Source organism: Vreelandella jeotgali Hwa, from assembly GCF_000334215.1.
GTDB classification, from domain to species: domain Bacteria; phylum Pseudomonadota; class Gammaproteobacteria; order Pseudomonadales; family Halomonadaceae; genus Vreelandella; species Vreelandella jeotgali.
The window spans coordinates 57672-172052 of record NZ_AMQY01000010.1 but is presented as its reverse complement, the minus strand read 5'-3'; the positions used below and the strand labels follow the sequence as shown (position 1 = coordinate 172052).

The 114381-nt window shown below is 63.2% G+C and carries 102 protein-coding genes, 4 tRNA genes and 2 pseudogenes (2 of these 108 running past the window's edge); 38 read left to right on the top strand and 70 right to left on the bottom strand.

The genetic code is table 11. The features are described 5' to 3' along the window. The 14 genes from rpoC to C793_RS0102915 form a co-directional block, all read right to left on the bottom strand. A protein-coding gene (gene rpoC / locus C793_RS0102980) for a DNA-directed RNA polymerase subunit beta' (RefSeq protein ID WP_017429468.1) crosses the window boundary here: on the bottom strand, window positions 1-2011 show its beginning. The gene continues 2204 nt to the left of window position 1, outside the view; only the first 2011 of its 4215 coding nucleotides appear in the window; its start codon is at window positions 2009-2011; the stop codon falls past the left edge of the window. 10 nt (window positions 2012-2021) lie between these two features. Next, window positions 2022-6101: a DNA-directed RNA polymerase subunit beta gene (gene rpoB, locus C793_RS0102975; RefSeq protein WP_026106074.1), complete on the bottom strand. Its 4080-nt coding sequence runs from the start codon at window positions 6099-6101 to the stop codon at window positions 2022-2024. 351 nt (window positions 6102-6452) lie between these two features. Beyond that, the gene (gene rplL / locus C793_RS0102970) at window positions 6453-6824 is read right to left on the bottom strand and encodes a 50S ribosomal protein L7/L12 (protein ID WP_017429465.1); all 372 of its coding nucleotides are present in this window, start codon (window positions 6822-6824) and stop codon (window positions 6453-6455) included. Window positions 6825-6929: 105 nt separating this feature from the next. Then, window positions 6930-7433, bottom strand: a complete 504-nt coding sequence (rplJ, locus tag C793_RS0102965; RefSeq protein WP_017429464.1) for a 50S ribosomal protein L10 — start codon at window positions 7431-7433, stop codon at window positions 6930-6932. 312 nt (window positions 7434-7745) lie between these two features. After that, complete coding sequence (rplA, locus tag C793_RS0102960; RefSeq protein WP_017429463.1) at window positions 7746-8438, bottom strand: 50S ribosomal protein L1; 693 nt, start codon at window positions 8436-8438, stop codon at window positions 7746-7748. Between the two features lie 2 nt (window positions 8439-8440). Next, complete coding sequence (rplK, locus tag C793_RS0102955; protein ID WP_017429462.1) at window positions 8441-8872, bottom strand: 50S ribosomal protein L11; 432 nt, start codon at window positions 8870-8872, stop codon at window positions 8441-8443. Window positions 8873-8969: 97 nt separating this feature from the next. Continuing rightward, window positions 8970-9503 carry a transcription termination/antitermination protein NusG gene (gene nusG / locus C793_RS0102950; RefSeq protein WP_017429461.1) on the bottom strand — a complete coding sequence of 178 codons (534 nt, stop codon included), beginning with the start codon at window positions 9501-9503 and terminating at the stop codon, window positions 8970-8972. Between the two features lie 8 nt (window positions 9504-9511). Next, window positions 9512-9895 (bottom strand): preprotein translocase subunit SecE, encoded by a 384-nt coding sequence (gene secE, locus C793_RS0102945; RefSeq protein WP_017429460.1) that lies wholly within the window; start codon window positions 9893-9895, stop codon window positions 9512-9514. A 71-nt stretch (window positions 9896-9966) separates the two neighbouring features. Then, window positions 9967-10042 (bottom strand) — tRNA-Trp (locus tag C793_RS0102940). A 156-nt stretch (window positions 10043-10198) separates the two neighbouring features. Further along, a tRNA-Thr gene (locus C793_RS0102935) sits at window positions 10199-10273 on the bottom strand. A 25-nt stretch (window positions 10274-10298) separates the two neighbouring features. Further along, window positions 10299-10372, bottom strand: a tRNA-Gly gene (locus C793_RS0102930). A gap of 25 nt (window positions 10373-10397) precedes the next feature. Continuing rightward, a tRNA-Tyr gene (locus tag C793_RS0102925) sits at window positions 10398-10481 on the bottom strand. Window positions 10482-10632: 151 nt separating this feature from the next. Beyond that, entirely contained in the window at window positions 10633-11472 is an 840-nt protein-coding gene (locus C793_RS0102920) for a type III pantothenate kinase (RefSeq protein ID WP_017429459.1), read from the bottom strand. Further along, window positions 11469-12452 carry a biotin--[acetyl-CoA-carboxylase] ligase gene (locus C793_RS0102915; protein ID WP_017429458.1) on the bottom strand — a complete coding sequence of 328 codons (984 nt, stop codon included), beginning with the start codon at window positions 12450-12452 and terminating at the stop codon, window positions 11469-11471. The genes C793_RS0102920 and C793_RS0102915 overlap by 4 nt, the downstream gene beginning before the upstream one ends. Before the next feature lie 207 nt (window positions 12453-12659). Here C793_RS0102915 and typA point away from each other — a divergent pair, with 207 nt between their 5' ends. Next, window positions 12660-14486, top strand: coding sequence for a translational GTPase TypA (gene typA / locus C793_RS0102910; RefSeq protein ID WP_017429457.1), 1827 nt, complete (start codon window positions 12660-12662; stop codon window positions 14484-14486). A gap of 76 nt (window positions 14487-14562) precedes the next feature. Here the strand turns inward: typA and C793_RS0102905 are convergent, their stop codons facing one another. After that, window positions 14563-14799, bottom strand: a complete 237-nt coding sequence (locus C793_RS0102905) for a hypothetical protein (RefSeq protein ID WP_017429456.1) — start codon at window positions 14797-14799, stop codon at window positions 14563-14565. 173 nt (window positions 14800-14972) lie between these two features. On the opposite strand from C793_RS0102905, the gene C793_RS13470 reads away from it, so the two are divergent. Then, complete coding sequence (locus C793_RS13470) at window positions 14973-15593, top strand: TlpA family protein disulfide reductase (RefSeq protein ID WP_017429455.1); 621 nt, start codon at window positions 14973-14975, stop codon at window positions 15591-15593. Between the two features lie 144 nt (window positions 15594-15737). Then, window positions 15738-18701 carry an RNA polymerase-associated protein RapA gene (gene rapA, locus C793_RS0102895; protein WP_017429454.1) on the top strand — a complete coding sequence of 988 codons (2964 nt, stop codon included), beginning with the start codon at window positions 15738-15740 and terminating at the stop codon, window positions 18699-18701. 22 nt (window positions 18702-18723) lie between these two features. Here the strand turns inward: rapA and C793_RS0102890 are convergent, their stop codons facing one another. After that, on the bottom strand, window positions 18724-19650 hold the full coding sequence (locus tag C793_RS0102890; RefSeq protein ID WP_017429453.1) for a TIGR01777 family oxidoreductase: 927 nt from the start codon (window positions 19648-19650) through the stop codon (window positions 18724-18726). Window positions 19651-19936: 286 nt separating this feature from the next. Here C793_RS0102890 and C793_RS0102885 point away from each other — a divergent pair, with 286 nt between their 5' ends. From C793_RS0102885 to C793_RS0102845, 9 genes are all read left to right on the top strand, one after another. Beyond that, window positions 19937-21001: an NAD(P)/FAD-dependent oxidoreductase gene (locus tag C793_RS0102885; protein WP_051038326.1), complete on the top strand. Its 1065-nt coding sequence runs from the start codon at window positions 19937-19939 to the stop codon at window positions 20999-21001. Between the two features lie 141 nt (window positions 21002-21142). Then, window positions 21143-22063, top strand: a complete 921-nt coding sequence (locus C793_RS0102880; RefSeq protein ID WP_017429451.1) for a MerR family transcriptional regulator — start codon at window positions 21143-21145, stop codon at window positions 22061-22063. A 124-nt stretch (window positions 22064-22187) separates the two neighbouring features. Continuing rightward, complete coding sequence (gene phrB, locus C793_RS0102875; RefSeq protein ID WP_017429450.1) at window positions 22188-23606, top strand: deoxyribodipyrimidine photo-lyase; 1419 nt, start codon at window positions 22188-22190, stop codon at window positions 23604-23606. 39 nt (window positions 23607-23645) lie between these two features. Then, window positions 23646-24080, top strand: coding sequence for a nuclear transport factor 2 family protein (locus C793_RS0102870; RefSeq protein WP_017429449.1), 435 nt, complete (start codon window positions 23646-23648; stop codon window positions 24078-24080). 23 nt (window positions 24081-24103) lie between these two features. Beyond that, window positions 24104-24895, top strand: a complete 792-nt coding sequence (locus C793_RS0102865; protein ID WP_017429448.1) for an SDR family NAD(P)-dependent oxidoreductase — start codon at window positions 24104-24106, stop codon at window positions 24893-24895. Beyond that, window positions 24892-26247 (top strand): NAD(P)/FAD-dependent oxidoreductase, encoded by a 1356-nt coding sequence (locus C793_RS0102860; protein ID WP_017429447.1) that lies wholly within the window; start codon window positions 24892-24894, stop codon window positions 26245-26247. Before C793_RS0102865 ends, C793_RS0102860 begins: the two co-directional genes overlap by 4 nt. Further along, window positions 26244-27029, top strand: a complete 786-nt coding sequence (locus C793_RS0102855; protein WP_017429446.1) for a DUF1365 domain-containing protein — start codon at window positions 26244-26246, stop codon at window positions 27027-27029. Before C793_RS0102860 ends, C793_RS0102855 begins: the two co-directional genes overlap by 4 nt. Further along, a complete protein-coding gene (locus C793_RS0102850) occupies window positions 27026-28294 on the top strand; it encodes an SAM-dependent methyltransferase (RefSeq protein WP_017429445.1) in 1269 nt (422 codons plus the stop codon). Before C793_RS0102855 ends, C793_RS0102850 begins: the two co-directional genes overlap by 4 nt. Further along, the gene (locus tag C793_RS0102845) at window positions 28291-28812 is read left to right on the top strand and encodes a DUF2878 domain-containing protein (protein WP_017429444.1); all 522 of its coding nucleotides are present in this window, start codon (window positions 28291-28293) and stop codon (window positions 28810-28812) included. Before C793_RS0102850 ends, C793_RS0102845 begins: the two co-directional genes overlap by 4 nt. Window positions 28813-28853: 41 nt before the next feature. Here the strand turns inward: C793_RS0102845 and C793_RS13465 are convergent. After that, a pseudogene (locus C793_RS13465) lies at window positions 28854-30713 on the bottom strand (putative bifunctional diguanylate cyclase/phosphodiesterase). Between the two features lie 477 nt (window positions 30714-31190). On the opposite strand from C793_RS13465, the gene fabA reads away from it, so the two are divergent. Beyond that, complete coding sequence (gene fabA / locus C793_RS0102835) at window positions 31191-31706, top strand: 3-hydroxyacyl-[acyl-carrier-protein] dehydratase FabA (protein WP_017429441.1); 516 nt, start codon at window positions 31191-31193, stop codon at window positions 31704-31706. A gap of 12 nt (window positions 31707-31718) precedes the next feature. Next, complete coding sequence (gene fabB / locus C793_RS0102830; protein ID WP_017429440.1) at window positions 31719-32936, top strand: beta-ketoacyl-ACP synthase I; 1218 nt, start codon at window positions 31719-31721, stop codon at window positions 32934-32936. Window positions 32937-33022: 86 nt separating this feature from the next. Here fabB and C793_RS0102825 read toward each other — a convergent pair whose 3' ends face one another. The 3 genes from C793_RS0102825 to C793_RS0102815 all read right to left on the bottom strand — a co-directional run bounded on the left by C793_RS0102825 (window position 33023) and on the right by C793_RS0102815 (window position 35644). After that, entirely contained in the window at window positions 33023-33757 is a 735-nt protein-coding gene (locus C793_RS0102825; protein WP_017429439.1) for a lysophospholipid acyltransferase family protein, read from the bottom strand. Further along, on the bottom strand, window positions 33754-34650 hold the full coding sequence (locus C793_RS0102820; RefSeq protein WP_017429438.1) for a sugar nucleotide-binding protein: 897 nt from the start codon (window positions 34648-34650) through the stop codon (window positions 33754-33756). Before C793_RS0102820 ends, C793_RS0102825 begins: the two co-directional genes overlap by 4 nt. 166 nt (window positions 34651-34816) lie before the next feature. Beyond that, window positions 34817-35644 carry a LysR family transcriptional regulator gene (locus C793_RS0102815; RefSeq protein WP_017429437.1) on the bottom strand — a complete coding sequence of 276 codons (828 nt, stop codon included), beginning with the start codon at window positions 35642-35644 and terminating at the stop codon, window positions 34817-34819. Between the two features lie 157 nt (window positions 35645-35801). Here C793_RS0102815 and C793_RS0102810 point away from each other — a divergent pair, with 157 nt between their 5' ends. The 5 genes from C793_RS0102810 (at window position 35802) to C793_RS0102790 (ending at window position 41465) form a co-directional block, all read left to right on the top strand. Beyond that, on the top strand, window positions 35802-36272 hold the full coding sequence (locus C793_RS0102810) for a DUF488 domain-containing protein (protein ID WP_017429436.1): 471 nt from the start codon (window positions 35802-35804) through the stop codon (window positions 36270-36272). Between the two features lie 100 nt (window positions 36273-36372). Next, on the top strand, window positions 36373-37989 hold the full coding sequence (locus C793_RS0102805; RefSeq protein WP_017429435.1) for a cbb3-type cytochrome c oxidase subunit I: 1617 nt from the start codon (window positions 36373-36375) through the stop codon (window positions 37987-37989). Next, a complete protein-coding gene (locus C793_RS0102800; RefSeq protein ID WP_017429434.1) occupies window positions 37986-38591 on the top strand; it encodes a cbb3-type cytochrome c oxidase subunit II in 606 nt (201 codons plus the stop codon). Before C793_RS0102805 ends, C793_RS0102800 begins: the two co-directional genes overlap by 4 nt. A gap of 6 nt (window positions 38592-38597) precedes the next feature. Then, the gene (locus C793_RS0102795) at window positions 38598-39248 is read left to right on the top strand and encodes a c-type cytochrome (RefSeq protein ID WP_017429433.1); all 651 of its coding nucleotides are present in this window, start codon (window positions 38598-38600) and stop codon (window positions 39246-39248) included. Next, window positions 39249-41465 carry a heavy metal translocating P-type ATPase gene (locus C793_RS0102790; protein WP_017429432.1) on the top strand — a complete coding sequence of 739 codons (2217 nt, stop codon included), beginning with the start codon at window positions 39249-39251 and terminating at the stop codon, window positions 41463-41465. A gap of 93 nt (window positions 41466-41558) precedes the next feature. On the opposite strand, the gene C793_RS14600 is transcribed toward C793_RS0102790, so the two are convergent. The 5 genes from C793_RS14600 to C793_RS0102765 form a co-directional block, all read right to left on the bottom strand. Next, complete coding sequence (locus C793_RS14600; protein ID WP_017429431.1) at window positions 41559-41687, bottom strand: putative transporter small subunit; 129 nt, start codon at window positions 41685-41687, stop codon at window positions 41559-41561. A gap of 86 nt (window positions 41688-41773) precedes the next feature. Continuing rightward, a complete protein-coding gene (locus C793_RS0102780) occupies window positions 41774-43495 on the bottom strand; it encodes a sodium:solute symporter family protein (protein WP_017429430.1) in 1722 nt (573 codons plus the stop codon). 674 nt (window positions 43496-44169) lie between these two features. Continuing rightward, the gene (locus C793_RS0102775) at window positions 44170-45273 is read right to left on the bottom strand and encodes a DUF2955 domain-containing protein (RefSeq protein WP_017429429.1); all 1104 of its coding nucleotides are present in this window, start codon (window positions 45271-45273) and stop codon (window positions 44170-44172) included. Then, complete coding sequence (locus C793_RS0102770; protein WP_017429428.1) at window positions 45263-46324, bottom strand: HlyD family secretion protein; 1062 nt, start codon at window positions 46322-46324, stop codon at window positions 45263-45265. Before C793_RS0102770 ends, C793_RS0102775 begins: the two co-directional genes overlap by 11 nt. 269 nt (window positions 46325-46593) lie before the next feature. Continuing rightward, window positions 46594-46935, bottom strand: coding sequence for a zinc ribbon domain-containing protein YjdM (locus C793_RS0102765; RefSeq protein ID WP_026106073.1), 342 nt, complete (start codon window positions 46933-46935; stop codon window positions 46594-46596). A gap of 317 nt (window positions 46936-47252) precedes the next feature. On the opposite strand from C793_RS0102765, the gene C793_RS0102760 reads away from it, so the two are divergent. The 4 genes from C793_RS0102760 (at window position 47253) to C793_RS0102740 (ending at window position 51675) form a co-directional block, all read left to right on the top strand. Continuing rightward, window positions 47253-48152 carry an aldo/keto reductase gene (locus tag C793_RS0102760; protein WP_017429426.1) on the top strand — a complete coding sequence of 300 codons (900 nt, stop codon included), beginning with the start codon at window positions 47253-47255 and terminating at the stop codon, window positions 48150-48152. Between the two features lie 209 nt (window positions 48153-48361). After that, window positions 48362-48736 (top strand): hypothetical protein, encoded by a 375-nt coding sequence (locus C793_RS0102750; protein ID WP_017429424.1) that lies wholly within the window; start codon window positions 48362-48364, stop codon window positions 48734-48736. A gap of 431 nt (window positions 48737-49167) precedes the next feature. Next, window positions 49168-49677 (top strand): porin family protein, encoded by a 510-nt coding sequence (locus C793_RS0102745; RefSeq protein WP_017429423.1) that lies wholly within the window; start codon window positions 49168-49170, stop codon window positions 49675-49677. 270 nt (window positions 49678-49947) lie between these two features. After that, entirely contained in the window at window positions 49948-51675 is a 1728-nt protein-coding gene (locus C793_RS0102740; protein ID WP_017429422.1) for a methyl-accepting chemotaxis protein, read from the top strand. 15 nt (window positions 51676-51690) lie between these two features. On the opposite strand, the gene C793_RS13460 is transcribed toward C793_RS0102740, so the two are convergent. From C793_RS13460 to C793_RS0102695, 9 genes are all read right to left on the bottom strand, one after another. Beyond that, window positions 51691-52281 (bottom strand): undecaprenyl-diphosphatase, encoded by a 591-nt coding sequence (locus tag C793_RS13460; protein WP_017429421.1) that lies wholly within the window; start codon window positions 52279-52281, stop codon window positions 51691-51693. Between the two features lie 92 nt (window positions 52282-52373). Next, the gene (cysQ, locus tag C793_RS0102730; protein ID WP_017429420.1) at window positions 52374-53165 is read right to left on the bottom strand and encodes a 3'(2'),5'-bisphosphate nucleotidase CysQ; all 792 of its coding nucleotides are present in this window, start codon (window positions 53163-53165) and stop codon (window positions 52374-52376) included. Continuing rightward, window positions 53158-53871: an SIMPL domain-containing protein gene (locus tag C793_RS0102725; protein WP_017429419.1), complete on the bottom strand. Its 714-nt coding sequence runs from the start codon at window positions 53869-53871 to the stop codon at window positions 53158-53160. The genes cysQ and C793_RS0102725 overlap by 8 nt, the downstream gene beginning before the upstream one ends. A 106-nt stretch (window positions 53872-53977) precedes the next feature. Next, window positions 53978-54568: a hypothetical protein gene (locus C793_RS14045; protein WP_017429418.1), complete on the bottom strand. Its 591-nt coding sequence runs from the start codon at window positions 54566-54568 to the stop codon at window positions 53978-53980. Window positions 54569-54819: 251 nt separating this feature from the next. Further along, window positions 54820-55791, bottom strand: a complete 972-nt coding sequence (locus C793_RS0102715; RefSeq protein ID WP_017429417.1) for a glycine betaine ABC transporter substrate-binding protein — start codon at window positions 55789-55791, stop codon at window positions 54820-54822. Between the two features lie 108 nt (window positions 55792-55899). Further along, window positions 55900-57966 (bottom strand): TonB-dependent receptor domain-containing protein, encoded by a 2067-nt coding sequence (locus tag C793_RS0102710; RefSeq protein WP_017429416.1) that lies wholly within the window; start codon window positions 57964-57966, stop codon window positions 55900-55902. Between the two features lie 151 nt (window positions 57967-58117). Next, a complete protein-coding gene (locus C793_RS0102705; protein WP_017429415.1) occupies window positions 58118-59056 on the bottom strand; it encodes a 5-oxoprolinase subunit C family protein in 939 nt (312 codons plus the stop codon). Further along, window positions 59056-59772, bottom strand: a complete 717-nt coding sequence (gene pxpB, locus C793_RS0102700; protein ID WP_017429414.1) for a 5-oxoprolinase subunit PxpB — start codon at window positions 59770-59772, stop codon at window positions 59056-59058. Before pxpB ends, C793_RS0102705 begins: the two co-directional genes overlap by 1 nt. Next, complete coding sequence (locus C793_RS0102695) at window positions 59769-60545, bottom strand: 5-oxoprolinase subunit PxpA (RefSeq protein WP_017429413.1); 777 nt, start codon at window positions 60543-60545, stop codon at window positions 59769-59771. The genes pxpB and C793_RS0102695 overlap by 4 nt, the downstream gene beginning before the upstream one ends. A 215-nt stretch (window positions 60546-60760) precedes the next feature. Here C793_RS0102695 and C793_RS0102690 point away from each other — a divergent pair, with 215 nt between their 5' ends. The 4 genes from C793_RS0102690 (at window position 60761) to C793_RS0102675 (ending at window position 64308) form a co-directional block, all read left to right on the top strand. Then, on the top strand, window positions 60761-61825 hold the full coding sequence (locus tag C793_RS0102690; RefSeq protein WP_017429412.1) for a TRAP transporter substrate-binding protein: 1065 nt from the start codon (window positions 60761-60763) through the stop codon (window positions 61823-61825). A gap of 92 nt (window positions 61826-61917) precedes the next feature. Beyond that, the gene (locus tag C793_RS0102685) at window positions 61918-62469 is read left to right on the top strand and encodes a TRAP transporter small permease (protein ID WP_017429411.1); all 552 of its coding nucleotides are present in this window, start codon (window positions 61918-61920) and stop codon (window positions 62467-62469) included. A 10-nt stretch (window positions 62470-62479) separates the two neighbouring features. After that, window positions 62480-63778, top strand: a complete 1299-nt coding sequence (locus C793_RS0102680) for a TRAP transporter large permease (protein WP_017429410.1) — start codon at window positions 62480-62482, stop codon at window positions 63776-63778. Beyond that, entirely contained in the window at window positions 63778-64308 is a 531-nt protein-coding gene (locus tag C793_RS0102675; protein ID WP_017429409.1) for a winged helix DNA-binding protein, read from the top strand. The genes C793_RS0102680 and C793_RS0102675 overlap by 1 nt, the downstream gene beginning before the upstream one ends. A gap of 86 nt (window positions 64309-64394) precedes the next feature. Here the strand turns inward: C793_RS0102675 and C793_RS13450 are convergent, their stop codons facing one another. The 7 genes from C793_RS13450 to clrA form a co-directional block, all read right to left on the bottom strand. Continuing rightward, window positions 64395-65909 carry a BCCT family transporter gene (locus C793_RS13450; RefSeq protein ID WP_083871886.1) on the bottom strand — a complete coding sequence of 505 codons (1515 nt, stop codon included), beginning with the start codon at window positions 65907-65909 and terminating at the stop codon, window positions 64395-64397. Window positions 65910-66053: 144 nt separating this feature from the next. Next, the gene (locus C793_RS0102665; RefSeq protein ID WP_017429407.1) at window positions 66054-67970 is read right to left on the bottom strand and encodes a WD40/YVTN/BNR-like repeat-containing protein; all 1917 of its coding nucleotides are present in this window, start codon (window positions 67968-67970) and stop codon (window positions 66054-66056) included. Window positions 67971-68038: 68 nt separating this feature from the next. Next, the gene (locus C793_RS0102660; RefSeq protein ID WP_017429406.1) at window positions 68039-69160 is read right to left on the bottom strand and encodes a P-loop NTPase; all 1122 of its coding nucleotides are present in this window, start codon (window positions 69158-69160) and stop codon (window positions 68039-68041) included. Window positions 69161-69172: 12 nt separating this feature from the next. After that, window positions 69173-70066, bottom strand: coding sequence for an ethylbenzene dehydrogenase-related protein (locus tag C793_RS0102655; RefSeq protein ID WP_017429405.1), 894 nt, complete (start codon window positions 70064-70066; stop codon window positions 69173-69175). A 42-nt stretch (window positions 70067-70108) separates the two neighbouring features. Continuing rightward, window positions 70109-70837 carry a molecular chaperone TorD family protein gene (locus tag C793_RS0102650; protein WP_017429404.1) on the bottom strand — a complete coding sequence of 243 codons (729 nt, stop codon included), beginning with the start codon at window positions 70835-70837 and terminating at the stop codon, window positions 70109-70111. A gap of 16 nt (window positions 70838-70853) precedes the next feature. Next, entirely contained in the window at window positions 70854-71834 is a 981-nt protein-coding gene (clrB, locus tag C793_RS0102645; RefSeq protein WP_017429403.1) for a chlorate reductase subunit beta, read from the bottom strand. A gap of 12 nt (window positions 71835-71846) precedes the next feature. Continuing rightward, entirely contained in the window at window positions 71847-74612 is a 2766-nt protein-coding gene (clrA, locus tag C793_RS0102640) for a chlorate reductase subunit alpha (protein WP_017429402.1), read from the bottom strand. 480 nt (window positions 74613-75092) lie between these two features. Here clrA and C793_RS0102635 point away from each other — a divergent pair, with 480 nt between their 5' ends. The 4 genes from C793_RS0102635 (at window position 75093) to torA (ending at window position 80882) form a co-directional block, all read left to right on the top strand. After that, window positions 75093-75419, top strand: coding sequence for a c-type cytochrome (locus C793_RS0102635; protein WP_017429401.1), 327 nt, complete (start codon window positions 75093-75095; stop codon window positions 75417-75419). Window positions 75420-76009: 590 nt separating this feature from the next. Continuing rightward, window positions 76010-77713, top strand: a complete 1704-nt coding sequence (locus tag C793_RS0102630; protein ID WP_017429400.1) for a c-type cytochrome — start codon at window positions 76010-76012, stop codon at window positions 77711-77713. After that, window positions 77710-78393, top strand: a complete 684-nt coding sequence (locus C793_RS14040) for a TorD/DmsD family molecular chaperone (RefSeq protein ID WP_017429399.1) — start codon at window positions 77710-77712, stop codon at window positions 78391-78393. The genes C793_RS0102630 and C793_RS14040 overlap by 4 nt, the downstream gene beginning before the upstream one ends. Next, window positions 78390-80882, top strand: a complete 2493-nt coding sequence (gene torA / locus C793_RS0102620) for a trimethylamine-N-oxide reductase TorA (protein WP_017429398.1) — start codon at window positions 78390-78392, stop codon at window positions 80880-80882. The genes C793_RS14040 and torA overlap by 4 nt, the downstream gene beginning before the upstream one ends. Window positions 80883-81138: 256 nt before the next feature. On the opposite strand, the gene C793_RS0102615 is transcribed toward torA, so the two are convergent. Beyond that, entirely contained in the window at window positions 81139-81711 is a 573-nt protein-coding gene (locus tag C793_RS0102615; RefSeq protein ID WP_017429397.1) for a PIN domain-containing protein, read from the bottom strand. Beyond that, the gene (locus C793_RS0102610; protein ID WP_017429396.1) at window positions 81711-82166 is read right to left on the bottom strand and encodes an excisionase family DNA-binding protein; all 456 of its coding nucleotides are present in this window, start codon (window positions 82164-82166) and stop codon (window positions 81711-81713) included. The genes C793_RS0102615 and C793_RS0102610 overlap by 1 nt, the downstream gene beginning before the upstream one ends. 194 nt (window positions 82167-82360) lie before the next feature. Between C793_RS0102610 and C793_RS0102605 the strand changes: the two genes are divergently transcribed. Continuing rightward, window positions 82361-83401 carry an LLM class flavin-dependent oxidoreductase gene (locus tag C793_RS0102605; RefSeq protein WP_017429395.1) on the top strand — a complete coding sequence of 347 codons (1041 nt, stop codon included), beginning with the start codon at window positions 82361-82363 and terminating at the stop codon, window positions 83399-83401. Window positions 83402-83542: 141 nt separating this feature from the next. Here the strand turns inward: C793_RS0102605 and C793_RS0102600 are convergent, their stop codons facing one another. From C793_RS0102600 to C793_RS0102570, 8 genes and pseudogenes are all read right to left on the bottom strand, one after another. Beyond that, a complete protein-coding gene (locus C793_RS0102600; protein ID WP_017429394.1) occupies window positions 83543-83740 on the bottom strand; it encodes a hypothetical protein in 198 nt (65 codons plus the stop codon). Window positions 83741-83942: 202 nt separating this feature from the next. Then, complete coding sequence (locus C793_RS0102595) at window positions 83943-84164, bottom strand: hypothetical protein (RefSeq protein ID WP_017429393.1); 222 nt, start codon at window positions 84162-84164, stop codon at window positions 83943-83945. Window positions 84165-84188: 24 nt separating this feature from the next. Further along, window positions 84189-85160 carry an RpnC/YadD family protein gene (locus C793_RS0102590; protein WP_017429392.1) on the bottom strand — a complete coding sequence of 324 codons (972 nt, stop codon included), beginning with the start codon at window positions 85158-85160 and terminating at the stop codon, window positions 84189-84191. Between the two features lie 203 nt (window positions 85161-85363). Beyond that, window positions 85364-86014, bottom strand: a pseudogene (locus C793_RS13440) (Rpn family recombination-promoting nuclease/putative transposase); the annotation flags it as partial. A gap of 74 nt (window positions 86015-86088) precedes the next feature. Beyond that, window positions 86089-87036, bottom strand: a complete 948-nt coding sequence (locus C793_RS0102580; RefSeq protein WP_017429390.1) for an RpnC/YadD family protein — start codon at window positions 87034-87036, stop codon at window positions 86089-86091. A gap of 195 nt (window positions 87037-87231) precedes the next feature. Then, window positions 87232-87945 (bottom strand): Rpn family recombination-promoting nuclease/putative transposase, encoded by a 714-nt coding sequence (locus C793_RS13435; protein ID WP_281103774.1) that lies wholly within the window; start codon window positions 87943-87945, stop codon window positions 87232-87234. Beyond that, window positions 87930-88226 carry an Rpn family recombination-promoting nuclease/putative transposase gene (locus tag C793_RS14770; RefSeq protein ID WP_281103773.1) on the bottom strand — a complete coding sequence of 99 codons (297 nt, stop codon included), beginning with the start codon at window positions 88224-88226 and terminating at the stop codon, window positions 87930-87932. The genes C793_RS13435 and C793_RS14770 overlap by 16 nt, the downstream gene beginning before the upstream one ends. Before the next feature lie 224 nt (window positions 88227-88450). After that, window positions 88451-89050 (bottom strand): hypothetical protein, encoded by a 600-nt coding sequence (locus C793_RS0102570; protein ID WP_017429389.1) that lies wholly within the window; start codon window positions 89048-89050, stop codon window positions 88451-88453. A 16-nt stretch (window positions 89051-89066) separates the two neighbouring features. Between C793_RS0102570 and C793_RS0102565 the strand changes: the two genes are divergently transcribed. Continuing rightward, complete coding sequence (locus tag C793_RS0102565; RefSeq protein WP_017429388.1) at window positions 89067-90191, top strand: ISAs1 family transposase; 1125 nt, start codon at window positions 89067-89069, stop codon at window positions 90189-90191. Here the strand turns inward: C793_RS0102565 and C793_RS0102560 are convergent. The 5 genes from C793_RS0102560 to C793_RS0102540 form a co-directional block, all read right to left on the bottom strand. Beyond that, complete coding sequence (locus C793_RS0102560) at window positions 90161-94180, bottom strand: class I SAM-dependent methyltransferase (protein ID WP_017429387.1); 4020 nt, start codon at window positions 94178-94180, stop codon at window positions 90161-90163. The two genes, C793_RS0102565 and C793_RS0102560, sit on opposite strands and share 31 nt — an antisense overlap. A gap of 335 nt (window positions 94181-94515) precedes the next feature. Next, window positions 94516-95019, bottom strand: coding sequence for a hypothetical protein (locus C793_RS0102555; protein ID WP_156804869.1), 504 nt, complete (start codon window positions 95017-95019; stop codon window positions 94516-94518). A gap of 303 nt (window positions 95020-95322) precedes the next feature. Beyond that, window positions 95323-95724, bottom strand: coding sequence for a hypothetical protein (locus C793_RS0102550; protein WP_017429385.1), 402 nt, complete (start codon window positions 95722-95724; stop codon window positions 95323-95325). A 101-nt stretch (window positions 95725-95825) separates the two neighbouring features. Next, window positions 95826-97601 carry a flagellin N-terminal helical domain-containing protein gene (locus C793_RS14700; protein ID WP_017429384.1) on the bottom strand — a complete coding sequence of 592 codons (1776 nt, stop codon included), beginning with the start codon at window positions 97599-97601 and terminating at the stop codon, window positions 95826-95828. Between the two features lie 169 nt (window positions 97602-97770). Continuing rightward, window positions 97771-98166, bottom strand: a complete 396-nt coding sequence (locus C793_RS0102540; protein WP_017429383.1) for a helix-turn-helix domain-containing protein — start codon at window positions 98164-98166, stop codon at window positions 97771-97773. A gap of 93 nt (window positions 98167-98259) precedes the next feature. Here C793_RS0102540 and C793_RS13425 point away from each other — a divergent pair, with 93 nt between their 5' ends. Continuing rightward, complete coding sequence (locus C793_RS13425) at window positions 98260-99456, top strand: tyrosine-type recombinase/integrase (protein WP_017429382.1); 1197 nt, start codon at window positions 98260-98262, stop codon at window positions 99454-99456. A gap of 176 nt (window positions 99457-99632) precedes the next feature. On the opposite strand, the gene C793_RS14580 is transcribed toward C793_RS13425, so the two are convergent. The 10 genes from C793_RS14580 to C793_RS13420 all read right to left on the bottom strand — a co-directional run bounded on the left by C793_RS14580 (window position 99633) and on the right by C793_RS13420 (window position 107785). Beyond that, window positions 99633-99863 (bottom strand): hypothetical protein, encoded by a 231-nt coding sequence (locus C793_RS14580; RefSeq protein WP_017429381.1) that lies wholly within the window; start codon window positions 99861-99863, stop codon window positions 99633-99635. Window positions 99864-99917: 54 nt separating this feature from the next. Further along, window positions 99918-100763, bottom strand: a complete 846-nt coding sequence (locus C793_RS0102525; protein WP_017429380.1) for an Rpn family recombination-promoting nuclease/putative transposase — start codon at window positions 100761-100763, stop codon at window positions 99918-99920. 162 nt (window positions 100764-100925) lie between these two features. After that, window positions 100926-101873 (bottom strand): RpnC/YadD family protein, encoded by a 948-nt coding sequence (locus C793_RS0102520; RefSeq protein ID WP_017429379.1) that lies wholly within the window; start codon window positions 101871-101873, stop codon window positions 100926-100928. Between the two features lie 194 nt (window positions 101874-102067). After that, window positions 102068-102295, bottom strand: coding sequence for a hypothetical protein (locus C793_RS0102515; protein WP_017429378.1), 228 nt, complete (start codon window positions 102293-102295; stop codon window positions 102068-102070). 32 nt (window positions 102296-102327) lie between these two features. After that, window positions 102328-103302, bottom strand: a complete 975-nt coding sequence (locus tag C793_RS0102510) for an Rpn family recombination-promoting nuclease/putative transposase (protein ID WP_017429377.1) — start codon at window positions 103300-103302, stop codon at window positions 102328-102330. 210 nt (window positions 103303-103512) lie between these two features. Further along, on the bottom strand, window positions 103513-104031 hold the full coding sequence (gene radC / locus C793_RS0102505; RefSeq protein WP_040475267.1) for a RadC family protein: 519 nt from the start codon (window positions 104029-104031) through the stop codon (window positions 103513-103515). A 91-nt stretch (window positions 104032-104122) separates the two neighbouring features. Then, window positions 104123-104941, bottom strand: coding sequence for a DUF932 domain-containing protein (locus tag C793_RS0102500; RefSeq protein WP_017429375.1), 819 nt, complete (start codon window positions 104939-104941; stop codon window positions 104123-104125). A 118-nt stretch (window positions 104942-105059) separates the two neighbouring features. After that, complete coding sequence (locus tag C793_RS0102495) at window positions 105060-105998, bottom strand: recombination directionality factor (RefSeq protein ID WP_017429374.1); 939 nt, start codon at window positions 105996-105998, stop codon at window positions 105060-105062. A gap of 120 nt (window positions 105999-106118) precedes the next feature. Further along, window positions 106119-107366 carry a YqaJ viral recombinase family nuclease gene (locus C793_RS0102490; protein ID WP_017429373.1) on the bottom strand — a complete coding sequence of 416 codons (1248 nt, stop codon included), beginning with the start codon at window positions 107364-107366 and terminating at the stop codon, window positions 106119-106121. Window positions 107367-107527: 161 nt separating this feature from the next. Then, entirely contained in the window at window positions 107528-107785 is a 258-nt protein-coding gene (locus C793_RS13420; protein WP_156804867.1) for a hypothetical protein, read from the bottom strand. 772 nt (window positions 107786-108557) lie between these two features. Here C793_RS13420 and C793_RS0102480 point away from each other — a divergent pair. Further along, window positions 108558-109241 (top strand): YagK/YfjJ domain-containing protein, encoded by a 684-nt coding sequence (locus tag C793_RS0102480; protein ID WP_017429371.1) that lies wholly within the window; start codon window positions 108558-108560, stop codon window positions 109239-109241. 25 nt (window positions 109242-109266) lie between these two features. Here the strand turns inward: C793_RS0102480 and C793_RS0102475 are convergent, their stop codons facing one another. Next, a complete protein-coding gene (locus C793_RS0102475) occupies window positions 109267-110607 on the bottom strand; it encodes a hypothetical protein (RefSeq protein WP_156804865.1) in 1341 nt (446 codons plus the stop codon). Window positions 110608-110956: 349 nt separating this feature from the next. Between C793_RS0102475 and C793_RS0102470 the strand changes: the two genes are divergently transcribed. The 3 genes from C793_RS0102470 (at window position 110957) to C793_RS0102460 (ending at window position 112957) form a co-directional block, all read left to right on the top strand. Further along, the gene (locus tag C793_RS0102470) at window positions 110957-111682 is read left to right on the top strand and encodes a hypothetical protein (RefSeq protein ID WP_017429369.1); all 726 of its coding nucleotides are present in this window, start codon (window positions 110957-110959) and stop codon (window positions 111680-111682) included. Between the two features lie 57 nt (window positions 111683-111739). Continuing rightward, complete coding sequence (locus C793_RS0102465) at window positions 111740-112417, top strand: SapC family protein (RefSeq protein ID WP_017429368.1); 678 nt, start codon at window positions 111740-111742, stop codon at window positions 112415-112417. 156 nt (window positions 112418-112573) lie between these two features. After that, window positions 112574-112957, top strand: coding sequence for a DNA binding protein (locus C793_RS0102460; protein WP_017429367.1), 384 nt, complete (start codon window positions 112574-112576; stop codon window positions 112955-112957). Window positions 112958-113230: 273 nt separating this feature from the next. On the opposite strand, the gene C793_RS0102450 is transcribed toward C793_RS0102460, so the two are convergent. The 3 genes from C793_RS0102450 to C793_RS14035 form a co-directional block, all read right to left on the bottom strand. Further along, a complete protein-coding gene (locus tag C793_RS0102450) occupies window positions 113231-113683 on the bottom strand; it encodes a hypothetical protein (RefSeq protein WP_017429365.1) in 453 nt (150 codons plus the stop codon). A gap of 45 nt (window positions 113684-113728) precedes the next feature. Then, window positions 113729-114190, bottom strand: a complete 462-nt coding sequence (locus tag C793_RS0102445) for an FAD synthase family protein (protein WP_017429364.1) — start codon at window positions 114188-114190, stop codon at window positions 113729-113731. Between the two features lie 92 nt (window positions 114191-114282). After that, a protein-coding gene (locus tag C793_RS14035; RefSeq protein WP_017429363.1) for a tetratricopeptide repeat protein crosses the window boundary here: on the bottom strand, window positions 114283-114381 show its end. It continues 1119 nt past the right edge of the window; only the last 99 of its 1218 coding nucleotides appear in the window; the start codon falls outside the window, past its right edge; its stop codon occupies window positions 114283-114285.

Below are 114381 nucleotides of genomic sequence, written 5' to 3'. Positions count from 1 at the left end.
AGGAAAACTGATCCTCGATTTCCTTGACCTCGTCTTCGGCGCCGGTGACGATCTCGGCCTTGGCGTCCGGGATAACAAAGTCGTTGACGCCGATGGACGCGCCGGACCAGGTCGCCATGCGGAAACCGGTGTACATCAGCTGGTCGGCAAAGATCACCGTGGGCTTGAGTCCCGAGTAACGATAGACCTCGTTGATCAGCGCGGAAATCGCCTTCTTCTTCATCGGCTGATCGATCAGATCAAAGGGCACGCCGTCGGGCAGAATGCGGAACAGCAGCGCGCGACCCACCGTAGTGTCCTTGATGCGCCGCTGCGGCGTGGCTTCGCCGGTTTCACTGTTCACGTCGACGTCGTCAAGGCGCACCTTGACCCGAGCGTGGAGCGATACCGACTGGGTGCCGAAGGCGCGCTCGACCTCGTTGAGGTCGGAGAAGATCATGCCTTCGCCCTTGTCGTTGATACGCTCCCGGGTCATGTAGTACAGCCCCAGCACCACGTCCTGCGACGGCACGATGATGGGCTCGCCGTTGGCCGGCGAAAGCACGTTGTTGGTGGCCATCATCAGCGTCCGCGCTTCCAGCTGGGACTCCAGCGTCAGCGGTACGTGCACGGCCATCTGGTCGCCGTCGAAGTCGGCGTTGTAGGCGGCGCACACCAGCGGGTGCAGCTGGATCGCCTTGCCTTCGATAAGCAGCGGCTCGAATGCCTGGATGCCCAGACGGTGCAGCGTGGGCGCGCGGTTGAGCATCACCGGGTGCTCGCGGATGACATCGGCGAGAATATCCCAGACTTCGGCAGTTTCGCGCTCGACCAGCTTCTTCGCCGCCTTGATCGTGGACGCATAGCCCAGCGACTGCAGCTTGGAATAGATGAACGGCTTGAACAGCTCCAGCGCCATTTTCTTGGGCAGGCCGCACTCGTGCAGACGCAGCGTCGGGCCCACGGTGATCACCGAGCGGCCGGAATAGTCCACGCGCTTGCCCAGCAGGTTCTGGCGGAAACGCCCCTGCTTGCCCTTGATCATGTCGGCCAGCGACTTCAGCGGACGCTTGTTGGTGCCGGTAATCGCCCGGCCGCGGCGGCCGTTGTCGAGCAGCGCGTCGACGGCTTCCTGGAGCATGCGCTTCTCATTGCGCACGATGATGTCCGGCGCACTGAGATCCAGCAGGCGCTTGAGGCGGTTGTTGCGGTTGATCACCCGACGGTAGAGGTCGTTGAGATCCGAGGTCGCAAAGCGGCCGCCGTCCAGCGGCACCAGCGGACGCAGGTCCGGCGGCAGCACCGGCAGCGCTTCCATGACCATCCACTCCGGCGCGTTGCCGGAGAAGTGGAAGGCTTCCAGCAGCTTGAGACGCTTGGACAGCTTCTTGATCTTGGTCTCGGAGTTGGTCTGCGGAATCTCTTCACGCAGCTGGTTGATCTCCTCTTCCAGATCGATGTCCTTGAGCAGCTCCTGCACCGCCTCGGCGCCCATGCGCGCGTCGAAGTCGTCGCCGAATTCTTCAAGCGCTTCGAAATACTGCTCGTCGTTGAGCAGCTGGCCGCGCTCGAGCGTGGTCATGCCCGGGTCGATGACCACGAACGACTCGAAGTACAGCACCCGCTCGATATCGCGCAGGGTCATGTCGAGGAACATGCCGATGCGCGACGGCAGCGATTTCAGAAACCAGATGTGCGCCACCGGCGATGCCAGCTCGATGTGGCCCATGCGCTCGCGGCGCACAGCGGCCCGGGTGACTTCCACGCCGCACTTTTCGCAGATAATGCCGCGGTGCTTCATGCGCTTGTACTTGCCGCACAGGCACTCATAATCCTTCACTGGGCCAAAGACCTTGGCGCAGAACAGGCCGTCCCGCTCGGGCTTGAACGTGCGGTAGTTGATGGTCTCGGGCTTTTTCACCTCACCGAAGGACCAGGAGCGAATCATGTCCGGCGACGCCAGGGTAATCTTGATCGCGTCGAACTCTTCGGACTGAGATTGCGATTTGAGGACTTGCACCAAATCTTTCATTGGGGGGCTCCTAGCTCTCTAACTCGATATCGATGCCCAGCGAGCGGATTTCCTTCACCAGCACGTTGAAGGATTCCGGCATGCCTGCCTGCATGGCGTGGTCGCCGTCAACGATGTTCTTGTACATCTTGGTACGCCCTTCGACGTCGTCCGACTTGACGGTGAGCATTTCCTGCAGCGTGTAGGCGGCGCCATAGGCTTCCAACGCCCACACTTCCATCTCGCCGAAGCGCTGACCACCGAACTGCGCCTTGCCGCCCAGCGGCTGCTGGGTCACCAGCGAGTAGGAACCGGTGGAACGCGCGTGCATCTTGTCGTCGACCAGGTGGTTGAGCTTGAGGATGTACATGTAGCCCACGGTCACCGGGCGGTTGAAGGCATCGCCGGTACGCCCGTCGTAGAGCGTCATCTGACCGGATTCGGGCAGGTCGGCCAGGCTCAGCAGGTGCTTGATCTCGGGCTCCTCGGCGCCGTCGAACACCGCCGTGGCCATGGGCACGCCGTCCTTGAGGTTTTTCGCCAGCGCCACGACTTCGTCGTCGTTGAGCTGCGACAGATCCTCGACCTTGAGCGTCGACTCGGTGTTGTACACCTGCCCCAGGAAGTCGCGGATTTCCGCCACCTGCGTCTTGCGCTCGTCGCGCAGCATGTGGTCGATCTTGACCCCCAGACCGCGCGCGGCCATGCCCAGGTGGGTTTCCAGAATCTGCCCCACGTTCATCCGCGAGGGCACGCCCAGCGGGTTGAGCACCACGTCGACCGGCTCGCCCTGGTCGTCGAACGGCATGTCTTCAACGGGCATGATTTCGGAAATCACGCCCTTGTTGCCGTGACGCCCGGCCATCTTGTCGCCCGGCTGGATGCGGCGCTTCACCGCCATGTAGATCTTGACGATCTTGAGCACGCCCGGCGCCAGGTCGTCGCCCTGGGTGAGCTTGCGCTTCTTGTCCTCGAAGCGCTCGTCCATTTCCTTGCGACGATTGTCCAGCTGCTCGTCGGCCTGGGCCAGCAGATCGTTGTGGGCATCTTCCTGCATGCGCAGCTTGAACCAGTCCTGACGCGGCAGCGCGTCCAGGTAGGCTTCATCCAGCACGTCGCCGCGGGACAGTTTGGGGCCGCCGTTGACGGCCTGGCCGACCAGCGCGCTCTTGAGGCGCTTGAAGGTGGCTTCCTCGGCGATGCGGTAGGTTTCCTGGAGGTCACGGCGCACGTCGTCGAGCTGGGTTTCCTCGATGGACAGTGCCCGGGAATCCTTCTCCACGCCGTCGCGGGTGAACACCTGGACGTCGATGACCGTGCCGTTCATGCCAGTAGGCGCGCGCAGCGAGGTATCCTTCACGTCGCTGGCCTTCTCGCCGAAGATGGCGCGCAGGAGCTTTTCCTCCGGCGTCAGCTGGGTCTCGCCCTTGGGCGTGACCTTGCCCACCAGAATATCGCCCGGGCCGACTTCGGCGCCGATGTAGACCACGCCGGCTTCGTCCAGCTTGGACAGCGCCGACTCGCCGACGTTGGGAATGTCCGAGGTGATCTCTTCCGGCCCCAGCTTGGTATCCCGGGAGACGCTGGTGAGCTCCTGGATGTGGATCGTGGTGAAACGATCCTCCTGGGCGACACGCTCGGAAATGAGGATGGAATCCTCGAAGTTGTAGCCGTTCCAGGGCATGAATGCCATGCGCATGTTCTGGCCCAGCGCCAGGTCGCCCATGTCCACGGACGGGCCGTCGGCAAGGATATCGCCGCGCGCCACGTTATCGCCCGGGCGTACGATGGGGCGCTGGTTCATGCAAGTGTTCTGGTTGGAACGCACGTACTTGGTCAGGTTGTAGATGTCGACGCCGGCTTCGCCGCCGATAATCTCATCCTCGTTGACCCGGACCACCACGCGGCGGGCATCCACGGAGTCAATAATGCCGCCCCGGGTTGCCACTTCGCAGACACCCGAGTCGCGTGCCACGAAGCGCTCCATGCCGGTGCCGACGAGCGGCTTGTCGGCGCGCAGCGTGGGCACCGCCTGGCGCTGCATGTTGGCGCCCATCAGGGCACGGTTGGCGTCGTCGTGTTCGAGGAACGGAATCAGCGCGGCGGCCACGGAAACGACCTGGCGTGGCGACACGTCCATCATCGTGACTTGCTCGGGACGCATGAACGTCGTCTCGCCGCGGTGGCGGGCCTGCACCAGCTCATCGCTCAGCCGGCCGCTTTCGTCCACGGCAGCAGACGCCTGGGCGATAACGAAGTTGCCTTCCTCGATGGCCGAGAGGTAGACCACATCGTCGGTGACCTGGCTGTCCACAACCTTGCGGTACGGCGTCTCGAGGAAACCGTAGTTGTTGGTATGGCTGTAGGTCGCCAGCGAGTTGATCAGGCCGATGTTGGGGCCTTCCGGCGTCTCGATGGGGCAGAGGCGGCCGTAGTGCGTGGCGTGAACGTCGCGCACCTCGAAGCCAGCGCGTTCGCGGGTCAGACCGCCCGGGCCCAACGCGGAAACGCGGCGCTTGTGGGTCACCTCCGACAGCGGGTTGTTCTGGTCCATGAACTGCGACAGCTGGCTGGAGCCGAAGAATTCCTTGACCGCCGCCGCCACCGGCTTGGCGTTGATCAGGTCCTGCGGCATCAGGCCTTCGCTTTCGGCCATGGACAGGCGCTCGCGCACCGCGCGCTCGACCCGCACCAGGCCCACGCGGAACTGGTTTTCGGCCATTTCGCCTACGCAGCGGATGCGGCGGTTGCCCAGGTGGTCGATGTCGTCGACGTCGCCGAAGCCGTTGCGGATGCTGATCAGCTCGCGCAGCACGTTGAGGATGTCGTCGCGGTCGAGCACGCCCGAGCCGGTATCGGCATCGCCGCGCAGGCGGCGGTTGAACTTCATGCGACCGACGCCAGAGAGGTCATAACGGTCTTCGCTGAAGAAGAGGTTATGGAACAACGTCTCGGCGGCTTCCTTGGTGGGCGGCTCGCCGGGGCGCATCATGCGGTAGATTTCCACCAGCGCTTCGAGACGCGAGCCGGTGGTATCCAGCTTCAGGGTATCGGAGATGAACGAGCCGCAGTCGAGATCGTTGGTGTACAGCGTCTCGAGCTGGGTAATGCCGCCCTGGCCGATGGCTTCCAGCAGCTCGGGGGTAATCTCGGTGTTGCAGGGGCAGATCAGCTCGCCGGTGTTGGTGTCGATCTGGTCTTTTGCCAGCACCTTGCCGAACAGGTACTCCATCGGCACTTCCAGCCGTTCCAGCCCGGTCTTTTCCAGCTGGCGGATGTGCTTCTGGGTAATCCGGCGGCCCTCTTCCACGATGGTGTTGCCGTCGCCGTCGCGGATATCGAAAGTCGCGGTTTCGCCGCGCAGGCGCGAGGGCACGAGATCCACGGAAAAGCCGTTTTTCTCGATGTGGAAGACACTGGTATCGAAGAACTCGTCGAGGATCTCCTCGGCGCTCATGCCCAGCGCGCGCATCAATACCGACGCCGGCAGCTTGCGGCGGCGGTCGATACGCACGAAGACGTTGTCCTTGGGATCAAACTCGAAATCGAGCCAGGAGCCGCGATACGGGATCACCCGCGCGGAGTACAGCAGCTTGCCCGACGAGTGGCTCTTGCCCTTGTCGTGGTCGAAGAACACGCCGGGCGAGCGGTGGAGCTGGGAAACGATGACGCGCTCGGTACCGTTGATCACAAAGGTACCGTTCTCGGTCATCAGGGGGATTTCCCCCATGTAGACTTCCTGCTCCTTGATGTCCTTGATCGCCTTGTTCGAGGAATCGCGATCATAGATGATCAGGCGAACCTTGACGCGCAGCGGGGCGGAGTAGGTGACGCCGCGCAGCTGGCACTCCTTGACATCGAAAGCCGGGGTGCCGAAGCGGTAGCTGACATATTCCAGCGCGGCGTTGCCCGAAAAGCTCTCGATCGGAAACACGGACCTGAACGCCGCGTGCAGACCGACTTCGTGCCGCTCATCAGGCGAACGATCCTGCTGGAGAAAGTCGTAGTAGGAATCAAGCTGGATGGCCAGCAAGTAAGGCACATCCATCACTTGGGGCAGTTTGCCGAAATCCTTGCGGATGCGTTTTTTCTCAGTGTATGAGTAAGCCATCTGTCTTCCCCAGCTTGTTCACCATGGGTGGCCGATGCGTGTCCATCATCTGCCCCGCGGGCGTTTCAGACGCAGACAGCAAGCTCCCGTGCGGATAGCTCGCTGTCAGAATTCTGTCTATCGTTGCGTTGTTGAACGCATTTTCGTTGCCGGCATCCAATTCCAATGTTGCCTGGCCTCTGTTGCTGTCTGACGCTGCCGACGCCGCCGTTTCCGGCTGCCGGTATTGCCAGGCATTGGCGCAACTTTCCATTATGGCAGCATGACAGCAACAGAAAAAGGCCGGCAGCGGGACGAACCCGCCGCCAGCCGAGCAAGCTTACGCAGCGCGTAAAGCCGCCAGCATCAGAATTACTTGAGCTCGACGGACGCGCCGGCTTCTTCCAGCTTGGTCTTCGCGTCTTCAGCGTCTTCCTTGGACATGCCTTCCTTGAGGGTCGCCGGAACGCCGTCAACGGCGCCCTTGGCTTCCTTCAGACCCAGGCCGGTGATCTCGCGAACGGACTTGATCACGTTAACCTTCTTCTCGCCGGCGCCGGTCAGCACCAGGTCGAATTCGGTCTGCTCTTCTTCGGCTTCGGCTTCACCGCCGCCCGGGCCGGCGACAACAGCGGCTGCTGCGGTCACGCCGAATTTCTCTTCCATCGCCTCGATCAGCTCGGCGACTTCCATCACGGGCATTTCAGCGATGGCGTTGATGATTTCGTCTTTGGTCACTGCCATGGTCTTGGTCCTAAACGTTGCGGGAGTTTCGCTTGAGCGAAACCCGAAATTTTTGCCGGGTTCATGCAGCCTGACGTTGCCGCCAGCACTGCGCCGAGGAGTGGCTTACGCCGCTTCTTCCTCTTTCTGGACACGCAGCGCGTCCAGAGTACGAACCAGTTTGCCGGCGGAGGCTTCCTTCATGACCGACATCAGCTTGGCAATCGCCTCGTCGTATGTCGGCAGGCTTGCCAGGCGGTCAATATTTTCAGCCGGGATGAACTCGCCTTCGTAGGCCAGCGCCTTGACTTCAAAGTCCGGCGCTGTCTTGACGAAATCCTTGAACAGACGCGCAGCGGCGCCGGGGTGTTCATTGGAAAACGCCAGCAGCGTCGGGCCAACAAAAGTCTCGTTCAGGCATTCCCACTGGGTGCCTGTCAGGGCGCGGCGCGCCAGGGTGTTGCGCACAACACGGATCTGGACGCCATTTTCGCGGGCCTGCTTGCGCAGGTCGGTCATCTTGTCGACCGTGACGCCGCGAGAATCGGCAACAACGACGGAGAGTGCGTCCCTGGCAGCCTCACTGACTTCGGCAACAATCGCTTTCTTGCCTTCAAGTGCTAGTGGCACAGTGATCACTCCTTCGTGCCGGAAACCCCGAAGGGTCCGGGTTACCATCTCTTCCCGCCCGGAGGCGGGAAGCCTTGGGGATGGTGCTCACCAGAAAGCGCAACGCGATAACCCAAACAAGGGCCTTTGCTCGACGTTGGACGGATCCGGCGGCCACACCATCTGCGCAGGCGCTTTACCTTTAAGCCGCTTGTATGTCTGCCGGAGCAGCCAGCGGCACCTGCGGTCTTTGACGGTGCACCGCGCCAGGCACGGAGACCGCAAAGTCATGGATATAGTTTTGGATAAAGCTATGGATGACGGCAGCGCGCCTTATACCAGCGATCCGTGATCGATGGTCAGGCCCGGCCCCATGGTGGTGGACAGCGTCATCTTCTTGAAATAGATGCCCTTGGACGTGCTCGGCTTGAGCTTCTTGAGATCGGCTACCAGCGCTTCAAGGTTGCCCTTGATGTCGTCGGCGCCGAAATCGGCCTTGCCCAGCGTAGTGTGGATAATGCCCTTCTTGTCGGTACGGAAGCGTACCTGACCGGCCTTGGCGTTTTTCACTGCCGTGGCCACGTCCGGCGTTACCGTGCCGACCTTGGGGTTGGGCATCAGGCCGCGCGGGCCCAGGATCTGACCCAGCTGGCCGACTACGCGCATGGCGTCCGGCGAAGCGACAACGACGTCAAAGTCGAGCTGACCCTGTTTAACCTGAGCCGCCAGATCGTCCATGCCGACGATGTCGGCACCGGCGTCTTTCGCCGCCTGCTCGTTGGCGCCCTGGGTAAAGACGGCTACGCGCACGTCCTTGCCGGTGCCGTTGGGCATGACGGTCGCGCCGCGTACGACCTGGTCGGATTTACGCGGATCAACGCCCAGGTTAATGGCAACGTCAACGGACTCCTTGAAGTTGACGGTGGACAGCTCGGAGAGCAGAGCCACGGCTTCATCAACGGAGTACGCTTTTTTCGGGTCGACCTTTTCGCGAATCTGCTGCGCGCGCTTGCTTAACTTCGCCATGATTACAGACCCTCCACGTTGAGGCCCACGCTGTAGGCGCTGCCGGCAATGGTACGAACGGCGGCATCAAGATCAGCGGCGGTCAGGTCCGGCTCCTTGGTCTGAGCAATCTCTTCCAGCTGCTCGCGGGTCACGGTGCCTACCTTGGCCTTGTTCGGCTCACCCGAACCGCTCTTGATACCGGCGGCTTTTTTCAGCAGCACGGCAGCGGGCGGCGTCTTGGTGATGAACGTGAAGCTGCGGTCGGCGTATACCGTGATAACCACGGGCGTGGGCAGACCGGGCTCGATATCCTGGGTCTCGGCGTTGAACGCCTTGCAGAACTCCATGATATTCACGCCGTGCTGACCCAGCGCGGGGCCCACGGGCGGACTCGGATTGGCTTTACCCGCTGCAACCTGCAGCTTGATGTAAGCCTGTACTTTCTTGGCCATATTTCACTCCAGAAGGGTGCAAACGCCTTGCGGCTCCCCGGTAACCACAGGCGGCGACCACCGCCGCCTGCATAACAAACTGTTTATAAAAAGCCGCTTACTCTTTCTCGACCTGGGCAAACTCGAGCTCGACCGGTGTGGCCCGGCCGAAGATCAGCACGCTGACCTGAAGACGGCTCTTCTCGTAATTGACCTCCTCGACCACGCCGTTGAAGTCGGCGAAGGGGCCGTCGGTAACGCGCACGGACTGCCCCGGCTCGAACATGGTCTTGGGGCGCGGCTTGTCGGTGCCGTCCTTCACCCGACGCAGAATGGCCTCGGCCTCGCGGGTGGTAATGGGCGCCGGCTTGTCCTTGGTGCCGCCGATGAAGCCCATGACCCTGGGCGTCTCGTTGACCATGTGCCAGGTTTCGTCGGTCATTTCCATCTCGACCAGCACATAGCCGGGATAGAACTTGCGCTCGCTCTTGCGGCGCTTGCCGTCGCGCATTTCGACCACTTCTTCGGTGGGCACCAAAATCTCGCCAAACTGGTCTTCGGCTTCGTACAGCCTGACCCGCTCGGTCAACGAGCGCATCACATGCTTTTCAAAGCCGGAATAGGCGTGAACGACGTACCAACGCTTGGACATGAAGACTCCTAACCAATCACGCCGGACATCGCCCAGCCGAGAAGCGTGTCGATCAACCACAGCAGCAGGCTGACCACCAGAACGGCGACCAGCACAATGGCGGTTGTCTGTACGGTTTCTGCCCGGGTGGGCCAGACGACGCGCTGAATTTCTTTGCGGGATTCGCGCGCCAGAGTAAGCAGGCTGCGCCCTTTCGTTGTGGTCAGCGCCACGGCGGCGGCGGCGGCACAGATCACCACCACGCCCAACACGCGATACAGCAGACCGATGTCGGCAAACCAGGTGTTGGCCACGACTGCCACGGCCAACAGCGCGACTACCGCAACCCACTTGAGCCCGTCATGGCGAGACTGTTGCACCTCGGCGCCATGCTTGACCGAATTAGGCTTCATAAAACGAGACTCCTCGGGAGTGCGGCAAACGATAAGGAAATCCGGATAAGGCGCGCCAACTTGGGGAAAGCTGGCAGGCCAGGAGGGACTCGAACCCCCAACCTGCGGTTTTGGAGACCGCTGCTCTGCCAATTGAGCCACTGGCCTGTATCAATGCCGTCACAAGGGATCATTGCGACACCTTACTGACAGCGGCCGTCATGCTAGCGGAAAAGCCTGCGCCTGACAACCCTGTTTACATCGGCGCGAAAACCGCCCGATGCAGACAAAAAAAGCGAGCTTGGCTCGCTTTCTCTGACTGTATGGAGCTCATGGACGGAATTGAACCGTCGACCTCACCCTTACCAAGGGTGTGCTCTACCCCTGAGCTACATGAGCAAAACCTTGCGAAGCGGCACGGAACTGGAGCGGGCAGCGGGGATCGAACCCGCATCATCAGCTTGGAAGGCTGAGGTTCTACCATTGAACTATGCCCGCAGACTTGCCTTGCCTGCCCTGAAACTGGTGGAGGGAGAAGGATTCGAACCTTCGAAGCTTTCGCGGCAGATTTACAGTCTGCTCCCTTTGGCCACTCGGGAACCCCTCCAGTGCTCGCGGCGCATTTTACCGCTATCAAGGGCGTTGTCAACAAGTCGGCTCATTGAATCCGAATCTTACGTCTCGGCTACTGAACCGTCGATGACCTGTTGCGCAGCCGTTGCCGGCCTGCCTTTTGCCCTCGAACGCGGCGCATTCTGTCAAAGCAGCATCGACAACGCAAGCCCGCCACGAATTTTTTCCAGCGCGAGGGTATCGGGTACGCCCGGTGCGCCGGTCATCTTGCCCGCACGCTCGGGCATGGTCAGCGGAAAGCGCGCTTCCAGGCCGCCATAGACCATATCCGGCCAGACGGCGTGGGGCACGGGCAGCCCGCGCGACACCACCCGGGCATCGCCGCCGGTAAGTAATAGCGGCAGCGCCACGCCGTGCTGGTCGCAGACTTCGCTGTACATGCGCTGCACGGCACTGGTCGCCGACATGAAAATACCGTGATTGACCGCGTCCACGGTGGAGTGCCCCGGCGTCAGCAGGGTATCGGCGGCATCTTCCGAATCGATGGAGACGTTGCGTGTGCCCAGCTTTAAGCTTTCCTTCATCAGCCGCAGTCCGGGCATGATATAGCCGCCCAGATGCGTGCCGCCGGGCAGCACAAAATCCACGGTGATAGCGCTGCCGCAGTCCACCGCGCAGCAGCCGCCCGCCAGCTGATAGCCGGCCAGTGCGCCCAGCCAGCGGTCCACCCCCAGCCGCCAGGGTTCGCGGTAGCCGTTGGTGACCCCCAACGCTTCGCGGGTTGAGCGCCCCACATAAACCCGGGGCACGCGGCAGCGCAGCAGCTCTACCGTTTCATCCAGCACGGCGCGGCGCGCCACGCTGGAAATGCGCACGGCTTCGACCACGTCGAGATCGGGAATGTCGGCCCCCGGACGCCACTCCTCCCGGGTCCAGACGGCCCCGCGCGAGCGGATTTCGCTGCTGGCGGTGTCTTTCAGACGCCACTTCGACAGCGTGTTGCCAATATCCAGATCGAGAATCATGGCTGCCTGCGCACGCTGATTTCTCCCCCGGCCAACCGCCGGTCACGGCCTTTCTCGCAGACCCAGAGATTGCCGTCGGCATCGGCCTCCCCGGCCACCGCTGCGCTCTGCGCGTTACCCACGGTGACGTCGACCGCCTGGCCGGCGTAGGCGTGACGGCGATTCCAGGCGTCCTGCCAGGCGCCGAATCCGGCGTCCTCGAAACCGTCGAGCATCGCCAGCAGCCCGGCCGCCAGATCGGCCGCCAGGGCGTTGCGGTCAAGGTTCGGGCAGACATCCGCCAGGGCCGCGGCCGGCTGGCCGATGGCCTCGCGGATGGCGTCGGTCAGCGACAGATTCATGCCCATACCGATCACCACGTCGCAGGGCCCCGCCGCATCGCCGGTCACCTCCACCAGAATCCCGGCGAGCTTGGCCAGGGTGGCGTCGGGGGTCGTGAGCAGAATATCGTTGGGCCATTTCAGCTGCGGCCGGGCACCGTGCTCCTCGAGCACTCGGGAGACGACGACGCCCACGGCGAGACTCAACCCCTCCAGCGCCGCCACGCCGCTGTCAAAACGCCAGCCCACCGAGAGCATCAGACTTTGCCCCCAGGGCGTGTCCCAGCGGCGGCCGCGGCGACCGCGCCCGGCCGTCTGCTGTTCGACAAAGCAGATTTCGCCGTGCCCGGCGCCCTGGCCGAAACGCTGGCGAATAAACTCATTGCTGGTGGGCAGCGTGTCCTCGACGAACAGCCGAACCAGCCGGCGCCGCGCGTCGGCGGGCAGCTGCTCCACGATGCGGGCGCCATCCAGCGGCGTGAGCGCCTGCATCAAACGGTAACCGCGCCCCTTGACCGCTTCCAGCCCGATGCCGGAGGCCTCCACTTTTTTCAACTGCTTCCAGACGGCCGCCCGGGAAATACCCAGCGCCTCTCCCAGCTGCTCGCCGGAGTGCACGTCGCCGTCGCTTAACAAGCGCATCAGGTTACCAATGGTCATGACCCTGCCCTGCCGGGGAAAAAGCCTATCCTACCGGATGCCGTACAGCGGCGAAAAGCATTACCCACGGGTCCCCGGGGCTATCGCCGTTGGTAATATTCGCGGACCCGGCGAACGCGCCGAGGCGATCAATGCGACACAGCGCTAGCCGCAGCGTGCCCGAACCCCCTATAATGCTGTCCTATTTTTTTCAAGCAGGATCGCTTCGTGATCGAGAATCTTCGCAACATCGCCATCATCGCCCACGTTGACCACGGTAAAACCACGCTGGTGGACAAACTCCTGAGCCAATCCGGCACGCTGGACCGCAAGGCCGAAGGCCAGGACCGCGTCATGGACTCCAACGACCAGGAAAAGGAACGCGGCATTACCATCCTGGCCAAGAACACGGCCATCCAGTGGCAGAGTGAAGCCGGCACCGACTACCACATCAACATTGTGGACACGCCGGGGCACGCGGACTTTGGCGGCGAAGTAGAGCGCGTTCTCTCGATGGTGGATTCGGTTCTGCTGATGGTCGACGCCGTTGACGGCCCCATGCCGCAAACCCGCTTTGTTACCCAGAAAGCCTTCGACAAGGGGCTCAAGCCGATCGTCGTGGTCAACAAGATAGACCGCCCCGGCGCGCGCCCCGACTGGGTCATCGACCAGATCTTTGACCTGTTCGACAACCTGGGTGCCAGCGACGAACAGCTCGACTTCCCGATTATCTACTGCTCGGCGCTCAACGGCATCGCCGGCCCGGACCCCGACGAGCTGGCCGACGACATGACGCCGATGTTCCACGCCATTGTGGATATCGTCGAGCCGCCCAGGGTCGAGAGCGACGGCCCCTTCCAGATGCAGGTCTCGGCGCTGGACTTCAACAGCTACGTGGGCGTTATCGGCCTGGGCCGTATCGTGCGCGGCAGCGCCAGGCCCAACCAGCAGGTCAGCGTCATCACCAAGGAAGGCACTGAGCGCAAGGCCAAACTCGGCCAGGTCATGACGCACATGGGGCTCGAGCGCGTACAAACCGACGAGGCCACGGCCGGCGACATTATCTGCATCACCGGCGTCGACAACCTGGCCATCTCCGATACCCTTTGCGACCCCGCCGCTGCCGAGGCGCTGCCGGCGCTTTCGGTGGACGAGCCGACGGTCTCCATGACCTTCCAGGTCAACGACTCTCCGTTTGCGGGCAAGGACGGCAAGTTCGTCACCAGCCGCAATATCAAGGATCGCCTCGAACAGGAACTGATCCACAACGTCGCCCTGCGCGTGGAAGAAGGCGAATCGCCGGAAAAATTCGTGGTCTCCGGGCGCGGCGAGCTGCACCTCTCGGTGCTGCTGGAATCCATGCGCCGTGAAGGCTTCGAGCTTTGCGTCGGCCGCCCCGAGGTCATCATCCGCGAGATCGACGGCGAGCAGCAGGAGCCCTACGAAGAAGTCATTATCGACTGCGAAGAACAGCACCAGGGCGCCATCATGGAAGAGCTGGGCTATCGCAAGGGCGACATGACCAACATGAACCCCGACGGCAAGGGCCGGGTGCGCATCGACTTCCTGATCCCCGCGCGCGGGCTGATCGGCTTCCGCGGCCAGTTCATGACCCTGACCTCGGGCACCGGCATCCTCACCAGCCGCTTTGACCACTACGGCCCGATCAAGCCCGACGCGGCCGTCGAGCGGCACAACGGCGTGCTGGTTTCCATGGTGCCCGGCAAGGCCGTGGCCTATGCGCTGTTCGCTCTCCAGGACCGCGGCAAGCTGATTGTCGAGCACGGCACCGAGGTTTACGAAGGCATGCTGGTGGGCATCAACAATCGCGCCGACGACATGACCGTCAACCCCACCAAGGCCAAGAAAGTCGACAACATGCGCGCCTCGGGCACCGACGAAAGCCTTGACCTGGTGCCGCCCGTGCGCTTCACCCTGGAGCAGGCCATCGAGTTCCTCGACGACGACGAGCTGGTGGAGCTGACGCCCAACCACATTCGTCTGCGCAAAAAGCTGCTCACGGAAAACGACCGCAAACGCGCTCGGAAAAAGTAACCCGGTAAGCGCCCAGGTCCCACGGCTCGCCTTTCGGCGGGCCGTTTTTTTGCCTGGCGTATCGGCCCGATGGGCGCTATGGCGTTTCCTCGCCCTGCCGGCGGCGTGCGCGCTCGCGCTGCCATCGCTTGTGGCGATAGACCCGCACCACGGCGATGCCCAGCGCGGCGGCCAGCATCAGCGCCAGACACAGGCCCTGCCAGGGGCGCGCCGCGTCACCCAGCAGGGTTTCCAGCATGATGATCATGATCAACCCCGCCGCCTGGGTGCCGATCGCCAGCGCCCGCAAGGGATCGTAGCTTGGTCGTGACATAGCCTCTCCGAATGGCTGCTGCATGATGTGGCTGCCAAGGGATGATACGGTCATCCACAAGGCAGGGTCACATCCGTCTGGTGGATGGATTATACCCCGGAACGCCCGCTCAGCGCCCGGCCGCAGACGCTCGGCCGACAACCACGGAAGGAGACGGCCGGACAAGCCCCGTTATGGACATTCCTGCCTGGACGCCGCTTTCTCGCCCGCTCCTCTATCTGCTTGCCGGCGCGCTGCTGATTCTCACCGCCGGGCTGGACCACGCCCTGACGGCATGGCGCGGCCGACCGTCAATGCCGCTGCGCCTGGTGCTGCCGTTGCTGGGGGTTATCGGGCTCTGGCTGGGCGGCGCGCTGTTGGCGCCCGACCGCTCCGCGCCACCGGCCACCCTTCCCGAGCTGACGCTGGAAGACCTCGACGGCAACGCCGTGGCGCTTTCCCGACTCGCCGCTGACCCTTCGAGCGACCGCCGGCCGCTGATCATTCACCTCTGGACGACCCGGTGCCCGCCCTGCCGGCGCGACCTGCCGCAGCTCGCCGCTATCGACCGACGCGACGACGTGCGCGTGGTCAGCGTCAACCAGGGCGAAGACCTGCTGCCGATAGTGCGCTACCTGGACAACCGGGGGCTCACTTTCAGCCGCGTATTGCGCGACCCCCGGCAGCGGCTGATGGCCCGCTTTGACGCCCCACGGCTGCCCCTGACCCTGCTGCTCGACCCTCGGGGCCGGGTACAAAAGCGCCATAGGGGCCGCCTGAGCCGCGCCACGCTGACTGGCTGGCTGGACGACTGATACATCGAGCGGTGCCTGCGGCGGGCAAAGCGCACCGGGCACCTTAATCCGCCTGCCGCTTTGCGTTAGAATCCCCCGCCCCTGGCGCGCGGCCGGCGTTTTACCGGCGGCGCCTCCCTGACCGACTGCATCCTCCGAGGCACCATGAGCGAATTTTCTCCCGGCCAGCGCTGGATCAGCGACGGCGAAGCCGAACTCGGGCTTGGCACCGTGCTCAACTGCGACGCCCGCAGCGTGACCATCCTGTTCAGCGCCAGCCAGGAAACCCGCACCTACAACACCCGCCAGGCCCCGCTGACCCGGGTTGCCTTCGGCAGCGGCGACCGTATCACCGCCGCGGACGGCTGGCAGATGACCGTACACGACAGCCGCACGCATCAGGGACTCATTGTTTACCTGGGCAGGGATGCCGACGGCCACGACTGCGAGCTGCCGGAAGCCCGGCTGGCCGACAGCATGCAGTTCGACCAGGCGCGCGACCGCCTGCTCACCGGCCAGGTCGACCGCAACGACTGGTTTGACCTGCGCTTTCGCACCCTGCACCACTATCAGCGCACCGAAAAGCACCCGGCGCTGGGGTTGGCCGGGCCGCGCATCGACCTGATTCCCCACCAGCTCTACATCGCCGACGAAGTCGCCCGCCGTCATGCCCCGCGCGTGCTGCTCGCCGACGAAGTCGGGCTGGGCAAGACCATTGAAGCCGGGCTGATTCTGCACCGCCTGCTGCTCGCCGGGCGCGTCGAGCGCGCGCTGATACTGGTACCCGACAGCCTCACCCACCAGTGGCTGGTGGAGCTGCTGCGCCGTTTTGCGCTCAACGTCACCCTGCTGGACGAACGCCAGAGCAATGCCCTCGAAGACGGCCTCGATGACGGCAACCCCTTCGCTGGCGGCCAGCTGGTGCTCGCCAGCCAGGACTGGCTGTTTGCCAATCCCGCGCGCCGGCAGCAGGCGCTCGACGCCGGCTTTGATCTGTTGATCGTCGACGAGGCCCACCACCTCGACTGGAGCGAAGCGAGCAGCGGCCCGGGTTATCAGTGCGTTGAAGCCCTGGCGGGCGAGATCGATGCCCTGCTGCTGCTCACCGCCACCCCCGAACAGATGGGCGTGGAGAGCCACTTTGCCCACCTGCGCCTGCTCGACCCCGACCGCTACCACGACCTGGCCCGATTCAGGGAAGAAGAGCGCCACTACGCCGAGGTCGCCGCCGCCATCGAAGCGCTGGACGCCCTGCCCGGCAGCGCTGACGCCCAGACCAGGATCGAAGCAGTAATTGACGACCACGACAGCCAGGCGCTGTTGGCGACGCTGACCGGCACCGGGGTCGATGCCGAACAGCAGGAGAGCGCCCGACATCGGCTGCGCGATGCGCTGCTCGACCGCCACGGCACCGGCCGGGTCATGTTTCGCAACAGCCGCCGCCACGTGGGCGGCTTCCCCGAGCGGCGCCTGCACACCGCCACGCTCGAACAGCCCTCGGCCTACCGCCGGGTGCTGCGCCGGCTGGAGCGCGACGAGGACTACCTCGACGAGCTGCTGATCGAAACCGGCATGGACCACCCGGACGTGCTTATCTACCCGGATGCCATGTACCGCGAACTGACCGGCGACCCGCTCAACCAGGAAGCCTGGTGGCACATCGATCCGCGCGTCCAGTGGCTGCTGGAACGCCTGAGCGACGATAGCGATAGCGGCTTTGCCGGCGAAAAGGTGCTGGTCATCGCCCACCACCGCGAGACCGCCGAAGGCCTGGCCGAAGGGCTGCGCAGCCTGGGCGGCTACCACGCGCCGGTCTTCCACGAAGACCTCTCGCTGATCGAACGCGATCGCGCGGCGGCCGCCTTCGCCGCCGAGGAAGACGGCTGCCAGGTGCTGGCCTGTTCGGAAATCGGCTCCGAAGGCCGCAACTTCCAGTTCTGCCGCCACCTGGTCATGTTCGACATGCCCCAGCACCCGGACCAGCTGGAGCAGCGCATCGGCCGGCTCGACCGCATCGGCCAGCAGCACGCCATCAACATCCACGTACCGCTGTTTGACTCCAGCCCCGGCGCGCGGCTGATGCGCTGGTACCACGAAGGCATGGACGCATTCAGCACGCCCCACGGCGTAGGCAACGAGCTGTTCGACGCCTTCGGCGATGCGCTGGCCGATGCCCTGCTGGACGACGACGAGCTCGACAGCCTGATTGCCGAAACCCACGCCCTGTACACCGCCAAACGCGCCGAGCGCGATGCCGGACGCAACCGCCTGCTGGAGCTCAATGCCTGCCGCCCGGCGCGCGCCGAGCGCATCATTGAAAGCGTCCGCGAGCTCGACGCCGATACTGCGCTGCCGCGTTACGTGGAGCGCGCGCTGGATATCTTCGGCGTCGACAGCCAGGACCTCGGCCAGGGCCTGATGCACCTCAAGCCCGGCGCGCAAATGCTGGACGGCCTGCCCGGGCTGGCGAAGGGCGAAGACGGCTTTACCGCTACCTACCGGCGCGACCTCGCGCTGGCCCGGGACGACGTTCAACGGCTGTCCTGGGAGCACCCGCTGCTGCGCGAGATGATGGGCCGCATTGTCGACGGCAACATGGGCAATACCGCCGTGGCGCTGTTCAAGCACCCGTCGATTCCCGGCGGCCGGCTCATGACCGAGCTGATATTTCGCACCCACTGCCCGGCCCCCCGGCGGCTGCACCTCAACCGCTTTCTACCGCCCACCGCGGTGCGTGTGCTGCTCGACGAATCCGGCGCCAACTTAAGCGACAGGATCTCGTTTACCGGGCTGGGCAAAAACCTCCAAAAGGTCAAGAAGTCCCTGGCAAGGGATCTGATCAAAAGCCGCCAGGATCAGCTGCGCCAGCTGATGACCCGGGGAGAAAGCGAAGCCGAACGCGAGCTGGCGGGCATGGTCGACGCCGCCAATGCGCGCATGCGCGACCAGCTGGACGGCGAGCTCACGCGCCTCGCGGCGCTGGCCGAACACAACCCGGCGGTGCGCGATGCCGAGCTGGAGGCGCTGACCCGCGAGCGCGACGCCCTGAGCGAGGCGATTGACGCCACCCGCCTGCGCCTAGACGCCGTGCGGGTGATCATCACGGTGGATGCCGAGGGTCAGACGTAAGGCGCTGGCGTAGGGCCTGGGCTCAGCGCGGTGCGAGAATCGCCTCCAGCGCGCGGTCCAGGGTTTTATAGCGAAAGGTAAAGCCCGCCTGCTGCAGGCGCACCGGGCGCATGTCCGCGCCGGTGAGCAGCAGCCGCGACATTTCGCCAAGCCCCGCCTTGAGCACACAGGCGGGCACCGGCAGTACCGCCGGGCGATTCAGCGCCTTGCCCAGCGTTCGGGTAAACTCGGCGTTGGTCGCCGGATGCGGCGCGCTGGCGTTATACACCCCGCTGGCGGACTCGCGCTCCAGCAGAAAGATAATCGCGGCGACCAGGTCATCGCGGTGAATCCACGGCATGAACTGGCGGCCGTTGCCGAAACGGCCGCCCAGCCCCCATTTGAACGGCGGCAGCATTTTCGCCAGGGTGCCGCCGTCTTCGCCCAGCACCAGCCCGATGCGCACGATCGCCGTGCGTACCCCCAGCGCCTCAATCTCGCCGGCGGCGGCTTCCCAGCGCGCGCACAGCCGGTGGGCAAACTCGTCGTGGGGCGGCGTCTCTTCGCTGACCACCGTATCGCGCTGATCGCCCTCGCTCTGCTCGCCGTAGTAGCCCATCGCCGAAGCCGAGATCAGCACCTCGGGCAGCGCGTTGCCGGCTTCCTGAAGCCGCTCGCAGAGCGCCGCCAGCTCGCCGGTAGCCTGCAGCCGGGAGTCGATCATTTCGCGCTTTTGCGCCTCGCTCCAGCGCTTGGCGGCAATGGATTCGCCGGCCAGATTGATCATGGCGTCCGGCGGCGTATCGGCAAACGCCAGGGCGCTGTCGCGCACATCGCAGCCGTCCGGAAGCTGCTCCCGAGCACGCCCCGGGGTGCGCGACACCACCTGAAGGGTATGCCCCTGGCGCGCCAGCGCAGCGCACAGACGCTGCCCGACAAAACCGCTACCGCCGGTTATCAATAGACGCATGACAGGCTCCTTTTTATCAACGACGCCTTTTTAACGACGCCTTGTTTATGGCGCTTCGTTATTGACGCTTTATTAACGACGCTTTATTAACGACGCTTTATTAACGATGCTTTATTATTGAAGGTTGTTCTCGAGGCTTCGTTATTGACGCCTTGTTGTCGACGCTCACCGTTCCGGGTGAGGCAGATTGCAAAACTTACCCATCATTATACAAAACCTGTTCAATGCTGCTAGCATGAATGTGTATCATATCGTGACGCCCACCATGCCGGTTCAGGACACTGCCATGACCCAACCCGCTGACGCCGCCGGCGCCTCTGTCGCCATTATCGGAACCGGTATCGCCGGCCTGGCCTGTGCCCGGGCGCTTGCCGATGCGGGGCTGGCGGTCACGCTGTTCGACAAGGCGCGCGGCCCCGGCGGGCGCATGTCCAGCCGGCGGCGGCCGAATGCCGTGGTGGATCTCGGCGCCCAGGCATTCAGCGCCCGGACGCCGGCTTTCAGCGCCGAGCTGGAAAGCTGGATCAGCGCCGGCTGCGCTGCGCCCTGGCCGGTGAGCACCTGGCGCGCCGGGCCTGACGGCTGGCAGTCCCTGGAAGACGGCCGCGAGCGCTTCAGCGGCGCGCCGCGCATGAGCGCGATCACGCGTCACCTCGCCGGCCGGCTTGAGCAGGCCCACGCCAGTCTGCACAGCCACACACGTATTACCGCCGTCGAGGGCACCGCCGGGGCATTGAGGCTGCACAGCGAAGCGGGCGACATCTTCGAGCCTTATACAGACGTTGTGGTAGCGGTGCCGCCGCCCCAGGCCGAGCCGCTGGTACAGCCCCTGGATAACGCCCTGGGGCAGCTCTGCCGGCAGCTGGAACAGCGCGCCTGCTGGGCCGGCTGGGCCATTTTCGACGCCCCACTGCCCAAGCCCGCGGGGGTCGACGCCGACTGGCAGCAGGCTCACGTCGACCATACGGCGCTGCGCCTGGTATCGCGCAACCACACCAAGCCCGGGCGCGGCGACCAGCCCGAGAGCGTTAGCCTGGTGGCGCAGACCGACTGGAGCGAAACCCACCTGGGAGACGCCCCCGAACGCGTCGCGGATACGCTGCTCGACGCGCTTGAGTCGCTTTTTCCCGGCCGGCCCCTGCCCCGAAGGCTGGACGCCGGCGCGCATCGCTGGCGCTATTCGCAGCCGGTGGCGGGCCAGGCCGCCATGCCCGATGCAGGCTTTGCCAGCGGATCGGCCGGTCTTTCGCTGTGCGGCGACAGCCTCGCCGGCGGCCGCGTGGAAGATGCCTGGCTGTCCGGCGACCGCCTGGGCTGGCACCTGGCCCGGAGTCTTACGGGTTGTGATTGAGCGCCATACATTGTACAACATCACCCTTGTACAGGACGCGCCGCAGAATGGGCGAAACACCCCGCCAAGGGGCAGCCAAACGCCTCCGGCAGCATCGCAACATCATCCTTTCACCACGGCATCCAAGAGGCTCAGGCGCCCATGAGTAACAAGGCGACCCATCCCCACGACACCCCGCTGTACCCCATTCGGGAGGTCTCCCGACTCACCGGGGTCAATTCGGTGACCCTGCGCGCCTGGGAGCGTCGTTACGGCCTGATTCGACCTCAACGCACGCCCAAGGGCCACCGCCTCTACGCTCAGGACGATATCGCCCGTATCGAGCGCATCCTGCAGTGGCTCAATCGCGGCGTCTCGGTGAGCCAGGTGGCGGAGCTGATCAACCAGCCGGAAGCCGTGGAAACGCCGGCCCCGGCCAATCACGATTGGGAGAGCCAGCGGCGTCAGCTGATGACGCTGGTCAACGCCCTGGACGTCCAGCAGATCGAAGCGCTTTACCATCAGAGCCTGGCGCTATACCCGCTCAATACCGTTATCAGCGAGCTCTGGCAGCCGGTGATCCAAATGCTGGAAACCGACTGGCAGGAAACCCCGGACACGGCCGCCCGCCTGACGCTGGAAGCCCTGCTGCGCAGCCAGATCGGCATTCGTCTGCACTACGCCAACCAGGCCACCCGCGGCCCGCTGGTACTGATTACCCCGATGCCCGATGACCCCGGCCCGCTCTGGGGGCTGATGGCGGCGCTGCTCGCCAGCGATCAGGGCTATCGCGTTCAGCTGCTGGACCGCAGCCTGCCGCTGGCAGCGCTTACCGGGGCGGTTACCCGTCTGCGCGCCTCCATGGTGCTGCTGGCCAGCGGGCAGCGCGAAGACGACGCCTATATGCAGCAGACGCTGCCCGAAACCGCCGCCACGCTCGACGTGCCCGTGGGTATCTGCGGCGACATCGCCCGCCGGCGCCAGGACGAACCGGGCGACGAACGCCTGCATCACCTGGGCGACGAGCTGCCCCGGGCCGTGGCCCGCCTGCGGCCGCTGCTGCGCGAGGCCCGGGTGCTATAACCCGCCAGCGACGGCGCCCCGCCGTCTACCGTTACTGTCTATTACGACCGTCCATCACGACCGCTTATCACTACCGTCTATCGTCTACCGCTCAAGGGGACCACCTACCGCTCGGGGAGACCACATGAGCCTGCAGCTACTCTGGTTGCGCAGCGATCTGCGTATTCACGATAACCGCGCCCTGGCCGCGGCTACGGCAGCCGGGCCGGTGGTCGCCGTGTTTCTCCACAGCCCCGCTCAGTGGCAGGCGCACGGCCACGGCGCCAACAAGATCGACTTCTGGCGTCGCGGCGTTGCGGCGCTGGGCGAAGCCCTCGACGGCCTCAACATTCCGCTATTGCAGCGCCATATCGAGCACTTTGACGACGCCCCCCGGGTACTCACCGCGCTGGCCCGGGAGCTCGGCGCCGAAGCGCTGCATTTCAACCGCGAATACCCGCTCAACGAGCAGCGCCGGGACGCCGCCGTGGAGGCCGCGCTTGGCGCCGACGGCATCGCCACCCAGGGCCACCACGACGCCGTGGCCTTCGCCCCGGGCGAGCTGCTGACCGGCAAGGGCGACTACTACGGCGTTTTCACCCCCTTCAGCAAAGCCTGGCACCGCCATATCAGCGCCGACCGTCTGGCCCTGGACGACGCCCCGGCCGCGCAAGCGCCGCTGCGTATTGCCGGCGAAGCGCTGCCGGAACTCGCTCCCCGCCCTGACGATGAGCCAATCGACCCGCGCCGCTGGCCCGCGGGCGAAGACGCCGCCGCCAACCATCTGGCACGCTTTCTACGCTTTCGCGGTCGCTTCTATCAGGGCCAGCGCGACTTCCCCGGCGTGCGCGGCACCAGCGAGCTGTCGCCCTACCTGGCGCTGGGCATGATCTCGCACCGCCAGTGCCTGAACGCGATCATGGCCGAAAACGACGGCCAACTCGCCGACGGCGATGCGGGCCTGACCGCCTGGGTCAACGAGCTGATCTGGCGCGAGTTCTACCAGCACGTCGCGGTGGGCTTCCCCCGGGTCTGCCGGCATCAGCCGTTCAAGCAAAGCACCCTGGCGCTGGAGTGGCGCGACGACTCAGACGGCTTTGCCGCCTGGTGCGAAGGGCGCACCGGCTACCCGCTGGTGGACGCCGCCATGCGCCAGCTGGTAGCTACCGGCTGGATGCACAACCGCCTGCGCATGGTCACGGCGATGTTTCTCGCCAAGCACCTGCTCATCGACTGGCGGCGGGGCGAGGCATTTTTTCTCCGCCACCTGGTCGACGGCGAGTTTGCCGCCAACAACGGCGGCTGGCAGTGGGCGGCGTCCACCGGCACCGACGCCGTGCCGTACTTTCGCATCTTCAACCCCACCACTCAGTCCACCCGCTTCGATCAGGACGCCGCGTTCATCGCCCGCTGGGTGCCCGAGCTGGCGCCACTGGCGCCCAAATCGCGGCACAATCCGCCTGCCGCCGAGCGCGCGCACCTTGGCTACCCCAAACCCATTGTCGACCACAAGGCCGCCCGCCAGCGCGCGCTGGACGCCTTCAAGGCGCTGGGCCAGGGCTGAACGGCACGGCCACCCACAACGACGTTCGAGGAGGTCGCCATGTCCCGGGACACGGCGCTGGAGGCGTTCTGCGCCTTCTTCAACAAACTCGACAAAAATTGTACAAACGGCTTGTACGATGTATATACTCATGACGTGGCGTTCAGCGACCCGCTGCACCGCATCAACGGGATCGAAGCGCTAAAAGCCTATTTTGACGGAATGTACGACAACGTCAGCCGCTGCCGCTTTGACTACCACGACAGGCACCTGAACGGCGATACGGCGTTTGTGACCTGGACGCTGCACTTTGCCCATCCGCGGCTCAACGGCGGGCAGCTCATCAGCGTCGAAGGCTGCTCGCAGCTACATTTTACCGCCGACGGCCACGTCGATCGCCACCGCGACTACTTTGATGCCGGCGCCATGCTGTACGAAAACGTGCCCCTGCTGGGGCGCGCCGTGCGCTGGTTGAAACGCCGCGCCGCCCGCTAACCGGCCAACCTCAGGGAGCCGCCATGAGCTCAGCGAACAGGCCCCAACGCATCTGGCTCACCGGTGCCACCTCGGGCATCGGCGAAGCGCTGGCCCGGCGGCTGCTGGATGCCGGCCACCGCGTCGTGCTCAGCGCCCGCAGCGAAGACAAGCTCGACGCCCTCTGCCGGGGCCACGACAACGCCATCGCTCTGCCGCTGGACGTCAGCGACCGCGAGGCGGTGCAGGCCGCCGCCGAACGCATCAAAACCGAGCTCGGCGGGCTGGAGCTGGCGCTGTTCAACGCCGGCACCTGCGAATACCTCGACGCCCGGGCGTTCGACATGGCGCTGGTGGAGCGGGTTTTCACCCCCAACCTTTACGGCACGCTGTACGGCGTGGAGGCCGCGCTGCCGCTGCTGCGCGCCGCGCGGGCCGAAGGCCAATCGGCGCGGCTGGCGGTAACGTCCAGCGCTTCGGCCTATATCGCGCTGCCCCGGGCCGAGGCCTACGGCGCCTCCAAGGCAGCGGTGAGCTACTTCATGGAATCGCTGCGGCTGGACCTCGCCCCCGAAGCCATCGGCGTGAGCGTCATCCATCCGGGCTTTGTCAAAACCCCGCTGACCGAACAAAACGACTTCCCCATGCCCATGCAGGTCAGCGCCGACCAGGCGGCGGACGCTATCCTCAAGGGCCTGGCAAAAGGCCGCAAGGATATCCACTTTCCCAAAGGCTTCACCTGGCTGGTCAAGCTGCTGGGTATTCTGCCGCCGGCGCTTCGCTTTGCCCTCGGCCGACGCATGGTGAGAGACACAGCGCGGGAGAACGAGGCATGACCGGCTCCCAGCGCATCGCCGTGATCGGCAGCGGCATCAGCGGTATGGCCGCCGGGTTTTATCTTTCCGCCCGCCACGAGGTCACGCTGTTCGAGGCGGCCCCGCGCCTCGGCGGGCATACCGCCACAGTGGACGTTGACGCCGGCGGCGAGCGCCACGCCGTGGATACCGGCTTTATCGTCTTCAACGACTGGACCTATCCGCACTTCATCCGCCTGCTGGAAACCCTCGGCGTGACCACCCAGCCCACCGAAATGAGCTTTTCGGTGCATGAAACCGCTCGGGACTTCGAGTACAACGGCCACACCCTGGATTCGCTGTTTGCCCAGCGGCGCCACCTGATCTCACCGAGCTTCTACCGGCTGCTGGCGGATATCGTGCGCTTCAACCGCCGAGCCACGCGGGACCTGGACAAGAACCGCCTGGCCGAGGGCCTGACGCTGGGCGACTATCTTGATCAAAACGGCTACGGCGAGGCGTTTCAGCGCCGCTACCTGCTGCCCATGGGCGCGGCCATCTGGTCGGCGAGCCTGAACGATCTGCGCGGCTTTCCGCTGGCGTTTTTCGTGCGTTTTTTCCGCAACCACGGGCTGTTGAACATCGTCAATCGGCCCCAGTGGTACACCGTGGCCGGCGGCTCGCGGGCGTATATTCCCGCGCTGACCGCGCCCTACGCCGAGCGCATCCGCCTCAATACGCCGGTCACCGCCGTCACCCGGGATGCCACCGGCGTCGACGTGGCCACCGCCGGCGGCAGCGAACGCTTTGACCGCGTGGTCTTCGCCTGCCACTCGAACCAGGCGCTCAACATTCTGGGCGACAACGCCACCCCCGCCGAGCGCGAGGTGCTGGGCGCCATGCCCTATCAGGACAACGAGGTGGTGCTGCACACCGACACCCGGCTGCTGCCCCGCCGCCGCCGGGCGCACGCAAGCTGGAACTACCGTCTGGACCGACGGGGCGCCGGCGATGCCGTCTCGGTGACCTACCACATGAACATCCTCCAGCGGCTCGACGCCGACACCACCTTCTGCGTGACGCTCAACGACAGCCACAGCATCGACCCGGCGCAGATTCTGCACCGCTTCACCTACGCCCACCCGCGCTTCACCCTGGTAGGGCAGGCCGCCCAGGCGCGCCACGCCGAGATCTGCGGCGCGGCGGGCAACCACGGCCGCACGCACTTTTGCGGCGCCTACTGGCGCAACGGCTTTCACGAGGACGGCGTCTGGAGCGCGCTGCGGGTGGCGCAAAAGCTCGGCTGCGACGAACCCGCGCCGCCGCCCGAGCCGCCCACGGCGACCCCTGCCCACCATCTACTGCCCGACGCCGGGCCGGGAGATATGGGATGACTCAAACCGGAGTACGCTCGCGCCTGTATCGCGGCACGCTGCGCCACCGGCGCTTTGTGCCCAAAGCGCACGCGTTCAGCTACCGGGTGTGGATGATGTGGCTGGACCTCGACGAGCTGCCCGAGCTTTTTGACCGCGTGCCGGGCTTCAGCGCCCGACGCCCGGCGCCGGCGCGGTTTCGCCGGGAAGACTATCTGGGCCCGGTGGACAGGCCGCTCGGGGAGGCCGTGCGCCAGCGCCTGCACGACAAGCTGGGGTACGCGCCCGAAGGGCGTATCTGCGTGCTCACTCAGCTGCGCGTTGGCGGCGCGGTGTTCAATCCGGTCACGCTGTATTATGCCTTCGACCGCCGCGACCGCCTGGCGGCGATCCTCGGCGAGGTGACCAACATGCCCTGGCGCGAGCGCACCTGTTACGCCGCCGCCGTGGACCCCGTGCGCCACACCCACGCCGCCCACTTTGGCAAGGCCATGCACGTTTCGCCGTTCAACCCCATGGATATGGCCTACCGCTGGCGCTTCAACACGCCGGGCAAGCGCCTGATGATGCACATGGAAAATCACGCCGCCGACGGCGAGAACGGCGCCGACCGCTGCCACTTTGACGCCACCCTCACGCTTGAAGGCGTGCCGGCCACGCGTAAAGCGCTGGTCAACACGCTTATCCGCCGGCCCGGCATGAGCCTGAAAACCCTGGCGGGCATCCACCTTCAGGCGCTCAAGCTGTGGCGCAAGGGCGTACCCATTCACGACCACCCTGCCAACCGGGAGACGCCACGATGACCCGAGCCAAATCGTTACCTGCCGCTTCCGGAGCCGCTACCTACAACCGCCTGACACGCTGGCTGCGGCCGCGCCTGCTGGAACAGCTGGAAGGTTTTGTCGGCGGCACCATTACTCTGGTGGAAGGCGACGACCGCCGGCGCCTGGGCCAGGGCGGCCCGCTTGAGGCAACCGTGATCATCCGTCATCCCCGCGCCTGGCAGCGCATGGCGCTGGGCGGCACCGTCGGCGCCGGCGAAGCCTACATGGACGGCGACTGGGAAACCGACGACCTGGTCGCGCTGGTGCGGCTCTTTGCCGTCAACCTGGAAGCGGTCAACACGAAGATGGAAAACGGCAGCGCCCGGCTGATGCGCTGGCTGCTGGCCGCGGCCTATCGCCTGCAGCGCAACAGCGCCGGCGGCTCGCGGCGCAATATCGCCGCGCATTACGATATCGGCAACGACCTCTTCGCCACCTTTCTCGACCGCGAACACTGGATGTATTCCAGCGCTGTCTTTCCGCGACCGGAGGCCAGCCTGGAAGAGGCGTCTACCTACAAGCTCGAACTGATGCTCGACCGGCTGGGCGTGGGCCCGGAGCATCACCTGCTGGAAATCGGCACCGGCTGGGGCGGGCTGGCGATCCACGCGGCCAAAACCCGGGGCTGCCGGGTAACGACCACCACAATTTCCGACGAGCAATATAACCACACCGCCAAACGTATCGAGGAAGAGGGCCTGGGCGAGCGCATCACCCTGCTCAAGGAAGACTACCGAGCGCTGACCGGCACCTACGATCGGGTGATCTCGGTGGAAATGATCGAAGCCGTGGGCCACCAGTATCTCGATACCTACCTGGCGCGCATCGACCGCCTGCTCAACCCCGACGGCCACGCCATGCTGCAGGCGATTACCATCCGCGACCAGCGCTTCGAGGCGGCCAAGCGCGAGATGGACTTCATCAAGCGGTATATTTTCCCCGGCGGCTTTCTGCCCTCGCACCAGGCCATTGTCAAAAGCCTGGCGCGTAAAACGTCGCTCAACGTGCTGGCGCTGGACGAAATCGGCCCGCATTATGCGCGCACGCTGCGCGAATGGCGCCACCGCTTCGAGGCCAGCCTGGAGCAGGTGCGCCGGCTGGGCTACGACGAGCGTTTCACCCGTATGTGGCGCTATTACCTGTGCTACTGCGAAGGCGGTTTTCTCGAGCGCTCCATCGGCACCTGCCAGCTGCTGCTGGCCAAGCCGGGGGCGCGCCCGACGCCGATCACCGGAGCGCCATGACCCGGGGCCCGATGCTTTCGCGGCGACAGCGCCGGCAGGTATTCAACGCCCTGGCGTTTGAGGCCGGCTGGCTGGCCTGCGTCATCGGCGGCAACGGGTGGGGTCTGGCGGTGGTCGCGGTGGTTATCGGCCACCATCTTTGGCGGCTCGCCGAGCCGGGGGAGTGGCGGCTGCTGGCGGGCTTCGCCGCGCTGGGGCTGATAATGGACGGGGGGCTGGTGCTGGTCGGCGGCATGCGTTTTGCCGACTCGGGCTCTGGCTGGCTGCCGTTGCCCCTCTGGCTGTGGCTGCTGTGGCCGCTGTTCGCCACCCTGGTGCGCCATGCGCTCGACTGGCTGTGGCGTACGCCCTGGCTGGCCGTGCTCGGCGGCGCGACCGGCGGGCCGCTTTCCTATTACGGCGGTAGCGTGCTCGCCGATGTCCGCCTGGCGCCCTGGCTGCTCCCCGCCGAAGCGCTGATCTGGGCGCTGCTCTGCGCCGCACTGGCGAGCCGGTATCATCAACAGAGGGCGAAGTAGACAAAATCCCGGGCCGAACCCATGCCCGGGGCGAGCAGGTACTAGACAGCCTGCTGCATCAGCGCGCTTTCCACCTCCTGCTGCGACTCGGCGAGCCAGCGCGCTTCGAGGTCGGGCACCGGAATCGGCCGGGCGAAATAAAAGCCCTGGACCGACTCGCAGCCGGCGTCGATCAAAAACTGCCGCTGCGCCTGGGTTTCCACCCCCTCGGCTATCACGGACAGATTCATACCGTCCGCCATGGCCAGCACGGCGCGAACAATGGCGGCATCGGCGACGCTGTTGGGCAGCTCGCGGATAAAGGCGCGGTCCAGCTTGACCTCGTCCACCGGCAGGCGCTTGAGATAGCCCAGCGACGAATAGCCGGTGCCGAAATCATCGATGGCCAGCGGGCAGCCCATGTCGCGCAGCGTTTCCAGGCGGGGCACGATATCGCCGGCGCGCTCATCCAGCAGCACCGACTCGGTCAACTCCAGGCCGATCTGCCAGGGCTTCAGCCGGTAACGCTTGAGACAGCCGGCGAGCTGGCTTTCGAGATCGCCCTGAAACAGCTGCAGGGCGGAAATATTCACCCAGACGGTGGTATCGGGCATGGCCGTATTCTGCCAGTGCGCCTGCTGGGCGCAGGCGTTTTCCACCACCTAGGCGCCCAGCTCTGCCATCAGCCCGTGACGCTCGGCCAGGGGAATAAAATCCCCGGGGGAAATCATGCCGTCGCGCGGGTGACGCCAGCGTATCAGCGCCTCCATGCCGGTGAGCGCGCCGGTTGAGGGGTTGTGCTGGGTCTGGTAGTGCAGCTCCAGCTGGTCGCCGGCGGCCAGCGCCGAGCGTAGATCGCTGACCATCGCCAGCCGGGGGTTGTCCTGCTGATCCAGCGCCGGGCGGAAGCGCAGCGTACAGTTGCTGCCCTGACGCTTGGCGCTGTAGAGCGCCGACTCCAGACGCTGAAACATCACTCCCGCTTCGCGCCCGTCTTCCGGCGCGCGGCAGCTGCCGATGGTCAGCCCCAGCCGCAGGGTCTGCTCGGCGATCTCGAACGGACGCCCCATGTGTTCGCGCAGCCCGGACAGCCAGTTGTCGTGGTCGTCAAAGGTGGTTGTGCGGACCACCAGAAACTCGTCGCCGCCCATGCGGCCGACAACGCCGCCGGCGACATGCCCGGCGAGGCGCTGGGCAAAACGCGACAGCAGGCGGTCGCCCTGCTCCACGCCAAGGCTGTCGTTGACGCTTTTCAGCCCGTCGATATCGATCAGCGCCATGTCCAGACTTTCTCCGGCGCGCAGATGGCGCAGCCTCGACGCCATCAGCTCGTGCAGACGGCGACGATTGGGCAGCCCGGTCAGCGGGTCTTCAAAGCCAATGCGGCGCAGGTCGTTCTCCCGCGCCTTGCGGACGGAAATATCGGTATACAGGCCGATAAAGTGGCTGATGCGGCCGCGCTTGTCGGTCACCGCGCGAATCTTGACCCATTCGGGATACTCGTCGCCGTGCTTGCGACGGCTCCACATCTCGCCTTCCCAGCTCCCGGTGCTGCGCAGCGTCTGCCAGAGGTTGCGGTGAAAGGCCTTGTCGTGGCGCGCGGCGGACAGCGTTTCCAGCTTGCGCCCGAGGATTTCCTGCTGGGTGTAGCCGGTGACCTGGGTAAACGCCGGATTGACCGCGAGGACGTGGTCCCGGGAATCGCTGATGACCACGGCGTCGCCGGCCAGGCTGAGCGCATCCTGGGCCAGCCGCGAACGCTGGCGCTGCTTGAGCACCTGACGCCAGGTGTCCGCCATGCCCAGCGCTACCGCGGTGGCCGCGGCCATGCGCAGGGCCGGATCCGGAATCCAGATACAGGCCGGCAGCGCGATCAGCGCGACCCAGACGAGCGGTCGATTGAAGGAAAGATCAGGCCACATGACAAATCGGCAATCCCTGAAGAAAAAAGATAGCGCTACTGGAAGACGGAAGCTGAAACAGCCAGCCGGCAAAGCATGGATACCGCCGCACCGGCGGTATCGGAGCCGGGCCGTTGATGCGTTCACGCCCCTTGACAGCCACACATGGTAAACCCCATGTCCTGACACCACGACCCAACCAAAGCCGGAAATCCCGAACGCCTCGGCCGGCGCCGTGACGCCGGGCATGGCAGCGCCGCCGTGTGGCGCTGGCTGAGAGGGCCGCCGCATGGCGCTGAGAAGGTATATCGGCGGGTACAGCCAAAACTGTAGGCGCCGCCAGGCATCGTCTGCCGATCCGGCACCCGCAAGCGGGCGTGCATTCAAGCACTTCGGGAAGTAGACTAGGGCAAGCCTTGCGGCTCGCGTCCCGCACCCCGCCCCGGCACGGGTGCCGGATGCGGCCTGCGTCATTATTTCACGACCCGGAACGATTCAGTGACCAAGCAAACCTCTTTTGACCGCGATGATCTGCTGGCCTGCTCGCGCGGCGAGCTCTTTGGCCCGGGTAACGCCCAGCTGCCGGCCCCCAACATGCTGATGCTCGACCGTATTACGCACATCAGCGAATCCGGCGGCGAGCACGACAAGGGCGAGCTGATTGCCGAGCTGGATATCAGCCCCGACCTGTGGTTCTTTGACTGCCATTTCCCCGGCGACCCGGTAATGCCCGGCTGCCTGGGGCTGGATGCCATGTGGCAGCTGGTGGGGTTCTATCTCGGCTGGCTTGGCCACCCGGGTCGCGGCCGCGCGCTGGGCTGCGGCGAAGTCAAGTTTTCCGGCCAGATTCTGCCCGAAGCCGGGACAGTCACCTACCGCATCAACATCAAGCGCATCATTACACGGCGTCTGATTCTGGGGATGGCCGACGGTACGGTTGCCGTTGACGGGCGCGACATTTACCAGGCCAATGACTTGCGCGTTGGCCTGTTCACCTCTACCGCGAACTTTTAACAGGAGGCTCCCATGCGACGAGTGGTAGTCACCGGCCTGGGTATCGTGTCGTGCCTGGGCAACGACCAGCAACAGGTGTTGGACGCGCTGAAAAACGGCCGCAGCGGCATACGCTTCAAGCAGGACTATGCCGACCTGGGCTTTCGCAGCCACGTCGCCGGCAGCATCGACATCGACCTGGAAGCGCTGATCGACCGCAAACTGCGGCGCTTCATGGGGGAGGCCGCGGCCTACGCCTACGTCTCCATGGCGCAGGCGATCGAGGATGCGGGCCTTGCCCCGGAGCATGTCTCCAGCGAGCGCACCGGGCTGATTGCCGGCTCCGGCGGCGCCTCCAGCGCCAACCAGGTCGAAGCCGCCGACGTCCTGCGCGCCAAGGGCCTGCGCCGCGTGGGGCCGTACCGTGTGACCCGCACCATGGGCAGCACGGTTTCCGCCTGCCTGGCCACGCCCTTTGCCATCAAGGGCGTGAACTATTCGATTTCGTCGGCCTGCGCGACGTCGGCGCACTGCATCGGCAACGCCATGGAACAGATCCAGCTGGGCAAGCAGGACGTGGTTTTCGCCGGCGGCGGTGAGGAAGAACACTGGACGCTGTCCTGCCTGTTCGACGCCATGGGCGCGCTGTCGACCCACTTCAACGATGCGCCGGATCAGGCTTCCCGCCCCTACGACAAGTCGCGCGACGGCTTTGTAATTGCCGGCGGCGGCGGCATGCTGGTGCTCGAAGAGCTGGAGCATGCCCGGGCACGCGGAGCGAAAATCTACGGCGAGCTGGTGGGATACGGCGCCACCTCCGACGGTCACGACATGGTCGCGCCGTCCGGTGAAGGCGCCACCCGCTGCATGCGCCAGGCGCTGGCCACGGTCGACGGCGACGTTGACTACATCAACACCCACGGCACCTCGACGCCGGTGGGCGACGTCGCCGAGCTGCAGGCGGTTCGCACGGTGTTTGGCGATACCACGCCGGCGATGAGCTCCACCAAGTCGCTGACCGGCCATTCGCTGGGCGCCACCGGCGTACAGGAAGCGATCTACTCCCTGCTAATGATGCAGCATGAGTTTGTCGCCGCATCGGCCAACGTCGAAGACCTGGATGACCAGGCCGACGGGTTTGATATCGTCACAAAGCGTCGGGACAACGCCCGGCTGGAGCGCGTGCTGACCAACAGCTTCGGCTTTGGTGGCACCAACGCCTGTCTGGTGTTCGAGCGGCTGCCCGAGTAAGGCGTTAGTCCTGCTCCGCTTATCAAAACGGCGCCCCGCAGGGCGCCGTTTTTGTGTGTGGCGTTGGTATTGTTTGCCAACCGGGATCAGGCGGTTTCCGGCCTGGGCACGTCGGAAATGTCGCGGAGCTGGCCTTCCACCCAGGCTTCCACTTCGGCGATGACCGCATCCGGCGTTTTGCCCGCCGTCTCGATGGGTTCGCCGATACGCACCCGCAGCACGCCCGGGCGCTTGACCCAGTGCCGCCCGGGCCAGCGCTCGCCGGCGTTGTGCGCCACCGGCAATACAGGCACGCCGGCGCGGCAGGCAATAATGCTGCCGCTTTTGTTGTAGCGCCGGCGCACCCCGGGATCGACCCGGGTTCCTTCCGGAAAAATCAGCACCGAGAGGCCGCTGTTGAGGCGTTCGACGCCCTGGGACATGACCTGCTTCAACGCCCTGGACGGACGCGAGCGGTCCAGGCTGATCGGGTGCAGCAAGCGCAGCCCCCAGCCAAAAATCGGGATGTTGAGCAGCTCGCGCTTTAGCACCGTGCAGACCGGCGGCATCATCACCTGCAAAAACACGGTTTCCCACTCGCACTGGTGATTGGACTGAATCACGCAGGCACCGGCGGGCAGGTGCTCGCGCCCCTGGATGTCGTAACGTACGCCGCAGGCCAGCCGGAACCAGCGGATCAGAAAGTGGTTATATAAGTTGAGCAGCCGGTAGCGCCCGGCCAGCGGCAGAAACGGCGCCACCGGCAACAGCAAAAGGCCGCTGACCAGCATCGCGGTGAAGTAGCCGACATAGAAGACGCTGCTGCGCAGCACGTTGATCACGGCGTATCTCCTTCCGGCGGCTCTGCGCGGTCGCCATACCGCGTCAAACACCAGGCATCCAGCATGCGTTCGACCTCCAGCCGCCAGGGTTTCTGGTGCACGCCGAACACGTCCAGCACCCGGCGGCAGTTGAGTACCCGGTGCAGCTTGGCGTCGTGGTGGTGGCTCAGCGCCTCGACCCGGCCCGGCGCCAGGGTCTCGCCGCGACCTTCCAGGTAGGTGACCAGCAGCGTGCGCACCATGGAGGTGAAGCCAAAGGCGCTGACCGGCTCGGTTCCGGCCAGGTGATAGGCGCCCCAGGCGTTGGCTCCACAGCCCAGCTGCTGCAACATGCCGATCAGCGCCAGCGCCACGGCATCGGCCGAGGTCGGACAGAAGATGACGTCTTCGGCGGCACGTACGTTCTCGCCGGCAATCAGGCGGTCGATAATCCCGTTGAGCCAGGCGTGGCTGCCTTCCAGCGCAAACAGCGGCCCCAGCCGCACAATCAGATGGCGGTGGTATTCCGCGCGAATGCGGTCGCCGGTCTGCACCAGCCGGCGCAGGCAAGTGTCTCGGGGCGCCGGCACCAGGTGCTCGTCGATGGGCTCGTTGAAGCCGTCCTCGTAGAGCTCGTCGGAGACGCACCAGACTAGCGCGACGTCCTGCGACAGGCAGGCTTCGAGGCAGGTTTCCACCGCCTCGGCGTGGGCCTCGACCGCCGCCGGCGCCAGGCTCAACGGATGCGACAGCGGCGGCACGACCACCGCGTCCGGGGCCACCTCGGCCAGCCGCTCCGACGTTACTTCGGTGGCCGACTCCACCACCAGTCGGGTATCGGAGCGCCGGCCCGCCTCGCGCACCAGGGCCAGGCTCAGGCAGTGCCCGGCATCGAGTATCAACAGCTTTACCACACGCCTCTCCGTTGCTGGTCGTTATTCCGTTGGCGGTTGTCAGGGGCAGGCTTCATTGCGCTGGCCCGCGCGAGACCTCGGGGAAGGTCACTTTACCGGATCCCCGCCGGCGGCAAAAGCAATCGTCAGGCCACAGCAAAGGGCGCGCCCGGCGGGGCCACGTCGCTCAGGTTTGATGGTGCAGGAGCGTCAGCGCCTCCTCAAGGTGCGAGGAAAGCCGCCCCCGGGGATGCACCAGATAAACCGGGTAGGCAAATTCGGGCATATCGGGGACGCGCTGCAGCCGGCCGCTGTCCAGATAGTCCTGCACCGCGCTCAGGCGGAAATAGCCGCTGCCGGCGTTGGCCAGCAGGTATTCCAGCGCCAGCGGCCCCAGGTTGAGCATCATCACCGGGCTGGCCAGATGCGGAAGGACCGCATCGTGCTCGCGGCGAAACACCTCGCCCCAATCCACATAGATGTAGGGAGCCGAGGCGCCGGCATCGGGGGTTTGCACCATGATCAGCTTTTCTTCCTGCACCAGAGTTACCTGCATCCCCGGCCAATAGTCGGCCTGGTGCACCAGCACCGCATCCAGCCCGCCGCGCGCCAGCCGCTGCTGAAGTTCACGGCGCTCGCCGATCTGAATACGCACCGCCAGCCGTGGATAGGTTTCGCGCAGTTCGCGCATCCAGCGCGACAGCAGCGGATGCCAGAGGCTGGCTTCGCCGCCAATCGCCACAATCCGGTCAATGCCCCGGGGCATCGGCAGCTCGCGCTGGAGCGTCTCCCAGGTCTGCACCAGCTGGGCGGCGTGGTCGGCAAAGCGCTCGCCGTCGCCGGTCATGGTGATACCGCCGCGATCGCGCTTCAGCAGCCGACAGCCCAGGTGCTCCTCGAGCGCCTGCATCCTCGCGGTCACCGTGGTTTGAGTCACGTGCAGGGATTCTGCCGCCGTGCTGAAACTTCCCTGACGCAAAATCTCCAAAAAGGTTCTGGCAAGCTTGATTTCCATGGCCGCTCCGCTGGCTGATGAGAACCTGGTCCCGAATCTCGCCGGTTTGTATCAATATAAATGATATAACGCCGCGCTACTTTTCATTATACGACGTTCTTTCTTACGACTATGGTGAATGGCATCCAGAGCACCGGCACCGCACGGGAGGTTGGCCATGCCGACGGCTTCTATTCCGCGTCCGCAGCGTATTCGTTGCAAGCGTGCCTACGAGGCGCCTGCCGACGATGACGGCTATCGCGTGCTGGTCGACCGTATCTGGCCGCGCGGCGTCAGCAGGGACTCGCTGGCGCTCGACGACTGGCAGAAGGCGCTGGCGCCGTCCACCGAGCTGCGGCGCTGGTTCGGCCACGAGCCGCAGCGCTGGGCCGGATTCTACCAAAAGTACTACCGCGAACTGGAACACAGCGAAGCGGCAACGGCCGCCCTGGATGACATGCTCAGCGCCTGTGACGGCCGCACGCTAACGCTCGTCTTTGCGGCCAGGGACACCGCGCACAACAACGCCGTTGCACTCAAATACTACATTCAAATACTGCGCTCAAATACTGGGTTCAAATACTGGGTTCAAATACTGAGTTCAAATACTGAGTTCAAATACTACGTGCAGCGAAACGCCCCTGAATGAGCTGCTCGCCCCCTTCAACCGACTCGCCACGGAGCCTTGCATACTCCGATGACTGACGTTGCTTACTCCCTGACTCCGCAACCGCCGCAGGACCTATAATATGACTCCGACCATTGCCATCTTGCTGATAGTTACCTTCCTGGTTTCCGTGGTGGGTTTGCTGGCGCTGATCTGGTCGATTGCGACAAACCAGTTCGGTCACGGCAAACAGGCCGCCGAGACCATCTTTCCTCCCGGCGAAGTCGGCCACGGCGAGGACCCCGCGCGGGATATCGCCGATACCCTGGACGGCAACCTGCCGCCCGACTCCGAGGCCGTCAAGGCGCGCCAGCGCGCCGACTTTTCATCGCGCGGGCCGGTCATGGCCTGGCTGTGTTCGGCGGTCTTCTGGCTGGTGCTGGGGTCGTTTTATGGCCTGCTCTCCTCGACCAAGATGCACATGCCGGAGTTTCTCGCCGATACCCAGTGGCTGACCTTTGGCCGCGTGCGCCCCATGCACCTCAACGCCGTGGCCTACGGCTGGTCCTCGATGGCGGGCATCGGCGTGGCGCTGTTTCTGCTCCCGCGGCTGTTTCGCACGGCCCTGGTGGGCGCTCGCTTCGCCATCACCGGCAGCGTGATCTGGAACATTGGCCTGGTGCTGGGCCTGCTGGCCATCAACCTCGGGCTTTCCGACGGCGAGGAATGGCTGGAATTTCCCTGGCAGGTCGACATCCTCTTTGTGGTGGGCGGCGCGCTCTGCGCGATTCCGCTGGTAATGACCGCAGCGCGGCGCAAGGTCAACCATCTTTACGTTACCAGCTGGTACCTCATGGCCGCGCTGGTGTGGTTCCCCTTCCTGTTCCTGATTGCCAACCTGCCGTATGTGTTTCCCGGCGCCGCCGGCGCCACGGTCAACTGGTGGTTTGCGCACAACGTCCTGGGGCTATGGGTCACGCCCATCGGCATCGGTATCGCCTACTATCTGATTCCCAAGATTCTCGGGCGGCCGATCATTTCCTACCAGCTGTCGCTGCTGGGCTTCTGGTCGCTGGCGCTGTTTTACAGCCAGGTCGGCATTCACCACATCGTCGGCGGGCCGGTGCCAACCTGGCTGGTCACGCTGTCGATTGTGCATAGCGTGATGATGTCGATCCCCGTCATCACCGTGGCGATCAACCACCACGGCACCATGTGGGGCAGCTTCGGCCGGCTGAAGGATTCGCCCACCCTGCGCTTTGTGTGGATCGGCGCGCTGATGTATACGGTCTCCTCGCTGCAGGGCTCGATGGAGGCGCTGCGCAGCGTGAACGTGATTACTCACTTCACCCACTACACCGTGGCCCACGCCCACCTGGGCATGTACGCCTTTCTGAGCTTTATCCTCTTCGGCGCGGTGTACTTCATCATGCCCCGGCTGCTGGACTGGGAATGGCCCTGGCGCCGGATGATCAGCGTGCACTTCTGGCTGGTGTCGGCGGGCATCTCGATTTACGTGATTTCGCTGACCATCGGCGGCTGGAAGGAAGGCCTGTCGCTGCTGGACGGCGACACGCCGTTCATGGATGTGGTGCGCATGACGCTGCCCTACCTTGAAGCGCGCACCCTGGGCGGCGGCCTGATGACGCTTGGCCACCTGGTCTTTGCCGTGCACTTCATCGCCATGCTGCGCCGTCACGGCGAGCGCCGTTACCGGCCTACGCTGTTCCGTTCCACCGGCGAGGAGACCTCACAATGAAACGTGCTCTTGCGATAATGGTCGGCGCCGCCTTCATCCTTCTGCTGGCCATGATGACGCTGGTGGTGCTGCCGTATATTCAGATGTCCACCGAGCAGGTGCCGCCGGACCTGGAACCCTATACCGACCAGGAGCAGCGCGGCCGCGACCTCTACGTTGCCAACGGCTGCGTTTACTGCCACAGCCAGCAGCCGCGCGACCCGAGCTTCGCGCCCGGCGACAAGGATCGCGGCTGGGGCCGCCCGGCGGTGCCGGGCGACTACGCCAACGACCAGCCGCACCTGCTGGGCACCATGCGTACCGGGCCGGACCTGTTCAACATCGGCGCGCGCCAGCCCAGCGACGACTGGCACCTGCTGCACCTGTACAACCCGCGCGCGGTTGTCGAGGACAGCATCATGCCGCCTTACCGCTTTCTGTTCCGCGAGGTCACCTCGGCGGATGACGACGATCGGGTAGTCAATATCCCCGACCCTTACGGCCCGGACACCGGGCAGGTCGTGGCGACCGATGATGCCCTGGCGCTGGTGGCCTACCTCAAGTCGCTGGACCATACCTATCCGGCGCCGACCCTGCCGCAACCCGAAGCTGCCGAGGAGTAAGGTGCCATGACGCGTCACGACAACAGCCATCGTCAGCAGCCGGCACAGCCGCCGCACGATACCCCGGAAGGCACAGCGGAACAGCCGCACCGTCAGGGCCCCCAGTACCGCGAGCACGGCGAGCCCGAGGAAGGCCACCGCCCGGTTCCCAAAGCCGTGGTGGCCTGGATCGCCATCCTGCTGGTCTGGGGCGTGGGCTACTACGCCTGGCAGATCGGCAAGCCCATGCTCGGCGGCGACAGCCGCTCGGTGCCCGAAGCCCCCGCCGCGGGAGAGGACATCGACGGCGGCGCCATCTTCAGCGCCCAGTGCTCGGCCTGCCACCAGTCCAGCGGCCAGGGCGTCCCCGGCAGTTTTCCGCCTCTGGCCGGCAGCGCCTGGCTTCAGGGCGACCCGGATATTCCCGTGTCCATCGTCCACGACGGCCTCCAGGGCAAAATCGAAGTCGAGGGCGACAGCTATAACGGCGTCATGCCGGCCTTCGGTGGGCAGCTTAGCAACGCCGAAATCGCCGCCGTGCTCAGCCACGTACGTCAGGAGTGGGGCAACGACGCCGACCCGATCAAGGCCGAGCGCGTCGACGCCCACGAAGACGAATACGGCGAACGCGATGCCTGGTCACCGGACGAGCTGCGCGATAACTTCGAGGCGCCGTAAATGGCCGACGCCGCCAGCGACCCGAAGACCGAGGGCGACGCTCTGAGCGAGGAGGTGCTGGTCGTCGAGGGTCTCCACTGCGGTAGCTGCGCCGCCGCGGTGGAGGCGCTGCTGAAGCGCCAGCCCGGCGTTATGCAGGCGGCGGTCAACTTCGCCGCCGACAGCGCCATGATCCGCCTCGACCCGGCCACAACCGACGTGCCACGGCTACAGCGCGCGGTGGCCGGGCTGGGATATCGCCTGCTCGCTCCGGGCGAAGAAGGCAATAGCGCCGACGGCGACGATCGCTTGCGCCGCCGGCTGCTGATCCGCCTGGCCGTGGCGGTGGTCTTCGGCATCTGGTGCATGATGCCGGCCTATCTGGTCTATCTTGCCCCGCTGGGCATCGTCGAAGCGCGCTTTACCTGGCCGCTGGCGCTGGCCAGCGGCCTTTTTGCGCTGCCGGTGCTGATGTATTCGGGCGCTCACTTTTACCGTGTGGGGCTGCGCACGCTGCGCGTCGGCGCTCCGGGACTGGATGCGCTGATTACCCTGGCCGTCTTCGCGGCGACCGCGGTCTCCGTCTGGCAGCTGGCGTCCGGCCACAGCGACGTCTACTTCGACGCCGCCGTGATGCTCATCACCTTCCAGCTGATCGCGCGGTTCATCGACGGCCGCGTGCGCCGCCGTGCCGCCGACGTGGTACGCGGCTACCTGCACCAGGCGCCGGAAACCGCTGCTCTTGTCCTCGAAGACGGCCGGATAGAACAGCGCCCGGCCGCCGACATCCAGGCCGGCCAGCGAATCCGGCTGACCGGCGGCGAGCCGCTGGCGCTGGACGCCACCGTGCGTGACGGCCAGGGCGAGATCGACCAGTCGCTACTCACCGGGGAACACGAGCCGACCGGCATCGGCCCCGGCGATTCGCTGCTTGCCGGCTGCGAGCTGCTGCAGGGCGAGCTGATACTCGACGTCACCGCCGCCGTGGGCCAGCGGCGCATCGACGCCCTGGCGCGCTCGGTACGCGGGCTGCTGAGCCGCAAGACCGCGCTACAGCGGCTGACCGACGCCGCTGCCCGGGTATTGCTGCCGATCATTGCCGGGGCGGCGGTGCTCGCCGCCGCGCTGACGCTGGCGCTGGGCGCTGGCGTGGAGCAGGCGGCGACCCGGGGGCTGGCGGTGCTGATTATCGCCTGCCCCTGCGCGCTGAGCCTGGCGATTCCGCTGGTGGTGGTCATCGGCCATGCGCGCATGGTGGCCGCCGGGGTGATTTTTCGTGATCCTGCGGCGCTGGAAACCGCCGCCGACACCCGCGGGGTGGTGTTCGACAAGACCGGCACCCTGACCACCGACACGCCCGACGTGGCCGATGTGCATCCCGCCCAGGATCACGACGCCGACGCGCTGCTGCAGCTGGCCAGCGATACGCTGGCCGGCACGCAGCATCCGCTGGCCCGGGGGCTCACCGCCAGCCGTCCGCCGTCCACCCGCGCGACCGCCGGTGAGCGGCATATCGAGGCGGGCATGGGCACCTGCTGGCTTATCGACGAGCACACCGTCCTCGCCGGCCGGGCCGCCTGGCTGCGCCGGCAGGACATCGAGGTGCCCGACGACGATGCCTCGCGCATGGCCCTGCACCTGGCCGTGAACGGTGACTATCGCGGCGCCATCCGGTTTGACGAAGCGCTGCACCCGGACGCCGCCGACACCGTCAACACCCTCCACCGGCGCGGCCATGCGGTCTACCTGCTCAGCGGTGACAACCGCGCCTCCTGCCTGCGCCAGGCACGGCGGCTGGGCATTGCTGACGACTACGTGGTCGCCGGCGTCACCCCCGAAGCCAAGCAGCGCTTTATCGAGGCGCTGGAAAAACGCTGCGCCGTGGCCTTTATCGGCGATGGCCTCAACGACGGCCTGGCGCTGGCCGGCGCGCGGCTGGGCATTGCCGTGGGCAACGCCACGCCCACCGCTCGGTCAGCGGCAGCGGTGTATCTGCCCGATGGCGTCAGCCGTGTGCCCGCCACCCTGGCACTGGCCCGCCGCTCCCGACGGCTGATGCGCCAGAACCTCGGCTGGGCGCTGGGCTACAACGCCCTGGCGCTGCCGCTGGCCATCGCGGGGTTTGTGCATCCGGTCATCGCGGCTGTCGCCATGACGCTAAGCAGCCTCTGCGTGCTGCTCAACAGCCTGCGCATCAAGTGGCGTCAAGCCCCTTCCTCTTCGGCCTCATCGCCATAAAAAAGCCCGACCTGCCGCTGTTATCAGCAGGCAGGCCGGGCCCTTTTCCTCTGCCGCCGCTATACGCGGGGCAGATACGCACGCACGGGTGCGCTACACCATTTCGCGGTGTTCCTTTTTCGCCTGACGGCGGTCACGAATGACGGCGCGACAGATCAGAATCAACACGCCGAGCGTTACCGCCGGCCAGATCAGTACGTAAAAACCCAATAGTGCGGTCATGGTGACCTCTCTCTGATGGAAGATGTCAGCCGTTGAACATCACAACAGCCGGACGTGCAACAGCCGAACGTTGCCACGGCAAAGCATTACGACTGGGCAGCGGGCTGGCCGGCGATGCCGGGCTGCGGCGCGTCGTCGGCCGTATCGGTCGCCGAGCCTGCCTCTTCGTCGGAGTGGTCGCTGTAGTCGCCCACCCGCTCGCGGATGACATCAAAGTCAAACGGCGCTTCGCGGCTGGCAAGGCTCATGACCACGCATACCAGGGTGCTGGTGCCGTAGGCGGTCAACGACGCCAGCAGGACGGTGTATTCGCGCAAAAAGCCGGTGGCAAAGATCAGCATCGCGATCAGCGCCAGCACGCCGGCCACGGCGCCCGCCATGCGGCCGAGAAAGCCAAACACCATCAGGCCGATGATGATGCCGCCGCCGATGCTGGCGAGCACTTCAAACATCAGGCCGAATCCACCCGCCAGCGGCAGCATCTCAAAGCGCGCCAGGCAGAACAGGATCATGGCGATAACCACCGAGGTGGTGAATGCCTTGTTGGTGACCTTGCTCCAGAAGCAGCTGGCGATCACCGGGAAAACGATGGCGCCCCAGAGCGCGCCGACAAACACCAGCATCACCAGGATATCCAGCGAGAAACTGGCAAAGATAATCGCCGCCACGGTGGCAAGAATCATGGTGATGCGACCCACCAGCAGCATTTTGTGGGTGTCCGGGTTCCCCCTGGCGATATTCTTGCCGTAAACGTCGGCCATCATGATCGCCGACAGCGCCGAGAGGTCGGAATCCGCGGTGGACGACAGCGAGCCGATCACCAGAATAAAGAACAGCGCGATAAAGATCGGCGGCAGGTAGCCCGAGACCATCTGCGGAATCAGGTTGTTCATGTCGCCGTTCAGCGGCTCGATACCCAGCGTCAGCGCCATCAGGCCGATCATGCCCAGGCCGATGACGATGGCGCCGTAGCCTACGGTCGCGGTCAGAAAGGTCGGCTTGATGTGGTCTTCGTTGACCGCAAACAGGCGCTGGGAAATCGTCTGGTTACCAATGGCGTAGGCCAGCACGGCGACGAAGAACGGCGCGCCCTGCTCGAGGATGGCCTCGCTGGAAAAGAAGTTGGCCTGTTCGGCGGTAAGGTTATCCAGCCCGGCCACCAGCTCGGTGGGGCCGCCCATGGAGAAGAACACCGCGGGAATGATCACCACGGCGATCGCCATCAGCGCGACCAGCTGGGCAAAGTCGGTCATCACCGAGGCGCGGAAGCCCGACCACAGGGTGTACAGCAGCACGCCCACGCCGGCAATAATCACCCCGGCCTGGAACGACATCGGCGACAGCACCGAGACCAGCGCGCCGGCGGCAGTAAAGTTGACCATCAGGCTGATCAGGCTGCCCATGACGTTGGAAATCGCCAGAATCAGCTGGCTGGAGCTGCCGTGGCGGGCATGAATCAGCTCCCCCAGGGTGGCGGCGTTGGGCGCCAGCTTGCGGAAGCGCTTGCCGAACGGGTAAATAAACAGAATCATCAACGCGCCCCAGAGCCCGTAGTGGATGGGGCCGGAAACGCCGTACTGATAGCCCGAGGTCGCTGCGGCGTAAAACGAGGCCGCCCATATCCAGGTGGCGGTCATGCTGGCCGCACCGATGCCAAAACCGATGCGGTGGTTGGACACCATGAAAGCGTCGGCGTCATTTTTCTTCTTGCTCAGGCCCAGCGTCAAAAGATAGGTGCCGCCATAAAACGCCAGCAGCAATGCAATCACGGTCCAGATCGAGAACTGATATAACGATTCGCTATTCAAGGGCAAACCCCTCTGTTGGTTAAACACACGTACCCGGCGATACAACGCGCGTGCAGACACAGCGTTGGTGCGGGCACAGCGGATGGGTAGAAAAGGAAAGCGTCCGTCGGCGTGCGTGATGCTGTTACCGGTCAGGCGCGCAAAGAGGCAGGGCGCAATACCGGTTTACCGGGGAGGAGGTATAACAGCAATCAGAAACGCACGGCACACAAATGGCGGCCGGTCAGGCGCTACCCCGAAAATGCCAGGGGCGGCGGACGGCGCGGCATACAGCGGCCTGCGTCAGCATAGTGGAATGGCATGGCTGCCTTCTCCCATTGATGACGTTAGCCGACATGGACTGGAAGCGGCGCGGGCGTGTCCGGGCGTTAGCGGACAGGCCATAACGGCGCTTTTGGAAAGGCCTCGGCGGTGGCGTTGCGAATGCCGAGTGCGGCGCTACCGTACAGCGCGAAAAAGGTAAAGTCCAACCTGTGATCAACGGGGGAGTGCTATAGCATTCAACCTCAACCACCGGGGTTGAGCCGGCAACAGGTCGGCGAGGGGGCGCTATAAATCCCTCCCTGGACGCTACCTACGCCATCCCTGGCGTAGGACCCCCTCTTTGACCTGTCCCCGGCTCTCCGGATACAGCCAGCGACGATCAGCCCTGATCGCCGGGTCCGGTGGCGGACTCAGGCTCGGGTCGGCTCCCAGGCATTGAGCAGGTGGTCGAGCAGCGCCATGACCGCCACCGTCAGCGCCATGGCCACGCACATGGAAGAAAAACGATACAGCGCGCTATACACCAGATCCTGGTGGGGCGACAGATACTGGCCGAAGAGAATACCCAGCGTGGACAGCCCGCCGAAGCCCACGCCGGACCCCGCCCGTTCAAGAACGTGCATACGCGCAAACATCATCAGCCCCAGCCAGTACACCAGCGTCACCAGCACAAAATGCTGGCTCTGGGTATACAGCAGCAGCTGGGCAAATACTGCCAGATTACAGCCCAGCAGCGTGCCGATGGCGCGCTTGCCCGCCGACTTGCGCGCCCCGGGATAGCCCAGCGCAAAGAGGATCAGCACCGTGGACATCTGCGCCGAGAGCGAGTCGCGCAGGTCCAGCACCTGAAATACGCTGAACGACAGCGTCACGGTGATTGCCCCGATCAGGGTTTCGTGGCGAATACGCGACCGCGATTTCTCGACCCTCGGCGGCGGCTGACGCGGTGCCACGTCGGGAAACACCGCGTGCATCAGCCCGGCGATGGCAACCGCCAGCAGGCTGGCGACCACGTTGCTGGTAAACAGATCGGAAAGATCGACCTCGGGGTAGCTGGCGAAGTGCAGCAGAATACTCAGCGTCAGCACGCCGTTGGCGCCAAAGAGGAAGAAGGGCCCGCGTGCCATCAGGCGGAAGCGGGTATAAAACAGCGCGAACGCGAGGCACAGCATCACCGGCGGCATGTGCTGGGTCATCCCCACGACCAGGCTGACCTCGACGCAGTTGACCAGCGCATTGCCCAGAAACTGGCGCACGATATGGCCGTTCAGTACCGGCAGAATACCCAGCAGGAACATCGGGAAGACGGTAAAAAACACCCCGTAATTCCAGTTCATCAGCTGGCTGACCACAAAGCCCAGCGCCGCCCCGCAGGCGACCCGCAGGCACTGACGCAGATCGTTGGCGTCGAGCGGCGCGGCCGAGCCCTCGTTCCCGGCAGGCCGCGCAGGGCGAAGGCGCGCTGGTAGCGCTCTAATAGACAGCGCCCTGATAGACAACGCCCTAATAAACATGGTGCAGCAGGCTCAGCAGCGCCACCTGGGTTCTCGCCAGCCAGTGGGCGAGCGAACTCTCCGACGGCGATAGCTGCACCGTGGCGCGGGCACCGGTGGGCGGCAGCGTTGGCGGCGCCTCGTCCAGGCGCAGATGGATACGCAGGCGCTGGGCATCGCGCACCCAGCGGTCGGTGGTGGGAATCGACGTCAGGTTGCCGTCGGGTAGCAGCTGGCCGTCGCGCACCCCGGCATCAATCGAGGTCACCCGAGCCGGGTACTCCTCGCCGGGGCGGGCGTCAAAGGCCACCCAGGCACGGTCACCCTCTCCCGCCTGGCGCAGGCTTTTTTCGCGGAAATCGGCGACGATATCCAGCTGATCGCCGACGTTGGCCATCACCGGCGAACCGGCGCTGACGCTGTCGCCGACATTCAGCTGCAGGTTGCTGATATAGCCGCTTTGCTCGGCGTTGACCGCGGTACGGCGCAGATCCAGCTCGGCCGCTGCCAGGGCGTTGCGCGCCTGACGCCGCATCAGGTTGGCGTCACCCTCCTGCCCGCGCTGCACCTTCAACGCATGGACCCTGGCCTCGGCCGCCTTGACCGCGGCCTGGCCGGCCTCGGCATCGGCGGTGACCGACTCGAAACGCTGACGCGATACGCTGTCGCGCTCCAGCAGCGACTGCACGCGCCGGCGCTCCTGATCCAGCTCGTGAGTCAGCGCCTGCTGCCTGGCCAGGCTCGCCCGGGCCTCGGCCAGCGAGGCCTCCAGCTGAGCGTTATCGCGGCGCGCCTTTTCCAGCGCCAGCCGCGCCTTTTCCACCGCCAGCTCGAACGGCTCGGGATCAATCCGGAACAGCACATCATCGCGCTGTACGCGGGCATTGTTCTGCACCGGCACCTCGACGACCTGGCCGCTCACCTGGGGCGCCACCCGCACCACATCGCGCAGCGCGCGCGCCTGGGGCGTCGCCGGCATGTAATGATCGGCCACGACAAAGTACACAAAAATGACGACGAACAGCACAATCGCCGCGCGTACCCAGCGGGCAAAACGCTGCTCCGGGGTCATGGCATTTTCTCCGAACGTTTCTTCAACCGGGCCTGAGTGCCATCAACCGCAGGGGGTGAACGGCAGGGAATGAACAACAGCAGGTGGCAAATCAATGACAGGGGACAAACAACGATGGCGACTCGGGGCGACGGCGATCCGGGTCGATCGCCGCCGGGCAGCAGGCACAAGTTGCCCTATACCGGCCCGAGCCACTTGCGAAAGCCGGTAAAGCTAACATGATTTAGCAGGCTAATGGAATAACCGCGCGACCGGCGGCTTTCTACTCGTCAGGCTTTTTTGACAAAGTCCGACTTCAGCTTCATCGGGCCGATGCCGTCGATCTTGCAGTCGATATTGTGGTCGCCTTCGACCAGGCGAATGTTCTTGACCTTGGTGCCCACCTTGACCACCGAAGACGCCCCCTTGATCTTCAGGTCCTTGACCACGGTGACGTTATCGCCGTCCTGAAGCATATTGCCGTTGGCATCGCTGATCAGCGGCGCATCGCTTTCTTCTTCCACTGCGCCGTTGACGACCCACTCGTGGGCGCACTCGGGGCAGATCAACATTTCCTGGTCCTGGTAGGTGTACTCCGACCCGCACTGCGGGCAAGGGGGGAACGAGCTCATGGCGGCTTCCTCGACGGTGGATGAATACGGTGAATGAACATGGTGGATAAATAACGCGGCCGGCAGCGCGGCAAGGCCAGTCTAGCAAAAACCGTTGCCCGGCGTGGCGAACGCCCGACAGGCTGCCGCCTTGCACCACCGGCGGTTGGTATGGAAAGCTTTTCCATTAATGGCAGCGCCTGGCCGCTGCACGATGGATGACAGGCCAATACAGGATCACGGGAAAGTCCTGCTCGGAGAACTCAGCCGGAAAAGCCATGCCCGGAGAACTCAGCAGGAAAATCCCAGCCGGAAAAACCCCACAAAAGGAGAGCCGCATGTCGTCACTACCCCATGTCCGCCTGGGCGCGACCGCCCACGAATCCGCCGTCGACCTGCCCGCCATTGGCCAGGGCACCTGGTTCATGGGCGAAAACCTCGCCCCGCGCCAGCAGGAGGTGCAGGCGCTGCAGCACGGCCTGGATCAGGGCCTGACACTGATCGACACCGCCGAAATGTACGGCAACGGCGGCGCCGAAGAAGTCGTGGGCGACGCCCTGGCCGGCCGCCGCGACGAGGCCTTTCTGGTGTCCAAGGCGTTTCCCTGGAACGCCGGGCGCGACAGCGCCATTGCCGCCTGCGAAGCCAGCCTCAAGCGGCTCGGCACCGACTATCTCGACCTCTATCTGCTGCACTGGCCGGGCGGTATTCCGCTGGACGAGACGCTGGAAGCCTTCGACCGCCTGCGCGCCGACGGCAAGATCCGCCGCTTTGGCGTGTCCAATTTCGACACCGACGAGCTCAACACGCTCTACCACCTCAAGGGCGGCGGCGACTGCGCGGTGAACCAGGTGCTTTATCACCTGGGCTCGCGGGGTATCGAGCACTCGCTGCTGCCATGGATGCGCGAGCGCCGGATGCCGGCGATGGGCTACTGCCCGCTGGCCCAGGACGGCGGCCTGCGGCGCCAGCTGCTCGACCACCCCGAGGTGGAACGCATCGCCGCCGACCTCAACATCACGCCCCAGCAGCTGCTGCTGGCCTGGGCCATCCGCCCGCAGGACGTCGACGCCAACGCCATGCAGCGCGACCTGGTCGCCATTCCGAAGGCGGCACAGGCGGCGCACGTCGAGCAAAACGCCGCCGCGCTCGAGGTCACGCTCAATGACGACATCTGCCAACGGCTCGACGCGGCCTTCCCGCCGCCCGCGCGCAAGGAGCCGCTGGATATCGTTTAGCCTGCCCGTTACGGCTTACCATCATCAGCTTCAGCAGCACGGTTTGAGCCGTCAACGGGTCGACGGCTCTTCAAACACTTTTAACTGCAATAACCCAGCGGCGATACTTCAGCTGCCATAACCCCGACGGTTTTATCAGCGCTTGCCGGAGCGCGTGCATCGCGTAGAATCGGCGGGTCATCCTCCAGTTTGTGTCCGCCGAAATGTCCATGCAAAACGACCGCGATCTCCTTTCGCTTTACGATGTGGTGTATGTCATCGTTCCCCGTCTCCACCGTGCACAAAAGCTGGTGAACCAGACGGTGGAAAGCCTGATCGACAACGCCCCGTCCGCTGATGCGCTGGCCACTCGGCTGGAACAACGCCGCCAGTTCACCCTGGAAGTCCAGAGTATTCACGCCAACCTCGAACACCTGCTGGAACGCTACCGCAAGGACGTGCAGACCCTCCTGCAAAGCGGCGGCCACCAGGGAGACAGCCGCATCGCCCCGGACGAAATGGAAACCGAGGCCCTCGAAGGCGCTCGGGAAATCTACCGCAAGGTCGTCGCCTTTCAGACCGGTCGCCGGGACGTTCCCTTCTAGGGTCCGCCCTGCCCCGGCCGCTACGTCTCCGACTGCACAGCGCGGCTGCCCCACCGCCCGATCATCGCCGCCTCGCCACCTGCCCGGGCAACGAGGCTCCGGCGCCCCTCCTGATGCGGTACTTGTCGTGCGGTACCTTCTTGCCGTACCTGTCCTGCCGTACCTGTCCTGCCGTACCTGTCCTGCCGTACCTGTACATACAGTGCTCGTCATGCAGCACTTGTCATAAGTTTGCACTTTGTCGGCTTGCCGCTCTCGGCCGCCAGGCGTAACGTGAACAGTGTTATAGAACAGCGTTCGCAAATAGCAGCCAGGGGCCGGCGCCTGCCGAGCAACGCTCGACCCGCCTGACTGGCCGAACGGTTTGACTCAAAAAGAAGTGCTTTATAAAGGAGCACTTCATAAATGAGTACTACATGAAGGAGTACCCCATGAAACAGCTAACACTGGCGACCCTGACCGCCGCCGTTTTTGCCGCCGGCGTAGCCACCACCGCCCAGGCCCAGCAGCCCGCACAGCCGATGCAGGCCACACCCTACATCGGCGCCGATGCCATGCTCTGGGAAGTTGACCCGGATTACGGCAGCAGCCGCGACAGCGTTGGCCTGCGTCTCAACGGCGGCATGCAGTTCAACCAATACTTCGCCGTTGAAGCTCAGGCCGGCACCGGCGGTTCCGACGGCTATGCCGAGCTGGACTACCTGGTCGGCGCCTACGCCAAGGGTATTCTGCCGATCAACAACGATATCCGCCTGTACGGCCTGGCCGGCGCCACCAAGGTCGACTTTGACTACAGCAGCGAGTCGGACTTTTCCTACGGCGCCGGCGCCGAAATTGACGTGGCACCGCGCGTCGCCCTTGGCGCCGACTATATGCGCTATCTGGACGAGTCCAGCTACACCTTCGACGCAGCCAGCGTGGGCGTGAAATACCGCTTCTAACGCCACGGCGACATCGCCAACGGGAATGGGGCGGCCACCCGTCTCAGCGCCCTGTCTGCAACGCCTCGCTTGCCTCAAGCGGGGCGTTTGCGTTTCTGCTCGGCGCACGTCTGGCGCAACAGCGTTGAAGGATTCAACGCATAAGCTATTCAGGTCAGCGGTTGTTTTGCCGATAGTGGTATAGCCCCGGGCCGCCCGGGCCATCCGGCAAGCGGGTCGCCCGACCCCTTTGCTGCAAGGCTTTTAACGGACCTGACCCAGGAGCTGTTTATGTTGCGTTCACTGGCATCGCGCCTTTCCGGCCTCCAGGCCAAAATCCTCATGCTCGTGCTGATACCGCTGTTACTCGTCACCGTGGTGCTGGTGCTGTCGTCATCGCTCGAGCAGCAATCCGCCACCCGACAGGCTCTGGCCGCGCAAAAACAACAGCTGATCGACGCGCGCAAGGACAAGGTCAAGAGCATCGTGGAGAGTACCCACAGCGCCATTCAGCCGATACTCGACGATCCCGGCGCCAGCGAGGCAAGCAAACGCCGGCGCGTGTATGAGCTGCTGCAAAACGTCCGCTTTGAAGACGGCAACTACATCTGGGCCTACGATTACGACGGGATTGCCACGGTACTGGGGGATAACCCGGACCTGGTCGGACAGCCCCACTACGACATGCAAAGCGATGACGGCACCTACATCGTGCAAGGCATGATCGAGACCGGGCGCAGCGGCAACGGCTTTTACCGCTACGACTGGGAATATCCCGGCACCGACGAAGTGGCGGCCAAGCAGTCCTACGTTATCAACGTCCCCGAGCTGGACTGGGTGATGGGCGCCGGCGCCTATATGCGCGACATTCAGCACACCATGGCCGGTGTTCGCGAGCGTGCCGAAAACAACCTGCAACAAAGCATCATGCTGGCGATACTGATCGGCCTGGGCGCCTTTGTATTGATGAGCATCATCGCCGTATGGCTGGTGCGCCGGCTGGTACGGCCGATCAACCAGACCGCCAGCGCCATGCGCGATATTGCCCAGGGCCGCGGCGATCTGACCCAGCGCCTTGTGGTCAGGACACGCGATGAAATCGGCGCGCTGGCCGAGCAGTTCAATGCCTTCGTTGCCCGCATGCAGACCACGCTGATCAACGTGCGCCAAAACGTACACGAGGTCTATCACGGCGCCAGCGAAATGGCCCAGGGCAGCGATGAGCTGGCCTCGCGCACCGAGCAGGCGGCTGCCAACCTGCAGGAAACCTCGTCGTCCATGGAAGAAATCACCTCAACGGTGAACCACAGCGCCGACAACGCCCAGCAGGCCAGCCAGCTGGCCAGCTCGACCGTGACCGTGGCCCACCAGGGCGGCGAAGCCATGAACGAAGTGGAAGACACAATGGGCAACCTGAGCCAGTCGGCTTCCCGCATCGGCGAAATCATCACCATGATCGACGGCATTGCCTTTCAGACCAACATTCTCGCGCTGAACGCTTCGGTCGAAGCCGCCCGGGCCGGCGAACACGGCCGCGGCTTTGCCGTGGTCGCCGAGGAGGTGCGCGATCTGGCCAGCCGCAGCGCCAATGCCTCAAGCGAGATCCGCGAGCTGATCGACACCGCGGTGCGGCATACCGAGCAGGGCAGCGATACCGTCAAGCGCGCCGGCGACACGATCCGCGAAATTGTCGACAGCGTTACCCGGGTCACCGACGTCATCGCCGAGATAAGCGCCGGCGCCAAGGAACAGAGCTCGGGCATCAGCCAGGTCAATACCGCCGTTACCGAAATGGACACCATGACCCAGCAGAACTCGTCCATGGTGCAGCAGACCTCCAGCACCGCCGAGTCCATGCGCGACCAGGCGGCGGCGCTCAGCGAGCTGGTGGATACCTTCATCCTCGGCGATGACGCCGCGGCTCAAACCGCATCGCCGCCGACCGCTTCGGCGCTGCCCGATACCGGCGCGTCAACGGCCTCCCGCAACACGGCCGAAGACGACTGGGAAGCGTTTTAGCCGCAAACCCGCCGGCTACTGACCGCCCCGCCCGCTTATCCAGCGATCGGGGCGTATGGCGGCAACCCGCTCAAGCAGCCGGCCCTGGGGGCTCGCTGCGTTATTGCACAGCTGGACGCTGCCGGCCGCCGCCAGGCCGGTAACGGCGGCGCCGAGAATATCCAGCGGGAAATGCACGCCGACAAACACCCGAGCCAGCCCGCCGGCCAATCCCAGACCGACCAATAGCGCGCCCAGCAGCCGGGTGCGGCTTTCGATGGCCAGCACAAACGCAATGGAAAACAGGAAGGTGGTGTGGTCCGAGGGAAAGGAAGCATCCGGCGAGTGGGCCAGCAGGGTATGACCCAGCCCCTGTACGAAGGGGCGCGGATGGCTGTACACCAGCGACAGGGCGTAGCTGATGCCAAGCCCTGCCAGTACCGCCCCGCCGGCCTTGAGACCGGCCTTGCGCCGCGCTACCTCGGGGCTCAGCCAGAGCCCGGCGAGTACCAGCATGAACAGGTACGGCATGGCTTCGGCGGCGGCCAGGCCCAGCGCATCCAGCACGGCGCTTTGGCCGGCGGGGTGGTTGATCAGCAAAAACGCTGACACGTTGAAGTCTTCCATGGGCGTCGCGGCTCATCGGCGTTGCTGACGGGCGCTGATGCCCGTGTTTTTGGCATTCCGCCTCGGGTACGTCGTGTCGTTGGCCGGTTTGGTCAGAATCCCCAGGCCACAAACGCCGGGTTCCGCGTCTGCGCCGGCGTGGCGTAGTTCAGCGGCTCGCCGGCCGGGTCCGGCGCCGACCCGACCCCCGCCACCATCCGGCCGCCGGCCTGCTCAAGCACCACCTGGGCGGCGGCGGTATCCCAGAGACAGGTAGGCCCCGGGCGCGGATAAACGTCCGCCTGGCCTTCGGCCACCAGGCATGACTTGAGCGAGCTGCCGACCGGAATCAGGCAGTACTCGCCGAGGGCCTCCAGCCAGGCGCTGCCCCCGGCGTTGGCGTGCGAGCGGCTACCCAGCACCCGCCAGCAGGCGCCGGCTGCGGGCCGCCCGGCGACCCGGATGGGCTCGCGCTGCCGGCCCTCGGCTGCCACTTTCCAGGCGCCCTGCCCCCGGGCCGCCACGTAGGCCACACCGGTTACCGGCACCAGCACAACGCCCAGCACCGGCCGGCCGCTCTCGACCAGCGCAATGTTAACGGTAAACTCATCGTTGCGGCGGACGAACTCCCGGGTGCCGTCCAGCGGGTCCACCAGCCAGTAACGGCCCCGGCCGTCCGCGCCGGCAAAACTCGCGGTATCCTCTTCGGACAGCACCGGGATCGCTTCCGGCCATGCCGCCAGCCCATCGGCGATCACCCGGTGGGCGGCCAGATCAGCGTCGGTCACCGGCGAATGATCCGCCTTTTGGGTCACGCTGATGTCCCGGGCATACACCGCCATGATGGCGTCGCCGGCGCGGCGGGCCAGATGCTCCAGACGGTCGGGCCAGGCCGAATCAATCAAGGTAATAGTCGATGGTAGTCACCACGCGCACGGTTTTTTCCGCCTGCCGGGTCCGGCTCACGCCGGCCGCGGCGTCCCGGGCGTTGATCTGGAACACGCCCTGGTTGGCCCGGCGCAGCTTGCCCACCGTGGCGTCGGCATCCTCGGCAAACTGCTCGGCGGATTCCCGGGCAGCGGCGGTGGCTTCGGCGATCATCTCGGGCTTGATGTCATTGAGCTGGCTGAACAGGTAGCTGGGCCCGCTGCTGCCGTAATCCGACGACAGCACCACGCCCGCGTCCACCAGCTCGCTGACGGCCTGGGCCGCTTTGCGCACGCGCTCGACGTTGTGGCTACGCACGGTAAGCGTCTGATTGATGATAAAGCCCGGCCCGCCGTCGCTGTTCTGGTAGGGGTCGGCGCCCGTGTCGTTGACGCTGAGCTTTTGCAGCTCGACTCTGTCATCGCGGATATTGTGCTGTTCGAGAAACGCGAGAACCGCGTCGTGGCTCTCGCGGATGCCCGCTCGGGCGTCCTGGAGCGTGTCGCCGGTGGCCACAAAGCGCAGCGGCCAGAGCGCGGTATCCGCGGTGACATCGCGCTCGGCCAGCCCCTTGACCGTGACATAGCGGTCGCCGGTCCCCAGGTCGGCAAGACCGGTGCCGACCAGCGACGCGGCGATAATACCCGCCGCGCCGAGGATCAACGCAGGCATCACTCTTTTCATGCTCGGGGCTCCTTATGGGCAATGGCACCCGCTGGCAATGGTGCCGGCGGGCGGTAGCGTCAGGGTAGCGTCAGGCACCGGGTACGCGGCAACCGTAACGCGGGGGTCAGACTTTGGCACGGCCGTTGATGACGGCTTGCAGGCCTGCCTCCGTCACCGGGTGCTTGTCGGCATCCACGGCCTTGCCGCCCAGCCGGATAAATTCCCGGGTGAGCGACACCAGCTTGGCCAGCTGCATTTTGTTAGGGGTGGCGGAGCGGTTCTTTTTGGCCATTTTCAGGCTGATGCCCTTGATGGGCGCGGGGCCGTTATCCTGATTGAACGACGGCAACGTGCCCGGCGGGTAGGCGTTGGCAATGAGGATAGGGTTGCGCGGCGACTCCCCTGCCAGGGTAAAGGTTTTGCTGCGGCTTTCATGCACCGCGCCGGCAGTCGCCAGCAGGCCACCCACCCGCTGGTTGAGCCCCATGTCCGGGGTATCAAACATCACGAAAAGCCCCCAGGCGCCGGCCTTTTCGTCGATCAGCACCGGCGCTTCCACATTGTCGTCAGGTGAGTCATCGCGGCGCTTCGACGACCGTTGCCGATGACCCGGCAGCCGCCCCGTCAGCCATAGATAGGCGATACACAAGAGGCCGTTAAGACTCATCCACCCCGCTATAATGGCGATCACCAGCACCAGGCGCATGCTTTCCATTCCGGTATCCCTTGTCGTGTTTATCCCGCGCTTGGCCCGAAGCTAAAAAAGCTAAAAGAGCTAAAAGCGTTGGTTAGCAGGGTATCTTGCCTGATTGCCCGGGTTTTGTCACAAGTCATCCCCACGGCAGATGGCCGCCGGGTTTCCGCACGGCCGGATGACCCCGGTGAACGCCACGGTGGCCACAAACAAAAAACGCGGCCACCCGCCAGGGCCGCCGCGTTCGTTACGGAGTGTCGGGTGCTGCAGGGTTACGGGGCGGGGATATTCAACGCGCTCTGAACCACAGGCCAGGCGTTTTGGTCACCGCTACGGGTCGTGACGCCATCCATAAACGACTTCACTGCCTCGGGATGGTCCTGCAGCCAGGCGCGGGCCACGTCGGCGGCGGGCTGGTCGTCAAAGCTGTAGCCGTAAATCATCGAGCTCTGGTCGTCCGCGCTGAAGTTGAGCTGGTCCAGCAGCCGGGTTGCGTTGGGCTGGCGCCCGGCGAAGCGCTGGCCGACCAGGGTGCGCACGTTGCTGCGGCCGCCTTCTTCGCCCCAGAGGTCGTTGGGATCGTCGAGGTAGCGCACGTCGTAGGCGATGTTCATCCAGTGCGGCGTCCAGGCGCCGAAAACCACCCAGTCTTCACGCTGAATCGCGGACTTGACCGTGCTGAGCATGCCGGGCGTCGAGGTTTCCGAGATGTCCCACTCGGCCAGGTTGTAGACGTTATCCGCCACCCCGCGCTTGAGAATTTCGCTGATGCCCGACCCCACCTCGATGGAATAGACGGTGTTGCCGAACTGCGCCCGCACATCAGGGTCCTTGAGGTCTTCCGCCGAGGTAACGCCGGCATCGTAGACATAGGTCGGCACGGCAAAGCCCAGGCGGGCGCCGTCGACGTTATTGCCCAGGTCGTCGATGACCCCGTCCTGCATGGCGGCGTCGTACGATTCGCTCTGACCCGGCAGCCAGGCCGCCAGGTAGGCATCCACGTCATCCTGATTCAGCGCTTCATAGGCAATCGTCGACCCCAGCTCCTGCTGCGCCGGCTGATAGCCCAGCGCTTCCAGCAGCTGGCCGGCCAGCTCGCTCTTGACGGTAACGCCGGGCCAGGACGGCACGGCAAAGCGGACGTCGGCGGGCTCATCGGCCACGGCAACCGTGCTGAACGCGAGCGCCCCGGTGAATACGGCAACGCTCAACGCCGGCGGGGTAAAGGAAGGGGAAAACGTCATTCGGGCTCCTTGGGGTATCTGAGTTACATCTGGAAACTCTACCTGCCGGAGCGTGCCGGGGCAAAATACGTGCGGCCCGCCATTGCCGACGGGCCGCCGTCTCGATGCTTAAAACTCGACGGTGATGCCGAAGTTATACCGGCGTCCGTCCAGCACCTTTTCGAAATCGGCGTAGTTCACGTCCTTGTCCAGGGCGTTATACACCCCGCCGAACAGCCTGGCCGCGGGCGTCAGCTGGTAGGCGCTGCCTACGTCGACAAAGGTATACGACGGAATCTCGCGGCCGCTGCTGCCGTGGAACTGCGGCGCGCCGCTGGAACGTCCGCGAAAGTTGACCCGGGTCCAGCCCGAGAGCGGGCCTTCGGGCTTCCAGTCCAGGGTGGCGTTGGCCATGTGTTCGGGCAGGTTATTGAGCGGCTCGCCTTTATCGTCGCCGCTTTTCTGCTCGGAGTCGGTGTAGGTATAGCTGCCGGTCAGCGAATAATCCCGGCCCAGCGGCAGCGTCAGCGAGGCCTCGACACCCCGGGTCACCGCCTTGTCGATATTCTTGCGGGTATCGATATAGGCGTATTCGTGGTCATCGCCGTCTACCAGGCATTCCGGCGTCACATCGTCACCGCGATAGTCACCGCTGTAACACACCGGGTCTTCGGCAATCTTGTCCTTGAAGCGGTTATGGAAAAGCGTCACCCCCGCCTGGACGCCGCCGTCATTGTCCCAGAACACACCCAGCTCGTTACTGAGGCTCTTCTCCGGCTCCAGATCGGGGTTGCCGATGAGCAGCGCATTGCCTCCCGGCCCGCCGGTCGCCTGGCCCCAGCCCGGCGCGGTATAGCGCAGGTCCGGCGCGCGATAGCCGCTGGTAACGCCGCCCTTCACCGTCCACTGCGGCGCCGCGTTCCAGACCCCGTACAGGCGCGGCGACCAGTGGGTGCCGTAGTTTTCATCCTTGTTGAGCCGCGCCCCGCCGGTGAGCGAGAAGCTCTCGGCGAGCCTCCATTCGTCTTCCACGAACAGCGCCCACTGCCAGCGGTCGATCTTGCCTTCACCGTCCGCCAGGGTATTGCCCTGGCTGGTGAGCTTCTGCTTTTCGTACTCCCCGCCCAGCGTAAAAAGGTGCTGCCCCAGCGGCAGTACCGCCTGGCTGCTGAATACCGTGTCTTCGTAGTCGATACCGCCGCGCGCGTTGGGGTTGCGCACCTTTTCCTGCTGGATATGGCTTTCCGAGGTGCCAAAGTCCCAGCTGCCCTCGTGGCCCAGCGCATAGTGGCGCCGGTCATACTCATCCTTCGAGCGCGTATTGGGCCCGCCCCGCCCTTCCTCGGCGATGGACTCGCCGGGGTTGCTGGTGCGTTCCTGCTCGCTGTAGCCGGCCTCCAGGGTCAGGTCGTGGTTGACCGTGGCGTTCCAGCTCAGCTCGGCGGTGGCGTCGGCCAGGCGCTGGTCGTTGTAGCCGTTGACGATATGGTCTTCGTCGCGCTGCGAGTACTGGCCGTAAACCTTCAGCCCCAGCACGTCGTCACTGAGCGGGCCGCCCACGTAAAAGCGGCTCTGCTGGCGGTTGCCCGAGTCGGCATCCTGCTGAAGCGTGGTGTCGACGGTCACGCTGCCGCCCCATTCGCGGTCAACGCTGCGGGTGATGATATTGACCACCCCGCCCAGCGCATCGGAGCCGTACAGCGACGACATCGGCCCGCGGATTACCTCCACCCGCTCAATGGCCGACAGCGGCGGCATCCAGCTCTGCTCGATGCCCGGGCCGTCGCTGCCGGGGCGCGTCTCGCGCGAGCCCTGACGCTTGCCGTCGACCAGCATCAGCGTGTATTTGGCGCCCATGCCGCGCAGGCTGATGTCCTGCGACGACCCGCCGCCGGTGACCACCACGCCGGGCACGTCTTTCAGCGCGTCGGTAACATCGCGGTAGGCCTTGTCTTCCAGGGTGTCGCGCTCGATCACGCTGATGGACGCCGGCGCCTGCCTGATCTGCTGCTGGTGGCCCGTCGCGGTGACCACGACGTCATCCAGCGCCTCGGCCTCCTGCGCCTGTACCGGCAGACTCACCAGCCCCGCCACGGCCAGCGCCAGCGAACTCCCGAGCGCTACCGGCCGTTGACGGAAGAAAGGCCGCTGATAAGGGTGCTGTTGATAAGGATACCGTTGATAAAACCGTGACATGTCGATCCCTTGCTGGTGATTACGATGGATAAGCAGCAAGGCAAGACAATAATGCGAATCTTTGTTATTTGCAATATATTTACATAGGCGCCTGCGTTATATTCCTGTTGCTGGATAAAAGCTCTGCCGAACAGACCGAACGGCCAGGCGGTCAACGCAGCGCGCGACGAAAACGCCGATAGTCGCCCAGAGCGGCCTCGGCCGATACGGCCTTGAGGCGCAGGCGAGTGCCCGGCGAACACTGCGCCAGGCGGGCACAGGCCAGCGGTGTCAGAGCGCCGAGACGCGGGTAGCCGCCGATGGTCTGGCGGTCGTTCAACAAGGCAATCGGCTGGCCGTCGGTGGGCACCTGTAGCGCTCCGAGCCCCAGGCCTTCGGAGATCATCCGGGTGAGGTTGCAGCGCAATACCGGGCCGCGCAAGCGCACGCCCATGCGGTCGGCACGCTCATCAACCTGCCAGGGACGATTGAAGGCCGCGTAAAGGCTGGCGCCGTCAAATTCGGCCACCTGGGCACCGGGGATCAGGCTCAACGTCGGCGCGGTGCAATAGTCGGGCCGGGTGCCGGCGGGCGCCTCGTGCCCCGTCGCGCGACGAGGCGCGGCGGCGCGGACGCAAAGCTCGTCGCCTTCCGCCAGCGGGCGGCCGGTACCGTCGTGGCCGCCCAGGCCTTCGCGCACCACGCAGGCAACGCTGCCCAGAACCGGCTCGGCCTGAAAGCCGCCGGCAACCGCCAGATAGGCGCGCAAGCCGCTGGCCGGCTGCTGAAAACGCAGCAGCTGGCCGCGCTTTACACTCAGATCGCGCCACAGCGGGAGCGGGGCGTCATCCAGGGTGGCGTCAAGGTCGGCGCCGCAGACCGCAATGCGACTGTCGCACAGCACTTCAAGCGTCAGCCCGCCCAGCGCAACTTCCAGCGCGGCCGCGCCCCAGCCGTTGCCCGCCAGGCGGTTGGCCCAGGCCCAGGCATGCAGATCCGCCGGGCCGCCCTGGGTCACGCCGAGCCGACGCACGCCAAAGCGCCCGGCATCCTGCAGCATTGCCAGCGGGCCGGCGCGCAGCACTCGCAGCCCGGGCTTGTTATCGCTCATCACGCCTCCCTGACGGGCGTTATATCGCCGCCCGAACGCTCGAATCGGGTTTGCGTGACCGGCACAAAGCGCACCCGGTCGCCCACCTGCAAGAGACTGAAACCCTCGCGCCGACGATCAAACAGCACAGCGGCGGTGCGGCCGATCAGGTTCCAGCCCCCTGGCGATGCCACGGGATACGCCGCCGTCTGCTGCCCGGCCACGCCGACGCTGCCGGCCGGCACGCGCTTGCGCGGGGTGCTCAAGCGGGGCATCACCAGGCGCTCATCCACGCTGCCCATGAACGCAAAGCCGGGCGCAAACCCCAGCGCATACACCTGGTAGGTCGTGCCGGCATGGCATTCCACCACCTCGTCCCGGGTCATGCCGGCCTGCTCGGCCAGCGCATCGAGCTCCGGGCCAACGCCGGGGTCGTACCAGGTCGGCAGCTCGCGCACCGGCGCGTCTGCCTGTTGATGGTCGGGCCTGAGCGCTGCCAGCACCTGCCACAGCTGATGGCGTACGTCCGCCGGCGCTATCCGTTCGGGATCAAAAACCACCAGCAGGGTGGTATAGGACGGCACCATGTCGACCAGGCTATCGCCCAGCGCCGTTTCGCAGTCGCGCATCAGCGCCAGCAGCCAGGCCATGTTGGCTTCGTCGATGGCGTCAAACAGCCGTATCAGCCAGCCGTCCTGCCCGGCGGATTCCAGACGCGGCAGTGCTGTCGGCCTCATGACGCCTCCCGGGGAAACAGCTGATGGCGAATATCGCGGATGGCCGCAATCGACTCGGGATTGTCGCCGTGGACACAGAGCGTATCCGCGTCCAGCACCAGCTCGCTGCCGTCGCTGGCGGTCAGGGGCTCGTTGCGGGCAATACGCCGCGCCTGATCCAGAATCGTCGCGGCGTCGTGATGCACCGCATTCGCCCAGCGGCGCGGCAGCAGCCGCCCGTTGCCATCGTAGCCGCGGTCGGCGAACGCCTCGAGCCACACGGCGACGCCGTACTCCCGAGCCAGCGAGCGCACGCCCGAGGTATCCCGCGTTGCCATGACCACCAGCGACAACGCCGCACCATGGCGCGACAGCGCCCGCATAACCGCAGCGAGTATCGCGTCATCGTGGCTCATGGCGTTATACAGCGCGCCGTGGGGCTTAACGTAGCCCGGCGACATGCCCTCGGCGCGGCACAGCGCCTCCAGCGCGCCCAACTGATACAGCACCATGTTTTCAATTTCGGTTGGCGTGCAGGCCATGGCCCGCCGGCCGAATCCAACCAGGTCGGGGTACGCCGGATGCGCCCCGACAACCACACCGTGCTCGCGCGCCAGGCGCACCGTGTGGCGCATGGTGTCGGGGTCCGAGGCGTGAAAGCCGCAGGCGACGTTGGCCAGATCAACATACGGCATCAAGTCGGCGTCGCAGCCCATCGTCCAGGGGCCGAAACTTTCCCCCATGTCGGCGTTGAGGCGCAGGTCTTTCGTGGGCGGCCGTTCTTCTGTGGGCATCCGGGCCTCCTGAAGGTGCTTTTTTACAGACGGTTTTTGGAAGACATTTTATTGAAAGCATTTTGCCAATAAATTACCAACACTTTATCACTACAGAATAAAAATTCAGTCCTGAGATCGTTGACGTTAACCAGCATGGCTGCCTAGTCTTCCCGTGGAGCCAATGTCATACAACAAGAACGCACGCCCAACCCCGTGCCCTTCAAGGAGAACCCATGATCATGCCCCTGAACAACTTGCTGCCCCATAGCCTGCTGCTCCGGCGTCTATCGGGCAGGCGCCTGTCTCGCGGACGTTCGCGGATGACCTCGACCATCGCGCTGGGCGTTAGCCTGGCAACCCTGAGCCTGAGCGCCCAGGCGGCGACGGAGTGGGACATGCCCACGCCCTACGGCGACCGTACCTTTCACACCGAGAATATCCGCGAATTCACCGACGAGGTGCGCGATGCCACCGATGGCGAGCTGGACATCAACGTGCATTCCAACGGCTCGCTGATCAGCCATGCGGAAATCAAGAACTCCGTGCGTCGCGGCATCGTGCCCATCGGCGAGGTGATCATGTCGCGGCTGGCGAACGAAAACCCGATTTTTGAAGTGGACTCGGTGCCCTACCTGGCGTCGGGCTACGACGATGCCCGCGCGCTCTGGGAAGCCTCCCGGGACACGATCTCGCAGGAGCTGGCCAAGCAGGACCTGCGCTTGCTGTTCGCCGTGCCCTGGCCGCCCCAGGGCATCTACACCCAGGAAGAGCTGACCGGCCCCGATGACCTGGAAAACCTCAGCATGCGGGCCTACAACAATGCCAGCGAACGGCTGGCGCAGCTGGCCGGCGCGGTCCCCACCCAGGTCGAGGTGCCGGATATTCCCACCGCCTTCAGCACCGGGCGCGTGGGCGCCATGATCACCTCGCCGGCCACCGGCGTGGACACCAAGGCCTGGGACTACCTCAGCGAGTTCAACCACGCCCAGCTGTGGCTGCCGAAAAACATGATCATCGTCAGCGACAAGGCGTTTTCACGGCTGGATGAGGACACCCGGCAGGCCGTTCTTGACGCCGCCGACCAGGCCGAGCAGCGCGGCTGGGACATGAGCCGTGACGAAACCCGGGAAGCGCTGAAAGCGCTGAAAGACAACGGCATCAACGTCACCACGCCCACCCCCGAGCTGGCGGACAAGCTGCAGGAAATCGGCGACACCATGACCGAGGAATGGGTCGAGCGCGCCGGCGACCAGGGGCAGAAAATCCTGGATGCCTACCGCGACAATCAGCAGGACTGACAACCGGCCAGACATAGCGGCGGTCATCCGGCCGCCGCACGGCCCGTCGCCTGCGGCGACGCCACCTTCCAGCCACCCCGGAATCCACGAGCATGAAGTATCGACTCCGTTCGCTCTACCACCTGGGTGGCTACCTCTCGGCCACCTGCCTGGTGCTGATCTGCACCCTGATCAGCCTGCAGATCCTCGGCCGTATCAGCGATATTCTGCTGACGGCCCTGGGTGCCGAACGTATCGGCCTGACCATTCCCGGTCTGGCCGAAATCTGCGGCTTTCTGCTGGTCGGCGCCACCTTTTTCGGCCTGGCGTATACCTTCATCCATCACGCCCATATCCGTGTGACGCTTCTGATCGGCCAGCTGCCATCGCGGTACCGGGTATGGGCTGAAACCGTCTGCCTGAGCATCGCGCTGGCGCTCTGCCTGTACCTGACGTACTACGTTTATCGGCTGCTGACGGACAGCATCGCCTACGGCGAAACCTCCTACGGGCTGTTGAGCATCCCGCTGTGGCTGCCGCAGTCGGCCATGCTGGGCGGCCTGATTCTATTCTGCCTGGCGCTGGGAGAAGCCTGGTGGCAAACCCTGGTCGTGGCCGTTCGCCGGCCGGATAGCTTCACCCCCGGCGATACCGACCCGAACTGACGAGGCCAAGATGCTGATACTCACCCTGACCCTGTTCGTCACGCTGCTGATCCTGCTGGGAAGCGGCGTCTGGGTCGCTTTTTCCCTGCTGGGCCTGGGCTGGGTGGCGCTGAGCCAGTTCACCCCGGTGCCCACCGGGGACGTCATGGCTTCCGATCTCTGGGGCGCCAGCTACAGCTGGGAGCTGACCGCGCTGCCGATGTTTATCTGGATGGGCGAAATCCTGTTCCGCTCGCGGCTGGCCAACGATATGTTTACCGGCCTCTCGCCCTGGATGCAGCGCATTCCCGGCCGCCTGCTGCATACCAACGTGATCGGCTGCGGGCTCTTTGCCGCCGTCTCGGGCTCGTCGGCGGCGACCTGCGCCACCATGGGCAAGATGACGATTCCCGAGCTCACCCGGCGCGGCTATGACGAGCAGCTGGTCATCGGCACCCTGGCGGGTTCGGCTACCCTGGGGCTGCTGATTCCGCCCTCGATCATCCTGATCGTTTACGGCGTGGCTACCGACCAGTCCATCGCTCGGCTGTTTATCGCCGGCATCCTGCCGGGTCTGCTGCTGGTCAGCCTCTTTGCCGCCTATTTGATGCTCTGGGCCTGGCGCCACCCCGGTAGGATTCCCGCCGCCGAGCCTTCGGTGGCCTGGCGCGAGCGCCTGCGCCGATCGCGGCGGCTGGTGCCCATGCTTGCGCTGATCGCCGGGGTTATCGGCTCGATCTACGCCGGCCTGGCTTCGCCCACCGAAGCCGCGGCCGTGGGCGTGGTCCTGTCGCTGGTGCTGGCGCGGGTGCAGGGCAGCATGAATCGCCACGTCTTCCACGACGCCCTGATGGGGGCCGTGCGTACCTCCTGCATGATTGCGTTTATCCTCGCCGGGGCGTCCTTTCTGACCGCTGCCATGGGCTTTACCGGCCTGCCCAGCGACCTGGCGGCATGGATCGGCACCCTGGGGCTATCGCCGGCGCTGCTGCTGGCCGCGCTGACGCTGCTGTTCATCCTGCTGGGCTGCTTTCTTGACGGCATTTCGGTGGTGGTGCTGACCACCTCGATCCTGCTGCCCATGGTCGAGACGGCGGGCATCGACCTGATCTGGTTCGGTATTTATCTGGTCATCGTGGTGGAAATGTCGCAGATCACGCCGCCCATCGGCTTTAACCTCTTTGTGCTTCAGGGCATTACCGGGCGCAACATTCTGAGCATTGCCCGCGCCGCGCTGCCTTTCTTCTTTCTGATGATGCTGGGCGTCGTTCTCATCGCGCTGTTCCCGGACATCGTCACCTATCTGCCCACCGCCATGGGGAACCGTTAATGAGCCACAACACCCCCGCCGCCACGCCGCTGCGCGGGCCCATTGTATCGTCCGAGCACCTTTCCCGGAGCAGCGAGGAGCTCTCCGAATTCGAGTTCGGTCTGATCATCGCCAGCCACGCCTTTCAGCGCTGGATGTCGCGCTGCATGGCCGCCACCGGGCTGCCCGAGCTGGGGTCGCTGGATGTGCTGGTGCTGCACAGCATCAACCACCGGCGGCGCGCCAAGCGCCAGGCGGATATTTGCCTGGTGCTCAACGTGGAAGACACGCACACCGTCAGCTACGCGCTGAAAAAACTCGGCAAGCTGGGGCTGGTTACGGGCAACAAGCGCGGGAAGGAGACGTTCTTTCACACCACCGATGAGGGGCAGGCGGCGTGCCAGCAGTATGCGGAAATCCGCGAAGCCTGCCTGGTCGATTCGCTGTCCACCCTGGGTGTGGAACGTCAGGAGCTGCACCACATTGCCGCCAGCCTGCGCGCCATTTCCGGCCTTTACGACCAGGCGGCGCGCTCGGCGGCGTCGCTGTAGCGAGCTTTATAGCGGGGTCTATCGCGACCCCGGGGCTCTCGGGCTGTGGCGCGGGTTAACGGCCGGGGGCAAACTGTGGGCACGGGTTAGCTGCCGGAAGAAGACTCCGGCGACGTCTCCGCAAGCGCATGGGGCCGGCGCAGGGCGATGGATAAGGCGGGAATAAACGTCAGCAGCAGGAGCCCGAACGGCAACCCGCTGGCAATCGCCGCCGACTGCAACGCATCGAGCCCGCCGGCACGCAGCAGGAACGCCGTCACCAACCCCACGGCCGCGACCCAGAAAAACCGCTGCCGCCAGCTGGGGGCATTGCCGTTTGACGTCAGCGTCGAGACCACCAGCGCGCCCGAGTCCGCCGAGGTGACGAAGAACACCAGCACCACCAGCACCGCGACGCCGGTGGTCAGGGAACTGAGCGGCAGATAGTCCAGCAGCCGATAGATGCTTTCATCCGGCGCAGCGCTTACCATCTCGGCAAACCCCGCATTCTCGAACAGCTCCAGAAACAACGCGTTGCTGCCGAACACCGTCATCCACAGAAAGTTGAACAGCGTGGGCACAAAGAGCACGCCCAGCAGATACTCGCGGATGGTTCGGCCTCGGGACACCTGGGCGATGAACATGCCCACAAACGGCGACCAGGAAATCCACCAGCTCCAGTAAAAAATCGTCCACTGCGACTGCCAGTGGGTGCCGGTGTAGGTCTCGTTCCAGGTCGAGAGTTTGGGCAGGTCGTTGATGTAGGTGCCCAGGTGCTCACCCAGCGCCTTGAACACCAGCAGCGGCTCGCCGGCAAAGAGCACAAACAGCATCAGGCCCGCCGCGACCATCAGATTCAGCTTGCTGAGCAGGCGCACCCCGTTGCCCAGGCCGCTGAGTACGCTGATCAGCGCCATGCTGCACACCACGCCGATAACCGCCAGATTCAGCCAGTCGTCGCTTTGCAGCCGGGTCAGCTCGGCAATGCCAGCGCTCGCCTGGCTGGCGCCCAGCCCCAACGACGTGGTGATACCGAACAGGGTGCCGATCACCGCCGCAAGGTTGGCCACCCAGCCGACCCGCCGCGCCCAGGCGGCGGGCAGCAGTTCGCGCAGCGGCGCCTCGAAGCTGAGCTTATGGCCGGCGTTGTAATGGAAAAAGGCCAGCGTCAGCCCCACCAGCGCGTAAATGCCCCAAGGATGCAGCCCCCAGTGCAAAAACGTCATCTCCATGGACACCTGGGCGGCGCGCGCGCCCTCGCCGTTGTAGTCCGCATAGCTGGCGTAGTGCTGCAGCGGCTCGGAAACGCTGTAGAACAGCAGCCCGATACCCATACCGGCGGCAAACAGCATGCCGAACCAGTCCAGCCGGCTGAACTCGGGGCGGGCATTGGGCCCGCCCAGGCGAATACGCGCCAGCGGCGTGAACAACAGGTAGAGCGCGAACAGCAGCACCGCGTTCATGATGAAAATCAGCATCCAGCCGGTGGAGCTCGCCATGACCTCCTGCACCCGGGAGAACAGCCGGGCAGCGGCTTCTCCCTGAACGCCGACAAAGACCAGCAGCAGGCCGATAATCGCCGCCGAGACGATAAACAGGCTCATTTTCCTGAACGAAGGCATGGTGGGAGCTCCGGGGCAGGCGTGGGTGTCGCTGTATTATATCAGCACACTAAAATATAAAGCTACGCCCGGCCCCCGTAAAAGCGGCCCGGGTCGCCGGGCCGGCGCAGGCTCAGGGCCAGCGTGGAATCGGGGCCAGCAAAATCAGGGCCGGCGGAGAATCGTGCCCTGATCGCCCACGGCGTAGACCACCCCGCCCCGGGTGGCGAGTACCGAACGCAGGCCCAGGTCGGTACCGGTGGGATCGCTGCGCCACTCATCGCCGTCCCGCCGTACCGCGCAGCCGTGGGTGCCCACGGCGTAGACGCCGGCGGCCGCAGAGCCGGAGATCGACAGCAGATCATCGCGCACGCGGATGGGCATCAGCTGCCAGCGCTGCCCGCTGAAGTGCGCCAGGGTCCCGGAAAGCCCCACGGTGTAGATATTGTCCAGCGCATCGCCCCAGACGCCGTAAAGGAAGTTTTCAGTGCCGGCGGCAAAATCGGTCCACTCGCGGCCGTTATAGCGCAGCACCAGGCCAAAGTCGCCCACGGCGAGCAGGTGCTCGTCGTCCATGCCCCAGAGGTGATAAAGCGCCGACGAGGTGCCACTGGGCAGCCGCTTCCAGCCCAGACCGTCGAAGTGGAGAATCAGCCCCTCGTCGCCCACGGCGAAAATCGAATCCGGGCGGGTGCCCCACATCGAAAGAATGGTGACATCCAGGTGCAGGTCAAAGTGCAGCTGCCATTCGTGGCCGTCGAAGCGGAAAATCTGCCCGAACTGACCGGCGGCGTAGAGCCCGCCTTCCCCGGCATCCAGCACGCAGTGCAGGTTGAGCTCGGTGGGCGCGGGGAGCCGCTCCCAGCGGTCGCCGTCGGCGGCCAGGCGCATCACCGTGCCGGCCTCGCCGCAGGCGTAGCACACGCCCTGCGGGGTTTCCCAGAGATTCCACAGCTGGCGGTCGGTGGGCGAGTCCATCGCCTCCCAGCAGGGCGTCTCGGCTTCGCCGCCCGCCACCGGCGCCAGGGCATCGATAAAGTCCGGCGCGGCGGTCATGATGGTGCCGAAATCGCCGACTACCAGCGCCTCGCCGGTAGTGAGCGGCACGATATCCATCAGGTCATGATGGCAGTTGCTTTCCAGCTGGTAAAGGCGCGGCTGTTGCTTCTCGGCGCGGGCTCCGCCGGGGCTCGCCTGGGCGAGAAAGTCGCGCAAATAGAATAGATAGCCGCGGTCGCCGACGATCAGCACACCGTCCTTGTACGGCCGCAGCGAGCGCAGCCGCGGCATGGGAGTGTCGACGTCGATGGCCTCAAAGCGGCCGTTGGCGTAGCTCACCAGCTCGCCGCGAAACCCGCCCTGATCGACGAAATAGCGCCCACCGCCGAGCAGCAGGGTATCGTCATCGACCACCAGCATGGCCTGAAAACCGGCGCCCAGCGGGCAGTCCAGCGCCTCCCAGCTGCCGTCGAGGTCGCGCCGTATTACAGTGCCTTCGCCGCCGGCGGCAAAAACGCGGCCGCCGGGCGTGCAGCCCACGGCGCGCAGGTTGATGCGGGTGGGGCTGTCTTCCCGCTGCCAGGCCTGGCCGTCGTAGTGCAGGATCATGCCTTCATCGCCTACCGCCCAGGCGTGGCCGTCGGCGTTGCCGTCGATGGCAAACAGCGGGGTGTTTTCCTCGCAGGCGGTAAAGCGCTGGTCCTCGTCGTCGATGACGCCGCCACGCAGCTTTTGCCAGCGGGTGCCGTCAAAGTGCAGCAGGCAGCCCATCCAGCCCACGGCAAACAAATGATCCCGGGAAGGCCCCCAGATGCCGTGAAGCGGCAGGTTACCGGGGGTGTCCAGCGGCTTCCACAGCCGGTCCTGGTCATCGGCGTGGCCGTCAAAGTGCAGCACCATGGCTTCATCGCCGACCACGAACACCTCACCGTCGCCGGCCCAGCCGGACCAGAGCACATCGCCGTCGCCGGCGCCCACTTCGGGCACGCGATGCCAGGCGGCGCGCTGCGGGGCGTTGGGGTTGGCGCCGTCGAGCAGCTGACGGAAAAAGCGGCGGCGGTCCGGATTGGCGGTCTGGGTCATCAAGGTATCCTGACGTAACGAGACGAATCGAAAAAAGGCGGGCCGCCGGGCGCAGCGGCGGCGGGGGTTCAGCTCTGGCGCAGCAAGTCGGCCAGCTGGCCGCGCAGCTCTTCCTGCTGCTCCGCAGGCAGGTCGGCCAGGGCAGCGTCGAACTCGCTGCCGGCGCCCTCTTCCAGGGTATCCAGCGAGGCCACGGCGGCGTCGGCGAAAAGCGCCCGGGCGTGCTCGACGCAGGCATCGACCACCGGGGCAAAGGCCCGGGCCTCGGTGCCGTCCGGGGCGTCGACCGTGATGGGCCGGCCGCTGTCGGAACCGCTGGCCAGCGCCGGCGACAGCGGAATCTGCGCCAGCGATGCAACCTCGTGTTCCGCCAGCGCCGTGGCCAGATGCTCCCGGGGGAAGAGATGAAACTCGCCCTGGCAGTGGGGGCAGACCACCCCGGACATATTTTCCACCGCGCCCAGCAGCGGCATACCGCGTTCCCGGCAGAAGCGCACCGCCTTGAGGCTGTCCATCAGCGCCATCTCCTGGGGCGTGGTCGCCAGCAGCGCCGCCGCTTCCTGACCTTCGAGCATATCGGCCAGGGTAATCAGCTCGTTGCCGGTGCCCGGCGGCATATCCACGACGAGAAAATCCAGCGGCCCCCAGTCGAAGGAACCGATCAGGTGGTGCATGAAGTCGTGCTTGTAGGGATCGCGCCAAACGATGGGCGTATCGTCGGTTTCCATCATGAACGCCAGCGAGCCGACCCGGATCGGATGCTCGATGCCCTCGGCGTTAAACGCCCGGGGGGAAAGCCCGGCCTGCCCCAGGCGGATACGCTCGCCGGCGAAGCCGAAAAAGCGGCTCTGGTTGGGCCCGTGAATATCGGCATCGGCAACGCCGACGCGATAGCCGCGAGCCGCCAGCCCCGCGGCGACGTTGGCCGATACCGTGCTCTTGCCCACGCCGCCCTTGTTGGCCATGACCAGCAGTATCTGGCCGATACCGCTCAAGCGCGACTCCAGCAGGTGCTTTTCGTGCTGGGGCTTGTCGAGGGTGCAGGTCGGCTCATCGGGGCAGAACTGGCAGGAATGGCCCCGGCCGCAGTCGGCCGACGCCAGCGCCAGCGGGTCGCGCTCGGCGTTGGCCGTCTCGGCGGATGCGCCAGGGGTGGCGGATGCACCGGGTGTATAGTGCGAAACCGACATTGAGGTACCTCGTTAACCGTCTGCTGCTGTTTCACCATCGCTGCCGGCGGCGTCCAGCCGGATCCAGGTGTGGGTCACGCGCTTGTCGCCGTCGCGCTGATTGTCGTTACCCTGCCACAGGGCGAAGCCCATGGGTACCGGGTTGCGCTCCAGGTTCGCCGCGTGCTCGCTGTCGCCGGCTTCGATGGGGCGCGACATGACCACATGCCACTCGCCGTCATCGCTGTACTCGTCGGGCACGTAGGCGCTGTCGCCGGCGATGTTCTGCTCGGGCAACCGTGTAGTGCTGCCGTAGCCGCCGGCGGCCAGGTTTTCGACGGCCTCGCGGTCAGAGCGCCAGTACCAGATATTTACCGGGTTATCCGGCCCCGAGCCCATCATGTACGAGGTATCGACGCCGTTGATCGCGTACTGCACCGCCACGCCATCGCGGAAGTCGTCCACCGTGGTGGCGCGATCCTCGCTGGCGTCCTTCCACCGCAGGCGAATATAAAAACGCTCATCGGTGCGCGCGACCTGAAAATACAGCGGCTTGCCGGCCTCGATTTCGTCGGCAAAGCGCAGCTTGACCGAGCGATGCACGGGCGGCGCGGGCAGCAGCGTCGTGCGATACGTCGGCACCCGATCCCAGATCAGATCGTCGGGATCGTTCTGGCTGCGCAGGTAGATATTGTCCGGCATCCGAGTGACCGCCACGGTGTCGCCGGGCTCCACGGCCGTGACGTTGGGGTTGCCCGCGTCCTGGTCCGCATCAGCGGCGCCGCCGGCGGCAACAACCAGCGCCAGGCCGGCCAGCGCCGCCGGGCGAAGCGGATGATGATGTCGTTTTGTGGACGTCCCTTTGGACGATTTTGTAGACGGGCTTGCGGACTGCTTCAGGGAACGATTTTTCAGGGGCAGCTTCATGGCAGGTATCCTCAACGGTCGGTGGCACGGACAGCGCGCGGCTCAGTCCCACATGGCCTGGCTGGCCGGAATGGCACCGGGGGCCGGGCAGGGGCCGACCTGCTCTTCCAGCGCCTCACGCCGGCGGTCGGCCCAGGCGGGCAGCGTGTCAATCAGCTGCGCCAGGGTGGCATCCAGCCCGTGACCGGAGGCCCTGACATACGCGGCCTTGACCGCATGCAGCAGCGGGGACAGATAGCGGGTAATAAAGTCGCGTCGGGCGCGACGGTACGCCGAGGCGTCCTGGCCGGCGCCCAGCGCCCGGGCTTCGAGATGACACAGCAGCGCGCAGAATTCGAGCATGGTGACCAGGTGGTCGGGCTCTTCGGTGTGGCCTTCGTCGCCCCGGGCCGTTTGCAGGTCAAAGTGGCGGTAAAACGCCCGGACGTTGAGCATGTAGCTGCCCGGGGTTTCGCCGGCCAGCAGCGAATCATAGGCGCTGCCGACCAGCGGCACCCGCGGCTGGCCGCGCCGGCCGTGGACGAAAGTCGCCATGTAGCCGACCTCAAGGGCGTCGAGGTCGGCGCAGGGCGACTGCGCCGGCCAGCGGTCGCCGGTCTGCGCCCGCCAGGCTTCGTCCAGCGCCTGCTGCAGGCGGCCATCCTCCAGCGCCTGCTGGGTCTCGGCCAGCGGGTAGCCCAGCAGCACCGCCGCCAGGCGGTAGAACGATTCCACCGCCGTCAGGCTATCCTCCTGCGCCGGCGCGCCGGGTGATTGAGTCAAAGCGCTCATCAAGGGTCTCCCGGCCTCAGCTCAGCTTGAACATTTCGGCGTGCTTGAAGCCGATCAGCGTATCCATCAGCTCGCTGTCCTGGCCGTCGGCCTTGGCCTGACGCTCCGCTGCCAGGGTATCCAGCACCTCGCCCACGCGCGGGCCGAACAGGCTTTCCAGATAGTCGAGCGGAATACGCGACTCGTCGAGCTGCTCGCCGTTTTCACCGAATTTGGGCGGCGACATCGGCGGAATATAAAATACGTTGGGCTCGGTGCCCCATTCCGGGTGCAGCGGCAGCGCGACCTGATGCTTGTCCACCAGCTTGTGGATGGGGCCGTCCTCGTCGTCGCGATAGCCGATCCAGCGGATCCGCCCGACGCACTGCTGGGCGCAGGCGGTGGGCAGGCCCTTCTCGATGCGCGGGTAGCAGAAAATGCACTTCTCGGATTTGGAAATCTGCTCGTTGAAGTACACCTTCTTGTACGGGCAGGCGTTGACGCAGTAGCGATACCCCCGGCAGCGCTCCTGGTCCACCAGCACGATGCCGTCTTCCTGGCGCTTGTAGATCGCGTTGCGCGAGCACGCCGCCAGGCAGCCGGGGTTGGCGCAGTGGTTACACAGCCGCGGCAGGTAGAAGTAGTAGCTGTTGGGGTAGTCGCCTTCGCCTTCGTCCTCGTCCCAGTTGGCGCCCCAGGTCGGCTTGACGTTGGGCCGCAGCCAGGGGTCGGTGCCGGTCATCAGCGCCTCGGAGTAGTTGTACTCCCAGGGGATGCCGTAGTCCTCCTGGCTGGGCTGGCGGCTCAGGCGCAGCGCGCCCTCCTCGTCGAAGCCGCCGCCCATGTTCTGGTAGTCGCGCGGGTAGCCCAGCCCCGGCTGGGTCTCCACGTTGTTCCAGTACATGTACTCGCGGCCGTTACGGTTGGTCCACATCAGCTTGCAGGCCGCCGTACAGGTCTGACAGCCGATGCACTTGTTCAAATCCAGCACCATGCTGAGTTGGCGTTTAACAGCCATGCAAATCTCCTCTTAAACGGTGCCCGGCTCGGCGATGTCTTCGGCCCTGGCCAGCTCGATGTCGTAGCAGCTTTCGTGAATATGCTGGTTGGCATTCCACATCGCGTAGATGAACTTCAGATGCCCCCAGTTGCCCACCAGCTCCAGCGGCTGCAGGAAAATCGCGTTGGACATATTCATGTTCTTGCGCTGGATGTACTGATGCGGCTCCCAGCCGTGCTCCATCATGATCGAGTCCACCGGGATGCTGGGGTAGAACTTCGCCTGGGCAAAGAACTCGCCCACGCCGTTGAACATCCGCACCCGGTCACCGTCCTTGATGCCGCGCTCATCGGCCAGCTGCGGGTTGATGTAGATATTGGGCTCGCCGCGTTGCAGGCGCAGCAGGTACTTGTTGCTGCGCCAGTTGGAGTGAATCCCCCAGCGCGCGTGCGGCGAGTAGAAGTGCAGCGGGTAGTTGGAGGCCTCCGGCCCGGCGTAGTTACGCGCGGTGGGCACGGTGGAATCCAGCTTCTCGAACCAGGGGTGATCGCAGTAAAAGGTAATGCGCCCGGTCAGGGTATCGTAGGGCTTTTTGCCCTCGGTTTGCGCGGTAAAGGGGTTGTAGGGCTCGTCGGGCTTGAGCGGCTGATTGGCGCCGGCGTGCTCGTTCATCACGATAAAGCCGCGCTCGGCCGCCTCTTCCAGGCTGACGCCGCCGAATTCCGGCGAATCCTCGACGATATGCTTGAGCACGTCGTGGTCGGTTTTCAGCTCACCGTTGCGGGTAAAGTCATCGTGGATGGTGTGCATGTCGCGGGTAACATCGCCGTCCTCGATGGCGCCGATATCCCGGGCGATAGCGCGCTCCTGAATCTTTTGCGTGAGCAGCGCCATGATGTCCCAGTCGGGCTTGGACTCGCCCACCGGGTCCACCGAGCGGGTAAAGATATTGGCGAAGCGATGATAGCCCTGGGTGCGAATGTCCCAGGCCTCGTAGTGGCTCGCCGCCGGCAGAATATAGTCGGCCCATTCGGCGGTGGAGTCCATGCGCACGTTGATGTTGACGTAGAGCTCGCTGGCCTGGCGCAGGTGTTCGTCGCGGTACGTTTCCGACATCTTGTTGCGCCGGAAGGTGTTGTCGGCGATCGAAATCATGCCCTTGATTTCGCCGTAGTAGGGCATCCATTCCTTGTCGATGGACTCGTTGACCATCTCTTCCATCTCGTCGAGATCGAAGCCCACGCGCTCCTTGAGCTTGGCGTTGTCGAAGTGCTGGCGCGCGCCTTCCATCATGCCGCCGCGCAGAAACTCACCGAGGCCGCCGGGCTCCAGCCGTGCGGATTTCTCGCCGCCGTAGCCGGAAAGCTCGGTCCAGCGCGGGTGGTTCCACGCCACCCAGGAGGTATCCAGCCCGCCGGTGCGCCCGCCGTGGCCGGTCAGCGCCAGCGTCAGCGCGTAGCCCCAGCAGGTATACAGGCAGTTGGAGTAGCTGGACGTGACATAGCCCAGCATGATGATGGCCTTGTTGGCGGCGGCAATGTGGCGCGCTTCCTGGCGCACGATATCCGGGTGGATATTGGTGGTCGAGTGGGTCTCTTCCGGGGTGTACTTGGCCGCTTCGCGCTTCACCTTCTCGAACACCGGCGTCACGGTGATGCCGTCAAACTCGTACTCGCCCTCGATGGCCGGGTCCACGTCGCCGAGCTTGAGCGTCTTGTCGTCGTCGCCCATGGAGCCGCTGGCCTTCACGCCCTGGCCGCTGTTGAGGTCCCAGTGGTAGAAAACCTCGTCGGAGCCGCCCTCGACCAGGTCTTCTTCGCGCAGCAGCTTGCCGTTGTCCAGGCGCACCAGCATCGGCAGGTCGGTCTGCTCTTTCATGAACGCCGGCTTGAAGAGCTCTTCGTCGATGATGACGTTGACCAGCGACATCGCCAGGAAGGGGTCGGTGCCCTGCTTGATGGGCATCCACAGATCGGTATGAATCGAGCTGGGGTTGTAGTCCGGTGCGCTGCTGGTAATCCGCGCGCCGTTGTACTTGGCCTCCCAGATGTAGTGGGCATCGGGAATGCGCGTGGCGTTGGGGTTGATCATGCCCAGCATGATGTAGTCGGCATCGAACCAGGCGTCCGAGGTAAAGCTTTCCAGCGGGCTGCCGTACGCCAGGTGGGCGCCGGTCAGCAGGTCGCCGACCACGGTAAAGCCGTCGAGCTGGATGCCGCCCACCAGCGCCGCAAAGCGTGCCGGGCCGGACTGGCGGACCATGGACTGATTGCCCGAGCCCTGGTGGGTCTTGAGCTTGCCGGGGCCGTACTTTTCAAAGATATCGAGGATCTTGTCGGCAACTTCCTCGGTCGCCTGATCCCAGGAAATCCGCTGCCACTTGCCCTCGCCGCGCTCGCCGGCGCGCTTGAGCGGATGACGCAAGCGATCGGCCTCGTACATCGCGGTGGAATGAATCGCGCCCTTCTGGCAGCCCCGGGGGTTGGCATCGGGCACGTTGGGGTTGACCTGAGGGTACTTGGCGATCTGCTCCTCGCGGATAACGATGCCGTCCTTGACGTAGACGTTCCACGCGCAATTGCCCATGCAGTTGATGCAGTGGGCGGCGTGGCCGACGCTGTCCCAGGTCCATTCGTTGCGGTAGAGATCTTCCCACCCGCGGTACGGGTATTCGCTTGCCAGGGTATCGCCAATCGGCTCCAGGCGGTTGAGCGCCCAGACGTTGCCGCTGAGCATGGCCCCGGTACCGGTGACCCCCAGCCCTTTCAGGAAATCACGACGCTTGAGCTTCCACATGGTGTTCTCCTCATCCACAGCTGCCGCCGGAAAGCCGGGCGCGTCCCGGTAGCGGCGCTGAGTCACGGCGCTGAATCCGGCCTGGTGCCACGCCTGGATATAAAATGATGGTGTTGGATACCGCCGGCGTTGTGCCTTCAACGTGGTGTCATCAACGCTGTTGCTCCACGTTCCGGCTCGGCCCTGTCCTGCTTTGTTTATGGCCTGTTTCAAGGCCGTCCTGATAAACCGTCTGCGGCAAACCGTACCACCACCAAAGTCGGACCAACACCGCGCCGGAGCGATATCCGACCATTGTTTGACCTGCATCATACTGCCCCCGCCACGCCGCTCGGCCGGGTTGCTGCCCCGGCGGGGGCCGTGTTTAATAGCAACAGCAAAGCGAACACGCAGAACCCGTCAACAGAGCCGACAGAGCTGAATACAACACAGCATGCAAACCGGGCGGAAAGGCCTTCAGCCAAAAGGGGAGAAAAAACCATGACCTTGATGCACAAAGCCGGACTCGCCGTGGCCCTGGCCGCAGGCGTCGCCCTGCTGCCCGGCAGCGCCCTGGCCGAGGGGGATGCCGAAGCCGGCGCCGGCAAGATCGCCGTTTGCGTGGCCTGCCACGGCAAGGACGGCCAGGCAACGGCCCCCACCTATCCCAACCTCGCCGGCCAGTCCGCCACCTATCTGGAAGGCGCGCTGAAAGCCTACCGCGCCGAACAGCGCAAGGGCGGCTCCTCGGCGATCATGACGCCCCAGGCGGCCACCCTGTCGGATGAGGACATTGCCGATATTGCCGCGTATTACAGCGAGCAGTAACTGACCCGTAAAAGCCCGCCGCCAGCCGAGCGCTGGCGGCGGGCTAACCGAATCGATTCCCCTTCCCGCCGCGATTCTTCTTTTCCTGCCGCTCGTTTTTCTCGCGCTCTTTTCTCAGCTCACTTGCTGTTTTTCTTCTCCCCGCGCTTTTATTTGCTGCCTGTATTTGCTGCCTGCCTCTCCGCACGCTTTTTTACCTCTCTGTACGACCGGTTTTGTCTACCCGAACGACCCGCTCCTGCCTCTCTTGTCTCTATCCTCCCTTACCTCCATCGGCACCCGACGACGCCCGAGCGCTCTCTTAAAAAGATTCCCCGCATGATATAATCATTCTTTAATAAAGCAGCTACACTCAGCCCAACCAGGGACTGAGGCCGAATAAGCGCTTAAAGCCGAATCGGTGATTGAATCGTGATCCGCAACATCCTGACCTGTCTCAAAACGTCAGACCGCTAATTCAGCTACATTGAAAACAGCCAGGATGAATAACACCGCGCAACGGTGGCTGGCAGCGCCGGGCGCGGGCAAAACGCAAGCGGGTACTATCCACGCCATTGGCATAACGATGGCGGCAACCAAGGGAGCAAGCCATGCCAGGCAAACGCAAGAAGATTTCCATCGCGGTGGCAGGAGCCGCTGTTCTCGGGGTCGGTGGCTTCCTCGTGCTGACCTCGCCCTGGACCTGGTCGCTGACGCACGACATACCGGCAGCGAAAACCGACGAAAGCCAGGCCGATATCGACAACGGCCGGCGTATATTCGTGGCCTCCGACTGCGCCACCTGCCACGCCACCACCGGCCAGGACGACGACGAAATGCTCGGCGGCGGCAAGGTGCTCGACAGCGAGTTCGGCAAGTTCCACATGCCCAACATCTCGCCGGATTCGGAGCACGGCATCGGCGACTGGTCGCTGGCCGAGTTTGACCGCGCGGTGCGCGAAGGCGTGGGCCCCAGCGACATCTGGCCGGACGGCGAGAACCTGTACCCGGCGTTTCCCTACACCTCGTACCAGCGCCTCAAGCCCGGTGACGTGCGCGACCTCTACGCCTACATGATGACGCTGCCCGAAAGCGACAAGGTCGTGCCGGACCACGAGCTCAAATTCCCCTACAACCTGCGTCGGGGCATCGGCGTCTGGCGGCTGGCGTTCCTCGACGGCAAAAGCACCGAGGAAATCGGCATCGACACCGACCAGCTGGCCGACAACGTCGACCAGGACCGCTTCGAGCAGGGCCGCTACCTGGTCGAAAGCGCCGGCCACTGCGTCGAATGCCACTCGTCGCGCACCTTCATGGGCAACATTCCCAATGACGAGCGCTATGCCGGCGGCGTCAACCCCGAGCAAACCGGCTACTTCCCCAACATCACGCCGGACGAAACCGGCATCGGCTTCTGGTCCGCCGCGTCCATCGCCAACTACCTGCATACCGGCGCGAGCCCCATCGGCCGCACCGCCGGCGGCGACATGGCCGAAGTGGTGGAAAACACCTCGCAGCTGCCCTGGGAAGACCTCCAGGCCATGGCGACCTACCTGAAACAGCTGGACGCCGTGGACAAGCCCGCCCCGGGCATGCCCGAGCCCAACCGCAGCGAAGAAGTGGTGATGCTCGACAACATGGTCGACAACCGGCCGCCGCTGCCCACCAGCGACCCGCAGAACATCGCGGACGGTGACCAGGTACACGTCGTCGGCACCAAGACGCTGTTCATGGACAGCGCCACGCCCGACAACAGCGATGGCGAAGCGAAAGGCGACGGCAAGCTTCTCGGCGGCGCCAGCGTCCAGGTCGTCGAGCGCCAGGACGACCGGCTCAAGCTCGCCATTGACGGCTGGCAGCCGGAAAACGCGCCCTCGGTGATCTATCAGGACAAGGGCCAGCGTGTGCTCGTGGCCGCGCTGGGCGAAAGCGCCACCGCCGCCGCGGAACAGGGCGAGGCGGAAACCGACGCCGATACCGACCAGGTCTGGCACCCCATCAGCCTGACCGCCTGGACCGACGCCAGCGAGCTCAACCTGGAACAGCAGGCGCTATGGAGCTATAGCGAAAAGACCTATCAGAGCACCTGCTCGTCCTGCCACACGCTGCCGAAGAAAGACCACTACACCGCCAACCAGTGGATCGGCACGCTCAAGTCAATGGAACGGTTCACCACCTTCAGCGATGACGAATACCGGCTGATTCTGTCGTACCTGCAGAACCATTCCAGCGACCTGAACCCGGACACCGCCGGCCAGGCAGCCGCCAACCACGCCAGCGAAGCCGTGCCGCAGGACAAGGGAGATGCACAATGAACCAGCCTGCCGTATCAGACACGCCCCGGGAGGCGATGCCGGATACCGCAGCCCTGATCGCAGCGGCCGAGTGGCTGAGCGATGTTTTCCGCGCACCGCCGCCCGGCGAACTGCACCAGGCCGACGCGCAGCAGGAACAGCCAACGCTGCGCTGGCTGGGCCGGCAACTCGACGCCGAAGCGCCCGCCCGGGCGCTGGAAGACGCCCTTACCCGGCAGCCGCCGGAAGGGCTCGGCGTGCACTTGCAGCGCCGTTATACGGCGCTGTTTGAAGGCATCTTCCAGCATCGCGCGGTGCTGCCCTACGAAAGCGCCTGGCAACCCGGGGCCGACGGCCCGGCGCTGGGCGGCCCATCGGTGGCGAGCATGGACGCCACCCTGCGCGCGCTGGACCTGCACGTCAGCGAGGACTGCTGCGAACCGCCGGATCACCTGGCCATCGAGCTGGAAGCGCTGGCCACCGCGCTGCGCGACGGGCAGACCGCCACCGCCGATGACCTGACACAACGCCTGGCCAGCTGGGTGCCGCCTTTCAACGAGGCGCTCAACGCCCGCGATGCCAACGGCTTTTACGCCGCCGCCGGCAACCTGCTGACCGCCCTGATAGACCGCGCCGGCTCCGCCCCCGAGACGGCGGACACGGCGGCCGTCAACGAACGACGCCAAGGAGAATACGCATGAGTGACAAGACCGACGAGCTCAAGGTTATATCCACTGCCGAGGTCGCCTCACCGGGTCGGCGCCGGTTTCTGCAAGGCTCCGTAGCCACAATGGCGGCGAGCTCGCTGCCGCTTTCCACCTCGCTGCTCAGCCGCGGCGCCCAGGCGCAGACCGGCAAGCAGGAAATCGTCTCCGGCTGCCACTGGGGCGTGTTCAAGGGCGTGGTCGAAGACGGCCGCGCGGTTGAGTTCAAGCCCTGGGCGAAAGACCCGCAGCCCACGCCAATGCTCGAAGGCGTGCGCGACTCCATCTACTCGGCCTCGCGCATCCGCTATCCCATGGTTCGCCGCGCCTGGCTGGAACAGGGCCCCGGCGCCGACCCCGCCGGACGCGGCGACGGCGACTTCGTGCGCGTGTCCTGGGAAAAGGCCACCGAGCTGGTGGCCAACGAGATCACCCGCGTGCGTAACGAGCACGGCCCCAACAGCCTCTTTGCCGGCTCCTACGGCTGGAAAAGCCCCGGCAAGCTGCACAACTGCCGCACGCTGTTAAGCCGCATGCTCAACCTCACCGGCGGCGGCTTCACCTCCAGCATCGGCGACTACTCCACCGGCGCGGCGCAGGTCATCCTGCCCTACGTCACCGGGTCGATCGAGGTCTACGAGCAGTGCACCACCTACCCGGTACTGGCGGAAAATACCGACCTGATGGTGTTCTGGGGCTGCAACCCCATGAACAACTCGCAGATTTCCTGGCAGGTCGCCGACCACGGCGCCTTCGCCGGCTTTGACCAGCTGAAAAAGGCCGGCGTCGAGGTCATTTCCGTCGACCCGGCGAAAACCGAAACCTGCGAGTATTTCGACGGCGAATGGGTCGCGCCCAAGCCCCAGACCGATGTGGCGCTAATGCTGGGCATCGCCCACACGCTCTACAGCGAAGACCTCCACGACCAGGAATTTCTCGACCGCTATACCAGCGGCTTCGACGACTTCAAGCCCTACCTCATCGGCGAGACCGACGGCCAGCCCAAGGACGCCGAGTGGGCCGCCGACATCTCCGGCATCGACGCCGAGAAAATCCGCGAGCTGGCGCGGCGCTTCGCCAACAGCCGCACCATGCTCTCGCTGGGCTACGCCACCCAGCGCCAGCACCACGGCGAGCAGTCTACCTGGATGCTGGTGACACTGGCCTGCATGCTCGGCCAGATCGGCCTGCCCGGCGGCGGCTACGGCCTGAGCTACCACTATTCGTCCGGGGGCGCGCCGACCCACGAAAGCCCGGTGCTGCAATCCATCGGCGATGCCGCCGGCAGCGGCGGCGGACTATCCGTGGAAAACGAAACCGGCGACTCCGCGATTCCCGTGGCGCGCCTGGTGGAAACCCTGCTCAACCCCGGCGGTAAGATGGACTTCAACGGCGGCACCATCGACCTGCCGAAGATCAAGATGGCCTACTGGGCGGGCGGCAACCCCTTTGCCCACCACCAGGACCGCAACGAAATGCTGGAAGCCTGGCAGACGCTGGACACCTTCGTCGTCAACGACTTCCAGTGGACGGCCACCGCGCGCCACGCCGATATTGTCCTGCCGACCACGACCACGTACGAGCGCAACGATATCGAGCAGGTCGGCGACTACGCGCTGAGCCATATCGTGCCGATGAAGAAAATCGTCGAGCCGCAGTTTGAAGCGCGCAACGACTTCGACATCTTCGCCGATATTGCCGGCAAGCTGGGCAAGGGACGCGAGTTTACCGAAGGCCGCACGGAAATGGACTGGATTCGCGGCTTCTACGAAGGCGCCAAGATCGAGTCTCGCGCCAAGGGCATGGAAATGCCGGTCTTCGGCGTTTTCTGGGAATCCAACGAACCCCTGGCCTTCCCGCTCGAGGACGAACAGAAGCACTTCGTCCGCCACCAGGACTTCCGCGAAGACCCGATCCTCAACGCCCTGGGCACGGCCACCGGCAAGTTCGAAATCTACTCCCGCGCCGTCGCCGAGTACGACTACGACGATTGCCCGCCGCACCCCACCTGGCTGGAACCCATCGAGCGCCTGGACGGCCCGACCACGGTTTACCCGCTGGCCATCGCCAGCAACCACCCTCACGGCCGGCTGCACTCGCAGCTCTGCGGCACTTCGTTCCGCGAGACATACGCCGTGCAGAACCGCGAACCCTGCTGGATGAACCCCAAAGACGCCGGGGAACGCGACATCCAGGACGGCGACGTCGTGCGGGTCTACAACAACCGCGGGCACATCCTCGCCGGCGCCGTGGTCACCGAAGACCTGATGCCCGGCGTCATCCGCATTCAGGAAGGCGGCTGGTTTGACCCGGTCAACCCGCGCGAAATCGGCAGCCTCTGCCGCTACGGCGACGTCAACAACCTGACCCCGGGCATTGCCACCTCCAAGCTGTCGCAGGCCAACTGCGGCCAGACCGGGGTCGCCGATGTCGAGAAATTCACCGACGACCTGCCCGAGGTCACGGTGTTCTCCCAGCCGTCGTAACCGCACCCAAACCACCCACCAACCACAGGGGCTTGCGCCAGGGCGCAAGCCCCTTTTTTGTCGAGCCAACGACTCCTGGCGAATGGAAGTTTACTTTCCATGTATCGTTATTTGGAAAGCTTACCCGGAAAGATCATCCGGCAAGTAAGTCGGAGACTTGCCCATGCTGGGATAACGTATACGACAGGCTCGCCTCGCTGACGGCCTGACAGTCCTCTTTCCATTAACAAGCCTGCACATAAGCTGACGCCAATGCCTACAACATAGGCTGGAAATCCTTCAGCATATTAACCGTCTCGGGTAGCCGCTGGTTGAACAGCAAATCCAGATACTCGTCAGCAGTGAACGGCGGATTTTTTAGACTTCTGCGGTGATGCTGCACTGCCTGTATAACATCGCCTGGACTTAGCGCCAGCATGTCAGCGACAAATTCATCCGGATGAATCGCCTTGACGTCATACTGTTCCAGTGCTTCATCGGGAAAATCCTTCAGATTAAATGTAATAATAGCTTCTGCCCCACTGTGAATAGCGCATGCCAATACATGTCGGTCGTCAGGATCGGGTAATGCCAGCCCATCAATCAAAGGCTCAAAACCGGTTACAACGGCGTCACGGGTATGGCGATCCATGAGTTGCCGGACACGTTCCAATTTTTCCCGAGTCAAGTCAGGGCGTTTTGCCAGTAAATTACATATCCATTCGTGATGAATCTGCTGCGACCAGCGAGCCCGGTATAAATCGGTTACGGCCATGTACATCAACAGACTGCGTAATGGGGCGGGATACAGCACACAGGCATCGTACACGACCGTATAGTATGAACTCATCAGTACCCCAGCCCATCCAGCTGATCAAGCTCCGACAGCTCTTGCAGCGTTTCCAGGCGCTTGTTGTCGATGGTCTTTTTATACGCCATAACATCGCGGTATTTGACCTTGCGGCGATTACCGGCGCGATGGTAGGGAAGCTCCCCGTCATCCAGTAACTTGATGAAGGTTGGGCGTGACATGTTCAGCACATCCGATGCCTCCTGGGTCGTCATTTCCGCATGCACCGGCATCATTTTCACCGTATTGCCATCGCCCAACTCCGTCAGGATATTCACCAACAGGCGTAGCGCCGCGACCGGCAACTCCACCTGATGATACTCACCGTCCTGTTGGGTAAAGGTGACGTGCTGAGTGGTCGCACCGGTTTCCACATAAGCGGCCAGCTCACGGCTTGAAAGCCTGGCCAGGGCAGCTTCTTCCCGGCTGGGAAGCCGTGTAGACAGAGATGCCATTGTATTCTCCTGCTGCTGTCATGGTGGTTATCAGTGTAAGCCGGAAAACGTCATTATTCGAATTTTTCGAAATTCGATGCACGGTCCACGTTGCTATCGACTACTGACAGGCAAGCCACCCCGCTTGCCAAAATAGCGCATGGGCGGCATCCTCGAATGCTAATGTTTCATTGTCAGCAACGCCCGAGGCCGGCATGTCCCTACTCCGCCACTCCGCTTCACACCACACATCGCCCCTCGCCCAAACGCCGTTATCGCTGCTGGACCTGGCCCCCATCCGTCAGGGCGCCAGCATCCAGGACGCCCTCGACGACAGCGTCGCCCTGGCGCGCCGGGCCGACGAGCTGGGGTATCAGCGCTACTGGCTGGCCGAGCACCACAACATCGACGGTATCGCCAGCGCCGCCACCTCGGTGCTGATCGGGCACATCGCCAGCCACACCCGGCGCATCCGCGTAGGCAGCGGCGGCGTCATGCTACCCAACCACGCGCCGCTGGTGATTGCCGAACAGTTCGGCACCCTGGCCACGCTGCACCCGGAACGCATCGACCTCGGGCTGGGTCGCGCCCCCGGCGCCGACGGCGCGACCATGCGCGCGCTGCGCCGGGACCCGCTCGCCGGCGTGGAAGACTTCCCCGAACGTCTGAACGAGCTGCGCCGCTACCTGGCCGACGCCCAGCCCGACCAGCGCATCCGCGCCGTGCCCGGCCAGAGCACCCACGTCCCCGTCTGGCTGCTGGGCTCCAGCGGCTATAGCGCCCGGCTGGCCGCGCACCTGGGGCTGCCGTTTGCCTTCGCCGCGCAGTTTGCCCCCGGCTACCTGCTGGAAGCGCTGCATATCTACCGCAACGAATTCCAGCCCTCGGCCGTTCTTGAAGAGCCCTACGCCATGATCGGCATGCCGGTCACCGTGGCCGACACCGACGCCCAGGCGCACTACCTGAACACCACCGCCCAGCAGAAATTCCTCAACCTTCATCGCGGCAAAAGCACGCGGGCGCTACCGCCCACCGAGCACATCGACTGGACCTCACGGGAACGCGCCGCCGTGGCGCAAAACCTCGGCGCGGCCGTGGTCGGCAGCCCAGGCAGCGTGCGCGACGAGCTGGACGCCTTTATCGCCCACACCGGCGCCGACGAGCTGATGGTCGTCACCGACGTTTACCACCGCGACGACCGGCTACGCTCCATCGAACTGCTTGATGCGCTACGGCAGGGCACATCGACTTCGTGATCCACGGCAATGGCAAGCAAACCAGAGCGGGCTTGTACCGGCGCTGACCCTGCTGCCTCTACCGTATGGCCCAAAGTGCTGTGGTTATTCCATGAATCCAGGCTTATCCCTCTCAGGACGCGCCCGAGACAGGCGACGCTCTCACCCCTGCGCCAGCATCGCCTGGGTGTGATCGCGCTGGCGGGTGACAGCGTCGTTGAGGATGACGAGCAGCCGGTTGTAGTCGTGGGGCATTTGGTTATCCATGCCCGTGGCTTCAAAGCGACCGAGGGTGTGCTGAGTATCGCCAATGAGGGTTTGCAGCTCGTCGATGATCTGCTGGTGCTCTGCTTCACGCATGATGCCCTTGTTGTTTTTACTCGCCGGTACGAGGCGAAAAGCCCCGCCGAAAGAATCTACTGGAATAAACCTCACCGATACGAAAAAGACAGCCTCGATGGACTGCCTTCTTTATACGCGGTAAAGGCGGTATAAGCCGGGATTTAGTGCGCGAACGCCAGGCGGCGGGTTTCTTCATCCGCGCTAAGCTCGCGGATGCGGCTCATAACAGCAAGCCTTCCAACGTGCTGGATTGAAAGATCTTCTGCCCCCAAGCACCCAACTGTTCTGAATCAGCCTCGTTCAGCTTTTCCTGCACCCACTCGGGACAGTCGCCATACTTGGAAATAATCATTTTTTTCAGCAGCTTGGCCTCGCCTTTGACTTCACCTACCTGACGTTCTTTAGCCAACGCCTGGCGCTCCAACGTATTCACATAAGCCATTTTCTTCTCCGGCCCGCCCATGACTCAGGCGTTCAGCAGCGCTTCCAGTGAATCTACCGACAGGATCTGAACAACCCACTCGCTTAGCTCAGCGTCATCGGCTTGCTGAATGCGCTGATCTGCCCAGGCAGGCACCTCACCAAACTTCAACTTGATCTGGTTGCGCAGCGTACTTTCCAGCGTCGTCATGCGGCCTTTGACTTCACCTTTGACTTCACCTTCCTGACGCCCTTTTGCCAGCGCATGCCGCTCTATCGTGTTCACATAGGCCATTTTCTTCTCCTCCTGTATCTCATGGACTTCATCGATGAAGATCGGTTCCAGCCCATGCGGTATCTGAATCATCCAGTCAATGATGTTGAATAGACGCACGACTTCCGCGCGTTCATAGCCCCGCTCAAACAGCAGGCGCGTCAGCGCGACCTTGGTGTCCTTGCGCGTCGCGCCGTCCTTCAACCGCTTGGCGTGTAGCTGGGCCATTACCACCAGGGAAATCTCGTTGGGGCTTTGTTCCAGCGCTTCCCAGTGCTGCTCCCAGTCAATCAGCTTGGCCGTGGGAAACGTGTAGGTCAGTTCGCATCCCCAGCGCTCATAGTGAAACGTCGTGGGCCGGAAGGTCTCGCGGGTATCGGCCAGCACCGCCAGACTCACCACATCCATGCCGTAGCGGTCGCGTAGCCGGTACTGATAGGTATACATCCGCTCGGCAAAGTCGTCTTCCGGTTCGCCCTGAACCTCGACATGAATCAGCACCCAGGTTTCGCTGCCGTCCCGGGCGTAGACCCTGATGAGCTTGTCGGCATAACGCCGCCCGCTGTTGGCGTCAGCGGTGATTTTCTGCAGCTCGTTATCCAGAAAACTATAGCCCCGCGACCAGTCCACCTGCTTTTCGATATCGGGGAACAGCAGCCCCAGAAATTCCTGACAATAGGCGTCCAGGGCCATCTTCCAGGGGCTGTCGTGATCGCTGCTTCGGGATGTATCCGCGTCGCTCATGGGGGCTCCTGCTTCAATGCCTGAATAATAGCACATCGCCATCTGTCAAGCGCTTTTCTCCACGTTGCAGATACAAAAAGGCAGCCTCGATGGGCTGCCTTCTTTATGCGCGGTAAAGGCGGTATAAGCCGGGATTTAGTGCGCGAATGCCAGGCGGCGGGGTTCTTCGTCCGCGCTGAGTTCGCGGATGTGGTTCATGGCCATCAATGTGTTACCTCATTCCGGAGCACTTCAATTTCAGCTTCAGAAAGGCCCGAAGCGCTCGCGATTTGGGCATCCGTCAGCAGCTTCATTTCAATCAAATTCCTTGCCACTTCTTCGCGCCCTTCACGCTTCGCATCATTCAGCAGCGACACTTCATCCCGCAGCGCGCGCTCGCGTACAAACGCCAGGCGGCGGGTCTCTTCATCCGCGCTAAGCTCGCGGATGCGGCTCATGGCACGCTTGACCGGTTCATGGGCGACATTGGCCATCGTCAATTCCTCCTGCCAGTGTTTGAAGAAGGTGATCCAGGCGCGCAACGGGCCTTCCGGCAAGCCCAGGCGATCCGCCTTGTGTATTTCGATCAGGTTCATCTGCAACACGTTCCCAAGCGACACCTGGGGCTGGCGTGAATCCCGCATCTCGAAACGCCAGGTGGCCTGCTCGCGCTCGGCTGCCGTGTCGGTGAACAAGTCGAAGTCCAGCAGGTGCAAGCCCACCGACGCGCGCAGCTCCGTGTAATCCTCTCCGGCTCCCAGCTGGCTACCCAGCGTGCGGGTCAGGTAGAACAGGCCTCGCTTGTGCCAGGCACCATAGCGACGTACCTGTATCTCGACATTGTAGCAGTGGCCTTCCGCATCACGCGCCAGGAGGTCAAGAAGGCAGCTTCAACGGGCTGCCTTCTTTTATGCGCGGTGCTTAAGGTATAGGCGGAAGAAGCGGAGAGTCAGTCCGTGAACACCGCTTCCAGCTTCTCCGCCGTCAGAATGCTACCCGTCCAATCATCCAGCTGGTCGGCATTGGCTTGCTTGATTTTTTCATCAGCCCAGGCCGGCGGCTCTCCGAACTTCAGCTTGATAAGTTTGCGTAGCGTGCTTTCCAGTGCGGTCATGCGCCCTTCCTGACGTTCTTTGGCCAACGCCTGGCGCTCCAACGTATTCACATAAGCCATTTTCTTTTCCTCCTGTATCTCATCGACCTCATGAGAAAATATCGGTTCCAACCCGTGCGGCAGCTGAATCATCCAGTCAATGATGTTGAATAGACGCACGACTTCCGCGCGTTCATAGCCCCGCTCAAACAGCAGGCGCGTCAGCGCGACCTTGGTATCCTTGCGCGTCGCGCCGTCCTTCAACCGCTTGGCGTGGAGCTGGGCCATCACCACCAGTGACATTTCGTTGGGGCTTTGTTCCAGCGCTTCCCAGTGCTGCTCCCAGTCAATCAGCTTGGCCGTGGGGAATGTATAGGTCAGCTCGCATCCCCAGCGCTCATAGTGAAACGTCGTGGGCCGGAAGGTCTCGCGGGTATCGGCCAGCACCGCCAGACTCACCACATCCATGCCGTAGCGGTCGCGTAGCCGGTACTGATAGGTATACATCCGCTCGGCAAACTCGTCTTCCGGTTCGCCCTGCACTTCAACGTGAATCAGCACCCAGGTTTCGCTGCCGTCCCGGGCGTAGACCCTGATGAGCTTGTCGGCATAGCGCCGCCCGCTATGGGCATCGGCGGTAATTTTCTGCAGCTCGTTATCCAGAAAGCTGTAGCCCCGCGACCAGTCCACCTGCTTTTCGATATCGGGGAACAGCAGCCCCAGAAATTCCTGAAAATAGGCGTCCAGGGCCATCTTCCAGGGGCTGTCGTGATCGCTGCTTCGGGATGTGTCCGCGTCGCTCATGGGGGCTCCTGCTTCAATGCCTGAATAATAGCACATCGCCATCTGTCAAGCGCTTTTCTCCACGTTGCAGATACAAAAAGGCAGCCTCGATGGGCTGCCTTCTTTTATGCGCGGTACAGGCGGTATAAGCCGGGATTTAGTGCGCGAATGCCAGGCGGCGGGTTTCTTCATCCGCGCCAAGCTCGCGGATGCGGCTCATAACAGCAAGCCTTCCAACGTACTGGCTTGAAAGATCTTCTGCCCCCAAGCGCCCAGCTGTTCCGAATCAGCCTCGTTCAGCTTTTCCTGCACCCATTCGGGGCATTCGCCATACTTGGAAACGATCATCGTTTTCAGCAGCTTGGCCTCACCTTTGACTTCACCTTCCTGCCGACCTTCCCGCCGACCTTCCTGCCGCTCGCGCTTCGCCCAATTTTCCAGATTGTCTGCCAACATATTTCTATCCTCCACCAGGCTGTTCAGCTCTGTTAGATCGACCTTTGCCCCCAAACGTTCAAAATGCCGTTTGATCCAGCGCGTGACGATGCGGTCGATTCGATCCTTGTCCGGGTCGGCCTGGATGATTGCCACGATGCGATCCACCGCTTTTTGCAGCGCTTCGCGGCCCTCCCTTGCCTTTTCGATACCAAAAATCCCGCTCAGTACGCTGTTGCGCTCGGCCAGGTCCTCATCGCTATAACGGCCTTCATCCACCAGATAGTAGCGCAAATGTGGCTGGTAGGGCTGCAAGAGTCCCGGTGGCCGTGGGGCAATCATGTCGAACACGTCCTGCCTGGCTGCCCAGGGTTTCGAGCCGTTGTACAGCACCATCGGAAACACCGGCGGCAGCCCTTTTCTCGCCGTGGTCTCGCCGTTTTTGATCAGGTGATCATGGAATCCTGCCGCGTAGTGCATCATCCGCAAGGGCATCGTGTAATCCACGCGGGACCCACGCGGGACTGAAACTCCAGCAAAATATATAGATAGACCCGCTGGGTCACGCCTTCCCACGTTGCCTTCACCGACCATACCACGTCTTCGATCTTTTCCTGATTCAGCGGCGTCACGTACTGCCCGTTGTGCTGCTTGAGCGACGTGAAGTCCATCAGCGCTGCGATGTCGTCGGGCGCAAAGCCTTCGATGAGCTGCTGCACAAACTCCGGATGGCTGAACAGTTCCTTGTAGGCGATGTCGTGGTGGTTGGTGGCCATATCCGCTCCTGTCGTAATGGCCCTATGCTAGCACATTCCCGCTTGTCAAGCCCCGCCGAAAGAATCTACCGGAATAACCCCCGCCGATACCGTAGGCCGTATTCGGCGAAGGGTTGAGCGTCGCAGCGGCTACCGGCTGGCGGCGCGGCTACCCCACCCGGCCGGGTTTGCTGGCGGGTGGGTTTCATGGCGCGACGCATCCGGCGTTATCTTCCGGGTCGGGGTCAGTGGCCCAGCGCTTCGGCGACCTGCTCGATCAGCCCCAGGCTGTGGTGGCATAGCTGGCGGGCGGGGTGGTCAGCGGGCAGCTCGGCGGTGAGCGCGGCGAAGCCTTGCCACCACTGGCGGTTTTGCTCGATGAGCTGGCGTTCCAGCTCGGCGACCTGCTGGCGGGCGACGAAATCGGTGTGGGCAAGGCCCAGCTGGTGGACAAGATACGTCAGCACACGGCGCAGGCTGTGGGGGTTTTGGGTGCAGAGCATCAGCTTGGTGACGGTGGCGTGGCTTGAATTTTTGCGCTGAGTGCCGGGGATGTAGGGGCGGATATCCGCCAGGGCGGCGGGCAGCGTGCCGCTGAACTGCATGGCAACCCCCTGCACCGCCAGCGTTTGCCCGCTAACGCTGAGCGTAACCGGCACCGAGGCCAGCCAGTGGCTGGCGGCGTCCACAAAGCCGTAGCTTAGCGTGGTCGTCACGGCGTCGTTGTAGTTGTAACGCACCAGCAGCTCGCCGGTGTGGGCATCCGGCCGGTGGTACAGGGCAATCGCACGTCGAGATTCGTTCGCAATTGAATCATGCAGAGTGATTCGATATAGCTGTGGCATTTGACCAGAGGACCTGATGCATCAGACGGCCACACCGATTCTGGATATCTTCGCCTGCGTTACCGACCCACGTCACTCCAGCCAGGTGCAGCACCCCTTGCCTGACTTGCTCACCGTCGCCGTCTGCGGCGTACTTGTTGGCGCCGATACGTTTGAAGAAATTGAATTGTGGGCCCGGGAAAAGCTCTCCTGGCTTCGTCAATACCTCAACCTGCCCAATGGGATCCCATCGCATGACACTTTTGCCCGGCTCTTCGGTTTGATGGATCCACGCGAGTTCGAAGTGACCTTCCGGCGCTGGATAGACGGCGTTCTGCCCAACCTCTCGCCTCAGGTTGTGGCCCTGGACGGCAAGACCAGCCGGCGGTCGGCCAGGGCCTGCGAAGCGCCTCTGCACCTCGTCAGTGCCTTTGCCGCTGATGCTGGCGTCATTCTCGGCCAGCAGGCGACTGCCACCAGGTCTAACGAGAAGACCGCCATCCCGGACCTGCTGGCGACTCTGGCGTTGGAAGGGTGCATTGTCACCATCGACGCCATGGGCACTCAGCCTTCGATCGCGCAGGCGATCCGCGAGAGGCGGGCCGACTATGTACTGGCTATCAAGGAGAACCAACCGCAACTCAAGGAGGCAATCGACGACTTCTTCGAACAATTCGGGATGGCACCGGCATCGCAGACCCCGCATCAATTCAAGGAGGAGGTAAACAAGGCACATGGCCGCCTGGAAACACGGCGTTGCTACGTGTTCGATGCGCTGGACTGCCTGCCAAAGCCTGATCGCTGGCCGGACATGCGCTGCTTCGCCGTTATTGAGTCAACACGCGAGTACCGGGGTAGAATGGAACGTGACTACCGTTATTACATCAGTAGCCTGGAACCGAATGCCGAGCAAATGGCCAGGGCAGTTCGACAGCACTGGCGCATCGAGAACCAGGTACACTGGTGCCTCGACGTCACCTTTGCTGATGATCAGATGCGGGCACGAACGGCGCATGCGGGACATAATCTGGCCATTCTCAAGCGATTGACGCTCAATGTCATTCGTCTGGATCCGATAAAACGCAGGGGAAGCTTCAAGACCAAGCGTATCCTTGCGGCTACCTCTGACGACTATCGCGCCCATCTACTTGGCCTGGAATGAGACGTCTTCTTTACGTGCGATTGCCCTGGCCGGTGGTAGGTACGCATCACGGGGTTGCCGCCGGCCATTGGCGTATAAAAGCCCTCGGCCTCAAGGCTGTGGTTGAGGCAGTCCACCAGCGGCAGCAGCACATTGCGTTGCCGGGGGTTATCCTTCACGCCCATAGCGTCCAGGTGATGAGGCCTGAGGCCAAACTGGCGCGAGCCAATGAAGCTATCCACCAGCAGCTTGCTGTGCTCGCCGGCCCGCTGCTGCTTACGGAAGCGGCGGAGTTTGCTGTCGTGCGGCCTTGCGCTCAGCAGGTAGTCCAGCACCTTCGGGGTTTGCTGCCAGGCGAGAAACGGCAGGCTGGCCTGCCAGAGGTTGAGCTTGTCGGTGACATTGAACAGCTCGAGCATGGCTTCCAGCATTTCCTGCTGGCGGGGCAGCAGCTTCATGCCGTTGGGCGTGGCGGCCAGCCGGCCTTTTTTGGCCTCAATATCGAAGCCTTCGAGCTGGGGCATCATGGTCATCGGCACGCGCATATAGCTGGCGCGAGCCGCCCCCGGGGTGCCGTAAAGCGAGAGGCTGCCGTTGTCGGCGTGGATACGCAGATCCGGATTGAACCAGGCGCCCTCCTCTGCCACCGCGCGGCAGATGGCGTGCATGGGCCGGGTAATGGCCGCATCGCCTTCGATCACCGGCAGCCGAGGCGGGTGCGCCTGACCGGCGCCGGGCCGTGGCGCGGCCTGCGGCTCGGCCTCGCGCTGGAGCAGCCAGAACTCGCGGTAGTTGATGCCGTCGTCGCATAGCGCGCCCTGGCGTATAACGCTAAAGCCGGCGCTGGCCACGGCCGTGGCGCGGTCGGTAAAGCCCGGCTCGGGGTGGCGCGGCTGGCTTGTGCCGTGGCTTTCCAGCAGCACCACGCCGCCGGGCTTGCAGAGCCGCGCCAGAGCATCGCCAAAGTCTTCTTCGGGCAGGTGAAGGTGCTGGTGTACGGCGCTGGCGATCACCAGATCAAACCGCGACGCTTCGGCGGCGGCAGTGCCGCCGGGCAAGCCTTCCGCCACGTAGTCGGCCAGGGTTTGGTGGTGCAGCTGAATATGCGCATGGCCGGCATGCTCAACGACGGCGTTGCCGACCTCTACACAGGGTTGGCGAGCGTCAATGCCGGTGCCCTGGCCGAGAACATCCGCCAGCGCCAGCAGCAAAAAGCCCTGATGGCAGCCGATATCCAGCGCGGTTGCCCCCTGGGGCAGCAGGTCCGGCAAGCCGTAATGCTCCAGCCGCGCCGGCGTCGGGCGGTTGCCCGCCAGCATCAGCGGCGCCATGCCCTGGGTAGGCAGGCCGTAATCGCCAAGGCTGGCGGTCAGCGCCTTGCCTTCGTGCCGGCGCCAGGCGCTGTTCAGCCTGGCGTGCAGGTTGGCCAGCTGCTGGTGCTCGGCACGGGGGCTTTGGCCCAGAGCGTCGTGCAGGCGGGCGGCGGCCGTCGCGGTATGCAGCGAGAGCGGCCGGGTGGCGCAGGCCTGCCATAGCGTTTCAACGGCCGGCTCAACGTCACCGGCGGCGAGCCGCGCCTCGGCCAGCGCGGTGAGCATTTGTGCCCGCAGCGGCCCCTGGCGGTCGCCCAGCGCCGCCAGCGCGGCCTGGTGGGCGTCAACGGCGCCAGCCTGCGTTGGGGCGTCATCGGCCAGCGCCTGCTGAAAGCAGGCGGCCAGGTGCAACAGCTCGGCGCGGGCGCTGGCCGCATCCGCCGGGGCATCGCCCAGGCCGGCGGCGACCAGCGCGGCATCGGTATGGTCAAGCAGCGTGCGGCAGCGTTCGAGCGCCTCGTTCAGCTCGCGGCGCTTGTGGCTGGCGAGCACGGGCAGCAGCGCCAGCCGCGCCACGGCCAGGTGATCCGGGTGCTGCTCGGCGAGCTTGTCAGCGATGCGGCGTACCGCCTTGTTACGCCCCGCGCGGTGCCGGGCTTCGCCCAGCGCCAGCCCGTAGCGCAGCGTCGGCGCCTCCTGGTACAGCGCGTCCAGCTGGGCGCAGGCCGGGTCGTGGCGGCCCAGCTGCGACAGCGCCCGGCCCTGATAGTAGCGGCCGTCCGGGTCGTCGGGGTGGTCCTTCAGCAGCTGGCGGGCCTGGCCCAGCGCCCGCTGGCTGTTGTGTTGCGCAAGCGCCGCCTCCAGACCGCGCTCGGCCCGGCGCCGGGCTTTGGGCACAGCGAACAGCGGCGGCTGTTTTTTCGCTTTGGCGCTGCGGTGTACGCCCACGTAGCCACGGGCCTTGAGGTAACGCTCGCCCATGGCGTCATCCACCTCGGCCAGCAGCTGGTGGGGCAGATCGTGAATGCCGTAAACCGTATCCAGCACAAAGGCCAAGCGCTTGCGCTGGTTAGCGTCGAGCGCGGCCAGGCGCTCCGGCGAGGGAATGAACAGCGCATCGGCGCTGGCGAGCTGGGTCGCCTGGGGCCGAGCGAGGCCCTCGCGCTGGGGCATCAGGCTGCGGTGGCGGAGGTTATTCAACCGGTAGAACGTAAAGCCGTGGCGGCTGGCCCAGTGGCTGATGCGGGCCAAATCCGCCTGGCCGTAGTGGGTCGGGGCAAAGGCAACACCCACCTGCAACAGCAGGGTATGGGCCAGCGCGCGCTCGCCGTTTTCCAGCACCGTATGGGCGTCGGCCAGTTCGTCGAGTATCAGCCAGTCGAGGCTGGCCAGGCCGTCGATGTCATCCAGCCGCAGGGTATTGATGGGCAGGCGGGTGAGCACCCGGGCGCTACCGTGCAGGCTTGCCGGCAGCTGCGCATCGGGCAGCGGCTCCAGCGGCGCGGTAAGAGATTCATCGAGGGTGGCGTGGAGCGTGGCGGGGTTACCGTCGCCCAGCAGCACATGGGGAACGTGCTGAAACTCCTCCACCTCGGCCAGGTTCTCGGCCGTGACGCGGCTGGCCGGATCAAACGCCACCACGGCGAAAGCATTCGTCGCCATCAGCGCGGCGAAGTTGGCCTGGCGCGGCAGTTGAGCGGCGTTGTCCACCGTGACCACGCGGCCCTGGAGCTGCCAGTCAAACCCCTCGATGGACTGCGCGGGCAGGCCGCTGGCTTCCATCGCGTCCTGATAGCCTGCCAGCAGCGGGGCCAAATGCGGCTTGAACGCCCGGGCCAGCTCAGTCTGCGCCACCCAATGCGTCGCCGGGCACGCTGCCTGCAACGCCTCGGCCGTTGCCTCTTCCGCAGGGCGATTGGCCGGGGGCAGCGCGGCGATAAGGCGCCTGGCAACGGTCGCCGGTGTTGCGGCCAGCTCCGCCGGCGTGACCCAATACACGGGGTTGGGCAGCACGCGCGCCCAGTGCTGGCGGGCCTGCTCCGCCTCGGCCAGGCGCTCGCCGATGGCGTGCAGGGCGGGCGCCGGCTGGCCGGCGTCTGCCGCCTTTACCGCCGCCAGATAAGCGGCCAGGCCCTGCTCGGCCAGCTCGCGGGGGTAAAACACCACGGGCAGTTGAGGGAACCAAAGCCCCACCAGCCCCAGCTGATGCAGCGCCAGCGGCTGAGCGGCCGGGCCGGCATCATCGCCGGTTGCGGCCAGGCAGCGCCGGGCGTCCGCCTGACACTGCGCCGGAGTCAGCGCGGCCAGGTAGGCTTCAAGCCCGCCGTGCTGATCCAGCAGCGTGTCGATAAAACGGCTGAGCGGCGAAGGCGCGGCGGCATCATCGCCCATAACGTGCAGCCAGGGCACCGCCGCCAGCCCGCCGGCCTGCTGCATGGCGAGCCGCTCGGCGGTCACGGCTGCGGTGGCCTCGTAAAGCCGCGAGGCGCCGTCCGGCGCGGTGCCGCCAGCGGTGCTGAACGCCCCCTGGTCATCGGCCCGGGCGGCAAGCGCGAGAATGCCCAGGGCGCCGTCGGGCTGCGGGTGCTGCTCGGCCAGCGTCGCGGCCCGGGCTTCGGCATCGGCGTAATGGCCCTGGGCAAACAGATCGTTGACGGCGTGGAGGTCTTGCGCGGCGGGCGAGGCGGTGTGTGGCATGGGGGCGGCCTATCCTGGTTGGCAAATAAGGTCAGCCTAACAGGAAATGCCGTGGGTGAAGCGTTGAATATGGGGGTAGGAACGGTGGCGTTTGGCTTGCCGGAGGCAGCATCGCTACTGGCTATAAGACAACAGCTTCGGCCCTTGGGCCGAAGCTGTTGTTTAACGGTGTTGAGTCACCTTAACGAAGGCGAAAAACGGAATGCTCGGCGCGCCGTTGCGCCTCTGCTGCCGTCATGCTGACTTTAACTTCACCGCGTTTCCTTGCTTGCAGGTAGCGCCGGCGAGCTTCACGCAGCTTGGCAGCTCTGGCCTGCTGGGGGTCTGCTACTGGGTTATTGGCGTAGGAATGCATAGCATGTTCCTCCTGTGGAGGTGTAGGGCTTCAAGCCTTTGGCTTTAAAAACGTTGCCGTACCGCCGATATAGCCTTTTATAATAGCAAACCAGCCGCGGATCGTCATCAACGGCGCAGCCATAATAGCCTGAGCAAGCAAACTGTTCATCAAACATGCTCAAAGACGCCAGCAGACCTCCTCCTAAAATATTCATTTCTTCATACGTATAAGGGCGCAGTCCTAGTTCGGCTCGGGGACGAAAACCGTGGGCAGGTTCCGTATCGTAAAGGCTCTCCAAGGTGTCAAATTTTATTTCATACGCTTCAAGCGGTAATGTAATGCCAAGCTTATTAGAGACCTGAATCGCTGTATTATCATCCCAGGCCGAGCGAGGGACAAAAAGCGCACCATAATCGGTGCCTGCCAGCGAAAAGTGCTGGATTTGCGCGCCCGGCAACGTGCTTTCGTCGATAAACTCCCTGGGGCCAAACTCAATTTTCATGTTTCCCCTTTTCCAATCGCTTCTGCTGTAGGCCATATTCGACACATGACAGCGGCCTATCCTGGTTGGTAAATAACGTCAGCGTAACACTAACAGAAAAAGCCCCGGATCAAGCGTTGGATATGGGGGTGGGAACGGTGGCGTTCGCACACTGAAACGCCGTCGTGCACTGCTTTCTCTATGCTCTTCTTCTCAGAGCATTTTAATATGACGAAGATGTCATTATATAAAAACCTGGCCTTACTAGAAGTCAACTAATATAAAAGCATCTCTAAAAGATAAAAAATATCAGCTCCCCGATTTTCAAATCTTCAAAAAGCTAATGGCTTCCTCAAACATTTCCATAGCAGCTTTAGCCGAAGGGTCAAGTTTCAGGTAATCAGAAATGATATTTTTGATTGATGCTATGACAGTCAATATTATGCTTATAGCTTTATTATGCCTTGCTTTTTTATACCCCAACAACTCCTCTACCGATTTCCTTACAGCATTAAGCTCTGATTCAAACAAGGATTTAGCAGATCCCTTTGTGCTATCAAAAAACTCCTTCAAATACTTAGAAATATCATCAGCATACTCTTTCTGAAAACTCTTTAGAGCTTCGCCAGCGTGCTCCATAAGTGGTTTTTCGTATTTAAAAATCGGGGACTTCTGCCCCATCGAATCTAGTACCGCTTGCACGGTCTTAAGAAAATCGTTGATCAAATTTCATTCCTTTTGTCAGCCACAAAAACGGGCCCCTCTCGGAGCCCGTCAAAATCCAGGTCTCAAAACCGCCCCGTGGGGCGGTGGTTGAGGGGGTCAGCTTAGCCCAGCAGAGACAGCGCGTTCTGCGGGAGCTGGTTGGCCTGGGCCAGTACCGAGGTGCCTGCCTGCTGCAGGATCTGGTTTTTGGTCATGGCCGCTACTTCGGAGGCGTAGTCCGCGTCTTCGATGCGCGACTGGGCATCCGAGAGGTTGGTCTCGTTGGTGCTCAGGTTGGTGATCGCGGATTCGAAGCGGTTCTGGATCGCACCCAGGTTGGAACGCATTTTGTCGATGTTGCCCAAGGCGTCGTCGAGCTTCGCCAGCGGATCTTCGGTGCGATCGCTTTCGGTCACGCTTTCCGGGGTCAATTGGTCATCGCCGTCCTTGAAGATCTGGGCACCGGTGTTGTCGGTCACAATGCCTTCACCTTCGACTCCCTCGCTGCTTTCCTGGGCGTAGTAGGTGGTGGTTTCAGTGGTTTCAGTCGCTTCGGTGAAGTTGCCGTCGCCATCGGTGTACAGGATATTGGTGTCATCCAGCTGACCACCGGCAGAAGAACCGTTAACTTCGACTTCACCGTTGCCGTCGACGGTGAAGGACTTGATGTTTTCTTCACTGCCAGAATCATCTTCGGCTTTAATGTTATCGGCCAGCGTCACATCACCGCCATCAGCGGCCAGCATGCTGGAGACGTTGGCTTTGTCAGCCACCACGCCGGTGACTTCGATACCAGCAGTAGTACCGTCGCCACTTGCACCTTCAAACTTAGTTCCGCTATCGCTCATCGTCAGAGTAGCCGAACCAAGATCATCATTGGCTGATACATTAGCACCAACCGCACCATTATCGCTCATGGCGGTGGTCAGATTCTCAACCGTGCCATCTTCAACCGAGCCGGCTTGAGTGGCCGTCAGGTTACCGCTGGCATCAATATAGAGATCTTCACCGCTTTCGTTTTGCAGCTGGCCGCTTTCCTGAATCATCACGGTCGTGGATTTACCGCCAATCTCTACTGTCGCTTTGCTGGGGCCTTCACCCGCTCCGGGCACGATTGCATCGGCGGATGACGCTTGGTCGACTTCACTGCCTACGTCGTAGGTGAAGTTATCGTTGTCAGCGCTGTATTCCAAATCGCCAACTGAATCAAATGCGATATCACCACCACCACCTTGGGCGACAAAGCCCGTATTGGAGCCGGTGGAACCAGTCAGATCGACGGTCGCACCGTCATCCAGATTCCCCATCAGGTCGGCGGCGTTCATGCGGTCGTTTTGGGTCGTTTCGGTGTTAGTGTATTCCACCGAGCCGTTGGACTGCGCGTTGCCGGTTTTGCTAAAGCCGTTCAGCGTCAGGTCGTCAGCGCTTGCGGCTTCGTTATCCACCTTGCCTTCGCCATTGACGTTGAAGCCTTCCATTCCAAGCGTTTTGGCGTTGACCTGCTCCAGCTCAATGGTGATTTGTTCGTTATCGTTGGCGCCGACCTGAATATCCAGCCCACTCACGCCTTCGTCCAGCACCTTGGTGCCGTTGAAGTCGGTCTGCTGGGAGACGCGGTTAATCTCTGACAGGCGCTCGGTGATTTCGTCCTGAATGGAATTCAGGTCATTTTCGGAGTTGGTGCCGTTCTCGGCCTGGACGGTGAGCTCACGCACGCGCTGGACGTTATCGTTAATCTGGTCCAGGGCCCCCTCGGCCGTCTGGGCCACCGAGATACCGTCGCTGGCGTTACGCTGGGCCTGGGCGAGGCCGGTGGTCTGGGCTTCAAAGCGGTTGGCGATGGCCTGACCGGCCGCATCATCCTTGGCGCAGAGGAAAGCGTAGCATCGTAAGCGCATGATTCAAAAAGAACTTAGCGGATACTATTAGCATCTATTTTGTTGTTTGTGGCTATCTTGTTCCTCCGCGCCGATCACTTGTTATGAAAATGTCTCCAGTATCTACATAAGTATCTGATATTAAACGTTTTTTTGCTTTCCCGCTTTGTTTATCTTATTTTCGACTGCTTCACTCAGGAGCCGAGGCGTCTGCGCCTGTATCATCAGCGCTTTTCTTCGACGCTTGCCTGACCCCCACCCCTGTTTGAGCCCGGTCTTTTCTGCGCTTACCTTGATCCGACAGCTTGGTTAGCAAAGCCGTGAGCGCCTCTGGCTCAAACTCTACCTGCACGTTATCGCTCAGCACTGTATCTATGTTGACGCCTATTTTTTTCAGGTTTTTCATCATGTTGGCGTAAGCGTCAAAGCGCATTGGCACCTCCAGCGTCTCGATTCGGGCCACCGTTGGTTTGGAAATCCCGATTAACTCAGCCAGGTCATTTTGGCTGAGGCCTAGTGCACCACGTACTGCACGCATGGCGACAGCGATTTTCAGGTGGGCATGGATATTGTCGTCTGAGGTCATAAGGACACCGGCTATCGATAGCGCTATACAGCACCAACAGTTACTGATACTATAAGCATATTGTTTGTAGAAGCTGACCCGGAGGGTGCCAAAATGCCAGCTGTAAAGCTATCCCAAAAACTGGTTGATACTGCGACCTGCCATGAAGGCAAGCCGCATACTGACTATTGTGACACAGAACTGCCTGGCTTCATGCTGAAGGCCCAGCCCAGCGGAAAGCGTAGCTTCTATTTGCGCTTTAAAACCGCGTATGGCAAGTATACAACCCGTCATCTCCTGGGGGCTGAGGCCGTGAGCCTCAAGCAGGCGCGTCAACGTGCCAAGCAGTACCTGTCTCAGCTGGAGCTGGGCGAAGACCCTTTTGCGGCACAAAAGGTCAGGCGTCAAACCACGACGCTTGCGGCCTTCATTGCCGACAGCTACTTGCCCCACATCAAGGTCAGCAAAAAAAGCTGGGAGGTAGACGAGGCCATGTTTCGACTACACATCGTCCCTGTCCTCGGCAAGCTCCATCTTGACCAGATCTCGAAAAAACACATGGTTGACCTGGCAGCAGCCCATGGCCAGCGGCACAAGCCCAGCAGCACCAACCGCATGATGAACGTCCTTCACCGCATGTTTGCGCTTGCGCTGAAGTGGGAGATCCCCGGGGTCACCGCTAACCCAGTGGCTGCAGTTGAAAAGCGAAAGGAAAACAACATCCGATCTCGCTATCTGTCCGACGACGAGCTAAAGGCATTGTGGGCGGCTTGCGATGAATCCGAATCGACGGCACTGCCCTACATTTTCCGCATGCTGCTACTGACGGGGGCAAGAAAAACAGAGGTCTTGCAGGCCAAATGGCAACATATTGACTGGCAACAACACCAGTGGTGCATCCCTGACAACAAGTCGGGGCGGGCTCGATACGTACCGCTATCGGATTACCTGATAAAAATGCTGCGCTATCTGGAAAAAGAGAAAGCGTGCGACTACATTCTACCCAACCCTGAAACACTGAAGCCTTACGTCAATATGTATCACGCATGGAATACTGCACGTAAAAAAGCCGACCTACACGACTTCAGGATGCACGATTTACGTCATACTGCAGCCAGCTACATGGTCAACAACGGGATTCCACTCTATATCGTGAAGGAGATCCTGGGGCATGCCAACTATGCGACCACACAGCGTTACTCTCATTTGGATAACCAGGTTTTAATCAACAATTCCAACCGCTTAGCTAATATCGTGGAAAATACGCTATTGCCTCTGCTCGATGCTGACATGTACAGCGCAAGCGATTGAATGGACCAAAATGAACGGTGGAATATGTGGCAGGCAGCTTTCAACGGGCTGCCTTTTTTATGCGTGATGCTTCAGGATACAGGCAGAAGCAGCGCTTCCAGTGAATCTGCCGACAGGATCTGCACGACCCACTCGCTTAGCTCGGTATCATCAGCTTGCTGTATGCGATGATCAGCTCACGTTGGCACCTCACCAAACTTGAGTGTTATTTGCTTGCGCAGCGTGCCTTTCAGCGCGGTCATGGTGCCCTCCTCCATACCTTCACGGCGAGCATCATTCAAAAACGAGACTTCATCCCGCAGCGCACGCTCACGCACAAACGCAAGGCGACGAGTCTCTTCGTCCGCGCTAAGTTCGCGGATGCGGCTCATGGCACGCTTAACCGGTTCATGGGCAACATTGGCCATCGTCAATTCCTCCTGCCAGTGCTTGAAGATCGCGAGGCTATAGATAAGGCAAAGTCAGTGCTTATCCTCGGCATGCAGCGCGCTAATCTCTGCCACTGTCATACCAGTTACCTCGGCAACCTTTTCGTCACTGAGGACACCCAGCTTGATCAAATTACGAGCTGTCTGCTCTATACCTTCCTCTCTGCCTTCTCGGCGGGCATCGTTCAAAAACGAGACTTCATCCCGCAGCGCACGCTCACGCACGAATGCCAAGCGGCGGGTCTCTTCGTCCGCGCTAAGCTCGCGGATGCGGCTCATGGCACGCTTAACCGGTTCATGGGCAACATTGGCCATCGTCAATTCCTCCTGCCAGTGCTTGAAGAAGGTAATCCAGGCGCGCAGCGGGCCTTCCGGCAAGCCCAGGCGATCCGCCTTGTGTATTTCGATCAGGTTCATCTGCAACACGCTCCCAAGCGATACCTGGGGCTGGCGTGAATCCCGCATCTCGAAACGCCAGGTGGCCTGTTCTCGCTCCTCGGCCGTGTCCGTGAACAAGTCGAAGTCCAACAGGTGCAAGCCTACCGACGCGCGCAGCTCCGTATAGTCCTCTCCGGTTCCCAGCTGGCTGCCCAGCGTGCGGGTCAGGTAGAACAAGCCGCGCTTGTGCCAGGCACCATAGCGGCGTACCTGTATCTCCACATTGTAGCAGTGGCCGTCCCCGTCGCGAGCCAGTACGTCCAGAATGATGTACTTGCCGTTCAGCTCGGTCGGCTCGATATTCGGGTTGAGGATTTCTACCGACGCGATATTGGGTAGATCCGGCCGCAGGTCGTTGATCAGATTGACCAGCAGATCGGGCGCTTCGGAAAACAGCCGCTTGAACACGTAGTCGTTGGTGGGATCGAGTAGCTCGCTCATGGAAACTCCTGTCGTAATAGCCCTATGCTACCACATTTTCGTCTGTCAAGCCCCGCCGAAAGAATCTACTGGAATAAACTCCACCGATACGCAAAAGGCAGCCTCGACGGGCTGCCTTCTTTATGCGTGATGCTTCAGGATACAGGCGTGATAAGCGGGGAGTCAGTGCGCGAATACCGCTTCCAGTGAATCTGCTGTCAGGATCTTTTTTGTCCATCCTTTCAGCTGGTCAGTACTCGCCGCGTCGATGCGCTCCTCAGCCCAAGCCGGCGGCTCACCAAACTTGAGAGTAATCAAACTACGCAGGCTAACCGCCATACCACGCGTTTCACCTTCCTGGCGCCCCTTTGCCAGCGCATGGCGCTCTATCGTGTTCACATAAGCCATTTTCTGCTCCTCCTGTATCTCATGGACTTCATCGATGAAGATCGGTTCCAGCCCATGCGGTAACTGAATCATCCAGTCAATGATGATGAATAGACGCACGACTTCCGCGCGCTCATAGCCCCGCTCAAACAGCATGCGCGTCAGCGCGACCTTGGTGTCCTTGCGCGTCGCGCCGTCCTTCAACCGCTTGGCGTGTAGCTGGGCCATTACCACCAGCGACATCTCGTTGGGGCTTTGCTCCAGCGCTTCCCAGTGCTGCTCCCAGTCAATCAGCTTGGCCGTGGGAAACGTGTAGGTCAGTTCGCATCCCCAGCGCTCATAGTGGAACGTCGTGGGCCGGAAGCTTTTGCGTGTATCGGCCAGCACCGCCAGACTCACCACATCCATGCCGTAGCGATCGCGTAGCCGGTACTGATAGGTATACATCCGCTCGGCAAAGTCGTCTTCCGGTTCGCCCTGCACTTCAACGTGAATCAATACCCAGGTTTCGCTGCCGTCCCGTGCGTAGACCCTGATGAGCTTGTCGGCATAGCGCCGCCCGCTGTTGGCGTCGGCGGTGATTTTCTGCAGCTCGTTATCCAGAAAGCTGTAGCCCCGCGACCAGTCCACCTGCTTTTCGATATCGGGGAACAGCAGTCCCAAAAACTCCTGACAATAGGCATCCAGGGCCATCTTCCAGGGGCTGTCGTGATCGCTGCTTCGGGATGTATCCGCGTCGCTCATGGGGGCTCCTGTTTCAATACCTGCATGATAGCACATCGCCATCTGTCAAGCGCTTTTCTCCACGTTGCAGATACAAAAAGGCAGCCTCGATGGACTGCCTTCTTTATGCGCGGTACAGGCGGTATAAGCCGGGATTTAGTGCGCGAATGCCAGGCGGCGGGTTTCTTCATCCGCGCTAAGCTCGCGGATGCGGCTCATAACAGCAAGCCTTCCAACGTGCTGGCTTGAAAGATCCTCTGCCCCCAAGCGCCCAGCTGTTCCGAATCAGCCTCGTTCAGCTTTTCCTGTACCCATTCGGGGCATTCGCCATACTTGGAAACGATCATCGTTTTCAGCAGATTGGCCTCACCTTTGACTTCACCTTCCTGCCGACCTTCCTCACGCTCACGCTTCACCCAGCTTTCCAAATTGTCTGCCAACATATTTCTATCCTCCACCAAGCTGTTTGGCGGGACTAGCCCTTGAATACCGCTTCCAGCGTCTCCGCCGTCAGAGTATTACCCGTCCAATCATCCAGCTGGTCGGCATTGGCTTGCTTGATTTTTTCATCAGCCCAGGCCGGCGGCTCTCCGAACTTCAGCTTGATGAGTTTACGCAGCGTGCTTTCCAGCGTCGTCATGCGGCCTTTAGCTTCGCCTTCCTCACGCTCACGCTTCGCCCAATTTTCCAGATTGTCTGCCAACATATTTCTATCCTCCACCAGGCTATTCAGCTCTTTTAGATCGACTTCATCGCCCCATCGTTCAAAGTGGCGCTTGATCCAACGCGTAGCAATGCGGTCGATACGCTCCTTGTCAGGGTCGGTCTGGATAATCGCCACGATGCGATCAACGGCTTTCTGCAGCGCTTCGCGGCCATCCCTTGCCTTTTCGATACCAAAAATCCCGCTCAGCACGCTGTTACGCTCGGCCAGATCCTCATCGCTATAACGGCCTTCATCCACGAGATAGTAGCGCAGATGCGGCTGATAAGCCTGCAGAATACCAGGCGGCCGCGGGGTGATCATATCAAACACGTCCTGTTTGGCCGCCCAAGGCTGAGCACCGTTATACAGCACGATGGGAAATACCGGCGGCAACCCTTTGCCGGGGGTCGTCACGCCGTTTTTTATCAGCTGATCGTGAAACCCTGCCACGTAGTGCATCATCCGCACGGGCATCGTGTAATCCACGCGGGATTGAAACTCCAGCAGGATATACACGTACACCCACTGGGTCACGCCCTGCCACGTCGCCTTGACCGACCAGACCACGTCCTCGATTTTTTCCTTGTCAAGCGGGGTGACGTAGTTGCCATTCAGCTGCTGGAGCGACGAGAAGTCCATCAGCGCTGCGACATCGTCGGGCGCAAAGCCTTCGATGAGCTGCTGCACAAACTCCGGGTGGCTGAACAGCTCCTTGTAGGCGATATCGTGCGAGTGACTGGCCATGCGTGCTCCTGTTTCAATGCCGTCATTATAGCACACCGCCCTGCCGGGCCCCGTCAGGCCATGCCATGCGCCGGGTACATCCACTATTAAAACCAAAAAAGAAAGCCCATCGCCGTGCCCTGCCCCACGGTGCCGATCAGGGCAGCCGTGAGGCAACGCAGTAATGCTGACGGGATTTTCGGGGAGCGCAAAATGACACGAGCCCCCGCTTTACAGCCACCCCCGCTGTACGAACGAAGTAAAGTCTTCGTGGGCCACCACGACGTGATCGAGTACGCGGATATCCACCAGCCCCAGGGCATCCTGCAGGCGGCGGGTGATCCGCCGGTCGGCGTCGCTGGGTTCAGGGTCGCCGCTGGGATGGTTGTGTACCAGGATTACCGCCGCAGCATTGTGCTGGAGGGCATGCTTGACCACTTCGCGAGGATAGACGCTTGCCGAATCGATCGTCCCCCGAAACAGCTCGTCGAAGGTGATCAGGCGGTGCTGGGTGTCGAGCAGCAGCACGCCGAAGACTTCGTGCTGGTAGTCGAGCATCAGCGTTTGCAGGCACCGCTGGACCTTGTGCGGTTCGGTGAGTTTATTGCCCTTGCGCAGCTTTCGCCGGGCGATCATCTTGGCCAGGTACAGCAGTTCCTCGGCGGTCACATCATGGGAGAGCTGATAGGTGCCGGGGTCTTCCCCGGCCATGAGTCTGGGATGGGATTGATTGGCGTGTGGTTGGGACATGTTGCCTCCAGTTGATAGGCCGGTCGCGTAAAAACGGACCGTGGGTAAAGGGCGTGTCGGAACGTGCAGGCCGGGGACTGCCTGCCGCGGGTTATGCGGGGAACGCGGGGAGCGTGGCGCCTTTCAGCTCGGCAAAGCGTTCGGTGAGCGTCCACAGCGCGCGGTTGAGGCGCACGTCCTCGGTGACGTTGTTGATCGCTCGGGTACGGGTACGCCGACCGCTCGTGGACTGGCCGCGCACGCCGCCCTTGAACAGGTTTTCCTGGGTACGCCCGAATACCTGCCAGAGCGTGCCGCCGGCATCCTCGGTGCGGCGGGCTTCCAGTACGTTGTCGGGCTGAATGGGGCTTTGCTGCTGCCAGTCATCGCCGTAGCGCAGGGCCAGCGCGGCTTCGGCAAACAGCCGGGCTTCGTCGCTGTGCACCATCGTGGACTGGAAGACTTCCATGCCTTCGGCAATACGCGGCACCTGGTGGCTCAGGGCTATCGAGCCTTCGAGTATGTCGTCCACCACATGCTTGCCGTGGCGCACGCGTATCCCGCCCATGTCGCTGACCGGGGCGACCATGCCGTTGGAGCAGATCAGCCGGAACAGGCCCAGATCCAGCTGGTAGGCGGCGCTGCGGTCGTGGCTGTTGGTCAGTACCAGCTCGGCCACGCTGTCCCCCAGGTCAACCTGTCTGTCGGGTTCCTGCCGAAAGCGGATCATGTGGCGAGCGGTGGTCTGGCGGCTCATGTCGCGCACGTTGGTCTGCTGGGCGCGTACCGGGTACCAGCCTTCGTCCTGCAGGGCATCCACCACGTTGATGGTGGGCACAAAGCCGTAGCGTTCGGACACGGCATCATCGGGCTCCCGGGCGAAGATCGCGGGGGCGTTACGGTGCAGGCGGTCGTGAGTCAGAATCTGCATGACAATTCTCCTGATGTATTGGATTGTCCTGATCCCCGCACCACGGCATAGCGCCCCACGCCTGGCGGGGAGCGGGCAGGTTCGTGGCGTTTACGGGATGAAAAGAGGTAATCGGCCCTCAGGCCTGATGGGCTTGTGAAGTGCCGAGCTGCTGTTGGTGTTTTGCCTGGAGCTTGCCGGCCAGCGTGGCGGGTACAGGGGAGTGACTACCGCTCTGCTCTGCGTCAGCAGTCGGTACAGCTGGCGTTGTGGCCTGCGCCTCGGGGTAGAACTCTTCCATCACGTCGGCGCTTTCCTCGGCGCTGTCTTCAAACGCGCCGTTGGCAAAGCCGGCTTTGGCGGCGCGGTCGAGCGCTTGCTGATCAAAGCCCATCGCCTGGCGTTCGTCGTCGATGCGCCGGGCTTCAGCCAATGTTGCCTCCAGCGTCCAGCCATCGCGCAGAGTGATATCCACGTAGTAGATCGGGGTGCCCCGGCTCTGGCGGGTGGACTTGCCGCGCAGCTTTAATGCCAGCGGCATGCAGGCCAGCCGGTTGCCGGCCACGGCCTTGAAGTAGGCCAAGCGAGCCGCGAGCGTTCTGATCGAGTTGAAGCCCGTGGTGCGGAAAATAAAGCTGCCCAGCGGGTCGTCATCGCCGACCAGCACGTTCAGACGGCCGTAGGGCTTGCAGGCGCCGCCCTGGGCCAGCGGGCAGGTATCCGGTGCGGGGCAAGGCAGCGTCTCCATGCCGTCGCGCGTACGGCGCTTGCACTGCTCGCCGTCGCCCACGCACAGCGGGCGTGCGGTCTGGCGATCAAACAGCGCGTACTCGGCCCGGAGGTTGAGATCGGGGTCGTTGAATAACAGGCGGATGGGGATATCGCGCAGCTTTCCGTCCTGCTCGCCGCGCAGCTGCTCATCCACGGGATGCGGTATCCAGCCCTCTTTGGTCTGGAGCTGGGAGGTGATGGTGAACTGGTCGTCCTTGCAGGGCAGGCGCTTGCCGTTGTGTTCGACCACCTTGCCAATGGCGATCCGCCCGAGTATGGGCGGGGTGATGGCGAGTCCTTTAAGCATGGGAGAGCTCCTGACATAAAAAAACGCCCCAGAGCGGCCGGAGAAGCAGCACTGAGGCGTTGCGTGGTGTGAGTTGATGTTGGGTGCGGGTAATACGTCAGCGCCGCTGTACAGGGCGCATTACTGGCGAACAATAAAGCGACGCGAGCCGGGTACGGTCTTGAGGTAGTCCGCGCAAATCTCGGGATGCTCCTGCTGGAGCCGCTTGGTATCCAGCCGCGTGCCGGGTTTGGATTGTTTCCAGCTGAGGCTGCCGCTGGGGAACGTGGCCCCGGTCGCGGTGCCCATGGCCTGCTGAAGGTAGTGCTTGAGCTTGGCTTCGCGCTTTTTCAGGTCATCGAGCTGCTGGCGTACCTGCTGGAGGTTGGCAAACGCCTCGCTCAGGGTGTCGTCGTCGGTGAAGTCCAGCACCTCACCGTCGTCCCGGGGGAACAACTGACGCAGGGCCCGGTCGTCGGATGCCGAGCCGTTGGCAGGCGGCGCAACGTCCTGTTCCACGTACTCCCAGAATTGGCGTTCCAGTGCGATCATCTGCTCGATCATGTCGTCGTCGCGCTCGACACGATGGATCTGCAGCTCGTGGCCGCCCAGCAATACGGCCACGTCGGCTGCCTGCTGGCCGGTGACGGCCAACTGGTGCATCACCTGTAGCTGCACATAGACAGGAACGCCGAACTGCCACAAACGGGCGCCATGAACCCCGGCGGTCTTGCACTCCAGCACGTCCACGTCAGCGTTGCCCACCACCTCACGATCAAGGTTGGCCATCATCCAGGGATAGTCGGTGTGCTGCAGAATCGCGTTGACCCGCTGAACGCGGTAGCCGGTGTGTTTGGCGTAGTGATCGGCGACGATGGGCTCCAGTATCTGCCCCCAGTGCAACGGGCTGGTGAGCTGAGCATCGCGGTCGGGTTCGGTCAGTCCCGACTGACGGCCGGTTTTCTCCAGCCAGAGTTCCAGCTGAGACTTGTACGGATGCAGGCCGATGGCCGCTGCCGCATCCGAGCTGCCAATCCCGCCCTGTCGAATGTCCAGCCAGGCATTGCGGTCAAGCGCGCGTGTGTCGACCAGGCGGCGAGCCTGATCCCGATAGCGACGCTGTGGCGGCTTTGGGCGTTTTACACGGGCATCGCGGCTGACGGGGGCCGGCATGCTGCTTTGCTCGATGGCGTCCAGTACAGACGCCGTCACGCTGCCCGGTTTGTCCCTGGATGACAGCGGCGGGGCTTCCGGCGTATCAGTGGCAGACGCCGCCTGGTTGCGGCGCTCCTGCCCGGCCTGATCAAACGGAATCAGCGTGCTGCGCTCGACTTCCTCGGGGGAAACCGGGAACAACGGCGTTTTGGTGTGAAGGGCTGTTTGGGTCATGGGAGGCTCCTGAGAAACGTGCACGTGTGGCGAGCGATCTGTCGCCCACGGCATAGCAGCCCGCGCCCGAGGGGCAGCGGGCCGCGTGGAAGACAAGGCAATCATCGGGGTGGGCAATACGGGGGCGCATCGCGCCTGAAAAGCGGATAGCAACGCTCTACCTATGGGGAAGAGCCGAAGGCATAGCCACAGGCCGGGCAAAAACCGGTGGAGACGGACCGGGCACGCCACGGGGCGCTGCCCAGCATTCCGCCGAGTACCGCACCGGCTATGCTGCCCACGGCCATGCCGGTACGTCCGCCGACGGCACCAATCATGTTGCCCAGCTGGGCACCGGCCATGGTGGTGTCCTGGCGTTGAGGGTCGCGGGTATCGTGTGACGCGGCGGGTGCGCCGCATCGGGGGCATGTTTGAGACATGACAAGATCCTCTATCACGGGTAAACGACAGCGGGCTGCTGTCATCCAAGTGATATAGATCCGGGATTATTTTCACTGGGCAGGTAGATACTGTGAGCCAATTCAGGCTCATCGCTATCCTGTCAAGCGGATTGACCTAACTTTTTCATCAGAAACGTCAGATTGAGCGGCCTTCGCGGGCCGGCACGTCAGGCGGGGCGGGGCCTTGTCGGGTTTACCCTCCGGCTTTGGCTCGACGGTGTAGTAGTATGGGTATATCACCAGGGTACTACAGGTATATTCCAGGGGTATAACCCAAGGGGGAAAGACCCCCTCAAGCAATAGAACCCGATGGATATCTCCCCCCAGGGGATATCCATCAGATACCGATACCTCCCCGTACCTGTCAGCGGGATACCTCAACGTATCCCGTCTCCCATCGTAGCGCCCTGTCCGGCATATCCGCCTCAAGCGGTATGCCATGGCGTTAATGGTGACTGTTCCGTGAGTAGGCGTGCTGGCCTCCTCCGTTACCTGTCCCGCTTGTCTCTTGTGGTTAACCGTCCGTACCCGCTCTGACCGGGGCGTGCGTCATATCGGCCTGTGTGGGCCGCTGACGCCGTTTTGACCTGATAGCGCGAGCGGTGTGTCCGACACCGCATTTTATCGCTCAGGCCGGGCATATGGCTCGGCTTGATGACCTTCCCTGCGTCTCCGTATCGCCTTACTGCCTCCTCTGGCCAGTCGGGCCGGAGGCATGGGCGTGCGTGGGCGTCTGATCAGGATCTTTCCCATGTATACCCATCAGCCCAAGCGTCACCCGCTTAATCCGAAACTTCGCCTGCACTACGAGCATACCTTTCACGGCGCACCGGTCTTCCAACACCCCGCAGCCCCGCTGGTCACCAACTATCTGGAAACGACGTGGCGTGTGCTCCACGACGCCCTGGACGCCCGTCTCCGCACGCTGGCTATTCGGCTCGACCTGCGCTTCCCTCAGCGCATGCCGGCTGGCCCCATGCACGCCGATAATGCCTGCCTAAGCCGTTTCTTTACGGCGCTGCAGCGAGAACTAAAGGCCGCTCATACCAGGTATCAACCAGATCTGCGTTACGTCTGGTGCCGGGAGCAGAACAACAGCGACAAACCGCACTACCACCTGCTGCTGTTACTGAACTACGATGCCTTTCGTTTGCTGGGTCACTTCGCCCCCTGCGCTGACGGTCAATACCATCAGCCTAACCTGTATCACCGCTGTGTGCGTTCTTGGCAGGATGCTATCGGTATGCATGGCCAAAGCATGCAAGGACTGGTGAACGTCGCTCAGGATCAACTCACACGGGCCTACGGCGTGCATAGACTGGACCGGGGTGACATTGAGGCCTTTCGCACAGTGTTTTGTATCAGTAGCTATCTGTGCAAACTCTACTCCAAACCAGTAGGTACGGGCGTACGTGGATTTGGTAGCAGTCAATAATCGATGAAGCATGCCGCCGGGTGCGTTAGCCACTCGCCCGGCGTTTTAGCCAATCAGCAAAATCACTGCCAACGGTTTCAAGTGTCACCAGCGTGGTGGTAGGCACGGCATCGTGGGCTTCATCCCGCAAATAGTATTGCAGTTGCCAGTGTTGCCGTGCTCCATGCATGACAGGCATCAAGGTCATGCCTTCAACGCAAAGCCCATCCGTGTCCCATGGCAGAACTGCGTCCGTCAGCCATCTCAGCAACGACCTCGCCAACGCATGGGCCAGGGCATCAAGCGCCTCGATATTCTTCGGTGATGCATCCGGGAAATCTTGTTTTAATCGACCCCGTAAGTCCGTTTGACGCTCACCGCCCGGTGTACGTAGTGCTTTTGCGTCATGCTCCAGTAACCAGCAGGCATACCGCTGCACATAGGCAAGCCACCAACCCGCCAGGGCCGGTTCATACTTCCAGCGATGTAGCTGGCTCAGCTTGATATCGGACAATATATGGCGAACATCATCACGTACCTCGCTATCTTTTTGCCATGCTGCAAGCAGTGTTTTGCCAGAAGTCAGAGATGCATTGCTCGTGGCAAATGCCCACCCGGCCCTTTTCCATCCAGTTATCCTGCGTAGCTGATGCTCAGGCTCCATCGTCTGAAACACACCTGCCGCATCGACAATGCCATTCACCACATGGGTTGCTTGTCGTTCCTTGCCATGGCGACTGATATCCGGAAACACCACGCGCCGTGCAGAGCGCGATGTATAGCCAATCTGCGCATGATGAAGGTTCAGCGTAAAAGTGGAGCATTCGAGGCGAGCCCCCAGCATGACTCGCATTGAGCCTGGCTGATGGTGCAGCACGCCCATCGCGTTGAGTTTTGTTATCTGGCTTTGAATACGGCTCCGGCTCATGCCTGTCAGGGCCATCAGGTCAGCATAGCCCAGCGTCGTTACCTGCCCAGCATGATCCATGTGGGCTAGCAGTACAGCCACTAACCAGCTATTGGCCAACGTTAGTGTTTCTTTGCGCGCTTCACCGTCGCGTAGCGTATCCCCGGATGACGCGGCAAACGAGATGAGTTTATCCAGCCCCTGGGTTATGTCAGGTCGCATGTCGATGGGTTTCAGCCATTGTTGCGTAGCAGCTGACACGCAATGCCACGTCCGCGGGCGGCCTCTTTTTTTAGGCGTACCCGAGGCTTTTGTCACTTGAGCCTGGGGCTGTTTTGTCGCACTGATAGCCCCGTATTCCTTGAGCTGAGCCAGTGCCCGACTCCCTTTCTTCACCGTAATAGTCAGCCGCTTACACAGCTCGCGCAGCGTCTCATTCGTCGCGCCTTCCGGCCCGATGATATTCAGCCATTGCCACAAAAATACGCGAGCTTCTGGCAGGAGGGTAGTGTCTTTGTGATATAATAAAGAGTATCTCATTGGCCAAGAATAGCAGGAGGTCTGGTGATTTAAAACCCTATACAAATATACCCACGGTTCCATTCAAAATATCACCATGTATTAATGGTTGTGTTAGGGCATGTGTTGAGCCAGGTGTTGATACAAAATTAATACCTTTGAGAATACCGGTATGCCCACCATGGGTTAGCACATGTTTGATAGAATAGGCGATCGTTATGCTGTTTTTTGCGAAGGATGTAAGGGGCGGGAAAAAACCACGCAGCTCAGCAAGGCTGGCGTGGTTCCGAAATGTCATCAGGAGGAAGGTATGCCAGCACGCACGTTGACCTGGATAGACCCGAGCAATCACGAGCAGATGCAGTGGATCATTTACCAACTGCAGGTCAAAGGGGTGTGGAACTACGTCACCCCCTACGGTGAAAGCCTGGAGTATCCTGCGCTGGTGGAAAAACTGAGGAGGCTTTACCGGGAAGGCAATCAGCCAAACGCTCAACCGACAGCGGCGAAGGTCACGCTGGTGATGAAAGGTATCAGCGGTGCCCAGCAACAGCAGCGCTATCGAAACGCAAACGGACGCCAGCATTCCTTCCAGCTGTCCCAGGAGGTCATCAAGGATCTGAAGCGGCTGGCCAAACAACGAGGCGACAGCCAGGTACAGGTGGTGAGAGACATCATTACCGAGGCAGCTCAAGATCAGGGGCGTATACAAAAACTCAATAAAGCCCACCAGCAAGAAAAAGCCGCAAAGCAGAAGCAGCATAAAGACGAAACATACGCACTGCGTCGCATGCTGGACCAGGCGCTGGACGCTCTGGCTGAGAGCCTGCATGGCCACAGCCGTCTGGAGGCGCAGGTGGGAGGTGCCGATGACACAGACAATGAGCCGCTGGATAAAGACACACACGACGCCTATCAAAAGCTGCTGGGCGATAAGATAGAGCGCGTCAATACCGGCATTACCGATTTGAAAACACAGCGCCTACCCGGTGGGTCACTTCAGCAACGCATTGACAAGCTAACTCCGGTATCCTGACGCCATCGTCCACCGTGGCGTCCTGCTGACGAAACGCCACCGCTCCAGGGAGAGTCCATGTTCATTACGGCTTACCAACATTTTCAGGCCCGCTGGGTAGCAACCGATGTCCGTATGGCGGCTGCCCGCCAGCGCTCAATAAGCCTTGTGGAGGCGGATGTCGCTGCACTGGCCGCACGACTACCCATTATCCTTCCGGCAACGCCTGATGCCCTGCCGCAGGCGCTGGTGGTGCCCAAGGATACCGACACGCCTTTTGGCGAGCATACGCCGCGACTGTGGGAGAACTATCCGTTTTCATTGATACCGGAAAGCCTGGGTGTAGATGACAACGGTGAACCCACCACCCACGACATGCTGTGGATGGACCCGTTAGCACCGCAGCCCACACACCCGCTGGATGGGTATCGTTTGTTTGATCAGGACAGTCAGCCGTCCGAGGCACTACGTGGTGTGATGCAGCGTTTGCGCCGCGTACAGGGTGAGGTAGTCCAGATGCAGGCCATGATCCGCTTGCTGCACGATGCCAAGGCGCTGACGGCACGCAAGCTAGAGCACTACGGGGAAAGCCTGCGGGTGTACGAGGTCAGCACCGAGGGCTTGGATGAAACCATGGATAAAAGCCATCTGGAGCTGGCGTATAAGGCGGCGGCGATGGCGGAGGCCATTCAGCAGTCCCAGCAAAGCCTGAATTTTGAGCCGGACGAGTGGGGTCAGGCGCAAGCCAGCTCGTAATACGGCAGAGAGCGCTCCAGAATCGCGCTGGAGCGCTTTTCCAGGATTAGGCAGACCATAAGCCGCGTTTAACGTAGCGAAGCGCAGAACGCCTGACAGGTACCATACAGCGCGCATGCTTTACGCTGGCATAACTGAATCAAGGAGCCACCCGCCATGACCCACCCCATCAAACGCCATGAGCACCTGGTACAGGAACAGGAACGCATCAAGAAGCAGCTACAAGAGCTGGAAAAAGACAAGGCATACAAGGATGCGATCGATTTTCAGAAAGCGATCGAGGAGGTCCTGGAGATGTATGATAAATCGAAAGATGAACTGCTTGAGCTGTTCGGTGATGCCCCTGCCAAAAAAACCGGCCGATCTTCCCGAAAGGCAGCAACACCCAAGCCGACCAGGCACTACCGCAACCCCCACAACGGTGAAACGGTACAAGCGAAAAGCTTCAGAAATGCCACGCTGAGAGAATGGGTAAAACAATACAGCCGAGAAACCGTTGAAGGCTGGGAGGTTGATCCGAAGGCCGAGAGTCAGCCTTGATTCAGGACAATGACGACACAAAGTCGTCAACACCCAACCAGAAGAGCCAGCAGGGCCGTCAGGCCGCTTTTATGCCATCAGGTAGGGTAAGCCGCCGTGTTTAACGTAGCGAAGCGCAGAGCGCCTGACAGATCCCTTATCACGCACCACCACCGGGTCACCGATGGCCCGGCGTTTCTCCCGGCGGCATAGCACGCTGCACCGGAGCAGCGTCTTCGTTGAGGGTTTGCAGCTCGTCGATGACCTGCTGATGGTGGGCTGCACGCATAGGGCTTATTGGCCCACCTTCACGATAGTGTAGCGCGCGCAGTCGAGCATTACCTCGCCGGTGAAGCCGGCCGGTATGTCGTTCAGTGAATGCACTTTGACGTAGTTTTTTTGGCTGAGCCATGCGCCGATGCTGATGGCATCGCACTCGTCGTCATCCGAATCACTAAAAAAGTCCTGCACATCCTCGCTGAAGATAAGCGCAAATTCACCTTCGGGAATAATTTCAGCTTCTACCGCACCTTCTTTGGCTCGAGTATATTCATACGCTAGGGCAATATCCGGCGAGCAGAAAACGCACGTACTGCGAGCCTTAACGCCCAACTCTGCATAAAACCAAGCATCTGCCGCTTCGTGCAGTTCAGTGGGCGTATGCACCGGGGTTCTACCCGTTTTTCTCAGGGTGTTTTCCACGGTGCCATTCTCGATAGGGTGGCCAAAACCTCGGTATAGCTTCATATCGCGACTTCCTGTATGTGGCAGGATACGGGATGTCGTGATGGGTTAATCGCGCAGTTTCTTGACCAGACGGCCTACCTGGCTGACCGCCTGCTCCAGGGCAAATATCTTGTCTTCCTCGACGCGGGATATCACCGTTTTGATATCCGTAGTGGAGATGCCTTCGGTTCGTGGCAGATAGATGACCTCTACATCGCCGGCAATATCGTCGAATTCACCGACCCAGTCGTCGCCCATTGCCAATATATCGACGTTATACGTCTGAACATCGTCTCGCTTTTGTTCCCAATGCTCTTCCGCAATCACCTGGTCGACAAAGCCTAACGCTTCAATAATCTCGCGGCGTTCGGCAAAGGGATAGATGGAGCTTTTACCCTTTAACTCATTGAACGCATCCGTGGAGACACCCACGATCAGCGTATCGCCCAGCGCTTTCAGGCGCCTTAAAAGGCGCACATGGCCCACATGCAGCAAGTCAAAAGTGCCGTACGTCAGAACAGTCGTCATGGAAAAATCCCGTTTTCCGCGCGGGGTAGCCGGCGGCTACCCTATTGGTCATCAAACGCCGCCGTGCCGGCGGCGTGGCGACGTTTGTGGGCCTACTCGGCCAGCGGCGTCAGGCGTTCCTGCAGCCGGTGCAGCAGGTCATCGTCCGGCTGGTGTTCCAGCGAACCCTCCACGAAGGCCAGCGCCTTGTT

Excerpts from the sequence above, each read along its gene's own strand:
- rpoB (WP_026106074.1), bottom strand. The coding sequence starts at position 6,101 with ATGGCTTACTCATACACTGAGAAAAAACGCATCCGCAAGGATTTCGGC.
- rplL (WP_017429465.1), bottom strand. The coding sequence starts at position 6,824 with ATGGCAGTGACCAAAGACGAAATCATCAACGCCATCGCTGAAATGCCC.
- rplA (WP_017429463.1), bottom strand. The coding sequence starts at position 8,438 with ATGGCGAAGTTAAGCAAGCGCGCGCAGCAGATTCGCGAAAAGGTCGAC.
- rplK (WP_017429462.1), bottom strand. The coding sequence starts at position 8,872 with ATGGCCAAGAAAGTACAGGCTTACATCAAGCTGCAGGTTGCAGCGGGT.
- nusG (WP_017429461.1), bottom strand. The coding sequence starts at position 9,503 with ATGTCCAAGCGTTGGTACGTCGTTCACGCCTATTCCGGCTTTGAAAAG.
- secE (WP_017429460.1), bottom strand. The coding sequence starts at position 9,895 with ATGAAGCCTAATTCGGTCAAGCATGGCGCCGAGGTGCAACAGTCTCGC.
- C793_RS0102920 (WP_017429459.1), bottom strand. The coding sequence starts at position 11,472 with ATGATTCTCGATCTGGATATTGGCAACACGCTGTCGAAGTGGCGTCTG.
- C793_RS0102915 (WP_017429458.1), bottom strand. The coding sequence starts at position 12,452 with ATGACCATTGGTAACCTGATGCGCTTGTTAAGCGACGGCGACGTGCAC.
- C793_RS0102905 (WP_017429456.1), bottom strand. The coding sequence starts at position 14,799 with ATGTCACGACCAAGCTACGATCCCTTGCGGGCGCTGGCGATCGGCACC.
- C793_RS13470 (WP_017429455.1), top strand. The coding sequence starts at position 14,973 with ATGGACATTCCTGCCTGGACGCCGCTTTCTCGCCCGCTCCTCTATCTG.
- rapA (WP_017429454.1), top strand. The coding sequence starts at position 15,738 with ATGAGCGAATTTTCTCCCGGCCAGCGCTGGATCAGCGACGGCGAAGCC.
- C793_RS0102890 (WP_017429453.1), bottom strand. The coding sequence starts at position 19,650 with ATGCGTCTATTGATAACCGGCGGTAGCGGTTTTGTCGGGCAGCGTCTG.
- C793_RS0102885 (WP_051038326.1), top strand. The coding sequence starts at position 19,937 with ATGACCCAACCCGCTGACGCCGCCGGCGCCTCTGTCGCCATTATCGGA.
- C793_RS0102880 (WP_017429451.1), top strand. The coding sequence starts at position 21,143 with ATGAGTAACAAGGCGACCCATCCCCACGACACCCCGCTGTACCCCATT.
- phrB (WP_017429450.1), top strand. The coding sequence starts at position 22,188 with ATGAGCCTGCAGCTACTCTGGTTGCGCAGCGATCTGCGTATTCACGAT.
- C793_RS0102870 (WP_017429449.1), top strand. The coding sequence starts at position 23,646 with ATGTCCCGGGACACGGCGCTGGAGGCGTTCTGCGCCTTCTTCAACAAA.
- C793_RS0102865 (WP_017429448.1), top strand. The coding sequence starts at position 24,104 with ATGAGCTCAGCGAACAGGCCCCAACGCATCTGGCTCACCGGTGCCACC.
- C793_RS0102860 (WP_017429447.1), top strand. The coding sequence starts at position 24,892 with ATGACCGGCTCCCAGCGCATCGCCGTGATCGGCAGCGGCATCAGCGGT.
- C793_RS0102855 (WP_017429446.1), top strand. The coding sequence starts at position 26,244 with ATGACTCAAACCGGAGTACGCTCGCGCCTGTATCGCGGCACGCTGCGC.
- C793_RS0102850 (WP_017429445.1), top strand. The coding sequence starts at position 27,026 with ATGACCCGAGCCAAATCGTTACCTGCCGCTTCCGGAGCCGCTACCTAC.
- C793_RS0102845 (WP_017429444.1), top strand. The coding sequence starts at position 28,291 with ATGACCCGGGGCCCGATGCTTTCGCGGCGACAGCGCCGGCAGGTATTC.
- fabB (WP_017429440.1), top strand. The coding sequence starts at position 31,719 with ATGCGACGAGTGGTAGTCACCGGCCTGGGTATCGTGTCGTGCCTGGGC.
- C793_RS0102815 (WP_017429437.1), bottom strand. The coding sequence starts at position 35,644 with ATGGAAATCAAGCTTGCCAGAACCTTTTTGGAGATTTTGCGTCAGGGA.
- C793_RS0102810 (WP_017429436.1), top strand. The coding sequence starts at position 35,802 with ATGCCGACGGCTTCTATTCCGCGTCCGCAGCGTATTCGTTGCAAGCGT.
- C793_RS0102805 (WP_017429435.1), top strand. The coding sequence starts at position 36,373 with ATGACTCCGACCATTGCCATCTTGCTGATAGTTACCTTCCTGGTTTCC.
- C793_RS0102800 (WP_017429434.1), top strand. The coding sequence starts at position 37,986 with ATGAAACGTGCTCTTGCGATAATGGTCGGCGCCGCCTTCATCCTTCTG.
- C793_RS0102795 (WP_017429433.1), top strand. The coding sequence starts at position 38,598 with ATGACGCGTCACGACAACAGCCATCGTCAGCAGCCGGCACAGCCGCCG.
- C793_RS0102790 (WP_017429432.1), top strand. The coding sequence starts at position 39,249 with ATGGCCGACGCCGCCAGCGACCCGAAGACCGAGGGCGACGCTCTGAGC.
- C793_RS14600 (WP_017429431.1), bottom strand. The coding sequence starts at position 41,687 with ATGACCGCACTATTGGGTTTTTACGTACTGATCTGGCCGGCGGTAACG.
- C793_RS0102775 (WP_017429429.1), bottom strand. The coding sequence starts at position 45,273 with ATGTTTATTAGGGCGTTGTCTATCAGGGCGCTGTCTATTAGAGCGCTA.
- C793_RS0102770 (WP_017429428.1), bottom strand. The coding sequence starts at position 46,324 with ATGACCCCGGAGCAGCGTTTTGCCCGCTGGGTACGCGCGGCGATTGTG.
- C793_RS0102765 (WP_026106073.1), bottom strand. The coding sequence starts at position 46,935 with ATGAGCTCGTTCCCCCCTTGCCCGCAGTGCGGGTCGGAGTACACCTAC.
- C793_RS0102760 (WP_017429426.1), top strand. The coding sequence starts at position 47,253 with ATGTCGTCACTACCCCATGTCCGCCTGGGCGCGACCGCCCACGAATCC.
- C793_RS0102750 (WP_017429424.1), top strand. The coding sequence starts at position 48,362 with ATGCAAAACGACCGCGATCTCCTTTCGCTTTACGATGTGGTGTATGTC.
- C793_RS0102745 (WP_017429423.1), top strand. The coding sequence starts at position 49,168 with ATGAAACAGCTAACACTGGCGACCCTGACCGCCGCCGTTTTTGCCGCC.
- C793_RS0102740 (WP_017429422.1), top strand. The coding sequence starts at position 49,948 with ATGTTGCGTTCACTGGCATCGCGCCTTTCCGGCCTCCAGGCCAAAATC.
- C793_RS13460 (WP_017429421.1), bottom strand. The coding sequence starts at position 52,281 with ATGGAAGACTTCAACGTGTCAGCGTTTTTGCTGATCAACCACCCCGCC.
- C793_RS0102725 (WP_017429419.1), bottom strand. The coding sequence starts at position 53,871 with ATGAAAAGAGTGATGCCTGCGTTGATCCTCGGCGCGGCGGGTATTATC.
- C793_RS14045 (WP_017429418.1), bottom strand. The coding sequence starts at position 54,568 with ATGGAAAGCATGCGCCTGGTGCTGGTGATCGCCATTATAGCGGGGTGG.
- C793_RS0102715 (WP_017429417.1), bottom strand. The coding sequence starts at position 55,791 with ATGACGTTTTCCCCTTCCTTTACCCCGCCGGCGTTGAGCGTTGCCGTA.
- C793_RS0102710 (WP_017429416.1), bottom strand. The coding sequence starts at position 57,966 with ATGTCACGGTTTTATCAACGGTATCCTTATCAACAGCACCCTTATCAG.
- C793_RS0102705 (WP_017429415.1), bottom strand. The coding sequence starts at position 59,056 with ATGAGCGATAACAAGCCCGGGCTGCGAGTGCTGCGCGCCGGCCCGCTG.
- pxpB (WP_017429414.1), bottom strand. The coding sequence starts at position 59,772 with ATGAGGCCGACAGCACTGCCGCGTCTGGAATCCGCCGGGCAGGACGGC.
- C793_RS0102695 (WP_017429413.1), bottom strand. The coding sequence starts at position 60,545 with ATGCCCACAGAAGAACGGCCGCCCACGAAAGACCTGCGCCTCAACGCC.
- C793_RS0102690 (WP_017429412.1), top strand. The coding sequence starts at position 60,761 with ATGATCATGCCCCTGAACAACTTGCTGCCCCATAGCCTGCTGCTCCGG.
- C793_RS0102685 (WP_017429411.1), top strand. The coding sequence starts at position 61,918 with ATGAAGTATCGACTCCGTTCGCTCTACCACCTGGGTGGCTACCTCTCG.
- C793_RS0102680 (WP_017429410.1), top strand. The coding sequence starts at position 62,480 with ATGCTGATACTCACCCTGACCCTGTTCGTCACGCTGCTGATCCTGCTG.
- C793_RS0102675 (WP_017429409.1), top strand. The coding sequence starts at position 63,778 with ATGAGCCACAACACCCCCGCCGCCACGCCGCTGCGCGGGCCCATTGTA.
- C793_RS13450 (WP_083871886.1), bottom strand. The coding sequence starts at position 65,909 with ATGCCTTCGTTCAGGAAAATGAGCCTGTTTATCGTCTCGGCGGCGATT.
- C793_RS0102665 (WP_017429407.1), bottom strand. The coding sequence starts at position 67,970 with ATGACCCAGACCGCCAATCCGGACCGCCGCCGCTTTTTCCGTCAGCTG.
- C793_RS0102660 (WP_017429406.1), bottom strand. The coding sequence starts at position 69,160 with ATGTCGGTTTCGCACTATACACCCGGTGCATCCGCCACCCCTGGCGCA.
- C793_RS0102655 (WP_017429405.1), bottom strand. The coding sequence starts at position 70,066 with ATGAAGCTGCCCCTGAAAAATCGTTCCCTGAAGCAGTCCGCAAGCCCG.
- C793_RS0102650 (WP_017429404.1), bottom strand. The coding sequence starts at position 70,837 with ATGAGCGCTTTGACTCAATCACCCGGCGCGCCGGCGCAGGAGGATAGC.
- clrB (WP_017429403.1), bottom strand. The coding sequence starts at position 71,834 with ATGGCTGTTAAACGCCAACTCAGCATGGTGCTGGATTTGAACAAGTGC.
- clrA (WP_017429402.1), bottom strand. The coding sequence starts at position 74,612 with ATGTGGAAGCTCAAGCGTCGTGATTTCCTGAAAGGGCTGGGGGTCACC.
- C793_RS0102635 (WP_017429401.1), top strand. The coding sequence starts at position 75,093 with ATGACCTTGATGCACAAAGCCGGACTCGCCGTGGCCCTGGCCGCAGGC.
- C793_RS0102630 (WP_017429400.1), top strand. The coding sequence starts at position 76,010 with ATGCCAGGCAAACGCAAGAAGATTTCCATCGCGGTGGCAGGAGCCGCT.
- C793_RS14040 (WP_017429399.1), top strand. The coding sequence starts at position 77,710 with ATGAACCAGCCTGCCGTATCAGACACGCCCCGGGAGGCGATGCCGGAT.
- torA (WP_017429398.1), top strand. The coding sequence starts at position 78,390 with ATGAGTGACAAGACCGACGAGCTCAAGGTTATATCCACTGCCGAGGTC.
- C793_RS0102615 (WP_017429397.1), bottom strand. The coding sequence starts at position 81,711 with ATGAGTTCATACTATACGGTCGTGTACGATGCCTGTGTGCTGTATCCC.
- C793_RS0102610 (WP_017429396.1), bottom strand. The coding sequence starts at position 82,166 with ATGGCATCTCTGTCTACACGGCTTCCCAGCCGGGAAGAAGCTGCCCTG.
- C793_RS0102605 (WP_017429395.1), top strand. The coding sequence starts at position 82,361 with ATGTCCCTACTCCGCCACTCCGCTTCACACCACACATCGCCCCTCGCC.
- C793_RS0102600 (WP_017429394.1), bottom strand. The coding sequence starts at position 83,740 with ATGCGTGAAGCAGAGCACCAGCAGATCATCGACGAGCTGCAAACCCTC.
- C793_RS0102595 (WP_017429393.1), bottom strand. The coding sequence starts at position 84,164 with ATGGCTTATGTGAATACGTTGGAGCGCCAGGCGTTGGCTAAAGAACGT.
- C793_RS0102590 (WP_017429392.1), bottom strand. The coding sequence starts at position 85,160 with ATGAGCGACGCGGATACATCCCGAAGCAGCGATCACGACAGCCCCTGG.
- C793_RS0102580 (WP_017429390.1), bottom strand. The coding sequence starts at position 87,036 with ATGAGCGACGCGGACACATCCCGAAGCAGCGATCACGACAGCCCCTGG.
- C793_RS13435 (WP_281103774.1), bottom strand. The coding sequence starts at position 87,945 with ATGCCCTTGCGGATGATGCACTACGCGGCAGGATTCCATGATCACCTG.
- C793_RS14770 (WP_281103773.1), bottom strand. The coding sequence starts at position 88,226 with ATGGCCACCAACCACCACGACATCGCCTACAAGGAACTGTTCAGCCAT.
- C793_RS0102570 (WP_017429389.1), bottom strand. The coding sequence starts at position 89,050 with ATGCCACAGCTATATCGAATCACTCTGCATGATTCAATTGCGAACGAA.
- C793_RS0102565 (WP_017429388.1), top strand. The coding sequence starts at position 89,067 with ATGCATCAGACGGCCACACCGATTCTGGATATCTTCGCCTGCGTTACC.
- C793_RS0102560 (WP_017429387.1), bottom strand. The coding sequence starts at position 94,180 with ATGCCACACACCGCCTCGCCCGCCGCGCAAGACCTCCACGCCGTCAAC.
- C793_RS0102555 (WP_156804869.1), bottom strand. The coding sequence starts at position 95,019 with ATGAAAATTGAGTTTGGCCCCAGGGAGTTTATCGACGAAAGCACGTTG.
- C793_RS14700 (WP_017429384.1), bottom strand. The coding sequence starts at position 97,601 with ATGCGCTTACGATGCTACGCTTTCCTCTGCGCCAAGGATGATGCGGCC.
- C793_RS0102540 (WP_017429383.1), bottom strand. The coding sequence starts at position 98,166 with ATGACCTCAGACGACAATATCCATGCCCACCTGAAAATCGCTGTCGCC.
- C793_RS13425 (WP_017429382.1), top strand. The coding sequence starts at position 98,260 with ATGCCAGCTGTAAAGCTATCCCAAAAACTGGTTGATACTGCGACCTGC.
- C793_RS14580 (WP_017429381.1), bottom strand. The coding sequence starts at position 99,863 with ATGGCCAATGTTGCCCATGAACCGGTTAAGCGTGCCATGAGCCGCATC.
- C793_RS0102525 (WP_017429380.1), bottom strand. The coding sequence starts at position 100,763 with ATGAGCGAGCTACTCGATCCCACCAACGACTACGTGTTCAAGCGGCTG.
- C793_RS0102520 (WP_017429379.1), bottom strand. The coding sequence starts at position 101,873 with ATGAGCGACGCGGATACATCCCGAAGCAGCGATCACGACAGCCCCTGG.
- C793_RS0102515 (WP_017429378.1), bottom strand. The coding sequence starts at position 102,295 with ATGTTGGCAGACAATTTGGAAAGCTGGGTGAAGCGTGAGCGTGAGGAA.
- C793_RS0102510 (WP_017429377.1), bottom strand. The coding sequence starts at position 103,302 with ATGGCCAGTCACTCGCACGATATCGCCTACAAGGAGCTGTTCAGCCAC.
- radC (WP_040475267.1), bottom strand. The coding sequence starts at position 104,031 with ATGTCCCAACCACACGCCAATCAATCCCATCCCAGACTCATGGCCGGG.
- C793_RS0102500 (WP_017429375.1), bottom strand. The coding sequence starts at position 104,941 with ATGCAGATTCTGACTCACGACCGCCTGCACCGTAACGCCCCCGCGATC.
- C793_RS0102495 (WP_017429374.1), bottom strand. The coding sequence starts at position 105,998 with ATGCTTAAAGGACTCGCCATCACCCCGCCCATACTCGGGCGGATCGCC.
- C793_RS0102490 (WP_017429373.1), bottom strand. The coding sequence starts at position 107,366 with ATGACCCAAACAGCCCTTCACACCAAAACGCCGTTGTTCCCGGTTTCC.
- C793_RS13420 (WP_156804867.1), bottom strand. The coding sequence starts at position 107,785 with ATGTCTCAAACATGCCCCCGATGCGGCGCACCCGCCGCGTCACACGAT.
- C793_RS0102480 (WP_017429371.1), top strand. The coding sequence starts at position 108,558 with ATGTATACCCATCAGCCCAAGCGTCACCCGCTTAATCCGAAACTTCGC.
- C793_RS0102470 (WP_017429369.1), top strand. The coding sequence starts at position 110,957 with ATGCCAGCACGCACGTTGACCTGGATAGACCCGAGCAATCACGAGCAG.
- C793_RS0102465 (WP_017429368.1), top strand. The coding sequence starts at position 111,740 with ATGTTCATTACGGCTTACCAACATTTTCAGGCCCGCTGGGTAGCAACC.
- C793_RS0102460 (WP_017429367.1), top strand. The coding sequence starts at position 112,574 with ATGACCCACCCCATCAAACGCCATGAGCACCTGGTACAGGAACAGGAA.
- C793_RS0102450 (WP_017429365.1), bottom strand. The coding sequence starts at position 113,683 with ATGAAGCTATACCGAGGTTTTGGCCACCCTATCGAGAATGGCACCGTG.
- C793_RS0102445 (WP_017429364.1), bottom strand. The coding sequence starts at position 114,190 with ATGACGACTGTTCTGACGTACGGCACTTTTGACTTGCTGCATGTGGGC.